Origin of the sequence: Nonomuraea sp. NPDC049028 (assembly GCF_043197735.1) — a bacterium.
GTDB lineage: Bacteria > Actinomycetota > Actinomycetes > Streptosporangiales > Streptosporangiaceae > Nonomuraea.
The window spans coordinates 1-112,753 of record NZ_JBICTR010000001.1 but is presented as its reverse complement, the minus strand read 5'-3'; the positions used below and the strand labels follow the sequence as shown (position 1 = coordinate 112,753).

Here is a 112,753-nt window from a genome sequence, read left to right as displayed (position 1 = left end):
ACGGCGACCGCCGCGGGGCACGACTTCACCTGGGAATTGCGGCGGATCGGCCCAGGAATCGCCTGGTGTCTCGATGTGACCGTACGCCTGGGAACCGGCCCGGAGGCCCCCATCGGGGAGCTACTCCGCCATCATCGGCAGGCGATCCGCGGGCAAAGCCTGATTCCCGTCACCATCGAACGGTTCGCCTGAACGCGGCGACAGTGGCGGGGGAGGCGATCGAATGTGGTGCTTCATGGTCGTCCCATCCGGCACGTCAAACTGGCGCGGTGAACAGGTCATCATCTGCGGCATCTCCGGGTCGGGCAAGACGACGCTCGCCAGGAAGCTGGCCGCCCGGCTTGGCCTGCCCCGCTACGAGCTCGACGCCCTGCATCACGGTCCCGGCTGGGTCAAGCGGCCGGAGTTCGAGGCCGACGTGGACGAGTTCACCCGGGGCGAGCGGTGGGTGACCGAGGACCAGTACCACCGCTTCCTGGGCGACCTCCTCTGGCAGCGCGCCGACACGGCCGTCTGGCTGGACCTGCCGCGCCGCACCGTGATGTGGAGGGTCGTACGCCGCTCACTCGGCCGCGCCATCACCCGGCGCGAGCTGTGGAACCCGGCATCAGCTACCTCTGGCCGATCAGATGGCGCCGACGCTGATGGCCAGGCGGGGCGTCGGGAGGTCGGCCGGCGACCGCCAGGCGAAGGCGACGATCTCCTCGGACTGGATGGAGATCTCCGTGTCGGTGACCCAGAAGGCGAACCTGAAGTCGGCGTGCAGGTGGGCCGACTCTCCCTTGAGCGGATTGGCCGGTATCGGATGAACGTCGATGTCGACGGGAGCAACCTCGCGGGAGGGCGGTGAGACCGCGTGCTGCCACGGCAAGCCGGTCTCCTCCTCCAGCTCGCGTAGAGCCGCGCCGTACAGGCTCCTGTCCTCGGGCTCGACGTGGCCGCCGGGCAGCAGCCACCGGTCCAGCGCGCGATGGTGAATCATCAGGACCTGTCCAGCGGTGTCGATCGCGGCGGCGCTACACGTCACATGCAACGGGATGGTCTTGCGGGAGGAAAGGTCCTGATCGCCGTCGAGCGCCTCAACGAGCGGGGCGACGTCGATAGCGCGGTCAGGGTGGGTGACGAGGTAGCGGCCCAGCACGGTACGGATCTCCTCGCGGGTGACGGTCATGACACCTCATGAAAGTAGGTAAGCCACGTGGCCGCAATCGACTGCCGGACTTCGGCAGGGACCTCCCACATGCCTGGAGCGCCGCCATTGGCCGCCAGCAGGGCGAGCGCGGCGAGGATCTCGGCCTGCACGAGGAGGATGAACGCCCCGACGGACGCGCCATGTAGGAAGTTCACCGCATTGCCGTCGGCCAGCACGTAGAAGTAGTGGCCAGTCCGCGAATACCGGGTGACATGCGGCTCGACGGCTGTCTTGACGTACAGGCCGTTGAGCGCCGACAACTCCAGCTCGTCGTCGGAGCTGGTGACGGACGCGACGTAGGCACCGTTGGCGATTCGGCCGAAGTCCTCCTCACGGAGCGCCATGTTACCGGTGGCGCACACGACGACCCCGGCGCCGGCGAGGGCCTCGGCGAGCGTGGCCGCAGTGCGGTAGCCCTGGGACAGGGCCTGGACGCGGCGCACCGGGTCGATGTCGTAGACGGTGACGCCGACGTGCTTGGCGTGCAGCATGGCGGCGATCGACCGGCCGAGCTTGCCGTAGCCGATGACGCAGGCCGGTCGGCCGTTGAGGATGTTGTCGCGGCTGCGTACGAGGGCCTCAGTGGAGAATACGACGGACTGGCCGACCAGGTAATCCTCCGGATCCTTCAGCGGAGATCGGGCGACGCTGAAGACGGGACAAGCCACCTTGTCGAGGTCGGCATAGCGCTGATGGCCGTTCTCAGTATCCTCCACGACGCCCACCAGCCGGCCGGAGAAGTGGGTTCGCAGATGCTCCTGCGTCGGCGCGAAGTAGCCGCCGACGTCGAGCAGCACCAGGTCCCGGCCAGCGGCTCGGGACTCGACATAAGCGAGCACCTCTTCGGGCTCAGCGAAGCGGCGCCGGTCGAGCTGGTCGACCTGCATCGTGGCGCTGACCTCGCGCAGCGCAGCCTCGTTGATGGAGCGCGGCTTGGGCAGCACTGCTGCGACATCGGAGAGGCGCGCCACGCCTCGAAGGAACGCAGGCCGCTCGGCAAGCAGGTGCGTGATAACCAGGCTCGTGGGCCTATTGGTGACAGGGATGGACTCCGCCACCCGGCGGAAGAACGCGTCCACGCGGCCGCGTTCGAAGTCTTCTTGCACAGGCCCTCCTCGAATGGGTAGCGATCTAATCTGGAATGTGCGGGAAGGTAGACGCGCAGAACTCAGAGGATGAGGTGCGTGGCTGCCGCTCCGGCCGCGCACGCGTATCGGCAGATACGTAGCCAGCGCGGCGTGGGCGTTCGGGTTGCGGCGAACAAAATCGAGATCATGGCGACCAGGAACGCCAAGGTCGACATGGACGCCACGGCGACCAGCCGGACCAGAGAGTCGACGGCTGGCAGGAGCAGGACGGCGCCGACGACGGCGGCCAGGGGCAGCTGCGCCTCGGCCCAGGCGACAGCCAGCGGGCGCCCCGCCAGTGGAGGGATGTCGTACCGGTGGTGCGTCATGGCGGGGGACCTTCCGGTGTCAGGTTCTGGGGGGTGGGTGTCGCACGAGAGGTCGTCGGGCCTGGTCCGCAGTTGGCAGGCGGCGAGGGCGATGACGGCGGCTACACGCTTCATCGCGACTGCCTTATCTCCCCCTGGGCGCACTGCTTGCAGGTGGGGAGAGTGCAGCTACTCGTCGCGACGGCCAGGCCGCCGGTGCGGGCCATCAGCCGGTTGAGGGTGGCGAGCCTCGCCTGAATCTCGGCGTTGGTCATCGGGCCATCCCCGCACGGACCATAAGCACCATGGGCCGGCGCCCACGAAGTCCCCAATTCGGGCAATTCATGGTATCTTCCTCCCCGAGGAGACCTCCCTAGGGAGCTGTTCTTAGAGTGAACTTCCCTAGGGAGGTTGTCAAGAGGATTCGTGAAAGCCGAGGGCCGCTTCCCCTTGGGGGTGTCCCCTAAGCTGATCGGGTCCGGAACAGGAAGGCCGCCCATGGCTCAGCCGCTCTACCAGCGGATCGTGAACGACTACCGCGAGGCCATCGAGTCCGGCCGGCTCCGCCCCGGCGAGCTCCTACCATCCGAGCCGGAGCTCATCGCCCGATATCACGCCAGCAAGAGCACCGTCGGCAAGGCCATCGCCGCCTTGAAGGCGGAAGGGCTGGTGTTCAGTCAGCGCGGTCGCGGCGTCTTCGCCAAGCGCCGGCCCTCGATTCGGCGCATCGCGTCTGAGCGGTATCGCGCGGACATGGAGCCGCAGGACACACCGCAGACGTCTTTCACGGCCGAGCAGGGCATCGCCTGGCAGGACTACCGGCTCGACCGGGCGTATGCGTGGATCGAGGCGGACGAGCGCCTGGGCGAGCTGTTCGGCGTCGCGGTCGGGACGCGCGTCCTAGAGCGGCGCTTCGTCTTCCATGCCGAGGGAGAGCCGACCCAGATGTCTCGGCCGTGCCTGCTCGCCTCCGATGTCGAGGGCACGCCGGTCGCCGACCCAGATCGCGAACCATGGCCGGGCGGAACCATCGCCCAGTTGCGCTCCATCGGCATCGTCGTGGACGACGTCCAAGAGAGCGTCTCGGCGCGGATGCCCACGCCGGAGGAGACGGCCACGTTGAGCATAGGATCCGGGGTGCCCGTGTTCGCCATCACCCGCCGCATGCTGGCCCAGGGCCGCGTTGTCGAAGTGGCCGATCCCATCGTCATCCCTGCCGATCGGGCGATTCTCGACTACCAGATCAAGCTCGGCTGACCCGGCCCCAACCCTTGAGCTCGCGGTCCTGGCAGGTTCGTGGTCGTCCCCTCCAGCTCCCAATTCCGCGTGCCGTCAAACTAGGACGGTGAACAGGATCATCGTCTGCGGCATCTCCGGGTCGGGCAAGACGACGCTCGCCAGGAGGCTGGCCGCCCGGCTCGGCCTGCCCCGCCACGAGCTCGACGCCCTGCATCACGGTCCCGGCTGGGTCAAGCGGCCGGAGTTCGAGGCCGACGTGGACGAGTTCAGCCGGGGCGAGCGGTGGGTGACCGAGGACCAGTACCACCGCTTCCTGGGCGACCTCCTCTGGCAGCGCGCCGACACGGCCGTCTGGCTGGACCTGCCGCGCCGCACCGTGATGTGGCGGGTCGTACGCCGCTCACTCGGCCGCGCCATCACCCGGCGCGAGCTGTGGAACGGCAACCGGGAGGACTGGAGCTCCTGGCTCGAACCCGACCACCCGATCCGGTGGGCGTGGACGCACCACCAGCGCCGCAGAACGCAGACCGCCGACCTCGTCACCCGCCATCCGGAGGTGACGGTGATCCGCTTGCGTACGGCACGCGCGGCGAAACGCTGGCTCGGCGGCCTGCCCCCGAAGGCGTGAGCCGCCTACCCGATCAGGTCGAAGGCCGGCCGGGGCTCGATCTTGGCCAGCCGTGCGGCGCCCGCCCGGCTCGCGGAATCTCACTTTCACCCGCTCACCTCCTGAGAGGGCCGGAGAGACGCTAGCCGATGAGTGCCTCGGTGATCTGGCGGGTGGTCTGCGCGGCGACCCGGGGGTTGGTGGCGGCGTAGGAGGTGTAGGCGTTCAGGCCGGTGGCCAGCGCCCAGCCGCGGCCGCGGGTCCAGGTGTCGTCGTCCACGCCGAGCGCCGCACGGAAAGCGGCCCGGCTCTCGGCCGACATCAGGGTGAAGGCGATGGTCAGGTCGCAGGCCGGGTCGCCGATGCCGAGCTCGCCGAAGTCGATGACCGCGCTGAGGCGGCCGTCGGCGGTCAGCAGGTTGCCGGTGTGGAAGTCGCCGTGGAACCAGACCGGGGGGCGGTCCCATCCGGGTACGCTCAGCGCCGCGTCCCACAGCTCGGTCATGGCCGCCCCGTCGAAAACGGCACCCGAAGCAGCGTCGTCCGCGGCTCCCGACGCGACCCCAGACGCGGCGCCCGACGCCACTCCGGACGCGACCCCAGACGCGGCGCCCGACGCTGTGCCCACCTGCGCGATGGCGGCCCGCGTGGCGCGGTCCCGGTCCGCCAGCGGTCGGCCGGTGAGGTCCTCTCGGGCACTCGCGGCCGGGATGTCCCCGGGCGCGAACCGCTGAAGGGCGGTAAGGAACTCCGCCAGTTCGACGGCGGCCTCGGTCGAGGCGGCCAGGGTCTCGACGGTCGCCACCTCGCCGTCCAGCCAGCGCGACACCGCCCACGGCCAGGGATAGCCGTAGCCGGGCTCACCCACCCCCACCGGCACCGGGATGGCCAGCGGCAGGTGCGGGGCGAGCCGGGGCAGCCACTCGTACTCCTTCTTGGCCTGCCCGATGGCCCCGGTGTGGCGGGGCAGCCGGACGGACAGCTCCTCGCCCAGCCGGTAGATCACATGGTCCGAGCCGGCCGGGTCGAGCAGCTTCAGAGGCAGCTCGGCCCACTGCGGGAACTGGGCGTCGACCAGGCGCCTGACGAGCGCGGCGTCGATGGGCGGGCGGGTGTCCGAAGTGCTTGCCAAGAACAGCTCCAGGTAAGGACGGTCAGCTTCCCAGAACCGCGTCAGCCCCTGGCCAGCAGGGCCACGCACTCCACATGGTGGGTCATCGGGAAGGCGTCGAAGGCCCGCAGGTCGACCAGCCCGTAGCCGTCGTCGCCGAACCAGGCCAGGTCGCGGGCCAGCGTCGCCGGGTCGCACGAGACGTAGACGATCCGCGAGGACTCCAGCGCGGTGATCCGGTGGACCACGTCGCGCCCCAGCCCCGACCGGGGCGGATCGACGACGACGATGTCGGCCCGCTCGATCTGGAACCGGTCCAGCGCCTCCTCCACCCGTCCCCGCTCCACCCGGGCCTGCGGCAGGTCGCGCAGGTTGGCGCGGGCGTCGCGGACGGCCGACGCCTCCGACTCCAGGCCGAACACCGCGCCCTGCTCCCCCACGCCCTCCGCCAGGCCGGCGGCGAACAGGCCGACCCCGCAGTAGAGGTCCAGCGCCCACTCCCCCGGCTCCGGCGCGGCGTAGGACAGGACGGCGTCCAGCAGGGTCTCGGCGGCACCCGGGTGCACCTGCCAGAAGCCGCTGCCCGCCACCCTGAACTCGCGGTCGCCCACCTGCTCGCGCAGCACGCCCGAACCCTTGCGCGGGACGGTGTGGCCCTTGCCCTGGTCGAGCAGGATCGAGGCGGGCGCGTCGAGGTCGGGCACGGTCACGCTGCGCCTGGGGCGCGGCCTGACCACCACGGCCCGGTCGCCGGTCGAGGAGGCGATCACCTCGACGGCGGAGGCGCCCTGCCACTCGCGCTGCTCAGCGCCGACGGCCTCCACTTCCGGGTGCGCGATCAGGCAGGCGTCGACGACCTCGATGTCGTGCGAGCGGTGCCTGCGGAAGCCGAGCTCGCCGCTGGGCCGGGCGGCGAACTGTACGCGGGTGCGCCAGCCGAGCCCGTCCTTGGCGCCGGGCACCTCCTCGACCACGATCTCGCGCTCGATGCCGGCCAGCCTGCTCAGCTGCTCGGCCACCACGGCGGCCTTGAGGCCACGCTGGGCCTCCTGGGTGGCGTGCTGCCAGTCGCAGCCGCCACAGCGGCCGGGGCCCGCGTAGGGGCAGGGCGGGACCACGCGGTCGGGCGACGGCTCCAGCACCCGCACGGCGTCGGCCCGGAGGAAGCGGGTCGTCTCCTCGGTGACCTCGGCGATGACCCGCTCGCCGGGCAGCGCGTGGCGTACGAACACCACGCGCCCGTCATGGCGCGCCACGCACCAACCGCCATGGGCGACCGGACCTACCGTCAGCTCGAGAGATGCCTGTTCCACACGGACACCCTATGCCCTGACCGGCACTGCCACTTTCCGGACTTAGCCCGTTACGCGGAGTGGTCTCCGGCCTTGACCTGCTTCTGGACCACCTGATGTCCCGCCCGGCGCGAGGCACCCGGGGCGGCCGGTTCGGGGCGGCCCTTGAGCCGGTCGGAGGAATGGAGCTGCCACGGCACGCTCGTCACCATGACGCCCGGCTTGAACAGCAGCCGCGCCTTCAGCCGCAGCGCGCTCTGGTTGTGCAGCAGGTGCTCCCACCAGTGCCCGACCACGTACTCGGGGATGAACACGGTGACCACGTCGCGCGGCGAGCGGCGGCGCAGTGTCTTGACGTAGTCGAGGATCGGCTGGGTGATCTCCCGGTACGGCGAGTCGAGCATCTTGAGCGGCACCGGGATGCCCCGGCGCTCCCACTCGTCCTGGAGCTGCCGCGCCTCGGCGCCCTCGACGCCGACGGTGATCGCCTCCAGCGTGGACGGCCGGGTGGCGCGGGCGTAGGCGAGCGCGCGCAGCGTCGGCTTGTGGATCTTGGAGACGAGCACGATCGCGTGGTTGCGCGCCGGCAGCGTCGACTCGTCGTACTCCTCGGTGATCTCCAGCTCGGCCGCCACGTTGTCGTAGTGGCGCCTGATGGCCTTCATCATGAGGAACAGGATCGGCATCGCGAAGCACACGATCCAGGCGCCGACCAGGAACTTGGTCAGCAGTACGACGACCAGCACCAGCCCGGTCATGATGCCGCCGAAGAAGTTGATCACCCGCGAGCGGTGCATCTGGTGCCGGATCTTGGGGTCGGTCTCGGTCTTGAGATGGCGGGTCCAGTGGATGACCATGCCGATCTGGCTGAGCGTGAAGGAGACGAAGACGCCGACGATGTACAGGTTCAGCAGGCGGCTGACGTCGGCGTCGAAACCCCACAGCAGCAGGCAGGCGCCCAGCGCCAGGATGACGATGCCGTTGGAGAAGGCCAGCCGGTCGCCGCGGGTGTGCAGCTGGCGGGGCAGGTAGCGGTCCTGGGCCAGGATCGAGCCGAGCACCGGGAAGCCGTTGAAAGCGGTGTTGGCGGCCAGGAACAGGATGAGCGCGGTGACCGCCGAGATGATGACGAACGGCAGCGAGCCGCCGCCGAAGACCGCGTCGGCCACCTGCGAGATGATCGGCTGCTGGTAGTAGCCGGGGCCGACCGGCTGCCCGTCGGGCCCGTGCAGGTCTGTGGCCACCACGGACGGCTCGGCCACCTTCACGCCCGAGGCCAGGCCCAGCGCGATGATGCCGCCGAACATGGTGATGGCGACCAGGCCCATCATGAGCAGCGTGGTGGCGGCGTTCTTGCTCTTGGGCTTGCGGAAGGCGGGCACGCCGTTGCTGATGGCCTCGACGCCCGTCAGCGCCGCGCAGCCGGAGGAGAAGGCGCGAAGGATGAGGAAGGCGGCGGCGAAGGTGGTCAGGTTGGTCTGCTCGGCGTCGATGGTGAACCCGTCGCTGGGCGCATGCAGCTCGTCGCCGAGCACCAGCAGCCGGAAGCCGCCCCAGGCGATCAGGCCGAGCACCGCGATCATGAACGCGTACGTCGGGACGGCGAAGGCGGCCCCCGACTCGCGCAGACCGCGCAGATTGACCACGGTGAGCAGGACGACGATGACGATGGCGACGGCCGGCTTGTGCTCGCCGACGAAGGGGATCGTGGCGCCCACGTAGTCGACGCCGTTGGCGACCGACACCGCGACGGTCAGCACGTAGTCGACCATGAGCGCGCTGGCCACGGTCAGGCCGGCGTTCTTGCCCAGGTTGGTGGTGGCCACCTCGTAGTCGCCGCCACCGCTCGGGTAGGCGTGCACGTTCTGCCGGTACGACGCCACGACCGTGAGCATCACGACCACGACGGCGATCGCGACCCATGGGCTGTAGGCGTAGAACGACACTCCGGCCAGCGACAGGATGACCAGGATCTCCTGCGGCGCGTACGCCACAGAGGACAGGGCGTCGCTGGCGAAGACCGGCAGGGCAATGCGTTTGGGCAGCAGCTGCTCGTGGAGCTGGCCGCTGCGCAGCGCCCGGCCCACCAGCACGCGTTTGACAAGATCCGTTACCTTCGCCACGTTACGAGATGCTAGCCCCCCGCGGTAGGGGCGCCGACGTTGCGCTCCCCTATCGCGCCATACTGGTGTCGAGCAACCGGCCGACCGCGAAGTGCGGGGGAGTATGCATATAGTGATCATGGGATGTGGCCGGGTCGGTTCGACCTTGGCTCACATCCTCGAGGACAACGGCCATACGGTCGCGATCATCGACCGGGATCCGCAGGCGTTTCGCCGGCTGCGGGCCGGTTTCCGGGGGCGCCGGGTGACCGGTGTCGGATTCGACCGCGATGTGCTCACCGAGGCGGGCATCGAGTCCGCTTCCGCGTACGTGGCGGTCTCCAGCGGCGACAACTCCAACATCATCTCGGCGCGGGCGGCGCGCGAGACGTTCGGCGTCGACAATGTGGTGGCCCGCATCTACGACCCGCGGCGGGCCGAGGTCTACCAGCGCCTCGGCATCCCGACGGTGGCGACCGTGCGGTGGACCGCCGACCAGATCCTGCGCCGCATCCTGCCCGAGGGCGCCGAGCCGCTCTGGCGCGACCCCACCGGCACCGTGGTGCTGGCCGAGGTCGCCACGCACACCGGCTGGATCGGCACTCGCGCCGTCGAGCTGGAGGAGCGGGGCAGGGTCCGCGTCGCCTACCTCAACCGCATGGGCGAGGCCCTGGTCATCGCCGACGACACCGTGATCCAGGACGGCGACGTGCTGCACGTCATCGCCGCAGAGAGCGACATGGACCGGATCAACAAGGTGCTCGCGGCGGCACCGGAAGAGGACCACTGATGCGCGTCGCCATCGCCGGAGCGGGGGCCGTGGGCCGGTCCATCGCGGCCGAGCTGCTGGAGAACGGCCACGAGGTCCTGCTGATCGACATCGACCCCAGGGCCATCAAGATCGACAGCGTGCCGCGGGCGGAGTGGCTGCTGGCCGACGCCTGCGAGATCGCCTCGCTCGACGAGGCGGGGCTCAACAACTGCCACGTCGTCGTCGCCTCCTCCGGGGACGACAAGGTCAACCTCGTGGTGTCGCTGCTGGCCAAGACCGAGTACGGCGTGCCGCGCGTGGTGGCCAGGATCAACCACCCCAACAACGAGTGGCTGTTCAACGAGTCGTGGGGCGTGGACGTCGCGGTCTCGACGCCGCGCCTGCTGAGCGCGCTGGTCGAGGAGGCGGTGAGCGTCGGCGACCTGGTGCGCCTGATGACCTTCCGTCAGGGGCAGGCCAACCTGGTCGAGCTCACCCTGGCCGAGGACGCGCCCGTGGTGGGCCAGCGCGCCGGCTCGGTGCCGTGGCCCAACGACTCGGCGCTGGTCGCGATCCTGCGCGAGGGCCGGGTGCTGGTGCCGACCAACGACGACCCGCTCGAGGCGGGCGACGAACTCCTGTTCGTCGCCAACCAGGAGGTGGAGCAGGAGCTGGCGCACCTGCTCTCACAACACTGAGAAATGTCAGGCGGGGGCGACCGGCGGCTTGATCGGCGTTCGCCCCTTGCCGAGCAGCCACAGCATCGCGCCGAGCGCGGCCACCTGGAGCGGCCAGCCCATCGCGATCTTCGCCAGACCGAGGGCGGCCACGGCCTCGTCGCCGCCGCCCAGCAGCCACACGGGCAGCTGCACGGCCACCCTGACCACGCACGGGAGCATCAGCAGCCAGGTGAGCTTGACGCAGAGCTTCACGATGCCCGGATCCTTGTGCCAGGCCGTGGGGTCACCGGTGACCGAGCCGATCAGGAACCCGACCACGGGCCACCGGGTGACGATCGACAGCAACATCGCCACCGAGTAGCCGGCGTTCCACAGGATGCCGGGCAGGAAATAGTCCTTCGCGTCGCCACTGCGGCTGGCGAAGAACGCGCCGATGGCGATGCCGATCAGGCTGTTGATCACGAACTGCGGCGTCGACCGCTGCGCGAGCCTGGCCAGCAGGAGCAGGACCGCCAGCGAGATGCTGACGATGAGCGAGGTCTTCAGGTCCTCGGTGATGATCCATGACAGCGTGAACGCGATGGTCGGCACCGCCGCCTCGATGATCCCGCGCACTCCCCCGAACGCCTTGGCGAGCTGGGCTCGCACCGCCGCTTCCACGGTGTCGTGGGCGACCTCTTCCGCCTCAGCACTCACCTGATCAACTCCCTGGGCGCAGCTCGTATCGAGGATTGAACATCACCTTGCGCCCGTCCTGCATGCTGACCAGGCCTTCGGCCTTGACAGTGCGCCCGGGCTCGATGCCCGCGATCTTGCGACGGCCGAGCCACACCAGGTCGATGACGTCGGACCCGTCGTAGAGCTCGGCCTCAAGGGCGGGCGCGCCGCCCCTGGGTCGCAGTGTCACGGTACGTAGCGTACCGGCCACGCAGAAGCGGCGGCGGCCGCCACACGAGACGATCGGGGTCGCGCCGACCTCGTCGACGTCTTCCCGTAGTTCCTGGGCTTCGATTTCGGACTGGGTGGAGGCCAGCCGGCTGAAGAACCCGCGCAATCCCCCGCGTTTGGGGGGCTCTGCCGTACTCATGATGACTCAGCCTACGTGATGTGGGCGGTCAGCGAATCTCGCTGATCTCGGGACCTCGTTTGAACGGGTTGAGCCCCTGGCTGTCGACCGTTTCGGCGCTCTGCTCGTTGGGCCGGCGCAGGGTGATCGGTTCTTCCCGGGCCATCGGCTCGGTGCCCCGCACGACCACGACGTCCTTGATGAAGTCGAGGAAGACGTTCGCCACGTTCTCGTCGAGCGCGGCGCGGCCGCTGATCATCGCCAGCACGAACCAGCGCGGCCCGTCGATGCCGATGTAGCGGGCCTTGCGGGTGGTGTTGCCCTCGCCACTGATCTCGCCGATCAGCTCGGGTCCGAAGGGGCCCTCCTGCTCGGCGAGATTGTCGGCGCCGGCCCGGATCTTGGCCCTGACCTCGTCCCAGAGCCCCATGCTCTTGGGCGCGGCCAGCGCCTGGAGCTGGAGCGAACTCTCCTCATAAAGCGCGACGACCCCGACGTTCTGGTCTCCCACCGAGGCCAGCCGCAGGTCGAAGTCCGGGTTGTGCGGCAGGAGCAGTCCGCCGAGGTCGATCCTGTCGGTCTCGGGGTGGGGCTCGTCGGCGTCCCACGGGCCGGACTCGCGCGTTGGGGCGGCGGATGCCTGCTGCTCTGCCGCCTGATCCGGCTGCTCACGACGGCGTCGTCGGAACACTGTGCTCACTCTCCCTGGTTAACGTCCTGTTGATCCGAAACCGCCGGTGCCGCGGGCCGAGCCGGGCAGCTGCTCCACCTCGGTGAACGCCGCCCGCTCGACGCGCTGGACGACCAGCTGGGCCACCCGGTCACCGCGGCTCAGGCGGAAGGGCTCCTTGGCGTCGGTGTTGATCACCGTCACCCGGATCTCGCCGCGATAGCCGGCGTCGACCGTGCCTGGCGCGTTGACCAGCGTGACGCCGTGCCTGGCGGCCAGGCCCGAGCGAGGGTGCACGAACGCGGCGTAGCCGTCGGGCAGCGCGATCGCGACGCCCGTCCCGACCATGGCCCGCTCTCCGGGCAGCAGCTCGACGTCCGCGGCCGCGTAGAGATCGGCGCCCGCGTCGCCCGGATGGGCGTAGGACGGCACCGGCAGCCCGTCGTCGAGTCGCTGGATGAGGACCTGCACGTCGGTCAAGGGTTCACCTCATGGTCATGGTGCTCGGCGGCGATGCGCCCCCTCAGCCTCAAGGTACGCCCTTCCGCCCGCGATCCCGTCGCACCGGGCAGGCGGGTGGAGTGTCGTGCCGCCGGGAGCCCTCGTGAGAGCGGGGAGACGGCCGCCGATCTCCGAGATCCCGTGGCGAGGTGGTCACGGGTGACGAGGTTACTCGCTACCAGGCGGACTGGCGTCCTCGACCGGCGAGCCCGGAGGTGGGGGGCTCGGAGGCGGGGCGGGTGCCGGGGTGGGCCCGGGTGGCAGGGCGGGCGGTTTGTGGAAAAGTTCGGGAAGCGCCCGGTAGATCACCGCCGCCACGGGCACGGCCACCGCCGCGCCCGCGATGCCGGCCAGGATGCCGCCGACGGACAGCACGAGGATGATGGCCAGCGGGTGGAAGTTGAGCGCCCGGCCGACGATGAGCGGCTGGAGCACGTGGTTCTCCAGCTGCTGCTCGACGATCAGGATGCCGACGAAGATCAACGCGTAGAGCGGTCCCTTGGCGCCCAGCGTGACCAGGGTGGCGATCGTACCGGCGAAGAAGATGCCGACGATCGGGATGAAGCTGGCGAAGAAGATCAGCACCGCCAGCGGCGCCCACAGGGGCACTCCCATGCCGGCCAGCACGATGCCCATGATCACGCCGTGTACGGCGGCGACCGCGACGGTGCCCTGCACGTAGTGGGAGAGCGTGGTCCAGGCGGCCCGCCCCGCCCGGTCGACGCGCGGCGCCATCGAGCCGAACCCCCGCAGGAACCACGACCAGATCCGGTCGCCGTCCTTGAGCAGGAAGAACGAGACGAACAGCAGCAGCACGAGGGACGCGAGCACCTCGAAGGCGACGGCGCCGGCGGTCAGGACCGTACTGGTGATGGCCGTGCGCTGGGCGTTGACCATCGTCGCGATCTCGTCGACGTAGCTGGTGATCTGCGCCTCTTTGAGGTGCAGTGGGCCGGTGATCAGCCAGTTCTGTACGTCGCGGGCGGTGGACTGGACCTGCTGGACCAGGTTGGGGAACTCCTCGGTGGCCCGCGCGCCGACCAGCCAGCCGGTGCCGACGAGCACCGCGAGGGCCACCAGCATGGTGATCCAGGTGGCGTAGATGGGGCGCATGCCCGCCTCGCGCAGGTTCCTGGTGAGCGGGAACAGCAGCGCGGTCAGCAGCAGGGCGATGGCGACCGGCAGGGCCACGAAGCTGAGCCGCGCGATGCCCTGGACGAAGAAGTAGACGACCACGCCGACGAGGATCAGGCACAGGCACCATGCCGCCATCTTGGCCAGCACGGGTGGCACGAGCTTGGTTGGGCGGTCGGTCAGCACGTGTTCAAGACTGGCACGTCAAGGACATATGTGCGCGTGGATAAAAGATCGGGTCTGGGCAACGGCATGATCACATGTCACCGTCATGCACATGAGGACCGTCGCGCTGGTTAAGGTGAGCGCGATCACCGCGGTGATCGCGTGTCTCGTGGCGGCCCCGGTGCCCGCCCTGGCCTCGCGCGGCGAACCCGCGCTCGACGTGCTGTCGAGCCGCGCCGACCAGGTGAGTGGCGGGGACGCGTTGGTCAGGGTACGGGTGAGCCAGGGCGTGCGGCTCAAGGTGCTGCGCAACGGCGATGACGTCACCGCGTCCTTCAAGCCGGATCCCGGCGGCCAGTCGTTCAGCGGCCTGGTGACCGGGCTGATCGACGGCGACAACACGATCAAGGCACTGGCGGGGCCGTTCAAAGAAACCCTGAAATTACGCAACCACCCGATCTCGGGACCGATCTTCTCGGGGCCGCACCAGTACCCCTTCCTGTGCAAGACGGAGCGGAGCGGGCTCGGCCCGCCCGTCGCGGACAACCAGGACGGCCAGGGCATGCGCACCACGGGCGGCTGGAGCAGGGACTGCTTCGCGCCGGTGCTGACGGAGCGGCTCTACCGCGCGACGGACGGCGCGTTCAAGACGATGCCCGCCGAGCGCCCCGCGGACATGTCGACCACCACCACGCTCGACGGCCGGACGGTGGACTTCGTGGTGCGCCGCGAGCGCGGCGTGATCAACCGTTTCCTCTACTCCATCGCGATGCTGGAGGACGGCTACAACGGCCGGGCGATCTACCGCTTCGACGGCGGCGTGGGGATCGGCCACGACCAGGGCACGATCGGCGGCAGCGCGCTCGACGCGTACGGGCTGGGCAAGGGCTACGCGATCCTGTTCTCCTCGGGCACCCGTACCTCCACGCACTACAACCTGATCCTCGGCGGCGAGACCGCGCTGATGGTGAAGGAGCGGTTCATCGAGAAGTACGGGGTGCCGCTCTACACCGTCGGCGTGGGCGCCTCGGGCGGCGCCCTCCAGCAGTACATCTACGGCCAGAACTACGGCACCGCGGTGATCGACGCGGCGATTCCGCAGTATTCCTATCCCGACATGGTCACCCAGACCATCCACGTCGGCGACTGCGAGCTACTCGAACGCTACATGGACCACAACCCGCGCTGGGCCTCCTGGGACGCGCGGACCGCGCTGATCGGGATGAACGCCAGCGACACCGTCGACAACCCCTACACCGGCAAGCCGGGCTCCGACGAGTGCGTCAAGGGCTGGCGCGGGCTGACCCCGCTGACCATGAACCCCCTCTGGACCTCCAACAACGATCCGGAGTGGGCCAAGATGGACCCGCCCGGCGTCAAGGACACGATCCAGTGGACGCACTGGGACGACCTGCGCGAGATCTACGGCGTCGCCCCCGACGGCTACGCCCGCTCCACCTGGGACAACGTCGGCGTCCAGTACGGCCTGGGCGCGCTGGTGAAGGGCGTGATCACGCCCGCGGAGTTCCTCGACGTCAACGCGCGCGCCGGCTCCTGGAAGGAGTCGAAGGACATGGTGCGCGAGGGCTGCCCGTTCACCCCCTCCCTCTGCCAGGACACCGCCCAGTTCGACCCGTGGAGCTCGCGCAACATACGGACCGGCGACCCAGCCCCCCGACGTACCGGCGACCCGATCGCGATCAAGAACGTGGAGCGCAGCGGGCTGGTGTTCAGGGGCGACATCGCCATCCCGATCATCGACTGGCGCCACTATCTCGAGGACCAGCTCGACATGCACGACTCGCACCAGTCGTTCGTCTCGCGGCAGCGGATGCTGAACTACGACGGCAACGCCGGCAACCAGGTCATCTGGTTCACCGACGCCCGCCCCGACGGGCCGGCCTTCGACCAGACGCCCGAGGCGCTGCAGGTGATGGACCAGTGGATGGCCAACATCCGCTCGCGCCCGTGGCGCGGGGTGGCGGGCAACAAGCCCGCGGCGGCCGTGGACCGCTGCTTCACCAGCTCCGGGGCGCAGATCGCCGCGGGTCCGCACGTGTGGGACGGCATCCTGGACCAGCGCGCCGCCGGTGCCTGCACCGCGCGCTTCCCGCTCTACTCCACCTCTCGCGTGGTGGCGGGCGGTCCGCTGGAGGGCGGCGTCTACAAGTGCCGCCTGCAGCCGGTGTCCAGGGCCATCGCGCGCGGTCTGTACGGCTCGTGGCGCCCGTCCCCCGAGGAGCAGGCCCGCCTTGAGGCGATCTTCCCCTCGGGGGTGTGCGACTACTAGCGGCTACTGCTCCTCCAGCGTCACCTCGACGGCGAATTCGGGACCCTCGTCGAGGACGAACTCCTCGACGTTGCCCGCGCCGCACAGGTCGTCCTGCGCCAGCCGTACCAGGGCGATCTCGGGGCCCGACACGGTGAGGCGGGAGACCTCGGCGCGCATCGACAGCTTGGCGGCCGACTTGGCCTTGCGGATGCGCCCGAGCACGTCGGAGGCCACGGCGAGCACCGCCGGGTCGCCCGCGCCCGCCGGGACCGACGGCCAGGCCGCGCGGTGGACGGAGCCCGGCCGCCACCAGGACCAGACCTCTTCCGTGACGAACGGCAGGAACGGCGCGAAGAGCCGCAGCAGCACGTCGAGCGCCTGGCGCAGCGCCGCGTGCGCCGAGGCGGCCGCCGGACCGCTCTCGTAGGCCCTGGCCTTGACCAGCTCCAGATAGTCGTCGCAGAACGCCCAGAAGAAGCGCTCGGCGGCCTCCATCGCCCGGGTGTAGTCGTAGCCCTCGAACGCCTGAGTGGCCTCCTCGACCACCCCTGAGAGCTGGGCGAGCATCGACAGGTCGAGCGGCTCGGTGACCGCCGCCTCGGACTCCGGGAAGCCGAGCACGAACTTCGACGCGTTGAGGATCTTGATGGCCAGCCGCCGGCCGACCTTGATCTGCCCGGTGTCGAACGCCGTGTCGGTGCCCGGCCGCCCGCTGGCCGCCCAGTAGCGGACCGCGTCGGAGCCGTACTCCTCCAGCAGCCCGAGCGGCGTCGTGACGTTGCCCTTGGACTTGGACATCTTCTTGCGGTCGGGGTCGAGGATCCAGCCCGCGATGACCACGTCACGCCACGGCAGCGTGCCGAACTCCTGGTGCGCCCTGACCACGGTGGAGAACAGCCAGGTGCGGATGATCTCGTGCGCCTGCGGCCGCAGGTCCATCGGGAAGACCCGGGCGAACAGGTCGGGATCCCGCTCCCAGCCGCCGGCGATCTCCGGCGTGAGGGACGAGGTCGCCCAGGTGTCCATGATGTCCGGATCGCCCATGAAGCCGCCCGGCACGCCCCGCTGGTCCGCGGTGTAGCCGTCGGGCACCTGCGAGGAGGGGTCGATCGGCAGCAGGTCCTCCGACGGCACCAGCGGGCGGGAGTAGTCGGGCTCGCCCGAGGCGTCCAGCGGGTACCAGACGGGGATCGGCACGCCGAAGAAGCGCTGCCGGGAGATCAGCCAGTCGCCGGCCAGCCCCCGCACCCAGTTGTCGTAGCGGACCTTCATGTGCGGCGGGTGCCAGCGCAGCTCGGCGCCCCTGGCCAGGAGCTGCTCGCGCAGCTGGGGGTCGCGCCCGCCGTTGCGGATGTACCACTGGCGGGTGGTGACGATCTCCAGCGGGCGCTCGCCCTTCTCGTAGAACTTCACCATCCGCTTCGTGGCGCGCGGGTCGCCGTCCAGGTCGCCGGACTCGCGCAGCAGCTCCACGACGCGCTCACGCGCGCTGTGGACGGTCTTGCCGGCCAGCTCTTTGTACGGCTCCTGCTCGACGCCCTCGGGCGGCTCGGGCAGCAGGCGGCCGTCCTTGCCGATGATCGGCCTGGTCTCCAACGCCAGCTCGCGCCACCAGGTGACGTCGGTGAGGTCGCCGAACGTACAGACCATCGCGATGCCGGAGCCCTTGTCGGGCTCGGCCAGGTGGTGGGCCAGCACCGGCACCTCGGCCCCGAACAGCGGCGTCAGCACCGAGGTGCCGAACAGCGGCTTGTACCGCTCGTCGTCGGGGTGCGCCACCAGGGCGACGCAGGCGGGCAGCAGCTCGGGCCGGGTCGTCTCGATCCAGACCGGCCCCTTCTCGCCGTAGAAGGAGACCCGGTGGAAGGCCCCCGGCCACTCGCGGTCCTCGAGCTCCGCCTGGGCGACGGCGGTGCGGAAGGAGACGTCCCACAGCGTCGGCGCCTCGGCCAGATAGGCCTCGCCGCGCGCCAGGGTGCGCAGGAAGGCCCGCTGCGAGGCGGCCCGCGCGCCGCCGTCGATGGTCGCGTACGTCAGCGACCAGTCGACGGACAGCCCCAGCCGCCGCCACAGCTCCTCGAACGCCTTCTCGTCCTCAAGGGTCAGCCGCTCGCACAGCTCGATGAAGTTGCCGCGCGAGACGGAGACCTGCCGCTTGGGATCGGGCTTGGCCGGAGGTGTGAAGTCCGGGTCATAGGGCACCGAAGGGTCACAGCGGACGCCGAAGTGGTTCTGCACCCGCCGCTCGGTGGGCAGGCCGTTGTCGTCCCAACCCATGGGGTAGAAGACCTCGCGGCCGCGCATCCGCTGGAAACGGGCGATGGTGTCGGTGTGCGTGTAGGAGAAGACGTGACCCACGTGAAGGGAACCGGAGACGGTCGGCGGCGGGGTGTCGATCGAGTAGATCTGCTCCCACGGCTTGGACCTGTCGAACCGGTAGATGGCGTCATCTTCCCAGCGCTCTACCCATACCTTCTCCAAGCCGTCGAGAGTCGGTTTCTCCGGCATGGCTGCATGGCGTAGTCGCTGCTGATTCATGCCTCCTTATGGTACGGCTTCACCGGCCCAGGAAGCGTTACAGACTAGGGTTCGTTACATAGCGGAAGGAGACGTTCGGATGGCAGACGACAAGCCTGACCTCGCCTGGCGGGTCATCGGGGGACTGGTCGGATTGGCCACCGCGTGGGCGGCACGCAAGATCCTCGGGTTCGTCTGGGTGAAGACCACCGGCAAAGAGCCGCCGATCGACACCGACTCACCCGAGGTCAGCATGGGCGAGGCCATCGGCTACGCCGTGGTGATGGGCGTCGGGATGTCCGTGGCGCAGATCGTGGTCAACCGGACCGCCAAGAAGCGGTATGAGGCGTGGAAGACGGTAAAGCAGGTGTCTCAAGGGCATTGAGGAACTCTCCTGCCCAGCGGTCCACGTCGTAGGTGGCTACCCGGCGGCGCATCGTACGCATCCGCCGGGCCAGCTCGTGCGGCGTGGCCCGCATCGCCGTCATCATCTGGCGCTTGACGTCCTCGACGTCGTACGGATTGACCAGGTACGACTGCCGCAGCTCGTCGGCCGCCCCCGCGAACTCACTGAGCACGAGCGCGCCCCGCAGGTCGTGGTGACAGGCGACGTACTCCTTGGCGACCAGGTTCATCCCGTCACGCAGCGGCGTGACCACCATGACGTCACTGGCCAGATAGAGCGCGGCCAGCTCCTCGCGGCCGTACGACTGGTGGAAATACTGGATCGGCTGCAAGCCGAGCATCGCGTGCTCGCCGTTGATCCGGCCGACCTGCAGCTCGATGTCGTCGCGCAGCCGCCGGTATTCGTCGACCCGCTCCCGGCTGGGCGTGGCGATCTGCACGAACACCGCCTCGTTGGGCTGCAGCCGCCCCTCCTTCAGCAGTTCGCCGAACGCCTCCAGCCGCAGCCCGATGCCCTTGGTGTAGTCCAGCCGGTCCACCCCGAGCAGCACGTGCTCAGGATCGCCGAGCTCCGCCCTGATCTCCTTGGCGCGGGTCATGATGTGCTCCTGGCGCACCATCGTGTCGAGCTCGGCGAAGTCCACCGAGATGGGGAACGCCTGCGTGGTCACGATCCGGTCGTCGAGGAAGATCTCGTTCCCCTTGTACGGCAGGCCGAGCAGCCTGCGGCACAGCCGCCGGAAGTTGGCGGCGCCGCCGGGCAGCTGGAAGCCCACCAGGTCGGCCCCGAGCAGCCCTTCGACCAGCTCCTTGCGCCACGGCAGCCGCCAGAACAGCTCGACCGGCGGGAACGGGATGTGCAGGAAGAAGCCGATGCGCAGGTCCGGCCGGAGCCTGCGCAGCATGGCCGGGACCAGCTGGAGCTGGTAGTCCTGCACCCAGACGACCGCCCCCTCCTCCGCCACCTCGGCCGCGGCCTCGGCGAAGCGCTGGTTGACGGTGGTGTAGGCGTCCCACATGTCACGCTCGAACACCGGCGGCGCCACCACGTCGTGATAGAGCGGCCAGAGCGTGGCGTTGGAGAAGCCCTCGTAGTAGAGCTCCACCTCGCGAGCCGACAGCGGCACCGGGACCAGGCTCATGCCGTCCTGGTCGAAGGGCTCCAGGCGCTCGTCGGCGGCGCCGTGCCAGCCCAGCCACGCGCCGTGCCGGCGCTGCATGACGGGAGCGATGGCGGTGACGAGCCCGCCCGGGCTCCTGCGCCATGAGGCCGTCCCGTCCGGCTCGACCGTTCGATCCACCGGCAACCGGTTCGCGACGATCATAAACGAGTTACGGCCACTCACCCAGGTCCTCCTAGAGTCCATCCTCCACATGCCGCGGGACGCGGTACATGGTGGCGGCCACCCGCTCGGGGCTCCGCCTGGGAGATGATCGCGACGATATGGGCGGCCGGCCTGACCATCCAGACCTCGCCCCGCTTCCGCGCCCAGGGTCTTTACCAGGACTCGGGAGCGGTCCAATGCCGCGAACTCACGCACGGCGAGCGGCGCCGTAGTGACCTTGCCCAGGACCTGCACAAACAAACGCGAATCGCACGTATCTCCTAGTGCGGTGGCCCCGGTGAGCTTCGTCACACGACCGTCTCGGTCCGTGTGACGGTCGGTGGTGGCTGAGGTCCTTGGAGAGAAACCCCCTTCGGGGGAGGGAAAAGGACGGCCCGCGATGGCTGAGGGCCCTTGGGAGGCACACCCCTCCGGAGGTGAAGTAGAAGACGCCCGCCGTGACAGAGCCCCCCGGAAGCACACCCCCTCCAGGGGCAAGAAAAACTGCTGCCCGGCGGGAGTCGGACGGCGCCGCGACCGTCGGGCCACGTCGGCGGCGCCGGGCGGCGGGCGGCCGGGGCGGGCGGCGGGGGCCGGTGACGGCGCCGGGCAGCCGGGACGGGTGATGGCGCCGCGCGGCCGGGCCACGTCGGCGGGAGCGGGTGACGGCGTCGGGCAGCCGGGGCTGGTGGCGTTGGCGGGGAGGTCGTGGGTGTCGGAGGGCCGGTGGCGGGGATTCGGTCGTCTCTTGACAGAGATCAGGCTGGGCGGTGGAGTATTTACCGAACAGTCGGTCAGTTGAGCGAGGGAGACCTGCCTTGGAGAGCGCGCGGCGCATGATGGACGCCGACACCGCCTCCGCGGCCCTGGGGATCGAGCTGACGGAGCTGGGGGCCGGGCGGGCGGTGTGCCGGATGGAGGTCACCGAGCGGATGATCAACGGGCACGCGCTGTGCCACGGCGGCTACGTCTTCCTGCTGGCCGACACCGCCTTCGCCTGCGCGTGCAACAGCCACGGCCCCGTGACGGTCGCGGCGGGGGCGGAGATCACCTTCGTGGCGCCGGCCCGCATGGGTGACGTGCTGACGGCCGAGGCCGCCGAACGTACCCGCTACGGCCGCAGTGGCATCTACGACATCACGGTGAAGAAGGCCGACGGTGAGGTGGTCGCGGAGTTCCGCGGCCGCAGCAAGGAGATGAGATGAGACTCGGCGCCGCCCCTCAGCCCGGCGACCTCGACCCGATCGAGCGGGCTTCGCGCGACGAGCTCATGGCCCTCCAACTCGAGCGCCTCCAACGGACACTCCACCACGCATACCAAAATGTCCCGAAATATCGGCAAAAGTTTGATGAGCATGGCGTTCACCCAGCCGACTGCAAAGAGCTCGGCGACCTGGTGAAGTTCCCCTTCACCACGAAGCAGGACCTGCGCGACTGCTACCCCTTCGGCATGTTCGCCGTGCCACGGGAGCGGGTGGCGCGGGTGCACGCCTCCAGCGGCACCACCGGGCAGCCCACGGTGGTCGGCTACACCAAGAACGACCTCGACGTCTGGGCCGAGGTCATGGCCCGCTCGATCCGCGCCTCGGGCGGGCGGCCGGGCGACATCGTGCACATCTCGTACGGCTACGGCCTGTTCACCGGCGGCCTGGGCGCCCACTACGGCGCCGAGCGGCTGGGCTGCACGGTGATACCGGTCTCCGGCGGCATGACGCCCCGCCAGGTACAACTGATCACCGACTTCCGGCCGGACGTCATCATGGTCACGCCGTCGTACATGCTGGCGTTGCTCGACGAGTTCGACCGGCAGGGCCTGGACGCCCGCGCGTGCTCGCTGCGTATCGGCGTCTTCGGCGCCGAGCCGTGGACCGAGGAGATGCGCGCCGAGATCGAGGACCGCTTCGACCTGGACGCCGTCGACATCTACGGACTGTCCGAGGTGATGGGGCCGGGCGTGGCCAACGAGTGCGTGGAGTCGAAGGACGGCCTGCACGTCTGGGAGGACCACTTCTACCCCGAGACCGTCGACCCGTTCACCGGGGCCCCCGCCGAGTCGGGCGAGCTGGTCTTCACCAGCCTCACCAAGGAGGCGCTGCCGATCATCCGCTACCGGACCCGCGACCTGACCAGGCTGCTGCCCGGCACCGCGCGGCCGGCGTTCCGGCGGATGGAGAAGGTGACGGGCCGTACCGACGACATGATCATCCTGCGCGGGGTGAACGTCTTCCCCACCCAGATCGAGGAGATCGTGCTGCGCGTGCCGGGGCTGTCGCCGCACTTCCAGGTACGGCTCACCCGCCCGGAGCGGCTCGACGTGATGACGGTCAGGGTCGAGGCGCGACCGGGCCTGGAGGAGGGCACAGAGGCCCGCGCAGAGGCAGGGCAGACGCTGCGCAGGGTCGTCAAGGACACGATCGGCGTACAGGTCGAGGTCGAGGTGGTGGACCCGGAGACGCTGGAGCGCTCAGTGGGCAAACTCCGGCGAGTCATCGACGAGCGGGACCGCTAGGCCAGCGGAGGTCGTCCCAGAGCGGGCGTCCCAACGCAAACGTTCTAAGGCCGGACCTCCGGCGAGCGGCGGCCGGGCGGCAGCTTGCCGCGCAGGTCGTCGCGGATGGCCTCGCCCAGCTTCTTGGTCGCCATCCGGTTGAGCGCGCCGCCGGCGACCGCGCCGGTGAGGAACGGGCCCAGCGTGGTCAGATGGCGTCCGAGGGTACGCATGAGGCGGTTGCGCAGGGCCGTCTTCGTGGCCGCGCCGAGCGCGAGGGTGACGGAGGCGGGCGCGAGGGGGTCGACGCCGCGCTGCTTGGCCCAGGCCGCGGCGAAGACGGCCGCGCGCTGCGTGCCGGTGCCCGAGACGCGTACGCCATAGACCTCGTGGAGCTCGGCCAGCAGCTTGACCTCGATGGCGGCCACCACGATGGTCTCGGCGACGAGCTGGGCCGGAGCGGAGAGGAGGAGGGGTGGGGCCGCGAACTCGGCCGCGGCGAGCGCTCCGCCGATGGCGCCGACCGTCATGGTCGCCTTCTGGGCGGTGCGCACCAGGTCGTCGGCGAGCTGCTCGCCGGTCAGGCCGTGGTGGTGCTCGGAGAGGGTGTGAAGGTCTCTGATAGGGATGCGGGGCGCGATGTTCATGAACACATCCGCCAGCCAGCGTCCACGCCCCACTCCGGTCTCACGCGTCTTGCGCGCGCCGGAGGCCAGAGCGCGGGCTAGACGGCCGAGCAGCCGTCGCCGCTCGGCCGGCTCCAGCTCACCGGAGTCGGCGAGCCGGCCTACGAGCTCGCCGACCTCTTTATCGGGGTCGGCGATCTCGTCGCCTGGTTGCCTGTCCTTCTCAGGTGCGGCCACGCGGAGCCTCCTCCTTCGTCAGGCGGCGCACTCCCGGCACACCTGCTGGCCGTTCTTCTCGGACGCCAGCTGGCTGCGGTGGTGCACGAGGAAGCAACGCGAGCAGGTGAACTCGTCCGCCTGGCGCGGAATCACGCGCAGGCTGAGCTCTTCGTTCGACAGGTCGGCACCGGGTAGTTCGAGCGACTCGGCCAGATCGGTCTCATCGATGTCGATACTGCCCGACGACTTGTCGGTGCGCCGCGCCTGGAGCTCCTGGAGGCTGTCTTCCCCCAGGTCGTCGTCCGTCTTGCGCGGGCTGTCGTAATCGGTAGCCATCGTGCTTGCTCCATCCCCCTCATCTATACGTCTTCGCGCTCATCGCGCGTCTTCTAACGCCCGGGAGCCTCATCTTGTGCCCGTTCTGCCGGGGGAATTTTTGCATCGGTACCCAGCAGGAAGGAACCATGAACCTCCCAACACGTCAGGACCCGCTGCCGTCGGCAATGGTTAGCCAAATATGGCGAAACCCACAGCCTTGGCGGCATGCCCCACCGTGTTCGACGGCACATCCAACCACATGTGCGGCGAGAACGAGACGCCCGCCGTGGTGCAACACGCCGGATCAGCGGCTCGGCAGCCGAATGGTCACCACAAGTCCTCCGCCCTCCCGCGGCACGGCGGTCACATTTCCGCCGTGCGCCTGCACAACAGCGCGAACGATGGACAGCCCAAGACCAGATCCCTTCGCCGAATCCACACGATCCGCGTGGAGCCTCCGGAAGGGCTCGAACAGGCTGTTCACCTCGTACGCAGGGACATGCTGCCCCGTGTTGGCCACCTGAACAACCAGTGCACCGTCTACCATTCCCGTTCGGATCCATACTTTTCCGTTTTCCGGAATGTTGTACTTGACGGCGTTCTCGAGCAGGTTGCTGACGGACCGCTCCAAGAGCACCGGATCGCCTATGGTAGGCGCGCTGACCAGTTCGGTGGTGATGGTTACGCCGTTATCTTCGGCGAATGGGGTCACCTGCTCAACGGCCGTCTGGGCGACGTCCTTGACGTCCAGCGGCTTGCGTACCGCCAGCTCGCGTTCGCTCCTGGCGAGCAGCAGCAGCCCCTCGATGAGCTTCTCGTTGCGCGCGTTGACTTCGAGCAGGGTACGGCCGAGCGCCTTGAGGTCCTGTGACGCCTCGGGATCGGACAGGGCGATCTCCAGGACCGTCCGGTTGATCGTGAGCGGAGTTCGCAACTCGTGCGAGGCGTTGGCGACGAACCTTCGCTGGGTGTCGAAGGCGATGTTGAGCCGGGTGAGCATGGCGTCGAAGGTGTCGGCCAGCTCCTTCAGCTCGTCGTCCGGGCCCTCCAGGTCGATGCGCTGATGGGCCAGGGTGCTCTCGGAGAGTTTCTTGGCCGTGGCCGTCATCTGGCTCACGGGCCGCATCGCCCGGTCGGCGACGAAGTAACCGAGGATCACCGCGAGGATGCCGACGCCCGCCAGCGCCATCAAGGAGCTCTGCAGCATCGCGTCGCGGGCGCTGGCGACGGTCTGGTCCTTTGCGGCGTACCAGCGCGCGTGGACGATGGCCGCGTCGATGGCGTCGATGTTGTCGGTGTTGATTTCCGGCCACACAACGTTGATCGCTGTGCCGACGATGACGTACATGGAGATGAGGAGCACCGCCGCGGCCACGAAGAACAGCGAGCCGTAAGCGATGGTGAGCCTCCATCGGATGCTCACCTTGCCCGGCAGCGCCTTGACCACGTCCATCGTGGTCCGCTGCGGCCGGGCGTATGACGGTGGCGGCGGGCCGTCCCAGACGGGCTGGCCGCTCGGCGGCGGCGCCGACTCCGCCCGCGCCTGCTCCGCCCGCGCCACGGCCCGCTCCGAGTGCGGGCTGATCATCGGATGCGTCGGCATCGCCTCGCGCTCCGGCCGTTGAGTCACAACTTGTATCCCACTCCGGGCACCGTCTCGATCACCTGCGGATCCCCCAGCTTCTTGCGCAGGGTCATCATCGTCACCCGCACCACGTTGGTGAACGGATCGATGTTCTCGTCCCACGCCTTGTCCAGCAGATCCTCCTGGCTGACGACGGCGCCCTCCGCCCGCATCAGCTCTTCCAGGACCGCGAACTCCTTCTTGGTGAGGATGACCTCCTTGCCCTCACGCTCGACCAGCCGCTTGCCCGGGTCCAGCCGGATCCCGCCCCGCTCCAGGACGGGCGGCAGGGCCGGCGCCGACCGGCGGCCGAGCGCCCGCACCCGGGCGACCAGTTCGACGAAGACGAACGGCTTGGCCAGGTAGTCGTCGGCCCCCAGGCCGAGCCCCTCCACCTTGTCGTCGACGTCGCCGGACGCGGTCAGCATCAGGATGCGCGAGGACGTACGCTGCTCCACCAGCCGGCGGCAGACCTCGTCCCCGTGCACGACCGGCAGGTCGCGGTCCAGGACGATCACGTCGTAGTCGATGTAGGAGGTGCGCTCCAGCGCGCCGCCCCCGTCATAGGCCACGTCCACCGCCATGGCCTCGCGCCGCAGACCGGTCGCGATCGCGTCGGCGAGCACCCGCTCGTCCTCTACAACCAGCACTCGCACGACTGGCACCTCTCTCCGGATCCGCTGCTTCATTCTGCCCACACCTGCGATAAGCGCACGGTAAGGCATGTCAGAGCATGTGTGCCGCAAGGCACAGCCAAATTCATGTTTCGGTAAGCGATGGGCCGGGGTATGCCTGCTGGACACCCATCGCCGTGTGCCTCTTTTGGCTTCCCCACGAGCGGTGGGCGCTCTTCGCTCCGCAACCCCTGAAGAGAGTAGGTGAGATGGGCGAGTTCACGACCACGATCGAAAGCCGCCTCGACCAGGCTTACAAGGGCCTTCGGGAGGCCCGGTGCGCCGGCGACGACTACCTCGCCGACACCCTCACCGCCGAGATCGAGGACCTGCGCCGCCTGGCGGATGACAACGGCGTCCCGTTGCCTCATTGATCGGCACATCGTGTGACGAAACGGCCGGAGCCCCGGGCAAGGGCTCCGGCCGTTTTCGCGCCGTGTTGGGGATCGCCGTGTTGGGGACCCACGCGCCGTCAGGCGTCGCGCTGGGGATCCAGCGGTACGAGCAGGTCGTGCAGCTCGTCGAACAGCCCCGGCGCCGCGCAGAGCACGAAGTCGTTGCTGTACGGCCTGCCGTTCAGCCCGCCGATCCTGGCCCCCGCCTCGGTCGCGACCAGCCCGGCCGCGGCGAAGTCCCAGTAGTTGGTGCCCCGCTCGTAGTAGGCGTCCACCCGGCCCGAGGCCACCGAGCAGAGGTCGACGGCGCACGAGCCGCCGCGCCTGATGTCGCGTACCCGCGGCAGCACCGACGCCAGCACCTGGGCCTGCACGGCCCGGCGTTCGCGCAGGTAGCCGAAGCCGGTCGCGACCAGCGCCTGCGGCAGCGGCACGCCGGTGTTGCAGCGCAGCCGCTCGCCGCCGAGCCAGGCGCCCCGGCCGCGCGCCGCGGTGAACACCTCGCCGCGCGGCACCACGTTCACCACGCCCGCGACGATCTCGCCGCCCACCTCGACGGCGATCGACACCGCCCACTCGGGCAGGCCGTACAGGAAGTTGACCGTGCCGTCGATGGGGTCGACGATCCAGCGCACACCGGAGTCACCGGCGGCCTCGCCGCCCTCCTCCCCCAGCACGCTGTCGCCGGGCCTGGCCTCCAGGACGCGGGCGCGGATGAGTCGCTCCGACGCCGTGTCCAGGGCGGTGACCACGTCGGTGGGGCTGGACTTGGTCTCGACGACCTCCGACATCGTGGGCCGCTTGGCGAGCAGCATGTCGCCCGCCTCGCGCGCGATGTCCTCGGCCAGGTCGAGCAGTGCCTGCGGATCGGTCATCACGCCACCGAGTCCGGGCGCTTCCACTCCTGACCGAGGACGTGCTGGCCAAGGAAGGCCAGCACGGTCTCGTACCAGGCGACGGCGTTGCCGGGCTTGAGTATCCAGTGGTTCTCGTCGGGGAAGTACAGGAACTTCGACTCGACGTTGCGGCGCTGCAGGTCCCACCACAGGCGCAGCGCCTCCCCGATCGGCACCCGGTAGTCCTTGTCGCCGTGGATGACGAGCATCGGGGTGGTGATGCTGTCGAGCCCGTGGTGCGGGGAGAGCTTGGCGTACCGCTCGGAGCCGGGCTCGCCCATCTCGCGCTGCCAGTACTGGGCCGCGTCGGTGGTGCCGGCGAACTGGTCGAGGTTCCACAGGGCGGCGTGGGTGACGATGGCCTTGTAGCGGTCGCTGTGGCCGGCGATCCAGTTGGCCATGTAGCCGCCGTACGAGCCGCCCATCGCGCCGATCCGCTCGCCGTCGATGTCGTCCCTGGCCACGACCACGTCCACGATCGCGTCGAGGTCGGCGAGGGTACGCGGACCCCAGTTACCCCACCCGCGGTCGATCATCTCCTGGCCGTAGCCGGTGGACAGGCACGGGTCGGGCAGCAGGACGGCGTAGCCGTGCTGGACCATGATCCAGGGGTTCCAGCGCCACTGCCAGTCGTTCCACGAGGCGACGGGACCGCCGTGGATCCAGAGCAGGATCGGCGCCGGGTCGTCGGCCGAGGCGCCCTCGGGCAGCGTGAGCCAGCCGCGGATCGTGGTGCCGTCGTCGGCCGTCGCGGAGACCTCGGTCAGCGTGCCGGGCAGTTCGGGGCGCGAGGCGGGCGAGGGCAGGTCGGTGATCTCGCCGGTGGCGGTGTCGATCCTGGCCGGGCCGTGGGTGCGGTCGACGCCGCTGTGCAGCGCGTAGACGAACCGGCCGTCGGCCGATGCGTTGAGCCCGAGGTAGGCGGCGTCGTCCTGGGTCAGCCGGGCGACCTCCCCGTCCAGCGGCACGCGGAAGATCGGGCGGCGGCCCCGGTGGTCGGCCGCGAGGTAGACGGCCGACGAGTCGGGCGCCCACTCGACGTCCGCCGGGAACAGGTCGGGTGCGTAGGCACGCCCGGCGCCGGTGGCCAGGTCGCCGATCCACAGATCGATGCGTACGGAGACGTCGAGCCCGGCCAGACGCTCGCGCGCGCAGGCGACGCGGGTCCCGTCGGGCGAGACCGCGATCGGGCCGTAGAAGTCGTGGCCCTCCTCGGTGAACAGCGTGCGCCGCTCACCGGTGGCCACGTCGATGGCGACCAGGTCCACCCGCTGCTCGGCGTCGGGCAGGAGGGTACGCCAGGTCGAGACCACGGTGGCGCCGTCGGGCGTGAGCGCGAAGGTGACGTCGCGCAGCCCCTCGCCCGGGTCGGGGGTCAGGTCGCGTACGTCCTCCAGCCGGTCCGCGCCGAGCCTCGCGGCGAACAGCCGGGTGTGGCCGGGGCCGAGGTCATGGTCCCAGTAGCGGACCGGGTAGCTCTCGTGCAGGATCGCGCTGATGCCGGCGTCCTTGCGCGCCTTGCGGCGCTCCTCCTCGGCCGCTTCCTCGCCGGTGAGCACGTCGGCGGCGAACACCACCACGTCACCGGCCGTACGGAAGGCGCCGACGCCGCCGGGACGGGCGGCCACCTGTCGGGCCTCGCCGCCCGAGCGGGGCAGCAGCCACAGCGAGGGCACCTCGTCGGTGGCGTCCTTGACGGTCGGGTCGGGACGGGCCGAGGTGAACAGCACGTCGCCCGCGTCGGTGAACTCCGCCGCGCTCTCACCCTTGGCCGAGCGGGTCAGCCGGTACGGCTCGCCGTCGATCGGAATGGCCCAGAGCGCGGTGCCGTACGACTTGCCGTCGGGGTTGATGGACTGGACCGCGGAGATCAGCCGGGAGCCGTCGGGCGAGAGCTTCAGCGAGAGAACCCGGGGGATGGCAACATAGTCACGAATGTCGTTGAATGCGCTCACTCAACCGAACCTACCCTGTTCATTTGCCTAGCTCCGTAGAGACTCGCGGGCTCCAGGCGGCGGCACTCCCTGTTCATTGGCCGCACCCCGTGCGGCGGGCTCCTCCTCCAGGCGTCGGCGCTCCCTGCTTATTGGCCGCACTCCGTGCGGCGGGCTCGATCGCCCAATGCCGCCGCCTTCCCCCGTCGCTCTGGTCGCTACGCTCCCGCCGCTCCTCCTCCAGGCGTCGGCGCTCCCTCGCCGGAATAAGGTGGGTCCGTGGGGAACTACGACGCTCTGCTGGTGCTGTCGTTCGGTGGGCCCGAGGGGCCTGAGGACGTGTTGCCGTTTCTGGAGAACGTGGTGCGGGGCCGAGGCGTGCCGCAGGAGCGGCTGCTGGAGGTGGCCGAGCACTACCAGGGTTTCGGCGGGGTCAGCCCGATCAACGGCCAGAACCGCGCGCTCATCGAGGCGCTGCGTCCGGTGGTCGATGTGCCCGTCTACTGGGGCAACCGCAACTGGGAGCCGTTCGGCGAGGAGACCGTCCAGCGGATGAGGGCCGACGGGATCCGCAAGGCGGCGGTGTTCGCCACCTCGGCGTTCGCCGGCTACTCCAGCTGCCGCCAGTACTACGAGGACATCGCCAGGATCTCCGTCAAGGGCGGTCCCGAGCTGGTCAAGATGCGGCACTTCGGGGATCATCCGGGGTTCGTCGCCGCCATGGCCGACCACGTCGGGCAGGCGCTCGACCGGCTCGGCCGCGACGACGCCCGGCTGGTGTTCACCGCGCACAGCGTGCCGGTCTCGATGGCGCGCACCGCCGGGCCCTACGGCGGCCTCTACGAGGCGCAGCTGCGCAGGAGCGCCGAGCTGGTCAACGAGGCGCTGGGCCGCACCCAGCCGTGGGACCTGGTGTGGCAGTCGCGCAGCGGGCCGCCCGAGGTGCCGTGGCTGGAGCCCGACGTCTGCGACCATCTGCGCAAGACCGACGCCCGGTCGGTCGTGCTCGTGCCGATCGGGTTCGTCTCCGACCACATGGAGGTCGTCTACGACCTCGACACCGAGGCCAGGCAGGTGGCCACCGAGCTGGGCCTGCCCATGGAGCGGGCCGCGACGGCGGGCACCCATCCGGCCTTCGTCCGCATGATCCGCGAGCTGATGGAGGAGCCCGAGCCGCAGCCCTGCGCGCTCACCTGCTGCCCACCGCCCCGGCGGCGCCAGGCGTAGACGCGGCGTCCGCGCCGGCGGCATCAGCCGTGAGCGCGGACGTGCAGGCGGGCGTCAGGTGTAGGCGCGGGCGTACGCCTCGGCGATGCCCATCACCTTGTTCACGTAGTCCCACGAGTGGTTGTAGAACCAGATCGACTTGCGCAGCTTCTGGCCGCCCTGGCCGGCGCCGTTCGCGCAGAGGTACTTGGCCGCCGCGGGCACCGCGTCGTACGGGCTCCAGATGTCGGACTTGCCGTCGCCATCGCCGTCCACCCCGTAGTGCTTCCAGGTGGCGGGCATGAACTGCATCGGCCCGAGCGCGCCCGCGCTCGACGGGCCGTTGTTGCGGCCGTGCCCGCTCTCCACCTGGCCGATCGCCGCCAGCACGGTCCATGACAGTCCGGGGCAGTGGGTGGCCGAGGCTTTGTAGAGGTCGAGGTAGCTGCTGGGCCGCCCGACGTTGACCTGCTGCTGCGGCTTGGCCGTCTGCTGGGCCGGCTGCGTCGGCTGGGCCTTGGGGCGGGCGCCCAGTGTCACGACCTGGGCGCCCTTGCCGAGCAGCTTGCGTACGCCCGGCTCGCTGATGCCGGGCTTGCCGTGCAGCAGGACCGCGACGCCCGGCGCCAGGCCGAGTGCCTTGCCCATGTCGGCGCCCACCAGGCCGTCGATCCCCGACAGGCCGAGGGTGGCCGAGGCCGCGACGCGCAGGCGGGGACCGCCGTCCACCTGGTACTCGGCGCCCAGGATCATGCCGAGCCTGCGTACGGCCGAGGTCTCGGCGACCAGTTCGCCCCTGGACAGCGCGCTCCACACGGCCGGCTGGTCGGCGACGGCCTTGGGCGTCCAGGAGCGGAAGTCGGCCGGGTCGACGGCGAGCAGGTTCAGCCCGGTGCCCGACACCCGGACCGAGCCGGCGTCGACGATGGCGACCTTCTGCACGTGCTTGAGCTTCGCCAGCTCGAACCGGGTGGTCTTGGGCACCTCGGCGCGGGCGATCGCCAGCACGCGGGGCGGGGTCGGGGTGACGCTGGGGCCGCCCTTGCCGAAGTCCTTCACCGGCTCGGTCGTGGGCACGATCTTGTCGAGACCGGCGGTCTGCGGCTGCGTCTTCTGGACCGGTCTCTGCGATTTCCGTACCGGCTGCTGGTCGGCCGTACTCGCGAACAGGTCGTCCCGCGTGGACAGCGCCACTCCCACGGCCACGACCGAGACGGCGATGACCGAAGCGATCACGATCAGGACGGCGCGGAACGAGGGAAGACCGGACACCCGGCACACGTTAGCCGAGTTGCCGGAAAAATCACTTGCTGTCCGGTCAGCGCGCGCGTAAATGTTGGGACGCATCAAGGGAGAGGAACGGGCGTGGTCGGGCCTTATCGGGGGTTGTTCAACGGGCCCGGCATCAAGGGATTCGTGCTGGCCGGCTTCGTCGGCCGGATGCCGATGTCCATGCTCGGCATCGGCATCGTGCTGCTGATCTCCGGCCTCACCGAGTCGTACGCGACCGCGGGCGCCGTCGCCGCCACCACCAACGTCTCCTTCGCGGTGGCCGCCCCCCTGACCGCGCGGCTGGTCGACCGGTTCGGGCAGGCCCGGGTGATCGTGCCCTTCTCGATCGTGAACGCGCTCTCGCTGGCCGCGCTGATGCTGTCGGCGGGCTTCGGGCTGCCCGAGTGGACGTTGTACGCCGCCGGGCTGTCGGTCGGCGCGACCTCCCTGTCCCTGGGCGGGATGGTCCGCGCGCGCTGGTCGCACCTGCACGGCGGCTCGGCCAAGCTGCACACGGCCTTCGCGTTCGAGTCCGTCGCCGACGAAATGATCTTCGTCGCCGGACCGGCGCTGGTCACCGTGCTGGCCACGGCGGTCAATCCGTACATGGGACTGCTGGTGGCGCTGGTCTGCATGCTCGGCGGATCCCTCGCGCTCGCGGCGCAGCGGCGCACCCAGCCGCCGATACGGCCGGGCGAGTCCGGCGCCGGGATGGCCATCCTGATTCCGGGGATCGCCCTGCTGTCCTGCGTCTACCTGGCGCTGGGGGCGGTGTTCGGGTCGATCGACCTGATCACGGTGGCCTTCGCCGAGGAGCACGGGGTCAAGGGCGCCTCCGGGTTCCTGCTGGCCGCGATCGCGGGCGGGTCGATGGTGTCGGGGCTCTGGTTCGGGTCGCGGCACTGGCGGGTCTCGCTGCGCCACCGGTTCGTACGGGCGCTCGGGGTGCTCGTGGTGGGACTGCTGCCGATCATGTTCATCGGCGACGCGCGGATCATGGCTTTCGGCCTCTTCCTGGCCGGGCTCGCGATCTCGCCGACGCTCATCACCGGCTTCTCCCTCACCGAGCGGCTCGTGCCGCCCTCGGTGCTCACCGAGGGGCTGGCGTGGATCTCCACGTCGATCGGGTTCGGGGTGGCGATCGGGGCGTGGGCCGGGGGACGGCTGACGGAGGCGTTCGGGGCGTCCAACGCGTACGGCTTCACGCTCGGCGCGGCGGCGGTCGCTGTTGTCGTGGGCGTCGGAGGTTCGGGTTTGCTGAGACTTCCCGAGGCACCTTCACCGGCCGGGAACTGATCCGCTACGGTCGAACAACCCTCGCAACACCCTTCACAAACGAAAGCTTTCGCATGTCCCGACAAATCACTTCACTTTTGGCTATCGCGGCTGTTGCTGTCACTCTGACACCGGCGACCGCGTCCGCCACCCCCCGTCAGCCCGCCGCCCCGGCCAAGTCGGCCGCCGTCGCCCAGGCCAAGGCGAAGGCAGTGGACTGCGCTGACGAGCAGGTCAAGTGCCTCGCCCTGACTTTCGACGACGGGCCGGGCAAGTACGCGGGAACGCTCCTCGACACGCTGAAGAAGTACAACGCCAGGGCGACGTTCTTCCTCGAAGGCCAGTACGTGAAGAGCCGCCCCGCCTTCGTCAAGCGCATGGCCAAGGAGGGCCACGAGCTCGGCAACCACAGCTACACGCACAAGAACTTCACCACCATCGAGCCGGGCGCCATCAAGAGCGAGATCCAGAAGACGCAGGACGCCGTCAAGAAGGCCGCGGGCGTCGAGCCCAAGCTGCTGCGGCCCCCGTACGGCATGCTGGACATCCAGACCTCGGAGGTCGCGGCCGAGTTCGGCATGCCGATGATCCTGTGGACCGCTGGTTCGCGCGACTGGGCGACCAAGAACTCCGCGGAGATCAAGAAGCAGACGCTGGCCGTGGCCAAGCGCGACGGCATCATCCTCATGCACGATTGGGTGAAGCAGACCGTCGACGTGATGCCGTCGCTCGTGCAACTGCTGCAGAGCCGGGGCTACACGCTGGTGAAGGTCTCCGACATCATCAAGTCGCAGAACCTGCAGCCCGGCGACGCCTTCCCGCTTCCCGAAGGCTGGGAGAACTGAGTATCGTTCACGTTTAATCCGAAAGATGCTCTAGCGCAAGGGCGGCCATGGTCTTCACGAACTGGGCCCGCAACCAGACGGCCGCGCCCGCCGAGGTGCGTACCCCGGCGTCGACCGAGGACGTCGTACGCGCCGTCAAGGACGCCGCCGCCGCCGGCCGCCGTCTGCGCATGATCGGTACGGGCCACTCCTTCACCGGAGTGGCCCTAACCGACGGCGTCATGCTCCGCCCCACCGCGCTGACCGGCGTCACCTCCGTCGCCGACGACCGCGTCACCGTGCGCGCCGGCACGCCGGTGCGGGAGCTGAACTCCCTGCTCGCCGCGCGCGGGCTGGCGCTGGCCAACATGGGCGACATCACCGACCAGACGGTCGCGGGAGCCATCCAGACCGGTACGCACGGCACCGGGCGCGACAGCGGCGGCCTGGCCGACCAGGTCGAGGCGCTGGAGCTGGTGCTCGCGGACGGCTCGGTCGTGACGGCCGCCCCCGGGGAGGACCTGTTCGACGCCGCGCGGGTGGGGCTGGGCGCGCTCGGGGTGCTGACCTCGGTGACGTTCCGGGTGGAAGCCGCCTTCCTGCTGCGCAACCGGCGGCGCCGGATGACGCTCAGCGGCATCCTCGACTCGCTCGACTCCCTGACCGCGGACAACGAGCATCTCGACTTCTTCTGGCTGCCGCACACCGACGCGTGCCTGGTCAAGACCAACAACCGCGACCCCGGCCCGGCCCGGCCGCCCGGTGCGGTCAAGTACTGGCTGGACAACGTCTTCCTGGAGAACACGCTGTTCGGCGCCGCCTGCGCGCTGGGGGCCCGATCCCCCGGACTGATCCCGCGGATCAACGGTGTCAGCGCCGCCGCGCTCGGCGACTCCGAGGCCGTGGACGCGTCGTACAAGATCTTCACCTCACGCCGGGACGTGCGCTTCCTGGAGATGGAGTACGCGGTGCCGCGCGAGCACCTCGGTCAGGCGCTGCGGGAGACGCGGGCGCTGGTGGAGCGGATGGGGTGGCGGATCACGTTCCCGGTGGAGGTGCGGGTGACGCCGGCCAGCACGGCGTGGCTGTCCACGGCGTACGGCCGTCAGTCGGCGTACATCGCCTGCCACGTCTATCGGCCCACGCCCAACCCCGCCTACTTCGCCGGGGTGGAAGAGATCATGACGCGGCTGGGCGGGCGGCCGCACTGGGGCAAGCTGCACACCCGGGACGCGGCGTACCTGGGGACGGTCTACCCGCGGTTCGCGGACTTCGTGGCGCTACGGGATCGGCTGGATCCGGGACGGCTGTTCGGCAACGCCTACCTGGAGACGGTGCTGGGGTAGGGCCTGCTTTTACTGCGCCTCGGCGGGTTCGTCCTGCTGCGCCGGTTGTGACTGCTGCGGCGGCTCGGTCGGGGCGGACGGCGCTTCGGTCATGCGGCCGGGGTCCTGGGCCGAAGTGGTCGCGGACGGGGTCGACGGCTCCACGGTGTTCTTGCCGGGGTCCTTGCTCGCGTCCTTGTCCGTGCCGGTGGGTGTCGGCGTGGGGCTCTGGGACGAGCGGGTCGGCGAGGCGGTCGGGCTCGCGCTCGTGCTCGGCGCGCCGCTGGGCGTCGCCGGGTCGCTGTAGAACGTCGTCCGGGGCTCGACCGCGGGCTCTTCCTTCTCCCTGGCGGGCGCCTTGCCGCGCTCGGTCACCGGCTTGCCACCGGTGAGCTGGTCGTGCACGGTCGTCTGAGCGATGGTCTGGTACGTCAGGATGCCGCCCATGCTCACCCCGAACACCAGCGCCGCGGCCATACCCGTCTTCGCCCACGGCACACGCCTTCGCGCCGGAACCTCGATCGGCGCCATGACCAGCGTGGTCTCGCCGGGCCGCGAGGGCTCACCCGGCCCCTCGGCCTCACTGAGGTTACGCACCGTAGCGTGCGCGGCCGTCGCCAGCTCGCCCTGGCCCTCGTCGTGCTCGGGCGGAGGATTCGCCGCGCCGGAGTCACGCCAGGCGATCACCGTGTGCTGCTTGACCTTCTCGCCCGTACGTTTGAGGTAGTGCGTGTAGACCGCGGTGGCCACCGTGCTCGCCACGCTCATCAGCGCCGCGCCGATCACCGTTCCCCCCACGCCGAGGTAGGAGGCTCCGACCGCCGCCGTGACCGCCGCCAGGGCGCTTCCCGCGATCTGCGGCATGCTCAGCTCGAACTTCCGCTGCTCGCCGCTCATCCCCCGGATCAGTCCTTTCTCGCCCGCGTTCGGTAAAGAGCTTTCTCGTGAATAGACGCGAGGGCGTGTCCTGTTGTTCCTGTGACGTGTGTGACAGACACCCTCGTCGCTCGTGCCCCGACGAATCGGCCTGCCCTCTCTCTACCTCGCCGCGGCCGCGGCGACGGCCGTGACCACCGCGATCCCCCTCGCCATGGCGCCCGCCTCCGGCCTCGCCTCCCGGCCGCCGGTAACCGAGCCTACGCGCCCGTACATCGTTACCGTGCGTGACCGGGCCGGGGCCCGCGACCTGGTCGGCGAGATGCGATGGCGGGTACGCCGCTTCTACACCGCCGCGCTGCCCGGCTTCGCCACGCTGCTGAACGCGAGCGAACTGGCGGAGCTCAGCGCGGATCCCAGGGTGGTGGCGATCGAGCCCGACCGCGAGATCCACGCCATGCCGCTCACCACGTCCGCCCGCCTGCCCTCCCGCCGCGCCCCCCGTGCCCCTCGCACCCGTCGTGCCACTCGTGCGACCGGGAAGGGCGTCACGGTCTACATCGTGGACAGCGGCGTCACTCACGGCCGAACCGGCGCAGTCCACTCGGAAAATCCCCATATGTCGGGTCGCACGGAGACTCTCCGTGTGTCGGATGGTTTGGGGGATCGGCTCTGGTGGGCCTTCGACGCCACCGGGCGTACCGGCGAAGACTGCGGCGGCCATGGCACCCGGGTGGCGCGCGCCGTAGCCGGCCGGTCGCACGGGGTTGCGCCCCAGGCGAGCGTCGCGTCGGTACGGGTGCTGGGCTGCGGCGGCTCCGGCAGCCTGTCGGACGCCCTGGCCGGCCTCGACTGGGTACGCAGGCACGCCCGGGGTCCCGCCGTGGCCAATATCTCCCTCGACGGCGCCGACTCCCCGGCCCTGCGGACCGCCATGGCCCGCCTGGCCCGCTCCGGCGTCTTCGTCGTCGCCGCCACCGACACCGGCCGATGCCGGCTCTCCCCCACCGGCGAGACGTACTCCGCCAGAGCCCCCCGCCTGGCCGGCGCCGCCGCCCGCTACCTGGAGCTCCATCCAGGCGCCAACCCATCCGTTCTGGCCTCTTGGCTGAAGTGCGCGGCGACGCGTGACACTATTCGCCAGAATCCGTCGAGGGCTTTGCGCACGGGCAGGCCTTGAAGATGATGGAATCACCAAATGTGACCGGCGTCACATCGCCCCTGGGCTATCCCAGGAAGGCGATGTTCGGACATGCCGGGTACGGTGCTGGCAGGCAACCGGCACACGCGAGAGACTCAAGGGTCCGGGGGAAGAATGAGCAGCACGCTGACGAAGGGACTCGCATGCAGGAGCTCCGACTCGTCGCGGTAAGTGAGGACGGTACCTATCTCGTGCTGGCGACAGCAGGGCGGGGTACACGGTTCACGCTTCCCGTGGACGACCGGCTCCGTGCTGCCGTCCGCGGCAACTTCTCCCGTCTCGGCCAGTACGAGATCGAAGTGGAGAGTCCGTTGCGCCCCAAGGAGATCCAGGCCCGCATTCGTGCCGGAGAGACAGCCGAGGAGATCGCCGCCACAGCGGGCATCCCGGTCGAACGCGTCCGCTGGTTCGAGGGCCCCGTGCTCCAGGAGCGCGAGTACGTGGCCCAGCAGGCGCAGCGCGTGTCCGTACGCATGCCCGGAGAGTCCTCAGCCGGCCCGACGCTCGGCGATCTCGTCGCCGAGCGGCTCACCAGGCGCGGCGTGCCCACCGACGAGATCGACTGGGACTCCGCCAAGCGTGACGACGGCCTCTGGCGTGTCAAGCTCGGCTACGTTTGGAACGGTCACACCAGGCACGCCGAGTGGCTCTTCGACCCACGCAGGCGGCACGTCACGCCGCACGACGACGAGTCGATGCGGCTCTCGGCCGCCGACTTCGACCCCAGCCCTGTGGTGGAGGACACCACGGTCACGCCGTTCACGCCGCGAGTGGCCAAGCTGCAGCCGGTGCCGCCGCTGGCGTCGGACCCGCTGCCGTTCCCGTCGGTGATCCGCCACGAGCCGGAGCCGCAGGAGCCGGCGGTCGGCTACCAGCCGAGAGGCACGGAATCGCCCTACGGCCGCCCGCCGTCCCGTGATGTCCCGTCCCGTGAGATGCCGTCCCGCGAGACCCCGTCTCACGCCGCGCCGTCCCGTGAGACCCCGTCCCGTGAGGCCCCCTTCACTCCGGCGCGAGAGGCCCCTTTCGACCGCGCCCCCGCAGCCGACCCCTCCGGCCGCACGGCGGAGGCCGGCTACCGCTCGGACCCGCCAGGGAGGGACTACCGCTCGGAGCCGCCCGCCTCCGTGCCCGGCTACCGTGCTCCCGCGCAGGAGACCGGCTACCTGACCGAGCCGTCAGCACCGGAGACGGGCTACCGCGCCCAGGAGCCCGGCCACCGTACCCATCCGTCGGCGTCGTCAGCACCTACGGCATCGGCGTCGTCGGCGCAGGACACCGACTACACCCGCCCCAGCGACCCTTCGGCACGTCACGGCGACCCTTCGTCCTGGCTGCCCGACTACGGCACTCCCCGCCCGCCTGACCGCCAGACCGACCGCCCGACCGGCCGGGACGGCGAGGCCATCTACGCCTCGGCGAGCCGCGAGAGCACGCCTCCGGGCACCCGTACCACTGCGTCCGCGCCCGAAGACGCTGTCACGCTGCCCCCGGCACCTGACGCGATCCCCGGCACACGCGCCGCAGAGGGGTCGGTTCACGGTTCACCCGCTGTAGACAGCCCGGCCGCAAGCGTCCCGGCGGTGGGCGACCGCACCACAGAGCCGGTGGAGAGCAACGCGCCGCCTGCTCCTGTGACCCCGGCCTCCGCGCCCGACGTTGATGCCGCCGTGACGTCTGTCGTCGCGCCCGAGGCTGATGCCGCAGCGGCCGCCGCCGACCCCATCCTGGCGAACACCGCCGTCACTGGCAGCGCCGTCGCAGAGGCCGTCACGGACACCGCCACGGCGAAGCCCGTCGCTGCAGACGCCGAAGCGGCAGACGTCGTAGCCGCGACCCCCACGCCCACCGCGCAGACCTCTGTGGAGTCGACGCCCACCACTGAGGTGGCGACCGAACCGGAGGCACCCAGCGCCGCCTCCGACCCGGAGCCCAACAGCACTCTCACCGAGCCGCAGCCCGGTGGGACTGTCACCGGCCCACAGCCCGCTGACACGGTCGTCGAGCAGTCCGCTGGCGCCGCAGCGGCAAGCGCCGCTGTGGGACCCACCGCTGTGGAGAACACCGCTGCGGAGAACACCGCTGTGGAGAGCACCGCCACCGTGGGGGACGCCACCGTGGAGAGCGCCGCCCCGCCGCAGACGTCCCCCGCCGCTACGGACATCACCGCCACACCGCCCGTCACCGAGGCCGCGCCTGCGGCAAAGGACGCCACTGCTCCCGCAACGGCAACCGACCAGGACGCCTCCAAGACCGCGCCCGAGACGGCCGCGCGGTCGGCAGCCGAGCCAACTGCCGAGCCAACTGCCGATCTGACCGCCGACCCCGAGCCCACGACAGCGGCCCCCAAGCCCAGCCCCACAGCTCCCGAGCCCCAGGCCGCCGCAGGCGTACCTGAGGCCGGCACCACCCCGAAGGCTGACACCACCCCGACGGCTGACACAGCGCCGAAGGCCGATGCGACCGCGAAGGCCGACACAGAGGCGACTACCGCCGAGCCGGTACCGACCGCGCCCGTACCCAAGCCCAAGCCGCAGCCCTCGAAGCCCCAGCCCAAGGCCGAGTCCTCGGCACCCGCGCCGACCACGGCACCCGCGCCCAAGGCTGAGCCCGCAGTGGCCGAGCCCAAAACCGAGCCCGCCACTGAGCCTGCCGCTGAGCCCAAGGCTGAGCCGGCGGCGGCCAAGGCTGAGCCGACAGCGCCTGAGCCTGCCGTACCAGCCGCGAGGACGAGCAAGGACGACACCGCGAAGCCCGAGCAGCCGGCGGCCAAGGAGGAGCCCCCGGTCCCGGTGCCCTCTCCCCCGCCCGCCCCTGCGGCCCGTCAGCCGCGCAAGGGCTCCAGGGGGCGTCGCGCCTCGGTGCCGACCTGGGACGAGATCATGTTCGGCGCCCGCCGCCAGGACTGAGCCGAGCACCGACCGCACACACCGCTCAAGCGCCGTCCACAGACCGCCGTCTGAGCGCCACCCGCGCACACCGCCCGCGCACTGCCCGGCGGTTCGTCGGTGATCTCTCCCGCGGGACCTGTCGGGAGTCTCCCCCCGCAGGACCTCCCGGGCTTCTGGGACTCTGAGCGCCCCGGGGCCTAGGTTGAAGGCGCGAGGACGGGAGCGGGGGCGGAGGACGAGGGCTCAGACGGAAGGACGCCGGCTGACCGCACCGAAACCGTAGAACAGCACGTCCAGGGGCGTCCCCCTCGGCGAGCAGCGGAAGGTGCCCGCCTACTGCTCCTTGGACAAGAACGGAGCCAGCCACTCCGGTGTCACTTCGGCCGGGAAGCCGATCGCCTGGGACTGTGAGACGTCGATCGCCGAGTAGCCGCCCTTGCCCGCTCCCACCCCGGCGGTGAGTGTGTACACCCCGGCTCGCCGCTGGAACCACGTCTGCCTGAGGTGCCAGCCCACCACCGCGCGGCGTTCCACCACCGCTTGCGAGCGGCGGAGGGAGCCTGAGCGGACCGCCAGGCGTACGCCGTCGTACCCGTGTCCCAGAGACCTGTACCGGTCGAGGCCGAGGGGGATCCCCAAGCCCGCCAGGAGGAGCGCGACCACGGTCCCGATCCACCAGATCGGCTGGACGGTCAGCAGGGCCGTCAGGGCGGTGGCGAGGGCCAGGGCGAGCCACGGGGCGACGGCGCGGAAGAGGCGGCGGTTGCGGGCGATGGGCGGGTGGGGACGGAGTTCGGCCTGGTAGGTGCCGATGGCCTCCCCGGTGACCCGGAAGGCGACCGCGCGAGGGACGTCCGGCAGGAGTTGCCCGCGGGTCTGGGAGTCGCCGAGGCCCGTCACGATGGCCCAGACCCGGGCGACGCCCGCCCAGCGCTCGGGGAGTCCCTCGATGATCTCGTAGCCGCGTACGCGCCCCGCCTCGAGGGACACACTGCGCCGGTTGATCAGCCCGCGTTCGGCCACCAGGTAGCCGTCGCGGCTGATGAGGCGGAAGTTCCAGTTGAACACCGCGTACATCACACCGCCCACGAACGGCATCGCCAGCACGAGCAGCAACACCACGGCGAGCAGCAGGTACGGGTGCTCCCAGAGCCACTCCCCGACGGTGAGCGCGGCGTCCCGGCCGTAGCCGAGGTCGTCGCCCCACTGGAACGCCAGCCCCACGGCACCGCCTGCCAGGGCGAACGGCGTCAGCAGGTACGCGCCGGACAGCGGGCCGTACAGCAACCAGGTCCACGGCACCCGGATGATCTCCCGCTCGGCCTCCACCGTCTCCCCACGAACCGCAGCGGACACCGTGACTGCGGCGGGATCCGTGGCGGAGACGGCGGCGGAGGTCTCATCGGGCGTCGCGGCTCGGGCGGGGCGGGTGATGCGGGTGCGTCGGAGCAGGACCGACTTCAGGCGTTCGGCCTCCTTGAGGGTGACGCCGTCGAGCTTGCCCTCCTCCTCGCCGCCGCTCGCCCCAGTGTCGATCTTGAGTACGGCCAGACCGAGCAGCCGGTGCATGGGCGGGGTGGAGACGTCCACGCCGCGGATCCGCTCCAAGGGGATGGTACGGACCGACCGGCTGATCAGTGAACGCTTGATCTCCAGACGGTCGCCCACGATCTCGTAGCTGAATATCGCCCACCGGACGACGGCGAAGACCAGCGTGACGCCGACCCCGACCGCCGCCCAGGTGTACGACATGCCGGAGAACCCACCCACGAACAGCAGCCCGACAAGGGGGACGATCAGCGACGGGATCATCCGTACCGGGTGGATGAGCAGCACCTTGGGGCTCAGCCGCATCGGCACCCGAGCGGGCTCCACAGGCCCAGCGGGAACGGTCACCGGCGGGAACGAGCCCTCACGAGCAGCATCAGCTGGTTCGGGCGCCGACGGGTGCGCGGGAGGCCCGGGATGAGGTTCGGGCGCCGATGGGTGCGCGGGAGGGCCAGGGCGGGGATCGGTCACGTGGCATCGTCCCTGAGCTGCTCCGCGCGGTGCGCCAGTTCCTCCGCCAGCCCGGCCGCCACCGTGTAGTCCAGGCCCTTGATCGTCGACGAGCCCGCGTGGGAGGCCGTACGGATCTCCAGGGTCGCCAGTCCGAGCAGCCGTTCGACCCACCCTTGCGCCTTGTCGACCGTCTGGATCCGGCTGACCGGCACGAAGACCCACTCCCGCGTCAGGAACCCCGACCGGGTGTAGACCACATCACCCGACAGCTCCCAACGATGTACGGCATAGCGTACGAACGGCTCGGCCACCAGGAACGGGGTGGTCAGCACGCCCACCCCCACGGGCAGCAGCCACGGGTCGTCGGCGAACCAGCCGGGCACCCACGACCACCCGCTCCCCCCGACCCACCGCGCGACCAGGATCGAGCACCCCACGAGCAGCACGAACCCGAACAACGCCTCAGCGAGCCAGAGCCGGACGGCCTTGGGCGAGACACGGTGTTGGGGGTCACGCAACGGGCCAGAAGACGTCACGAGGCCAGCTTATGGCTCCCGCCCGCGTCGGTGATCGGCCAGAGGCACCGGATGCCGGCCGGAACGCCGGCCGGAAACTGTCGGTGCCGTAGTCCAAGGTGGAGGCACCGAGGAGGAGGGGCGGGTCATGCAGTACGCGATTCAGGCAGACGGCCTGGTGAAGCACTATGGCGAGACCAAGGCACTCGATGGTGTGGACCTCGCCGTGCCGGCCGGCAGGCTGCTCGGCGTGCTGGGACCCAACGGCGCGGGCAAGACGACCGCCGTGCGCATTCTGGCCACGCTGCTCACGCCTGACGCGGGCACGGCCACGGTGCTGGGGTTCGACGTGCGCCGGCAGGCGCATCAGGTGCGGTCGCTGATCGGGCTGACCGGACAGTACGCCGCGGTCGACGAGATGCTGACCGGTGTCGAAAACCTGATGATGATCGGTCGTCTGCTGGGCTTGTCGCGAGGTGAGGCGAGGGAGCGGGCGAAGGCGTTGCTCGGCCGGTTCGACCTGGCCGACGCCGGGGGCCGGGCCACGAAGACCTATTCGGGTGGGATGCGCAGGCGGCTCGACCTGGCGGCGAGCCTGGTGGGCAGGCCGCAGGTGCTGTTCCTGGACGAGCCGACGACCGGTCTCGACCCGCGCAGCCGCACCGAGCTGTGGGGCGTCGTGCGCGGCCTGATGGCCGACGGCGTGACCGTGCTGCTGACCACCCAATACCTGGAGGAAGCCGACCAGCTGGCCGACGACATCGTGGTGTTCGACCACGGCAAGGTCATCGCGTCGGGCACGTCCGACGAGCTCAAGGCCACCACCGGCGCCCAGGTGCTGGAGGTGCGGCCGCTCAGGGAGGACCAGCTCGACCTGGTCGCCAAGGTGGTCACCGACGTCCTCGACGTGGCGCCCGACCTGTCCGGCGCCATGGTCACGGCCGCCGTGCGCGACCCGGCCGTGGTGCCCGCCATCGTCCGCCGCCTCGACGACCTCGGCATCGTCGCCTCCGAGCTGGCGCTGCGCAAGTCCAGCCTCGACGAGGTGTTCCTGGCCCTGACCGGGCACCGCGCGGAGGACGAGCAGACGGAGGAAGCCCTCGCATGACCGCCATCACGACGACCCTGCCCGGCCGGGTCGGTGCCGGCGCCACCCTCAGGCAGACCATGACGCTGGCCTGGCGGAGCCTGGTGCAGATCAAGCACAACCCGTGGGAGCTGCTCGACCTCAGCATCCAGCCGATCATGTTCCTGCTGCTGTTCACGTATGTGTTCGGCGGTGCCATCTCCGGGTCGACCGGCGACTACCTGCAGTTCGCCCTGCCGGGCCTGCTGGTCCAGAACGCCCTGTTCTACACGCTGTCCACGGCGATCGGGCTCAACACCGACATCACCAAGGGCGTGTTCGACCGGCTGCGCAGCCTGCCGATCGCGCGCACAGCGCCCCTGTCGGGCCGGATCATCGCCGACACGTTCAAGCAGGTGTGGGCGTTCGCGCTGTTAGTCGGGTTCGGGATGGTGCTCGGGTTCCGGGTGACGACCAGCGTGGCGGGGCTGCTCGGGGCGCTGGCGCTGCTGGTGGTCGTGGCTCTGGCGATGTCGTGGATGTCGGTCCTGATCGGGCTCAAGGCGTCGAGCCCGGAGAAGGTGCAGATGATCTCCTTCTCGACCATGATGCCGCTGACGTTCACGAGCAGTGCGCTGGTGCCGGCCGACACGTTCCCCGGCTGGCTGAAGGCCTGGTCCGACGTCAACCCGGTGACCTACCTGGCCGACGCGATCCGCGGCCTGCTGATCGGCGGCGAGATCGCCTGGCCGACTATGGTCTCGCTGCTGTGGTCGGCGGGGTTCGTGGTGGTGTTCGCACCACTGGCGATCAGGGTCTTCCGCAGCCACGCGTGAGACCGGTTCCCATCCGGGTCCGGGTCGGTCCTGGTCCGAGTCCAGGTCCATCCGGGTCGGTGTCCGGCAAGGTCCGAGTCCAGGTCCGTCCGGGCCCGGGTCCGGGTCCCGCAAGGTGCGGGTCTGTCCGTCCCTGCCGTCTGCGGACGGCGTCCCGCAGAGCGGTGTGGTTTCTCGACCACTCGGTCCTGTTCGTCCCTGGTAGGGGCCATACGGCGGGATCGTGGATCCACCGCCCAGTGGGACACCACCCACCGGCGGCCGGCCGAGGCCGGGGCCGCGTATCTGGCCGAGGCCGGGTTTGCCTACCTGGCCGAGGCCAGGGCCGCGTACCTGGCCTGGGCCGCGTACTGGGTCCGCGTACCGAGGCCGGGGCCGCGTACCGAGGCCGGGGCCGCGTACCGAGGCCGGGGCCGGGGCCGCGTACCTGGGCACCTGGTTTTAATGAGCGCGGTGCCCGGCCGAACGGACTTGACGCGTATCGCGTCCCCCGTACCCGCCCGGCAGGCCGTCCCCCCTCGCCCAATCGATCGGCCGGTCGGGGGCGGCCATCGTCACGGCGGCGAGAACCAGCAGGCCGGGACCCGGTTCCCCGGCGATCTCCACGGTTCCCGGCCCTGCCGAGTCACCTGCGGGCCCAGAGCGGCGAAGGTCATGGATGTGGCGAAGTTCACTCGTATCTTGCCCGCATTGCACCCGCTTTACGGTCCTTTACCGACCACCGACCCTCGCGAAACGGTCGGCGCACGGCGGATAGCCGCGTAGCATCATGCGGCATGGGGCTGTGTAACACGGCAGGACGCGTGAGACACATCGCTGTCTCTGTGACAGCGGTGGCTGTCGTGCTCGCGTCGTCCGGTTGCGACTTCCTCGTCGGAAGGTCCCAGGCCAAGGAGATCGCCGAGATCAACGTCTCGAGCCCGGAGTTGCGCGCGGGCGAACCGCTGCCGCGCGAATTCTCCTGCAAGGGTGCTCAGGGCAGTCCGCCTTTGCGTTGGTCCAGCGAGCCTCTGCCCGACGCCAAGTCGATCGCGATCGTGGTCGACTCTCTCTCACCATCAGAATCCGCCGTCCAGTGGGTGCTCTACAACATCCCCGCGACGACGACCGAGCTGGGGCCGAACGCCGCCGCGAGCCCGCCGGAAGGCGCGAGCCAGGCCAAGGTGACCAGCGGCAAGGTGGGCTACCAGCCCCCCTGCGTGGAGAAGGGCAGCTACCGCTTCAGCGTCTACTCGCTGAACGGCAAGGTCGATGTCCAGGAGGGCGCCCCCCTCTCCGAGATCTTGAGAAAGATCGCGGACCAGACCATTGCCCGCGGCCGGCTCACGGTGGTGAACATCCAGTGAGACACCGCTCACTAAACGTAGTAATAGTTACCAATTCTTCACGTAGGGTGTGACAACGCTCATAGTGGTCCGACACAATCAGATCCAATCGCTAGGTGCTGGTGATCAAAGGGGGAAGGTCGCGTCGATGGCCGCGCGATCTCACCGGTGCCGCAGGGAGGCCATGGCTTTGAGGGTGGTGCAATGATCGCGGTCGTAGTCAGCTTGGTCGCTGTCGTGCTCCTCGTGCTCGTCGTCGTGGCACTGGGCATGCGTTCCATGAACCGTCGGGAAAGCTCTCTGCCTCCCGAGCGGCTGAAGCAGATGGCCGAGAAGGATGAGAGGACTCAGACGCGTTCCACGGATGAGTTCTCCAAGAGCGAACCGCGCATGAACAACTTCAGCCCTGACTTCAGTCCGATCGACGAGGTCAAGGCCAAACCGGTACGTACCGGCCAGCGTGGCAAGCGTGGCGTGGACGAGTGGGGCAACCCGCACTCCGACGTCGAGGACGAGGAGTTCTGGGCCAACATCCGCAGCGACGCGGAAGAGGGCGGCTTCGGCGCCGGCGGCACGGTCGCGGCGCGCAAGGGCGCCTCGCGCCCCGTCGAGCGTCCTTCAGAGCGTCGTCCTCCAGAGCGCCCTTCGGAGCGCCCCTCCGACCGGCCCACGGAAAAGCCCGCCCAACGGCCCGCCGCGCGTACCCCCTCCGCACGAGCCGCCGCCGAGCGCGAGCGGGAGCGCGAGAAGCAGCCCAGCGCCCAGCGCGAGCAGCAGCGCCCCGCCGCCAAGCGGGAGCGGTCCGGCAAGCGAGAGCCCGCCAAGCGCGAGCCCGTCACCGCCATCGACCCCAACGCGGCCACCGTCCAGGCGCCGCTTCCCGGGCGATCCCAGCGTTCGCGTTCCCAGCGGCCCGCCGCCGCGACCGCCTCGTCCGGCTCGTCCGGTCTGGCCGACCTCGTGGAGTCGGCGCAGCGTCCGGCCCCGACGGCCGCCGAGCTGGCCGACCAGCGCACGGTGACCTTCTCCGCGCCGACGCCGCCCGACGTGATGAGCATCCTCGGCGTGGGCGCGCAGCAGGTGACGCCGCCCCAGCCCGGGGCGGGCAGCGGCTCCTTCCCGGCGGTCGGCAGCGGCACCTCGCTGAGCACGAACAGCCCGGCCACCACCAGCGGCTCGTTCCCGGCCACGCCGGCCACCAGTGGTTCCTTCCCCGCCGTCGGCGGCAGCGGCTCGTTCCCCGCCACACCGGCCCCCGCCGCGCCGGTCTCCCCGATCGGCGGCGCGCAGGCCGGCGTCCCGTTCACGGTCTACGGCGCCAACACCGACCCGCTGGAAACCACCTGGACCAACCCGCCGATCGTGCCGACGGCGTCGGGCTCGTGGCCCGCGCTGCAGCACCACGACATCCTCGACGACCCCGCTCCCGCCGCCCCGTCGAGCGACTCCTGGCCGGCCTTCGAGCCGCAGCAGCCCGCCGCCGCCCCACGCTCCTCCTATCCGGCCTCCTATGAGGTACGGGCCGGCTGGGCCGTGGCCGACGACTCCGACCCGCTGACCGGCCCCTCCCCCGCCACCGGCACTCCCACGGCGCCCGCGCGGGCTGTCTCGGCCTACGACGACGTGCTGTCGGCCCCGCCCATGCAGCCGGCGCCGCAGCACTTCGCGTACGAGACGGGTGACATCACCAGCCTCCCGCCCGGCCAGATCGCGCAGACCTTCGCGTACGAGACCGGCGACATCACCAGCATTCCGCCCGGCCAGATGCCGGCGGGCTGGGGCGAGCCGCCGGCGAACAACGCCGCCTGGCCCAACTACGGCGGCACGCCCGAGGCGGGTGCCCGGCAGGGCGGCCGCAACGGCGGCGCCCAGGGCAACAGCGGCGGGCACCGTCGCACCACCCCCGAGCAGGAATTCCCCGACTACTACCGCTGATCGGCGACTCCCACGCCGACCGCCGGACGGCGGACGAGTGACGGCGGCCACTCATTAATCTGTAAAGCCGCCGATGACCCCTTAAGCCCCCGGCACGCGGGGCAATAGGGTTCGACGTATGATCGGCACTCTGAGTCGCGTGCTGAGCACGCTCAGGTACGACGTACCTGCCTCGCTCGTGGTCTTCCTCATCGCGGTGCCCCTCTCGCTGGGCATCTCGATGGCCTCGGGTGCCCCCCTGGCCGCCGGGTTGATCGCCGCCATGGTGGGCGGCATCGTGGCGGGCGCGCTCGGCGGCTCCGCCGTACAGGTGAGCGGGCCCGCGGCGGGGCTGTCCCTGGTCGTCGCGGATCTCGTGCAGACGTACGGCTGGCGGGCCACCTGCATGATCACGCTGATCGCGGGGGCGGTGCAGCTGGTGCTCGGGGTCTTCCGGGCGGCCAGAGCGGCGCTGGCGGTCTCGCCGGCGGTCATCCACGGCATGCTCGCGGGCGTCGGCGTGGTCATCGCGCTCTCCCAGCTGCACGTCGTGCTGGGCGGCAGACCGCAGCGCTCGGCGCTGGCCAACATCGTGGAGCTGCCCGCGCAGCTGGCCGATATGCACGGCCACACGGTGGCGGTGGGCCTGCTCACGATCGCCGTGCTGGCGCTGTGGACGCGCCTGCCCAAACGGATCAAGGCCGTGCCGGCGCCACTGGCCGCGCTGCTGGTGGCCGGTGTGACCGCGTGGGCGTTCGACTGGGACGTCACCCGCGTTGACCTGTCCAACGCCGTCACCTCCTGGGCCTTCCCCGTGCTGCCGTCCGGTGACTGGCATCGGATCGTGGCGGCCGTGCTGCTCGTCGCGCTGCTGGCCGGGGTCGAGTCGCTGCTCTGCTCGGTCGCGGTCGACGGCATGCATGACGGCCCCCGTACCGACCTCGACCAGGAGCTGAGCGGGCAGGGCGTGGCCAACATGGTCTCGGGCGCGCTGGGCGGGCTGCCGGTGGCGGGTGTGATCGTCCGCAGCACCGCGAACGTGCAGGCGGGCGGGCGCAGCCGGTTCTCGGCGGTCCTGCACGGGGTGTGGGTGGTGGTGTTCGCCCTCGGGTTCGGGTGGACGATCAAGCTGATCCCGATGGAGGCGCTGGCGGCGCTGCTCGTCTTCATCGGCGTGCAGATGGTCAACCTGGGTCATGTCAGGAAGGTGCACGGCCACGGCGAGGTGCCGGTCTACCTGGTGACGATGGGGGCCGTGCTGGTCCTCGGGCTGGCCGAGGGGGTGCTGGCCGGTCTCGCGCTGGCCGCGCTGCTCGCGCTGCGGCGGCTGACCTGGGTCACCGTCAAGACGCGGCCGGAGCAGGACGGGCGCGTCCACGCGACGATCTCCGGCTCGCTCACCTTCCTGGGCGTGCCCAGGCTCACCCGCGAGCTGCGCGCCATCCCGCCCGGCACGGCCGTGGACCTCGACCTGAACATCGACTTCATGGACAACGCCGCCTTCGAGGCCATCCACTCCTGGCGGCTGAACCACGAGCGGCTGGGCGGCAACGTCGACATCGATGAGCTGCACGACGAGTGGTACGCGATGGCGGCCAGCGGGACCCGCCTGTCCCGGACCAAGACACCGCTGCGGACGCCGGAGCGGTGGTGGCTGCCGTGGTCGCACCGCCACCACCGCCCCGCCCGGCACGGCGGGTCGGCTCCGGGAAGTCCCCGTCCGGCCAGCGTGGAGTGCCAGCTGACGGCGGGCGCGCGGGAGTATCACCGGCGTACGGCTCCGCTGGTGCGGCCCATCTTCACCGAGCTGGCCCGCAAGCAGCAGCCCACGCACCTGTTCATCACCTGCGCCGACTCACGGGTCATCCCCAGCCTGATCACCGCGAGCGGCCCCGGCGACCTGTTCACCGTGCGCAACATCGGCAACCTGGTGCCGCGCAGGGGCGCCGAGCCGCACGACGACTCGGTGGTGGCGGCGATCGAGTACGCGACGCAGGTCCTGGGCGTGCACACGATCACGGTCTGCGGGCATTCGGGCTGCGGGGCGATGTGCGGGCTGCTCAGCGGCGGGGTGAAGGCGGGCAGCCTGCCGGGGATGCGGCGCTGGCTGCGGCACGGCTACCACAGCCTGGCCACGTTCATCGAGACCGCGGACGAGCCGCTCGACGGCGGGGCGCTGGACCGCCTGTGCAAGGTCAACGTGCAGCAGCAGCTGGAGAACCTGCGGACCTACCGCAAGGTCGACGAGCAGGTGCGGGCCGGGCAGCTGGAGCTGGTGGGCCTGTACTTCGACATCAGCTCCGCCAGGGTGCACATGCTGCCGCCTCTCCCGTCTACGCTCTCCGTGAAGATATGACTGGTTTGCTGGCCGTACGCGAAGAATGTCGGCATGAGAGTACTGGTCATCGGCGGGACGAGATTTCTGGGACGAACCATCGTCGAGGAGGCGCTGGCACGGGGGCATCAGGTCACGACGTTCAACAGGGGGCAGAGCGGGGCGGATCTGCCGGGTGTGGAGGCCATCCGGGGTGACCGCGAGGTGACCGCGGACCTCCAACGGCTGGCCGACGGGCACACGTGGGACTTCGTGGTCGACACGTCCGGCTATGTGCCGCGGGTCGTCGGTGAGTCGGCGCGGGCGCTGTCGGGACATGTGGGGACATACGCGTTCATCTCCTCGGTCTCCGCCATCGACGGCTTCCCCGGCAAGCCCGCCACCGAGGGCTCGGGGGTGTGGGACTGCGCGCCGGACGCCGGTCCTGACGACGGTGACTACGGGGTGCTGAAGGGCGGCTGCGAGCGTGCCGTGGAGCAGGGGTTCGACGGCAACGTGCTGATCGTGCAGCCGGGCCTGATCCTCGGGCCGTACGAGAACGTCGGCAGGCTGCCATGGTGGCTGAACCGGATCTCCCAGGGCGGCCAGGTGCTCGCACCGGGTGATCCGGGCACGCCGATGCAGCTCGTGGACGCGCGGGACATCGCCGTCTTCACCCTGGACCAGGCGGAGCTCGGCACGGCCGACCGGTTCGCGGTGACCGGGCCCGCGGGCAACACCACTTACGGCGAGTGGCTGGAGCTGTGCAAGGAGGCGACCGGGTCGGACGCGGAGTTCGTCTGGGTGGACGACCGGTTCCTCGTCGACCAGGGGGTGGGGACGTTCGTCGAGCTGCCGCTGTGGGGCGGCCCGCCGTCGGAGGAGATCGCCAACTTCTGGAGCGTGCCCACGGCCAAGGCCGAGGCGGCCGGGCTGCGCGTACGGCCGGTGGCGGAGACGGTGCGGGACACGTGGGCGTGGCTGCGTGACGTACCCGAGGCGGAGCGGTCGTACGGGGCCAAGGCGCAGCACGGCATCGCCCCCGAGAAGGAGGCGGCGGTGCTGGCCGCTTGGGCCGCCCGCTCTTGATGGAGTTCAGGCGTTCCACGTAATCGTGCGCAGACCTCAGGCCGCCCGTTCTGCGTAATCGTCCACAGACCGCTGGGCGGCGGCGGGTTAGCGTCTAGGGTGTCGCGCTTGGCAGTCCTTGGTCCCCCACCCTGGCCCGGCGCGGCGGCCGGTCCTCAATCTCAGGGGCCGGAGGGGCGGAGGTATCCGCTGTCAGTGGTAGCGGGACAGCCGGGTGGTCACCTCCGCCCCTCACCACGCCCGGCGGCTCGTACTCAAGTCCTGGTTCGGCCAGGAGCCGAGGGGATGTGGGCCAGCAGGGCGTCGAGAGCGGCGGGCTCGGCCGCGCCGCCTGCCGCCAGGACGACGCCCTGCCGGTCGGTCAGCACGGCGTACGGCGGCCAGGGGATGCCGTGACGGTCGAACACCCCGGGATCGATGACCAGCGGCAACTCGACCTCCTGGGCCGCCAGATAGTCGCGGACCTGTCCCTCCTCCGCGGCGCTCACCAGGACGACGTCCACTCCCTCCGCCGCGACGAAGGCGGGCAGCATGGCGCTGCAGAGACCGCATGTCGGCGCGATCAGCGCATAAAGGACGCCGGGCCGTTCAGAGGTGCCGGGCCGTTCAGAGGTGCCGGGCCCTTCGGAGGTGCCGGGCCCTTCAGTGGCGCCGGGCCCTTCGGAGGTGAGGGCCTCCGCAGGTGGGGTCACGTCCCAGTGGGTGCCGGGGCGGGGGCCGACGCGGCCGCGCTCCACGGCTCCGATCAGCCGGGCCGGTACGAAGGTCAGCACGAGGTACGCCGCTCCCACCAGCAGGTGGCCGGGGGTGAACGGGGAAGGTCCCGCGACGGCGGCCATGACCGCCAGCACCGCGAGCAGACCGGTACGCGTCATGGTGGCGGCGCCGACGAGGCCGTGGTCGCCGAAGCAGCCGCAGCCGACGCTCAGCCCGCGCCACAGCACGGACGCCATCGCGGCGAGGAAGACGGCGAACAGCGCCGCCGCGAGCAGCGCGCCCCAGCGCCGGGTGGGTGGCGCGGTGAGCAGCCCGGCCGCCGCCAGCTCCGCCACCACCACCGCGACGGCGGCGACGACAGTGAGCCGCTGCGGGATCAGCCGGTAACCCCCGATGTCGGCGGCGAATCCTGACAGGTCACGAGCCTTGCTCACGGCCGCGTACAGCAGGACCGCGATCAGCGCCGTATAGGCCGACGACAGAACGATCACTGGCTCGCCTCGGAGAACCGGGTCGCCGCGTAGAGCCGGGTCGCCGCGTGGAGCCTCACGGGAGCATGGCGCCAGGAGGTCATGTGGCCGCGTCCCGGTAGGCCTGGGCCTGGAGGGTGTACATGTCGGCGTAGAGGCCGCCCTCCTCCATCAGCTCGGCATGCGTGCCCTGCTGGGCCACCCGCCCATGGTCGAGGACGTAGATGCGGTCGGCGTAGCGGACGCTGGCCAGCCGGTGCGTGATGAGGACGATGGAGCGGCCGTCGGCGTACTTGCGGATGCGCTCGAACAGGGCGTGTTCGGCGCGGGCGTCCAGCGCGGAGGTCGGCTCGTCGAAGATCACCAGGGCGGCGTCGCGGTAGAAGCCGCGGGCCACGGCGATCCGCTGCCACTGCCCGCCCGACAGGTCGTGGCCGCCTCGGAAGCGCTGGTCGAGCAGCGAGTCGTACCCCTGCGACAGTCCGGCCACCACTTCGTCGGCCCCGGCGGCGGCCGCGGCGGCGGCTAAGCGGTCTTCGTCCAGCGGGCGGCCCATGAGAATGTTCTCGCGGAGGGTCAGCGGCCAGCGGGTGTGGTCCTGGGCGATCACCGAGATGAGCCCGCGGGTGTCGAGGTCGGCCAGGTCGGCGCCGTCCCAGCGGATCGTCCCCGAGCCCGGCCGGTACAGTCCGGCCAGCAGCTTGGCCAGCGTGGTCTTGCCGGAGCCGTTCTCCCCGACCAGCGCGATGACCTCGCCGAACCCCACCTCGACACTGATCCCGTTGAGCGTGGGGCTACTCGCCCCCGGGTAGCTGAACGTCACCTGGTCGGCGGCCAGCCGCCCGGACGGTTCCGGCGCCGCCGTACCGGATGGCTGTCGCACGCGGGAGGCGGCCAGTTCGCGGAAGGACAGGTAGTCGCCGAAGTAGAGGCCCGCCTCGTACAACCGGTTCATCATCTGCACCAGCGCGGCCAGCGACATCTGGCCGGCGCGGATGGCCAGCACGGCCGCGCCCGCCACCGAGAGCGGGATGACGCCGACGGCCAGCAGCCCGGCGAGCGCGGCGTAGACGGCGACGGTCGCGGCGCCGGTCAGCACGTCGCCGGCGGCCTTGGTGACGGCACGGCGGCGCGCGACGTCGAGTTGCACGTCCTGTTCGAGGTCGGCGACGTTCGCGTACTCGCCGAGCAGGAAGTCGCGCAGCGCGAACGCGCGCACCTCGGCGGCGGGCAGCCGCTCGGCCATGAGGTCCGACAGCATGAACTTTCGCCGCCGCGCGGCCGACAGCCGGTAGTACCCCTCGTACTGCAGGCGCGCCGCCCGCACCGCGGCCCAGCCCGCGGGCACGACCGTGACCAGCAGCAGCGGCGTCAGGAGCGGGTGCATGAGGCCGAGCGCCACGGCCGAGGCCAGCACGCCGACGGCGCCGCCGATGACGGCGATCGTCGCCTCGACCACGCCCGCGGCGTCGGGCACGCCGCTGTCGCGGGCTCTGCGCATCGCGTTGTGGAACTCGTCGTCGTCGAACGCGGTCAGCTCCACCTGGGTGGTCAGCTCGAAGAGCCGCGTCTCGGCCAGCCGTTCGACCTCCACCTTGAGCCGCGCCTGGGCCCAGGTGGCGGCGGTCAGCAGCGCCCCGCGCAGCGCGGCGGCGGCCGCGACCAGCGCCAGCGAGGGCAGCGCCGCCCGGACGCGCTCGGGCGTCGGCCCGCCGGCGAACAGCGAGGCGAGCACGTCGGACGTCGCGACCAGGCCGTAGACGGTGAAGATGCCGGCCGCCAGGTTCCCGGCCAGCGCGATGATCGTGTCGCGGCGGTGCGCCTCCCATGCCATGCGCAGCGCGGACATCACCAGGTACGGCAGGCGACGCGCGATCTTCGCCATGCTCGCCGTCAGGAGCTCGTCGCCATGGCTCTCCCAGTAGGCGAGCGCCAGCCCCGACCTGTCCGCCGCGACGTCCGGGGGGCGCTTCTTCCAGAACGCTTTCATGCGGGAAGCCAGGAGATCACCCAGCCAATCTAAGTGACCGTTGTGTCGTCGTAAACCCCCTTTGTAAACGATTCCTTCTCGGCGCGGTCGGGGCTAGGAATCCTGTTCCGTGACGCCTGGACATATTTGATGAGTTGTGAACATAATGCGTCCGTTTGGCCGCGACAGGCGATTCCCATCGCGGTCAAGGCACGGGTAACGGCACTTATCCGGTGCCGTCCCGAGGCTCAAGCCCCACATCGGCCGCCTACCGGTGGCCAAGGAAGGAGCCCTTATGTCCGTTCTTACACTGGAGCCCCGCGACGCAGGCGTTCTGGAGTACGAGGACCTCGCCGTCGACTTCGAAGGCGAGCTCACCGCGCTGCTCCACGGGCCTCAGGCCTGCGTGAACACCTGCAAGCGTACCGTTTGCTCGACGTTCCCCTGCTGCCCTTCGATCGTGTGATCGGGCGGTAACGCGTTCGGCGTTCCGCGGCGGCGCGCTCCTTGCGCCGTACCGCTGTGGAAAGGCCATCGGTGCACTTCCGGTGGCCTTTCTTCAGGCATCCGGCCGGTCGGTGCAGAAGGGCTTTCTCGTTGACGGTAAATGTGATTGTTTCTCTTACCCATTTTGCCGAGTCGAACACTAGGGAAATCTACGAGGGCGACACCTGGATCAGCGTCCACGACCCGCGTGCCACCACCCCCAACCAGGGCTGGAAGCTGCATGTCTCCGCCCGTCCCGGCACCCTGGGCGACACGCTCGAACGGGTCCTGCCCGTCCTGGCCGACGTGTCCTGCGACTTCAAGGTCGCCTGCTCGCCCGAGAAGCTCGCGGAGCTCAACTCCGGAGACCTCGACCCGGGCGCGGTCGGCAAGGCCATCACCATCTACCCGCGGCCGGACGAGGTCGTCCCCCTCGGTCACCGGCTGGCCGAGGCGCTGGCGGGGCTGGCCGCGCCGCGCATCGTCAGCGATCGCCAGGTGCGCCGCGACGCGCCGGTCTATTACCGGTACGCCCCCTTCGCCCCCCAGTACCGCGTGGACGAGAACGGCGACTTCGAGCTGATCATCGTCAGCCCCGACGGCGAGCACCTGCCGGGCGCGGCGGGACCCGAGTTCTCCTGCCCGCCGTGGGCGACCGACCCGTTCCGCCCGCAGAGCGGCGTCGCCGACCCGCCTCGGGCTATCGGGTTGGACGCCGTGGAGGCGCCCGCCAGGCTCATCGGCAACCGGTACCGCGTCACGTCCGGCGTCGCGCGTGGCCCGCGCGGCAACGTCTACCGGGCCGAGGACGCCGACGGCCGGCCGGTCGTGGTCAAGGAGGCCCGCGCCTACGTGGGCGAGAACGCCGAGGGCTGGGACCTGCGCATGTACCTGCGCAACGACCTTCGCATCCTCAAGGCCCTGGACGGCGTCGCGGGCATCCCCACGCCGATCGACCACTTCCGGCACGGCGAGGACGAGTTCCTCGTCATGACCGACGCCGGCAGCCTGGACCTCAACCGGTTCGTCGGCGAGCGGGGCCGCTTCACCGAGAACGGCGGCGACCGGGACCTCACCGCGCTGGCGGGCCGGCTGCTGGAGGTGCTGGACGCCGTGCACGCGCGTGGCGTCGTCGTCAGGGACTTCTCCCCCAAGAACGTGGTGCTCGGCGAGGACGGCCGCTGCACGCTGATCGACTTCGGCAACAGCAGGTACGAGGGGCTGCAACTGCCCGGGTGGAGCCGTGGCTACAGCGTGCCCGGCCAGCAGGCGGACCGCCCCTCCGAGCCCGCCGACGACTACTTCTCGCTCGGGGCGACGCTGTTCTTCTCGGCGACCGGGATGAACCCCATCATGATCGACCCCGACCCGGCCAGGAACGTCGAACGGACGCTGATGTGCCTGGCCCGGATGTTCCCCGGCGTCACGACAGGCGTCATCGGGCTGCTGCCGCGCCTGCTCAGCCTCGACGCTGAGGAGCGGATGGCGGCCGCGGCCGACCTGAGGGCTTGTGTCAGCGCCGACGTCGGCGCCGCCGCCGGGTCCGACGTCAGGGCCGGGCGGGCGGGTCGTACGGTGTCGCGGTCTGACGGGGTGCGGTTCAGCGGTGCGCTGCTGTCGCAGGTCCTGGATCACACCACCCGCGTGTGCGTACGGTTCGCGGAGGGCCTGATGGACGGCCCGGCGGACGCCCGGACGTCAAGCCCGCCGGTGACGAACGTCTACGGCGGGTCGGCCGGGGTCGGCATGGAGCTGCTGCACCACCCCGAGGCCAAGACCGTCGCCGCCGACCTGGCCCGCTGGACGGCGCGCGTCATGCCGCCGACCGCGCTCCCCCCGGCGCTGTACTTCGGCCGCACGGGAACGGCGCTGTTCCTGGCCGCCGCGCGACTGACCGCCGTCCCCGAGCTGCCGGACCCCGGCCCGATCGTTCTGGAGGGCGAGCAACGCGCGGACCAGGCCCACGGCGTCGCCGGTATCGGCGCGGGTCACCTCTCACTGGCCGCGCTGGAACAGGATCCGCGCCATCTGGAAGTGGCCGCCGAGTGCTCCCGGCTGCTCGTCTCCGGCGAGGTGACGGACTCCAAGGACGCGGTCGCACCGGCCCAGGCCGGTTCGGGCGTCAACGTGGAGATGGCCTTCGCCCACGGCGCCGCCGGGTGCGCGGAGTTCCTGCTCTCCTACCACGAGGCCACCGGCGACCACGACGCCGGGCAGGCGGCCAGGGAACGCTTCGAGTCGCTGGCCACCGCCACCGAGGCCATGCTCGGCGAGCTCACCGGACCGGACGCCAAGGCCATGGGCGCGTCCTGGTGCCAGGGCATTTCCGGCATCCTCGGCCCGCTGGCGCACGCGGCCACCGCGTACGGCGAGGACCGCTACCTCGATCTGGCGGAGCGGGGCGCCCGCGCGAGCCTGGCCATCGCGCCGCAGGCATGGGTCGTGTCCCAGTGCTGCGGCCTGGCGGGCATCGGCGAGGCGCTGATCGACCTGGCGATGGCCACCGGCGACGACTCCTACTGGCGCGGCGCCGAAGAGGTCGTCGAGCTGATGCTGATGCGCGCCGGCGGCGAGCTCTCGGCACCGGTCTTCACCGGCAACGACCTCGACAAGCCCGGCTACACCTGGGCGACCGGCGCGTCCGGCGTCCTGTCGTTCCTCCGCCGCCTCGACCGCCGCACCGGCTCCCGCCTGTGGACGGCGAACTGGCGGCTGCCCTAGCGGGGTGGTTCGGCACGCGACCGTCTTGGTCCGTGTGCGGGTCCGTGGTGGCTGGGGTCCTTGGGGAGTAATACCCCCTTCGGGGGAGACGAAGAAGACGGTCCGACGTGGGCGAGGTCCCCATGGAGGGACACCCCCTCGGCGGGCGAGGAAGAAGACAGTCCGTTGTGGCGGAGGACCCCGTCGAGGGACACCCCCTAAGGGGGGAGACGGTCCGTCATGGCGGAGGTCCCCATCGAGGGACACCCGGTGGACGGGTGTGGTCACCGCGCCGGCTCAGCGCAGGCGGCGGGCGGCGGCCAGGGCGGCCTCCGTCTGGATCGTGACGATCCGGCCGAGCGGATCGTCCAGCTGGACCAGCTGGCCCTCGGCCTCCGCGCAGAGGCGCCCCATGCGTTCCTCCAGCGCGGCGCGGACGGCCGTCAGGTCGGCCGGGCGGTTGCCCGCCGCCGCCTCGGCCGCCAGCAGCCGCAGGAACATGGCGCAGGCCCGCAGCGGCAGGCGGCGCACCGTGTCGTGGATGCCGCTCGCCTCGGCCCGCGTGACGGTCCTGGCGGCGTCCTCCCCGTCCACCGCGCCTTCGAGCGAGGAGACCAGCAGGTCGGAGACGGCGAGCGTGTCGTCCACCGCCGCGTGGAACGGGGTGTGCGCGACGCACTGCGGCCGGACGTCCGTACGCGCGCGGGCCAGCGGCTCGATCTCCTCGCGCAGCCGTACCGCGGCCGCCTTGACCAGGTGGCCGAAGGAGAGCCCGGCGTCCGAGGGGTCGTCGCACCCCGGAGTGGTCCACAGGGGCACCTCGGCGATCAGCGTGAACGTGCCGTAGCGGTCGGCGTAGTGCCAGCTAGACGCCCCGTACGTACGAGGCGTGCGCGCGTCGCCGCCCGTCTCCACGAAGTCGATGTGCTCGGCCGGCGGCAGCAGCGTGACGCCGGGCCCCGCCACCTGGTAGCCGACGGTGTCGATGGGCCCCAGATCCAGCGGTACGCCCTGACCCGCGGCGATCGAGGCCAGCTCGGCGGCCAGGCCGGGCACGTCGCGGGTGATCTGGAAGTAGGCGCCGCCGAAGTCGGCGTTGTGCAGCGACAGCATGAACGCGGGCCGCAGCTCGTCGATGACCCGCATCATGGCCAAGGTCTCCGGCAGCGGCCGGTCGAACTGCTTGCGCCCGGAATGGATGGGGAAGGTCCATTCGGGCTGGTCGCTCATGGACGGCCGGTAGAAGTGGCGGTGGTAGTGGCTGATCGTGTACGGACCGGCGTACCAGCCCTCGTTCAGCCGGGCGCCGTCGGGATCCACGCACGCGATGAAGTGCCAGGTGAACCCCCGCCGCTCGGCCGCGTTCTCGCACAGCACGGAGGCCAGGCGGAGCACGGTCAGGAAGCCGGCCGGCTCGTTGGCGTGGGGGCCGCCGAACACCAGGGCGTTCTGGGGCCCGTCCCCGATCGAGACCAGTTCCAGCGGTTCGCCCCGCCGGGAGGCGCCGACGAGGCGTCTGCGGCAGGTCGCGGGGAACCGGTCGCACAGCTCCCGCAGTAACGCGGCCATGTCGTCGATGGTCGGGATCACGCGCATGGGGGAAGCCTCTCAAGCGCGCGCCGCCACGTCACGTGGCCGATACAGGACGTTTCGCAACCTCGCCCATCAGGGGCGGGGATCCCCGCAGACCTGGCAGGTGTCGAGCCGGGTGACGGGCTGCTCCGTCGTCGCCATCGTCAGGAGGTCGAAGTGGATCACCCGGCCGACCAGGGCCGGCGGCACCACGCCGGTGAGGTAGCGGACCGCCTCGGCGGCGACGAACCCGGCCACGATCGCGCAGAGCGGGCCGAACGCCGGAATGCTCCGCCCCTGGTTCAGTATGGCGGGCAGCTCCCACCCGCCGTTACGGACCCGCAGCTCCTCCTCCAGGCAGGCCAGGCAGGCCGAGCTCCCCGGCACGACCAGCGGCCCCGCGATGCCCAGATGCTGGCTGAACCCGCCCGGCAGGAGCGGCACCCCGGCGGCCACGCAGCCGGCGTTCATCCATTGGCGGATCTGCGGCTGCGGGCTGTCGGCCGTGGCGATGACCAGGTCCGCGCCCGCGACCAGGTCCGCCACGTCCCCGGCGCCGGTCATGGTGCGGTGGTGCGTCTCCACCTTGACCTCCGGGCTGTGCTCGGCGAGCCTGCGGGCGGCCGTGTACACCTTCGGGCTCCCGACGTCCTCCGCCGAATAGAGGTATTGGCGGTGGAGGTTGGACTCGTCGACGTCGTCCTGGTCGACGAGCCGCAGCCGCCCCACCCCGGCGGTCGCCAGTTGCAGGGCGACGAAGCCGCCGATCCCGCCGACGCCGAGGACGGCCACCGTACGCCCGGCGAGGTCCGCGACCATCTCGGCGGCCCGTGACGCGGGCTGGAACATGGAGAAGAACAGGGCCTGCCGCGACGTGGGACCGTGGCGCGTCAGCAGCTCGACGTCCTGCTCCTCTACCAGGATCCGGGCCGCCAGCAGAGCGGTGATGGCCTGGTCCGCCTCGGCCGCCGTGACGCCGCCGATCCCCGCCGTGAGGCTGACCAGTTCCTCGCGGGGCAGGGCGGTGGAGGCGCACCGCCGTACCAGCTCGCGTAGGGCCGGAGAGGCGGACTTGAGCGCCTTTCCGGTGCCCGGCAGGTCGCCCAGCCGGACCAGTTCGCGGCGGTCCTCAATGAACAGGGGAAACGCCGGGTTGACCAGAACGCGCGACAATTATCCGCTCCACGTCAGAAAAAGGCGGGATCGGCGACCCGGGTGGCCACCAATCCCGCGATGAGTATCAGCTGTTGCTGTTTCCGCACGTGAGCTCCACTGCCTCTATCTCGGCAATCGTGATCTCCATGCAGTCCCCCCTCCTGATGATGCTGGGACATTTGGGGCTATAGCGAAGAAATGTCCTCGAGCGAGGAAGGTAGTTTCCCCAACCGCCAGTGTCCACCGCTTTGGTGATAAATGACCCACTTGAGCCAGTTTGTTCAGTAGCCCGTCTCCGAAACGGGCTTTACGGGGAAGCCCTATCAGGCCGGTCGAGACGCCGCCGGGAGGCAGGATAAGGTCAAGATCTTCGACGGGAGGTGCGGTGGGGAGACTGAGCAGGCGCGGGCTGCTGACCGCCTCCGGCGCGGGCGTGGTGGCCGGCGCGGCGGCGACGGCGGGCGCCTTCCTGCTGGGCGAACCGGAGCCGCCGGCGAGCAGCGCGGCCCCGGCACAGGTGGTGGGCTTCCATGGGCCGCACCAGGCGGGCATCGCCACGCCCGTCCAGGACCGCCTCCACTTCGCAGCCTTCGACGTGGCCGTGAGCACGCGCGAGGAGCTGGTCGCGCTCCTGGTCTCCTGGACCAGGGCCGCCGAGGCGATGACCGCGGGTCGACTCACCGCCGACGACGACTCCGGTGAAGCCCTCGACCTGCCCGCCTCCCGCCTGACGCTGACGGTCGGGTTCGGTCCCACGCTGTTCGAGCGGGCCGGGGAGGATCGCTTCGGCCTGGCCGCCTCGCGGCCGCCCGCGCTGGCCGACTTACCGCCCTTCCCCGGTGAGAAGCTCGACCCGGCGCGCGGCGGCGGTGACATCGCCGTCCAGGCGTGCGCCGACGACCCGCAGGTCGCGGTGCACGCCATCCGTACGCTGGCCCGCATCGGGCTGGGCCGGGTGAGCGTACGGTGGTCGCAGCTCGGCTACGGCAAGACCTCCTCGACCACGCCCAGCCAGCTCACCCCGCGCAACCTCATGGGCTTCAAGGACGGCACCGACAACATCCCGCACGACGACCACGCCGCGCTCGACCAGCACGTCTGGGCGGGCACCGCAGACGGGCCAGCGTGGATGACGGGCGGCAGCTACCTGGTCGCGCGGCGGATCCGCATGCATCTGGAGTCGTGGGACCAGGCCTCCCGGCAGGACCAGGAGGCCACGATCGGCCGTACGAAGACCGAGGGCGCCCCGCTCGGCGGCAAGGGCGAGCGGGACAAGTTCGACCCGGCCAGGCTGCCCGCCGACTCCCATGTGCGGCTGGCCCATCCGATGTCCAACGGCGGCGTACGGCTGCTGCGGCGCGGCTACTCCTTCGTGGACGGCAGCGACACCCAGGGCCGCATCGACGCGGGCCTGTTCTTCCTCGCCTACCAGCGCGACCCGCGCCGCCAGTACGTGCCCGTGCAGCGCAGGCTGGCCACCGACGACCGGCTCTCGACCTACATCCGGCACGTGGGGTCGGGCCTTTGGGCGTGCCCGCCCGGCGTGTCCCCCGGCGGGCACTGGGGCGACACGCTCCTCGGACAAAGCTAGGGCTCGCCTCGGACAAAGCTAGAGCCCGCCTGACGCAGAGCGGCTAGAGCTCGTCTGGGCGGATCCAGCCGCCCGAAACCAGCAGGGCGAGCTGTTCGCGCAGCAGGTCGCGCAGCGGCCCGTCGGGCTGCTCGCCGTAGACCTGGAGCAGCCTGCCCGGCCGTTCCAGGATCTCCTCGGGGTCGTCCTGGCGGCCGGTGTACTCAGCGATCAGCTCCGGCAGGCGGGCGGCGACGTGCTCGTCCAAGCCGAGCCGGACCGCCGAGCACAGCGCGTACTCCCAGGCCACCAGGTAGCGCCAGAGCTTGTCCTCGCCCTCGAAATAGGCGCGCTCCAGCCGGGAGAAGGCGCCGAGCACCGCGCCGTGGTCGCCGTCGCGGTAGGCGAGCACGATGAGGTGGAACAGCGCCCACTGGTGCCCGCGCCGCAGCAGCTCCGCCCGCTCGAAGGCGGCCCGCGCCTCGGCATGGGCGCCCAGCAGGTACAGGGTGTAGCCCCGCACGTAGTGGGCGTCGGCCGAGCCGGGGGTCTCCTTCAGCAGCCGCTCGCTCGCCCGCAGCAGCCGCCCGAACGTCTCGGGGACCTCCGGCCCGTCCTCCGCCGCCTCGATCAGCTCGGCTATCGAGGTCGGCTCGGGAGACGGGGTCGGGGTCGAGATCGGCCCGGCGGGCGGGGTGTCAGCGGGCACCGCTCACCATCCTCCGGAGTGGCCGGTGGATCTGCCGTTGGCCATCCAGCGCTTGGCGGTGGCGCGCAGCTCCCTCTCGATCTCCGGCAGCATACCCGGATGCTCCCTGATGAAGCGTTCGAGATCCCTGGCGGCGGCCTTGAAGCCCTCGCCGTGCCGCCCGCTCTCGAAGCTGGTGTCGCCCCGGTACCGGTCGCGGATCTCGCGCTTGACGGAGTTGGCCCACTCCGTCGGTGACAGCCAGCCACAGGGGTACTTGGGCCGCGGGCTGTTGTGGACGAGGACGTCGGTGCCGCCCTGGACCACGTGATAGGTGTGCGGACCGTCCACGCTGAGGTTGTGGACGCGCTGGCTGTCGCGGTGCTCGGTCTCCACCGCCGACACCTGGACGAGGGTGCCCGCCGAGGTACGCAGCCACATGCCCGGCCGCAGGTCGGCGGCGGGCAGCCAGGTCTTCAGCGCGGGCACCCAGAACGGGTGGTTGTCGGTGGCGACCAGCACTCCGCCCGCGATGCCCACCTTGACCAGGTCCTTCGCGCCCTGGCTGGTCATAGTGGCGACGACCGGCTGTGCGGACGTCTTGCCGGTGGCGGGGTCGGTCGCCAGGACCTTGTCACCGACCGCGACGTCCTCGATGGGCTTGGCGCTGCCGTCGGCCATCCGTACCTTGGTGCCCGGCACGAAACTGCTGGTCAGACGGCAGGTCTTGCCGACGCTCTCCACCACTTCGTCGCCGTACTTGCCGAAGCGGGCGAACTTGGTGCCGCCGAAGGTGATCGAGCCGAGCGCGCCCTCCAGGCAGCCCTTGCCGAAGCCCCGGGCGTAGTCGCCGAAGGAGTGCTTGCGGCCGAGCAGTGCCCCGGCGACGGTGTTGATCACGCCGTTGCCGAGGCACGCGCCCACGGCCGCGGCCACCTGCGGCGGAATGGTGCCGTCGGGGTCGGTGTAGTCGGCCGGGTCGCCGAGCGCGTACTCGTAGAGGTTGTAGCCGCCGCCGAAGCCGATGGTGTCCTCGGAGATGAAGCGCCGCAGCGACGGGGAGTACAGCCGGGACCTGTTGTCCTGCAGCCCGCCGGGGATCGGCGCGCCGGAGACGCGGCCGGTCCAGCGCACGGTGTTGGGGTCGTCGGCCGCGGAGGAGGTGGTGGCGCCGAACAGGTCGTAGCCGTAGGTGGTGGTGATCTGGCCCGAGCCGTCGGTCAGGGCCAGCGTGGAGCCGAGCGCGTCGGGCAGCAGCCCCTGCACCTGGCCGTCGCCGCTGATCCTGGCCAGGGCCTCGTCCTGGCCGAAGCCGTTGAGGAAGGAGACGTCCGCCCCGCCGGGCCCGCTCTGGCCGATGAGGGCGTCGCCGTCGAAGCGGAAGCGGGTGGTGTCGGTGCCCGTGGTGCTGCCGACCCTGCGTCCGGCGGGGTCGTAGCCGAGGGTCGTGGTGACGCTGCCGTCCGACACCGTCACGAGCTCACCGCGGGCGTTCCAGGTGTAGGTGAAGACGCCGTCGGAGGTCAGGTTGCCGGCCGGGTCGTAGCCCAGGGTCCGGCCGCCGTTGCCGGTCAGCCGGTTGGCGTCGTCGTAGGTGAGGCCGGTCGCGGGGGTGGGGAGCTGGGCGCGTACGAGCGTGCCGCGCATCCGGGTCCGGCGCCCGAGCTGGTCGTAGCTGTAGGTCACGTCGCCGACGCCGGTGGTGCCGCGCTTGTAGCCGATCGAGGTCAACAGGCCCGAGTCGTCGTAACCGTAGGCGGCCGTGATGCCGCCGGGCAGGGACTTGGAGGTCATCCGCGCGTCGTCGTCGTAGCCGTACACGGTGCTGACGGCGCCCCGGGTGACCGACTTGAGCAGGCCGTTGGGGAAGTAGTCGTAGCCGACCGCCGGCTGGCCGGAGGCGGTCATGGTCTTCAACCGCCCGGCCGCGTCGTAGGTGTAGCCGACGGTCCCCGCCGAGCTGGTCTCGGAGGTCAGGTGGTCGAGGTCGTCGTAGCCGTAGGTGATCTTCCCGGCGCCGGTGGTGGAGTCGCTCAGCTCGCGGATGCGGCCTCTGTCGTCGTACAGGGCGCTCTGCGTCGACTCGTAGTTCTGGCCGTTCTTGCCGAAGCCGGTGAAGGTGGCGCGGCCGAGCTCGTCGTAGCGGTACTCAGTGACCTTGCCGCGCCGGTCGGTGACCGTGGACAGGCGGTTCATGCCGTCGTAGGTGAAGGTGTCCTTCGCGCCGAGCGGGTCGGTGCGTTCGAGCAGCCGGTCGGCCTCGTCGTACCGGTAAGACGTGATCTTGCCGCGGGCGTCCTTGACCGAGGTGATGTTGCCGTTCTCGTCGTAGCCGAAGATCGTCTGGTCGCCGCCGGCATCAGTGACGGACCTGAGCACGTCGGCCGCGTCGTAGACCCGCCCGGTGGAGGTCCCGTCGGGGGCGATCGTCTCGATCACCCGGTTGGCGGCGTCCCGCACGAAGCGCGTCTTGCGTCCCTCGGGGTCGGTCACCGTGCTCAGGGCGCCGTCGACGTAGTCGTAGGTGGTGACGCGTCCCTGCGGGGTGGTCTGGGTGCGCGGGTGGCCCTGGGCGTCGTAGCTGGTCTTCCAGGTACGGCCCATGGCGTCGGTGATCTGCTCGGGGTTGCCGCGTGTGTCGTACTTGAAGCGGGTGACGGCTCCCGTGGGGTCGGTCAGCGTGTCCGGCCTGCCGTACGGCGTGCCCTGGTAGGTGGCGTGGCCGGTCACGGTGGCCGAGCCCGCCGCGCCCTTGAGCTCCAGGGGGTTGCCCGCGGCGTCGTAGGTGATCGTGGTGGTGCGGCCGAGGCCGTCGTCGATCGTCCTGGGCAGGTCGCTGTCCGGGTCGCGGGTGATCCGGATGGTGTGCTCGCGGTCGGTGCCCGCCGCCTGGGTGTCGGTGGCCAGGTAACCGAGGTCGTCGTAGGTGGTCTTGCGTACGGCGCCGTCGGGCTCGGTGACCTGGGCGGCGACGACGCGTGTGCCGTTGAGGGTGTAGGTGAAGGCGTAGGTGCCCTGGCCGAGGATCGTCTGGGTGGCGACCCTGCCGTTGGCGTCGTAGACGTTGGTCAGGTACGTGTGGTCACGAGCGTCGGTGATGGCGTTCATCCGGCCCGCGGTGTCGTAGCCGTAGGTGGTGGTCTGGCCGGTGGGGCCGGTCACGGTCTTGAGCCGGTCGCCCTCGTAGCCGTACGTCACCGAGCGGCCCGCATTATCTTCTACCTTGGTGACCTTGTCGGCGGCGTCGTGCGTGTAGCTGAGCCAGAACCCGTTCGGCGAGCGGACCTCGGTGATCGGCCCGAGGTAGCTGCCGAAGCTGTTCTTGTACTTGCGCAGAATCTTGACGGTGTTGCCCTGCGCGTCACGGATCTCCTGCAGCGGCGCCTCGTCGCCGAAGACGTAGGTCATGCCGTTGCGCAGCTTGAGGTGCCAGCCGCCCGCGTTGCACCCGCCCACATAGCGGAACCCGGACCCGGTGAACTCCGGCGAGGTGTCGCGCGCCTCGAAGACCGCGTCGCAGAAACCGGTGCCCGGCGAGGTCCGCACGTAGTGCACCTGGGACCCGTCGGGGAAGTTGAGGTCGGCTTCCTGGTACTGCTTACGCGACGACAGGTACATGTTGTACAGGTCGTTGCCGCCGATGCCCATCGCGCGCTTGCGGGTGTCGCCCGGGTTGTAGCCGCGGTTGACGGCCAGCGGCAGGACGTCGTCCACCATGAGGTCGGTCTGGCTCAGGGTGAACAGTCCGCTGCCGAGGTCGACCGGGTCACCCGACGAGTTCAGGAACTTCAGCAGCCACTTCCACGCCGGCTCCTCGTTGCCCGGCACGTTGATCATGGCGCCGTCGAAGTCGGAGATCGCCGTACCCGCGTCGGGGACGACCTGCCGGGCGGCCGGATCGACCTTGCCCGCGCCGAAGATCTCCCAGCCCTCGCCGCTCTTGTCGTAGTGCCAGAAGTTGACCCGCTGCCCCGCCTGCAGTTTCAGGTAGTTCGGGTAGGTGATCTGGGCGGTCCCGCCCACGAGACGGCCGCCGGCGGGCTGGACCGTGTAGTAGACGGGCACGCGCACGCCGTCCGGCATGGGGATCGGCGTACGGTCCACCGGGATCGGCGTGATGCCGACGCGCCGTACGGGCTTGCCGTCGGCGTCCTCGATCGTCACGCCCGCCGGGATGCGCACCTCCAGGCCGGGCACGCCCGGGTTGGACAGCACGACCTCCTTGGTGGTCGGCGAGGGGATGTCGATCTCGTAGTCGGTATCCAGGGCGGGCAGGTACGGCGTGTAGAACAACTCGTTGCCGCCCGCCTTGAGCGGCACCTGCACGTCGAACACGCCGTACTTGAGCTTGCTCGTCGAGGCGCTGCGGCCGTCGATGCGCAGGCGGCGCATGCCCTGGCGCAGGTCGGTGAGCTGGAAGGCGCCCTTGGCGTCCGTGCGGGCCTCGCGGCCGTCGGCGCGCAGGGTGACGCCGGCCAGCGGCAGCCCCGCGGTGGTCTTCACGACACCGGTGAGGCTCGCGTCCTTGTGCTTCTTCGCGGTGTACGACGCCACGGGCTCGCCGCGCTTCACCCCGTCGGGCAGCGCCTCCTTCTTCTGGGATTCCGTGGCCTGCTTGGCAGCGGCGGCGGCGGTCGCGACCCGGACGGTGGCCGCGCCCGTCTCGGCGTCCCAGGGGTTGATCTTGAAGGTGTAGGTGCCGGCGGCGGTCAGGGTGGTGGTGTGGCTGCCGTTCTTGGACAGGCACGTGGTCCACAAGCGCGCGCCGGTGGGCGGCCACAACTCCGTGGTGGTGCAGGTCGCGTACGTCTCGTCGATCATGGTGATCTTGACGGTCTGCCCGGCGGTGGCGGTGAAGGTGACCGCCGAGTTCTGTCCGGCCTTGGTCGTGGTGACCACGACGTCCGCGCCGCCGACCGTCGCCGCCTTCGTCACGTCGGCGGGCACGTCGACCAGGGTGACGGTGATCGTGCCGGTCCAGGCGTCCTTCGGGTCGAAGGTCAGCTTGTACGCCCCGGCGACGGGCAACTCCAGCGTGTCGATGTACTCGGCCGCCTGGTAGATGCAGGTGTCCTTCGCCAGCTCGGTGCCGTCGGGCTTGAGCAGCCGCACGTCCAGGGCGCAGGCGGGCGCCCCGGCCGGAACGGCGAGCTTGACGAAGAGACGGTGGGCGGCCGTACCGGTGAACGTCACCGCTCCGCCCTGGCCCGGCTTGGTGATCGCCACCGCGGCCGGGGCGGCGTCCGGCGCGCTCGCCACGACCGCGTCGGCCGGGACGCCCGTCAAGGCGAACGTCACCGTGCCCGTCCAGGCGTCCTTCGGGTTGATCGTGAACCGGTAGGCGCCGTCGGCGGGCAGAGTGATCGTGTCGATGTACTCGGCCGTCTGATAGATACAGGTGTCCTTGGCCAGCTCGGTGCCGTCCGGCTTGACCAGCCGCACCTCAAGCCCGCAGGCGGGAGTGCCCGCCGGAATGGTGAGCTTGGCGAAGATCCGCTGCCCTGTCGTGCCGGTGAACGTCACCGCGGCGTCCTGGCCGGGCTTGGTGATCGCCACCGAAGCCGGGGCCGCGTCGGGCGAGGTCGCCACGACCGCGTCGGCGGGCACGTTCAGCACCTGCAGCGTCGGGGTGCCCGTCCAGGCGTCCTTCGGGTTGATCGTGAACCTGTACACCCCATCGGCGGGCAGGGTGACCGTGTCGATGTACTCGGCCGCCTGGTAGATGCACGTGTCCTTGAACAGCTCGGTGCCGTCCGGCTTGAGCAGCCGCACGTCCAGGCCGCACGTGGGCGTGCCCGCCGGGACGGCCATCTTGGCGAAGATCCGCTGCCCCGCCGTGCCGGTGAACGTCACCACGCCACCCTGACCGGGCTTGGTGATCGCCACCGCAGCCGCCGCCGCGTCCGGCGAGGTCGCCACCACCACGTCGGCGGGCACGTTCAGCACCTGCAACGTCGGGGTGCCCGTCCAGGCGTCCTTCGGGTTGATCGTGAACCTGTACACCCCATCGGCGGGCAGGGTGACCGTGTCCAAGTACTCGGCCGCCTGGTAGAGGCAGGTGCTCCTGAACATCTCGGTGCCGTCCGGCTTGAGCAGCCGCACATCGAGGGCGCATGAGGGCGCGCCCGCCGGAATGGCGAGCTTGGCGAAGATCCGCTGCCCCGTCGTACCGGTGAACGTGACCGACCCGTTCTGGCCCGGCTTGACGATCGCCACATCGGCGGGTGCCGCGTCCGGCGAGGTCCGCACGGCCGCGTCGGCGGGCACATCGATCACTGCCGCCTTGTACGGACCACCGGTGACCAGGCCCTTGGGATCGACGGCCACCCGGTAGGTACCGGCCACCGGCAGCGTGACCGTGTCGAGGAAGGAGTCGACCTGGTACACACAGTTGTCCTTCACCAACTCGGTGCCGTCGGGGGCCCGCACGCTGGCGGCCACGTCGCAGGCCTTCGTGCCGGTCGGCATGCCGAGCTTGGTGAAGACCCGCTGGCCGGCCGTACCGGTGAAGGTGAAGGCGGCCTGCTGGCCGGGGACGGTCGTGGTGAGGGTCCCCTGCGCCCCGTCCAGGGTGAGCTCGGTCGTGGCGTCGGCGACGGCGGAGGCCAGGACGTCCACCTTGCCGGTCTGGTCGTCCTGCGGGTCGAGCAGGACGGCGTAGGTCCCGGCCTTCGAACCTTCCGGCAGCTCCCATTCCCACGTGCTCGAGCACATGCTCTGGCTGAACAGCGTGGTCCCGTCGGGGCCGAACACGGTGATGGGCAGGCAGCCGGAGAAGGTCTCGCCGGACATGTAGATCGTCGCGCGCTGACCGGCCGCCACGTCGAACAGCGCCAGCGCGATCTGCTGTGCAGCGCCCACCGGGATCGAGGTGAGGGTGCTCTGCGCCAGCCGCACCGCGCCGCCCGTGCTGATGTTGGCGGCCAGGTAGGGGGCGGGCGGGACGATCACGTCACCGGTGGAGACCGCGCTGCCGCCGGGGTTGACGACCTTCACGTGCCCGAACGCGGGACCCGGCGGCAGCTTGACCTTCAGATCGCCCGTGGTGGCCTGCGTCACCTGGATCTTCGGACCGTTGAGCGAGGCGATGTTGCGGATCTTGTCGGTGTCGAAGCCGCTGCCGGGAACGGTGACCTCGGCTCCCGCGTCGCCGACGGTGATGCCCGTCAGGGAGACCGCGGGCTTGGGCCGCGTTCCGGGGACCTTGAAGCCCTTCCAGACGGCGGACTTGCCGCCGACGGTCACGGTGACGTCGCCCGAGGCGGCGCCGCCGGGGACCGTCACGGTGATGGTGTGGTCGGTGACGGCGCTGGGGGTCGCGGTGGTGCCACCGAAGGAGACCGTCACCGCCGACTTGTCCGTGCCGAACGCGGTGCCGTAGATCGTCACGCCGGTGCCCGAGCCGGCGCTGGGCGGGGAGACCTGGGCGACGGCCAGCGTACCGGCGGGCAGGTCGCTGACCTCGGTGATGTTGCCCGCGGGGTCATGGCTGATCTTCGAACCGTCGCCCGGCTGGGCGAACACACCGGTGACGCGGCCGTTGGCGTCGTGGGCGTACGAGACGTCGGCGGCCTGCGCGGGCGCCTGCTGCTGCTTGGCGGCCGGTTCACCGGCGGGCTGCACCCGTGTCGTGGCGGCGACCGGGACGGTGGTGATGCGAGGTGGTGCGGCGGGTGGCGGGGGTGCCAGACCGGCGATTAAGGCAGCAACGACTAAACCCGCGATCACCCGCATGCGTACACCCCGGCTCAAATAATGATCAACCCGGGCAAACCATAAGGATCATTACAAACCCCCGTCAATGATCTCGGCCCAAGTTGTACGAAGCCCCAGCCCAGCAGGCTGATCCGGCGCTCAGGCCCCCGGCTGTGCCAGAGCCCGGATGTTCCAGCGGCGGCCGTCGGTTCGGCGCCTACTCGTCACGGACGAGCGGCTCGAAGGCGTGCGCGTGTTCGGCCGCCCACGAGCGGAACGTGCGTGCCGCAGTCGCGGTCACCTCCTCCACAGTGGCGGTAACCGGCGCCGGGCCGCGCGTCATCTCGGCCTGGGCGCTCAGGATGCTGTCCACGGCCTCGGCCGGCCAGCCGCGGGCCAGCATCTGCCGCCGGGCGTCCTCCGGCGAGGTCTCCTCCCAGCGCACGGGATGGCCGATCACCTCGCCGATGACGCGTACCTGCTCGGCCTGGGTCAGGGAGTGCGGCCCGGTCAGCTCGTACACGGAGCCGGCATGCCCGTCCTGGGTCAGTGCCCGCACCGCGACCGCGGCGATGTCCCGCTCGTGCACGAGGGACATCGCGGCCTGACCGTACGGCTCACGCACCACTCCCCCGCCGCGGATCTGCTCGGCCCAGCGCAGGGCGTTGGCCGCGAAGGCGTGCGGGCGCAGGATCGTCCATTGCGGCACAGACCGTCCGATCAGCTGCTCGGCCCGCCGTTCATGGTCACGCACAGCCGCCGACGACAGGTACACCACCCTCTCCGCCATCACCTTGAGCACCATCTCCAGCCCTTCGGCCGACGCGAACGGCCAGACCAGGAACACCGCCTCAACCCCGTCGAAAGCGGCATCCAGAGAATCAGGGACCGAGAGGTCACCGCGCACGCCCTCGACAGCCGGTGGCAGATCGACCGGTTCCCGGGTCAGCGCGCGCACCTCTACCCCGGTCTCCAGTAGCTGCGCCATCACGTGACGACCGACCGTGCCGGTCGCCCCGGTGACCAAAATCCGTTGCGGCATCCTGCGCCTCCCATCCATCAGTGGTTTCTACTGATGGTCAACCGTAGGAGGAGCAGATGAGATGACCAATGCTTATAAGTCTGCGATTCATACGCAATCGTCGCGCTTGAGCTCAGACGGCTAGTCGACCCAGGCTGCGGTCGACGACCGTGATCAGCAGGAACAGCGTCGCGGCGCCGATCATCACCCAGGCCAGCACGTGCATGCCGCCGGTGTCGGCGTGCCGGCCGAAGGCGAACGCGGACGCGGCGGACGCGACCATCGAGCCCATGTACGAGAAGGTACGGAGCAGCCCGGACGAGGCGCCCATGCGCTCCGGATCGGCCTGCCGGTACACCGAGTTCTGCAACCCGAGGTTGTTGAGCCCCTGCGGCACGCCGAACACCAAGGCGACGACGAGCAGCATCCAGACCGGGCTGCTGGCGTACAGGAACAGCATCAGCACGCACGCGACGATCTGTCCGACCGCGCCGACGACGAGCTTGCCCCACACCCCCTTACGGCGGCCGGTGAGCGTGGAGACGACGATGGCCAGCAGGAACATCGGCAGCTGTACGAGCCCGGCCTGGGAGGCGGACAGGCCGCGGCCCTCCTCCACCCACTGGGTGAAGCCGAAGAGGAAGGCGTAGGCGACGACGTACGCGACCAGGGCGCGCGCGTAGGTGGCGAGCAGAGGGCGGTTGCCGCCGAGCACCCGCAGGTCGATGAACGGCTCGGGGGCGCGCAACTCACGCCACACGAACGCGGCGGCCGCCGCGGCGGCGATGGCGAGCAGGTACAGCGACCTGACGCTCAGGTTCATCAGGAAGAGCAGCAACGCCATGAGCATGACCGTGAACAGACCGGCGCCGGGCAGATCCAGGCGCGCGGCGATGTCGCCACGACTGGTGGGCGGCGTTTTCGGCAGCCGCAGTGCCCCGAGGATCAGCGCGCCCGCGGCGAGCGGGATGCTCAGGGCGAAGGTGGCTCGCCAGCCGCCAACGCCGATCAGCAGACCACCGAGCGCGGGGCCGATGACGGCAACGGTCTGGGTGGCGACGGCGAGCGTGGTGAGCACCCCACGGGGGTTGTCGTTCCCGGTACGGTCCGCCTCGCGACGCAGTAGCGACATCGCGGCCGGGTATCCGGCGCAGGTGCCGAAACCGAGCACCACCCGGGCCGCGATGAGAACGCCCAGGTTGGGGGCGTACATCCCGACGACGCCCGCGACGCCGACCAGGGCGGCGCCGATCAGGAAGAGTCGGCGCGGCCCGAAGAGGTCGATGAGGCGCCCGACGACCGGCTGCCCGAGCGCGGTGGCGAAATAGAGCGCCGAGACGAGCCAGGCGGTCTCCGAGGGCGGAGCCCCGAAGGCGACACCGATGGGGACGAGCGCGACGGCGATGATCGTCGAGTTGATCGGATTGAGAACCGACCCGAGGATCATCGGCGGTATCAGACGACGATCAAACCGCTCACCCGAGTCGCCCCGTGCACAATCACCTCTGGCACCGTTACGCCTGGCGTGGTCACCTCTTGAGCTGTGGCCCGCGTGCGGCGTCGCGTCGGCCGTTGCCGGGTGCTTGTCATCGCTCATGATTCGATCAGCTTCTCCAGAACGGCCATCGCTTTCACGACCGTCTGCCGCTCACTCTCGGTGCACCGCTCCTCCAGGACGCGGGCCAGCCAGGCTTGGCGGGCCGCGCGGTCGCCCTCGGCGCGTTCGCGGCCGGAGTCGGTGAGGGTGACGAGCCGCTTGCGGCCGTCATTGAGATCGGGGTGGCGCTCCACGAGCCCGAGGCGGGAGAGCGCCGCGACCGTGGTGGCCATGGACTGCGGGCGTACGCCTTCCACGGCGGCGAGATCACTCGCCGTGGCGGGCCCGTTCTTGGACAGCCGGGCGAGGACGGACGCCTGGGAGAGGGTGATGTCCGCGGCGTCGTTCACATTCAGGATGCGACGGCGCAGGCGGCCGATGGTCACCCGAATGGCGCGCGCGGTGCGGACGGCGGAGGCGTCCTCGGTCTTGTTGCCCACGCTTCCAGCCTATGTTGTTCAGTTCAAACTGTACAGTTTCGACTGTCTTTCTCATCACGGAGGCAAAGGTCCGTCCTGCCCCTGAACAGCCAAAACAGATGGCTCGGCCAACCGAAACCAGACCGATCCGCCGGTCTCGTCGCGGTGGAATCCCCATTCCTCGGCCAGCAGATCCACCAGCCACAGACCCCGACCTCCGTCATCGTCGGGAGTCGGGGCGCGTACTGCGGGCGCGGTGGTGGCGGAACCGGCATCGGCCACCTCCACCAGCACGTTCGCGCCCGTGCGAGTGATCTGGACCGCCACCTGACCGCCGAGAGTGTGGGCGGAGTCGGAATGGGTGATGGCGTTGGTAACGACCTCGCTCAGCAACAGGAGCACGTCGTCGAGAAACGGGGACGGGACGCCGACGCACAACAGGGAACCCGCCCATTCGCGGGCCTCGGGAACGGATATCGCCGTCGCCGGGAATTCCCTGCGCCAGGCGGCGTGCGTGAATGACGTCTTGGGCGATTCGTCGCAATGACGGAGCGGCCTTCTCATGCGTTCACCTCCGCCGCGATGATGTCGGCGACGTTGGCCGCGTGAGCCACCACCCATTTGTCGCGCCGCCACAACCGCGCCCACCATGGCCGCCAGCTGAACACCCAGCCGCAGCGACGGCGAATGGCGGTGATGTGAACCTTGGCGCCGCTCTCCGAAACCACCTCCAGAACCGGCCGGCCGGTCAGGGGGACGCCCAGGGAGACGCGGATGCCCAGACTGTGCAGCTCCCAGGCCAGCCGAGCCAGCCGGTCGAATCTCTCGCACTGTTCGCACGCCGTCATTTCTCTCCCGACCATAGAAAGTCATGGGTAACCTTCTTTATCTGCTGCCAGAAAAGAGAGGCTGTGCTTTAGCGTGCCTTCATGGCGTCGAGTCGGCGACCGAGTCACCAAGCCAAGGCAGCACGCATAATGACAGCCACTGGTCAGGCGTGGTTTAAATGGTGTAGCCACCCAAAGAGCGTTTCCGTTTTTCTCTGATTAGAGAGGAAATGTGATGCACGTTGTGCCGTCTCTCGACCCGGGGTCTCCTCGCGTGCGATTCGGCGCCGAGATGCGGCGACTCCGGGAGGCCGCCGAGCTGTCGCAGGCCGCCGTGGCGTCCCGGCTGGGGTGCACGCAGACGCAGGTGAGCAGGCTGGAGAAGGCGACCCGCACACCGTCGCGGTCCGACGCCGAACGACTGGACCAGCTCTTCGGCATGGCCGAGGGCGTCTCCTTCACCCGCCTCTACCAGAGCATCACCGCCCAGCCGGGCAGCCCGACCTGGTTCCGGAACTGGGCTGAAGAGATCGAGCCGACGCTTGTGGTGTTGCGCTCGTGGGACCCCTTGCTCATTCCGGGCCTTCTCCAGACCGAGGCATATGCCCGCCACATCTTCAGCATGGAACCCCGAGCCACCCCCGACGGGGTGAAGGAGAGAGTCGAGGCCCGGATGCGACGGCAGCGCATCCTCGACCGAGGCAGGCCACCCCTCGTCTCCGTGCTGTTCGACGCGGGCGTGTTGCACCGCCGGGTCGGTGGACCGGAAGTGATGCGCGAACAGCTTGACCGCCTGCTGGAGGTCGCGGCGCATCCATCAGTCTTCATCCAGGTTGTCGACCCGGATTGCCTCCCCGGTCTGGCAGGACCTTTCATGATCGCAGAACTCCCGAACGGGCAACCCAGTGTCATCAGCTCAGACGCACCGGCTCAGGCGCAGATCACCGCTGACCTCGACGTTGTGACCTCAATTTGCGAGCGCTATGAGGCCATACGAATATGGGCCTATCCTGAGCGCATATCCCGCAAGATGATCGAAGAAGCGAGGCACAAATGGACCTAAGCGGGGCCGTGTGGCGGAAGTCGTCGCGCTCTTCAGGCAACGGCGGCCAGTGCGTTGAAGTCGCCACGAACCTTCCCGGCGTAGTCGCCGTACGCGACAGCAAGGACCCAGAAGGCCCCAAACTGATCTTCGCCCCCACCGACTGGAAGGCGTTCATCATCGGCCTCAAAGTCGGCGACTTCGACACTCTGCCATGACTCTCGGTCACCGCGCCAATCGGATCTACCGCTTCACCATTTACCTCAAGAACACCAAGTCGGTCAGCACGACGCGGGCGCATATCACGATGGAGCATGCCGTTATGTCCTCGATTTGGGAACGCTATGAGGTCCTACGGCTGTGGGCTTATCCTGAGCGCATATCCCTCAAGTTGATCGAAGAAGCGAGACACGCATGGATCTGAGCGGCGCCGTATGGCGGAAGTCGCCGCGCTCTTCAGACAACGGCGGCCAGTGCGTTGAAGTCGCCACGAATCTTCCCGGGGTAGTCGCGGTTCGGGACAGCAAGGACCCAGAAGGCCCCAAACTGATCTTCACCCCCGCCGAGTGGAGGACATTCATCACCGGCCTCAAGTCCGGCGGCTTCCCCCTTCTGCCGTAAAATCATCCACATCACGCTCCCCGTCGCTGGATGACGACAGGCGCTGATGGCCGCCGCCGTCGAAGACAAGGACCGGGGAGATGAGACTCACCGCCCGACAGCTCAACCGGGCCACGCTCGCCCGGCAACTGCTGTTACGGCGCGAACCACTGACCGTGGCCGACGCCGTCCGCCGGCTCGTCGCCCTGCAGGCGCAGGAGGCCCCGTCACCGTATGTCGCCCTGTGGAACCGGCTCACCGACTTCGACGCGAAAGAGCTGGACGTCGCGTTCGCCGACCGCGAGGTGGTCAAGGCCACACTGCTGCGCATCACATTGCACGCGGTGCACGCCGAGGACTACCCGTACTTCCACACCGCGATGCGGCGCACGGTACGGGCCGCGCGGCTGGGCCACTCCCGCTTCACGTCGAGCGGATTGTCCATCGCCGACGCCGATGCCCTCCTTCCCCATCTCGCGGAGTTCGTGGCCAGTCCGCGCACCAGCGCCGAGATCGAGGGCTTCCTCAAGGACAGGTACGGGGAGCCCAAGCGGGGCGCTTGGTGGGCGCTGCGGACGTTCGCGCCTCTGCATCACGCGCCGACCGGTGGACCGTGGTCGTTCGGTGCGCGATCGTCGTTCCTCGACGCAGGCACCGCCACTTCAGGTCCGGAATCTGAGGACGAGTCCGTACAGCGACTGGTTCTGCGTTACCTACGAGCGTTCGGCCCTGCCACCGTGCCGGATTTGGCGCAGTTCACCCTGCTCAAACGGTCGGTGCTGCGGCTGGCTGTGCAGGCTCTGGGCGACGAGGTCGAGGAGCTGGAGGGGCCGGGAGGGGTGACGCTGTTCGATGTGCCCGGCGCGCCGCTCCCCGCGGAGGACACTGCTGCCCCACCCCGCCTGCTGCCCATGTGGGACAGCGTCCTGCTCGCCTACTCCGATCGCAGCCGCATCATTCCGCCCGAATACCGCCCGATCGTCATCCGGCGCAACGGCGACGTCCTGCCGACCCTGCTCGTCGACGGCTTCGTCGCCGGCGTGTGGCGGCCGGTCGAGGGCGGCATCGAAGCGACCGCATTCCACCGCTTGGACGAGGAAGCGTGGCAGGGGCTCGCGACGGAGGCCGAGGGACTGGCGGCCTTCCTGGCGGACCGCGGGACCACTGTCTATCGCCGCTACGCCCACTGGTGGACCAAGCAGTTGCCGAGCGCTGAAGTTCGTTTACTGCCGTGACAGCACCACGCAAAGATCGTTAGCGTCTGTCCCGGTCCACGATGTGCAACGGTACGTCCCGCTCGACCCGCTCCAGCACAGCGGCCGCGTTGCCGCCCTTGGCCGCGGCGTACTCCGCCTCGGTCAGTGCAACGACCTGCAGGAACGTCACACGGCCGTGCGGGGTGTCCAGCACGGCCAACTGCGGGTCGACGGCGAACGCGAGCGCCGCGAGTTCGGTTGGATTGTCCGCCTCCTGGTCCGGCCGGTCGTTGAACGTTCCCCGGGCCACGTGGATCGTGTGGCCGGGCGCGAACGGCCGCTCCGCGAAGACGTACCTGGCCAGCTGCTGCAACAGCACGGCCGGCCACTTCGGCGGCGCTTCGTCCTGTGGGCCACGGGCCACCCGGATGCTGAACTCGATCCCCCAGCCCGACTCCTCCGGGTCGTCGGTCACCTTCTCGTAGAGCTCGGACATCCCGAAGCTCACGAGGTGCCAGTGCGGTCGCGGCTCGTCTCGAGCGTAGATCCGGATCGCGTCCAACGGATCGGGACCGCCGGCCGAGTACGGCACGTCGGGTGCGAAGGTGCCCACCGGTTCGGTGTCGCCGTAGAGATCGTGCAACGCCGTCTCGATCGCCGCCCAGCCGACCGCCTCCAGGTCCGTGGAGATGGAGATCTCGGTCCCTTCCGGTAGGTCCTTGACCTGCCCGTGGATCTGGCCGGCGACGTTGACGCTGACCACGAAGTCGATGGCGTCGATGTTGTCGACCGCGACCCGACCACCGGCGACCGGCGGATGCTTGAAGTCGTAGACCTGTTCGGCATCGGGGACGATCCCGGCACGTTCGGCTTCCTGGGCCAGCCCGGCCATCAGATACCGTTCCTGACCGTCCGGCGTGTCCAGCTCCGCTCGCAGCGCCTCGACGCCGTCCCAGCACCGGGTCAGCGTGCCGTGCACGATGCTGAGGAACCAGCAGCCGTCGTCGGAGCGGAGGAAGACGTCCCCGAACGGGGACGCGAAGAGCGGGACCTTGTCTCCGATATCGGCCCACTGCCATGCTTCCAGGGCGCGCTCGTACTGCTCCGGCGAAAACGCTCGAATCATATTCACGCGCGGATCCAACCACAGTCTTGTCCGGCGAACACATCGGCGCATCCAAGGGCAGGTTTATTGGGAGGGCACCAGGGCGCGGCCGCGGGGTGCGACAGTGCTGCGGCGGCGATAGTAGTGCACCGTCAGCAGGGCGAGCAGCGGACTCCAGACGGCCAGCGGCCAGTACATGACATGGAAGACCACTGTCTGCCAGCCGTGCGTGACCAATCCGGTCGGGTCACCGTTGAACTTCACGCCGAGACTGATGCCGATCATCGCATAGGGGAAGACCAGCAGCGCGAGCGCGCCAAGACCAGCGGGGATGACCGCGGCCATGACCGGCACCCGGCGGCCACGCAGGACCGGCACCCAACGCGGCCACACCTCACCCCACTCGCTGACCAGCCCGACGGCGAGAAGGGCCGCCCCTTCACTCACCACGCTGAGCAGAAGGATGTACCACCACCCGTTCAGCTGTTCCTGCCCAGCAGGCGTGGGGCCGGGCTCGAGCAGCGGCACATTCACGATGAAGGCGGCGATGCGCCACAGGCTGGAGGGCAGCACGGCCAGCGGGATGGCGTAGGCGGCCAGCACGGCCCAGCGGGGGACGCCCGCCGAGATCCGGCCATGCAGTCTGCTCCCCAGGGTGTCAGCGGTCATGAAGATTCTCCTCAAAGAGTGGTGCCTTTGAGGATCACACCTGTCCCGAGCCAGGCTCATCCCCCACACGAGGGAGGCCGGGCGGCGAGCCGTCGGCTAACGTCGGTCCCCGTGAAAGGTCGCTTCGCCCGAGCTGTGCGGGCCGGGATTTACCAACTGCTGGGGGCCGCGCTGCTGACCCCGGTGGCGGTGGCGCTCGGCCTGGTCATCCTGGCGGAGCAGACTCCGGTGCGGGTGTTCGCGTTGTGGGCCGCGTGCCTGCCTGCCGCGATGCTGCTGGCCGCGGTGCCGTTGATGCGGCGCCTTGAGAGGGCCGCGCTGTCGGAACTGCTCGGCGTCGATGTGCCCCAGGGGACCGATCGGCTCTATCTGGCAGCCCTGACCAGCCTGCACCTGTACGGCGGCGCCACCCTTGGTGCGGGGGTGCTGCTGCTGTCTCCTGGGTTGGTCCGGCTGGGCGACGTATCGCGGTGGCGCGCGACTCCAGGTGAGCTGGCCGGGGTGTGCGTCCTCGCGGCGGGCACACTGGCCGCGATGGTCGCGGCCGGCCTCGGCCAGCGGTGGGCGGCGCGCCGGCTGCTGGGTGCCGAGCCGTCCCGCGTCATCGAGGAACTCGGCCGCCGCCAGAGCCTGGCCATGGAACTGCACGACTCGGTCGGTCATGCCCTCAGCGTCGTCCTCGTACAGGCGATGGCCGCTCAAGCGGCGCTGCGGAACGCGCGCGTGCCGGAGGTCGGCGACTCGCTCAGCCATCTGACGAACACCGCCCGAAACGCCCAGCAGGACCTCGACGTGCTGCTCCGCGTACTCGACGACGGCGACCCGGCCGAGACACCCACACTCGACTCGCTCCGCGAGCTGATCCGCGGCCTCGACGTGCGCGCGAACGTCGGCCGCCTCGACCGGGTTCCGGCCGCCACCTCTCGCGTGGCCTTCGCCATCGCCAGGGAGGCGCTCACCAACGCTCTGCGTCACGGGCGGGGCCCGATCGTGATCGACGTCGCCACCGGCGACGATCTGATCCTCACCGTGGACAACAGAACGGCCGACACCTCCCCTCGGCCCGGCCGGGAAGGGCGCGGCCTCACCGGCATGCGCATGCGGGCCCGGTTGGCCGGCGGCATGTTCGTACACAAGAAGATGGAGGGCACGTGGCGCATCCAGGCGACGCTGCCGCTGTGATCCGCGTCGTCCTGGCCGACGACGAGACGCTGATCCGTTCGGGTTGGTCGACGATGCTCTCCTTCCACGACGACATCGAGGTCGTCGGCGAGGCAGCCGACGGTCGTGCGGCCGTCGAGGCCGGCAGTGGCGCGGACGTCGTGCTGATGGACATCCGCATGCCCCGCCTCGACGGCCTGGCCGCCACCCAGGAGCTCGCCCGACGCTCCCCGGCGACGCGGGTCATCGTGGTCACGACGTTCGAGAACGACCAGCTGGTCTGGGGTGCGCTGCGCGCCGGCGCGGCCGGCTACGTTCTCAAGCGCGCGCCCGCGGAGGAGCTGGTGGATGCCATCCGGCTCGTGCATTCCCGCGACGCGGTGCTCTTCCCCGACGCGCTGCGCCACATCGCCTCACCACATGCCGGTAGGTCGAAGCCACGCGTGCCGGTCGAGTTGACCCCGCGCGAGCTGGACGTACTGCGGCACATCGCGTACGGGCAGAACAACGCGGAGATCGCGGCGACCCTGTACGTGTCCGTAGAGACGGTCAAAACGCACGTCCGCCACGTCCTGGAGAAGCTCGGGGCTCGCGACCGCACCCAGGCGGCGGTTCTGGCCTACGAATTCGGCCTCATCTTCGCCGGCGCAGAGGGGCGCCTCATGTGAGCGGGCCCTTGTCCTTGAGGACGTAGCCGCCCCGTATCACCGGCGCGTTAGGGGCAGGGGCCATGCATTTGGTCAACGGCGGTTGTTCCGGCAATGTCGCCCCGCTCAGACCGATGCGGCTGGGGCCCGCACCCTTGCCGGCGACGTAGAAGCTCACGCCCATGCGGACCTTCCGTTTCACCAGCTCTTCCCATGGGCCGCCTGGGGTGGCTCGGACGAGTATGCCTGTGACGGTCGCGGTAGGGCCGCCGCTCGTCAGGCAGTCGACCTCGACCTCTCCCCAGTTCTCCTGGCGTGGCTTACCCGGCTCTTTGACGGCGTGATAGATGCGAAACGTACCCCACGCACGGGTGGGGAAGACGGGGCTCTCCGCGGTGAATTCACCATGGGCATCGACCGTGACCTGGACGTCGTTGCCTGGGGCCGGGAAGTACATCCGCGCCCATCCCTTGATGGACGCGGTGGTCGCACTGGCGGTCGGCGCGACTTCGCCCGACGTGATGGCCGCGGCCGCGACGCCGGCCTGCGGCGTGGCGGCGGCGGCCAGAAAGAGGACCCCAACAGTGCGGCACAGAACTTTGATCACGACGTTTCTCCAACGCTCGCAACGTGAACTGACTCCACGACTGTCGTGGATGACCGTAGCTTCACACCTCCCTCCGCCGAGGGAGTTCCGAAGGCGGGATAACACCGAGGAAACACGCTCTGCCCTGGAGCTGTGGAGCGCGGCGCTGGCTTTGCGATGCAGCAGCAGCGCCTGGGCACGGCGGGCCTTGCGGTCAGGTTCCCCGGATGAGCCTCTTGTGGGCCTCGGGCATCCCATCGGGCAGTGAGTTCGCGGCGAACAGTCTGGCGTCAATGACCTCCCTGCCGTCGACGGCAAGGTTGTCGAGTCCGCCAATCAGGGTGGCCTCGTAGAAGATCTCGATGCGGAGCTTGAAGCCGCTGTTCACCTGGAGAAGGCGACCGACCTTCACGGTCAGGCCGGTCTCTTCGCGTACCTCTCGAACAATGGTGTCCTCGTGCTTCTCGCCTTTGTTGGCGTAGCCGGTGGGAAAGCCCCATTGCCGGTCGGCAGGCCACAGCCGGTGGCGCAGCAGGAGAACCTGGCCGTCCTCGGTGCGGGTGACCCCGGTGATCCCGCACATGAACTTGGCGTTCACGAGCCACAGCAAGCGCCACTGCAAGGGCTTGCCCAGGCGCCACAGCTTGGCCAGCAGCTCGTTCACGTCGTTATCTCCCGGGTCGGTGTGGGTGGGATGGGAGAGCTCAGGTTCCGGCCAGGATCAGAGCGAGCCGGTCCGCGCCCGTGCTGGCCGGATGTCGGCGTACCAGCTCGATGGCCAGTCCCCGGATGCTGGAGCGGTCGCGAACCTCGGTGCGCGCGTGCCCGTGCGCGGCTAGCAGCGGTCGTACGCAGACCGCTGTTGTCGAGCCGGGTGGCCGCCGCATAGGTGACCTGTTCGGCGAGTTCCCTATGGCCCTGGTGGCGCAGCACGATGCCACAGGACCGGGCGGCCATCGCCTGGGCGACCAGGTCGCCGGACAGGGCGGCGTAGGTGACGGCTCGATCGGCCGTGATGCGGCCGGCCTGCAGACGGCCGACCTTCTGCAACGCCTCGGACGCCAGGTCATAGCAGCCCGCCAGTAGAGCGAGGTGGCGTTCGTCGCTCGGCGCGCGATCCAGCACGTCATGCCCGGCGGAAAGCAGACCGGGCAGACCGCGCAGAAGGGCCGCCAGGTCACCGGTGTCGAACCGCAGCCGGGCCCGGCCCAGCAAGCTCGTCACGTCGCCGGCGGTGGCCGCGGCCTGGGGCGCGGGCAGCACCGCCAGTGCCTCCTCGACCCTGGTCAGCAGAGCGGCAGGCACCGCGAGGCCGGCTCCGATCAGCAAACTGCGTCGTCGCACCGGATCATCCTCCCCGCCCGCACCTGCACCCACACCATGACCGTCGAACGGCGAGAGCCGAGGTGCGCCGGAGATCGGCAGGCAGATCGGACCGTCGCACCCCTCATAGGGTGAGGCGAGACCAAGGGCGTCGGGCGAGATCCCCAGGATGTCGACGAACGTCCGCAGCAGGGTGATGTCGGTCAACGGCGTCTTGCCGCGCTCGTAGCGCGACAACTGAGCGGGTGAGTAGCCGCAGCATTGTCCGAGTTCGGCCAGTGTCATCTTCCTGGCCTGGCGCGCGGTACGCACGATCTGTCCGGCGTGCATCAGCGGCTCCTGGCGATGAGGATCCTCACACATCGTAGCGTTGCGATGACATATTGTCGCGGCGGTTGCACGCCATGCAAACAGGTTTGCATGACACGCGGAACGGCCTGCTGACCTGCGAAAACGTGGTGATCTCGAAGTCTCATCCCCCATCCAGAAGAGGCTTTCGATGACCGTCCTGCTCGCCAACGAACACCTCGACGGGACGCCGGCCGAGCGACACCGACTTCACGCTCTGCTGCGCGGCCTACGCACCGGGGCTGCGCCCGCGCCACTGCCCGGCATCACCTTCCAGACGCTCACGCACCTCCTGGCAGCCCGACCCGCCACTGTCGATCTCGACCTGTTCCGCACCGGGTACGAACTGCTGTCCACTCGCTACGCCGAGATCGGCATCCGCGCCCTGCTCCCACCGCAGCGCGTGTGGGTCGGCGTCCGCTCCACAGCCGCCGCAGGCTCAGCCCAATCCTTCGGCGGTTTCCACCACCCCGGCCAGGGCTATCGACACCTGCAAATGAACGCCGCCATCACCCTGTTCGGCAACCTGTCCGGCCACACCACCCCACCGACGCCCCAGGCCGTCGCGCTGGATCTCCTACGCGCCTATGCTCACGACTGCCTACACTTCGGCACGTACCGCCGCTACCGGCTCGGCCCACGCGGCGAGCCCGCCCGCGTCCAATACGGCATCAACTTCCGCCGGCTGGACGGCACCACATACTCGCTGCCAGACCCACCGGACGCCCGCCGGACCCGCAACCTGGGCATCGTCATGGAAGGCGCCACCGACATCGAGGCCACGACCATCGCCCGCCATACGGCCGACCTGCATGGCCTCACCGAACCACCCGACTCGACGCACTTGACGAAATACGCCTTCGCCGACGTCACCGGGCGACTCTCCACCGACGACATCAGCACAGCACGGCGCACGGCCAACCCCTACCTACGATCCCTCACCGGGTTCGCGCGCAGTGTCACCAGCCGATACCGCGCCCTGCTCGACGACCTCACCGAGACGCCCCACGAACTCCACCACCTCCTCATCACCGCCATGATCAGCGGGGATCTGGGCGATCTCAACGCCTGGCTCGACGCCCGGCACGGGCCCGGCTCGTTCGCCAGACGATTCCGTGCACCCATCTTCTCCGACCTCGATATGCGGCCAACTGCCTGATCTCGATCAGAACGCGCCGTAGTGTCGGCGGCCAGGATCGCCGACTCGGTCACGATCATGCCCGGCGGGGTGGGCCCGCACCCACAACGGCGACCAGGTCGTTAGGAACCCGGCCCATCCCGTCCATGCCACCAATGCTCACGAGGTCGTCGTGAGCTCATCCTGTACGACCGGCGTCCGCGGCCGGCCCGGCAGGAGCGGAATCAGGACCATGACGATCACGATCATGCCCACGGCGAACCAGTAGACCCCGTGGACACCGCCGATCGGGTCGCCAGAGGTCTGGAAGATGAGTGTGACCAGCGCGACGCCGAGTGCCGCGCCGAGCTGGTTGAGCATGTACAGCACGGAGCTGCCCTGCGCCACCATCTCCGGCGGCAGCGCCCGGTAGAGCGAGCCCATCGCCGGCGCGCTGAAGCAGCCCATGCCCAGCCCGATCCCGAGTGAGGCCAGCACCGGCAAGATCTCCGAGGTGTCCGCGCCGATCCGGGTGAGCGCCAGCCCGCTCAGGGCCGCCAAGAGGGCGCCGCCGGTGGCCAGCCCGCGTGGGCCGAGCCGGTCCGACAGCCGTCCGGCCACCGGCATGGCGATCGAGCCGCCGAGCCCGACCGGGGCCATCAGCAGCCCGGCGGCCAGTACGCCGTGCCCGTGTGCCTGCTGGTAGTACAGGGGCAGCGCGAACAGGGAGGCGAAGACCGCCATCCCACCGAGGCCCATGATCGTGACACTCGCCGTGAAGCCCCGGTTGGCGAACAACCTCAGGTCGATCAACGGGGCTGTGGTGCGAAGCGCGCGCACGGCGTACCCGATCAGGACGGCCGCACCCACGCCGAGCGGGAGCAGCACCTGCCAGGCGGTGAACGCGCCCTGCTCGGCCACCTGCGACAGAGCCAGCACCACCACCGCGAAGCCGGGTCCGAGCAGCGCCAGCCCCAGGACGTCCAGTCGCGCCTCGCCGCTCTCGCCGGGCCCGTCGGCGGGGATGACCCGCAGCGCGAGCACGAGGGCGACCACGCCGACGAGCACGCCGATCAGGAACATCCACCGCCACTCGAAGGCGTCGAGGATCGCGCCACCCGCGATCGGCCCGAGCACGGGCCCGAGGGACAGCACCACCCCCATCAGCCCCATCACCCGCCCGGCTCGGCGCGGTCCGGCGGCGCGGGCCAGCAGGATCAGTACGAGCGGATCGAGCAGCCCCGCCCCGAACCCCTGCAGCACCCGGAACGCGATCAGACCGCCGACGTTCCAGGACAGCCCGGCTGCGAGCGAGCCGACCAGGAAGATCAGCAGACCGGCCACCCACAGGCGCCTGCCACCGAACCGGTCCACGGCCCAGGTGGTGAACGGGATGGTGGCCGTCACGGCCAGCAGGAAGCCGGTGGACGCCCAGCCGATCGTGCTGAGCGAGGTGTCGAAGGCCGCGGCCAGGCTGTCCGTGGCGACGGCCGCCATGGTGCTGTTGAGGATCCCCAGCAGCCCGCCGAGCAGGATCACGGCGATCGTGCCCAGCAGTCGTGGGTCCAGCCGGTCATCATCCGAAGGATTTGAACTCATGGGTTCAAAGTAGTGATCCCATGCGTTCGCATGCAACTCTCAAGTCAGTGAAGTTGAACCGGCGAGTACAATCAACGGCATGAGCACCACGCGCGGGCGGATCGACAAGCGGCAGGCGATCCTGGAGGGCGCGTTCACGGTGTTCGCCCGGCTGGGCTACGCGCAGGCGGGCGTACAGGACATCGCCGCCGAGGCGGGCGTGGCCAAGCCGACGGTGTACAACCACATGACCGACAAGGCCACCCTGTTCAGGCACGCCCTGGAGGCCGCCGCGCGGACCGTGCTGAGCGAGCGGCTGGCCGCCCTCGAACCGCTCGCCGCGCCCGGCGACGACCTGCCCGCCGCGCTGGAGGGCGTCGCGTACGAGCTGCTCCGGCTGCACACCGACGAGCGATCATGCTCGCTGAAACGGCTGCTCTACTCGGAGATCACCACGTTCCCCGATGCCCTCGACCTCGTCCTGGACAGCGGCCCGCACCGGCTCAACCAGGCTCTGGCCGACCGGCTGGCCAGGCTCGCGCTCTCCGGACGCCTGCGCACCCCCGACCCCGACCTGGCGGCCGAGCAGTTCATGGCCCTGCTGACCGGCCCTCTGGAGGCCCGCACCCGGATGGGGACGCAGCAGATCACCGACTCGGAACTGCGGACCATGGCCCGCGCCGCCGTGGAGACGTTCGTCCGGGCCTGGGGAACACCCTGAGCCGTGACGCCCTTTAACGACGGCCGAGGAGCATGCCAAGCCACGCCTGACCTGTTATGCGTGTGGTGGTCGAGCCGCCAGGGCCGCATGCGCAGGGCGCGGGCCTGGATGCCGGCCGGGGCACACCGCCGCTGTCTGCCGGTGGGGGTGGGTTACCAGGTGACCGGCAGTTCGTAGACGCCGTACACCGCCCCATCGTGCTTGAACGGGATCTGCTCCAGGTCGGCCGCCAGGCGCAGCGTGGGGATGCGCTTGTAGAGGGTGCTGTAGGCGACCTGCAGCTCCATCCGGGCCAGCGGCTGGCCCAGGCACTGGTGGACGCCGAAGCCGAAGGCGACGTGGCGGCGGGCGTCGCGGCGGATGTCCAGTTCGTCGGGGTTGGGGAAGATCTCGGGGTCGCGGTTGCCGATGTCGTTCGGCATGATCAGGCCCTCGCCCGCCCGGATGGTCTGGCCGGAGATCTCGATGTCCTCCAGGGCGACCCGGCGGCGTCCGCTGTGGGTGATGTTGAGGTAGCGCAGCAGCTCTTCCACGGCCCCGGCGACCAGTTCCGGGTCGTCGCCGGCGCGCAGCAGCGCGAGCTGGTCGGGGTTCTGCAGCAGGGCGCACGTGCCGAGGGCGATCATGTTCGCGGTGGTCTCGTGCCCGGCGATGAGCAGGAGAACCCCCATCTGCGCGGCTTCCAGCTGCGACAGCTCACCGGTCTTGACCCGCTCGGCCAGCCGGGACAGCAGGTCGCCGGCGGGGTTGGCGAGTTTCTCGCCCACCAGGGCGTTCAGGTATTCGGCCAGCCGGGCGCTGGCGGCGGCACGGACCTCGGGCGCGGTGCCACGGTTGATCATGACCTTGCTGTTGTCCTGGAAGAAGTCATGGTCGGCGTACGGGACGCCGAGCAGCTCGCAGATCACCAGCGACGGGACCGGCAGCGCGAACGCCTCCACCAGATCCACCGGCTTCGGCCCGGCCAGCAGATCGTCGATCAGATCGTCCACGATCTTCTGTACGGCCGGGCGCATGCCCTCCACCCGCCTGACGGTGAACGGAGCCTGGACCATGCGGCGCAGCCGGTGGTGCTCGGGGTCGTCCATCATGATGAAACTGGCGAACGAGCCGGTGAAGGGACCCTGCCTCGGGTAGCCGGGGCGGGAGAACTCGGCGCTGACCCTGGGATCGGCCAGCAGCGCCCGCTGCTCGGCGTACGTGGTCACCATCCACGGCGTGCTGCCGTCCCACAGCCGGACCTTGGCCAGCGGGCCCTCCTTCTGCAGAGCGTGCAGGTTCGGCGGCGGGTCGAACGGGCAGCGCGCCGCCCTCGTGCCGGGGAACTCCGGGACTTCGGGCTGACTCAAGATCTCGGTCATGACTTACGTCCTTCCGCACAGGGCTGGAGCGAGGCCACGCTCGGCTTCGGTTCCGGTATCGGGGTCCACGTTGTTCGACTCACGTGTCACGGGCGCCGTCCATATTGCGACGATCCCGGCGATCAGGCCGGTCGCCGCGCCGTGCCGGCCGGCGCGGGGCGTGGTGCAGCCCTCGGCCAGTGCCCGGTCGCGGTCCGCGCACGTGTGCATCATCAAGGTGCTGGTCATGTGCTTGCGCTCGGCTCGTACCGGCAGCGGCAGGTCGGGAAGGCAACGGTTGAGGCCGTCCGGGATCCGTACGAGCGAGGAAGAGGTGAGCGCCCCGTCGATCATGACCTCGTGCAGGGCCGGGTTGGTCATCACTTGGGCGCCGAAGCGGGCGAACCAGGTGGGGTTGCCCTTGGCGGCCAGATGCTCGGTGACACCGGCACATCTCACTGGCACATCGGTATGTCATCGCGCCTCACCAGGACTCCTCCCGAACCGGCTCCCCTGCATTGTCAGTAAACTCTCGTCATCAGATTAAGTCAACTGCTTGATTTAAGCCGAAACGATGCGTGGCGACCAATGGTCGACGGTGGCCAACCGCAGCACCGGACCGGCTGCCGCGGCTGGTGCTGCGGGCTGCGGGGCCCGGGTGCTGGATGGGCTACTGAGCGCGGCTACCCGCTGACGTGCTGCGGCAGAGATCGTGGCGACACCAGAGGCGGAGGCATCGCAACGACCTACACCTAAGAGGCGCTGCCCATACGGGTGTCTTCGGCGCGCCGGCTGCCTACGTCAGCTTCCGGAGGAGGCCGAGAGACCGGGTCTGCGGCGGCTGCGCAGCTAACCCGTCGCGATCGGCAAACGTCGCGCGCGAAGAGGCGAACCGGCCAACGGACAAACGCGCGAAGAGGCGAATGGGCCAACGCAGCAACGGAGCAACGGGCCAACTTCACGGGTGCGAACAGGCGTACGTTCAGCAGAACATCGCGCGTGCGAACGTCGAACCTCACGCGGGCAAACGCGCGAACAGGCGAGGATGCGAACTTCACGCGTGCGATCGGGTTCAGGAATCGGTCGATGGATGAGCGGCGCTCACCAGCCCTGACTCGTAAGCGCTGATCACCAACTGCGCGCGGTCCCGCGCCCCCAGCTTGCTCAGCAGCCGGCCGATGTACGTCTTGACGGTGCCGGTGCTGCGGTGCAGGTATTCGGAGATGTCGGCGTTGGAGAGCCCACGTGCCACGAGCACCAGAATCTCACGCTCGCGCTCCGTGAGATCGTCCAGCGAGGTGCCCGGCGCCTGGTGTCCATGGGGAAGACGAGCGAACTCGGCGATCAGGCGTCGGGTCACCGACGGTGCGAGAAGGGCCTCACCGGCGGCGACCGTGCGGATGCCTGCCAGCAGGACATCGGGAGAGGTGTCTTTGAGGAGGAACCCGGCCGCCCCGGCCCGCAGCGCACCGTATACGTACTCGTCGAGGTCGAAGGTGGTGAGGATGAGAACGCGTGTCCCGGCTGTCTCGGGAGATCTGGCAATGTTCCGGGTCGCCTCGATGCCATCCATTCCGGGCATCCTGATATCCATCAGCACCACATCCGGGCAGAGTCGTCGTGCGCTCTCTACGGCTTCGGCACCGTTGCTCGCCTCGCCCACCGCGGTCAGCCCAGGGGCGGTGTCGATAAGGACCCGGAAGCTGCCTCGGAGCAGCGACTGGTCATCAGCGACGAGTACCCGGATCGGTTCGGACACACTCCCCTCCCCCCGGACCGGTTCTACCCGGATCGGTTCGGTCACGCGGCTCCCTCTTTCCGGCTCGTGGCCGTGTTGTGCTCGGGTTCGGGCGGGAGACGAGCTGACACGGCGAAGCCGCCGCCGGGTCGCGGGCCGACGGCCAACGTCCCCCCGTACATCATCACGCGTTCGCGCATCCCCACGAGTCCGTGCCCGCCCTTGAGCTCCGCCCCATCGGACACCACCACGTTGCCGGCTCCGTCGTCGACCACCTCGATATGCGCGTCTCCTCCCGAGTCGACAGTGATCGTCACCAGGCAGTGGGTTCCGGCGCCGGCGTGCTTGACCACGTTCGTCAGTGCCTCCTGCACGATCCGGTAGATGGCCAGCGCCGGTCCTGCGGGGAGGTGGACGGCCAACTGGGTGCGGAGTTTGGTACGGACTCCCGCCTGTTCGGCGCGTTGGATGAGGGCCGGCAGGTCATCCAGTCCGGGAAGGGGAGCCATCTTCGGCGAGCCGGGCTCGCCCGCGTGCTGACCGGCGGTTTCGCCGCGCAGCACCCCCAGGGCACGCCGCATCTCAGCGAGTGCCTCCCGGCCGGTCTGCTCGATCGTCTGAACGGCGTCGCGCGTCTCTTGGGGACGTTCCTCGGCCACATGGTTGGCGACCGCCGCCTTGACCACGATCACGCTGAGGCTGTGCGAGACGATGTCGTGCAGCTCCCTGGCGATGCGTAAGCGCTCCTCGCTCAGCGCCTCTTCGGCCAGGCGCCGCTCCTGTCGGGCGGCTCGGGCTCTCCGTTGGCGCACGACACGGCCGGCGGCCCACGCCGCGCCGATGACCAGCCAGACGAGCGCCGCGGTGCCGGCGGCTTCCGACCACGGACCGGATGGTGTCATGACCGCCTCACCTGTGATGACCGCGGCTGCCGAGACCACCAGGGTCAGGACCAGCGCCGCCGAAGCCCGGCGTACCGGCTCGGCGAGCGCCACCACGTAGGCGGCCAGGGCCGTGGAAACGTAGGGATCGCGGGTGATATCGAGGAATGTCGCCGCTGCCGAAGCGCCCAGAACCACGGCCAGGGCAGGCAGAGGCCACAGGCGCCGCACAGCCACCGGCGCTCCCACACAGACGGCCACCAGCCAGCCCAGCCACCACGGACCGGAGAACTGCGGCAAGCCGTCCGAGTCGTCTTGGCCGGCCAGTGACACGTGCACGGCCACCACGACGGCCGCCACGCAGGCGTCGAGTGCCAGCAGGTGCGCACGTGTCCCCAGGTGAACGCGTGTCCGCAGGTGCTCGCGTGCCCGCAGGCGCCACTGGGCTATGTGCATCGCACGACGATATCGATGCCCGCTCATCCGCCCTCCCCGAAGGTCCCCGCTCATACGGCCTGCCCCAGATGCCCATTCATCGGGTCTGCCCGAAGCCGCCCCATCATCCGGCCTGTCCGAAGAAGAACATGGCGATACCCACGACGCCTACCAGGAGGAGCCTGCCGGCCACCGTGGTCGTTCGCGGGACCGGACCGGTGCGCAATGTGGCCACGCCCAGAGGGATGAGCGCGACGCACAGTCCCGCGGCGGCGGCGACCGACCAAGGAGTCGTCCCCTTCAGCACCCCCAGCGGCATCGCCGATGCCAAGCCGAGGGCCAAAGCTCGTAGCGGTCCGAAAACCCCCGAGCGGTACGCGCCGATGGCCAGCAGAATCCAGCCGCCCATGATGGCGGCGTTGAGTGCGCTGAAGACGTGGAACGCGCCGTAGGTCTCGCTCACCGTTCGCGTCGCCGATGCGGCCCCCTGAACGGTCACCAGCTGGAAGTCCAGATGATCGACACCGGCATGAAACGCCCGGGCGAACAGGCCGAGGACCGTTAAGGTGCCGCCCCATACAGCCAGCTCCCGGAAACCTTCGCCGATCCTGACAGCGAGAAGCACGACTCCCGGCCAGAGCAGCACCCACCCGGCGGCGACAAGGCTGTAGGAGGTCGTCATGAGGTCCGGATCGTGCTCGTAAGCGCTCAGTTGCGCGGGGAAGAAGAAGTCGTAGCGCAGGCGAAGCAGGATCCCAGCGAGCAGTAGCAGGGGGCCAACGATGAGGGAGGCGCCGCCCACCCAGCGTCCGGGTAGGACAGGACTCGAAACGGCGATTGACGGAGTCGGGAAAGTCATGGGCCAACGATGCTGCAGCCGCGTGCGCCGCGTCGTCGGAGCACGGGCCACACTTTCAGGTCAGACTGTGGTCGTACGGGTCTGCCTTGTGTCGGCTTCCAGTCCGGTCTTGAGACCAGACACCATGCCGCTCGGTGCTCCCGCGCGTACCTCGGGGCGGCGCCCTTGCCCCGAGCCGCGCCGTCGGTGTCGGTCGCCGTACTTCAGCGCGTCGTCCTCCCTCCCCTGGCCAGGGTCGTCACCCGGCTTGGCGAACGGGCGCAACCCTCGCAGGGATGGCAGGGCCCGCACCGGCGCCCGCCGAACCGCTGGCGCTGGATCAGTGGCCTGAAGGAGCACCGTCCCGGCTCCGCTCCACGGAGGGCTAGCCTGGGGCGGGCGCGTGATCGGTGGGTACGACGTGCCCACGGCGAGTGAGGGAGACGATGTCGGCGACGCGACTGCTGGTCCTCGGCGTGGTACGGCTGCACGGTCAGGCACACGGCTACCTGGTCGGATCCGAGCTGGATTCGTGGGAGGTCGCACAATGGGCAGGGCTCAGGTCGGGGTCGATCTACCACGCTCTCCGCCAGCTGGCCAAGGACGGCCTGCTGGACGCCACCGAAGTGCACGAGTGGCCGGGCCGCATCGACTACGCCATCAATGACAAGGGCGAGGCCGAGTTCTTCGGGCTGCTGAGAAGTGCCCTGAGCGTGCCGGACCGGCGCCCGGAGCTGCTCGGCGCAGCCCTCGCGCTGCTGCCCGCCCTGCCTGAGAAGGAGGCGCTGGAGCTGCTCAAGGAGCGGTTGCGAGCGCTGGAGGTCGAGCAGGCGCGGATCGTGGCCGCGATGGACGAGCAAGAGCGGCCAAGGCACCTGAGGGAGCTGTTCGGCCTGCGCGCGGCGCAGGCGGCGAACGACGCGGCGTGGACCCGTGGCCTGATCGGCAGGTTGGAACGGGGCGACGAACCGGCCTGAGCGACCGGGATTCGAGTTGACGGTGGGGAGGCCGATGAGTCATAGTTCGATACCCAAATTTGGTTACCCAAATTTGGTTACCGATGAAGGAGTTCCATGCGCGTCGCGGCAGCAGCAGCATTACTGGCGTTGATCTCGATTCCCACGACCACGATCCCGGCGGCGGCGAACGCCGCCACCACCTGCAGGACCGTCAGCGCCAAGGTGGCGATGACCGCCGGTGGCGCCGCCGACCAGCGCGTGGCCGGCACCCTCTGCCTGCCACGCGGCCGTGCCGCCAGCGTTCAGCTGCTCATCCCCGGCGGCTTCTATGGTCAGGCCTACTGGCAGATGCGCGGGGACCGGCGGCGGCCCTCGTTCGTCGAGACCATGACCGCCGCCGGGTACGCCACGCTGGCCATCGACCGCCTCGGCACCGGCGCGAGCTCGTACCCGCCCAGCGCCCGCTTCCAGCAGGACACCCACCAGATCGTCATCCGCCAGCTCATCCGGCAACTGCGCGAGGGTCGCCTCGGCGGGCCGCGCTTCGCCAAGGTCGTTCTGGTCGGCCACTCGCTCGGCTCGACCCTTGCCCGTACCCTGGCCGCCGCGCATCCGGCGGAGGTGGACGGCGTCATCCTGACCGGCGAGTCGAGTGTGCCCAACGAGGCCGCGTTCGAGCAGATGGGCGCGGGGATCTACCGGGCCGCCGACGATCCGCGCTTCGCCGACCGCGGGCTCGACGACGGCTATCTCACCACCCGGCCGGGCCTTCGGGCCACCTGGTTCTACCACCGGCCCAACGCCGACCCCGAAGTCATCGCCGCCGACGAGGCCGCCAAGACCACCGACGTCTTCCCGCCCGGCGACTCCTACACCCCGCCCTCGATCAACAAGAGCATCCAGGCGCCCGTACTGATCGTCAACGGCGAGCACGACAAGCTGCTGGCCGGAGCCCGCTCCTCCTCCGCCGCGCTCAGAAGTCAGGAGGCGCCGTTCTACGGCCCGCGCGCGAGGCTGGAGGCCATCGTGGTCCCCGGCACCGGGCACGTGCTGAACGCGCACCGCACCGCGCCCCGCTGGTTCGCGCAGGCACGCGAGTGGGCCGATCGCCGCGTGGGCGGGGCGGCCCGATGAGCCACGAAGAGGGTGGCCCAATGAGCCAGGAGCCGACTGACAGCCCGACCAAGTGGGTTGCCAGGCACGTCAACAGCTACGTCGAGTCCGGTGGCACCCGGGGCCACCTCTTCCACGGCGCGCCCACCCTGCTGATCACCACCACCGGCCGCCGTTCAGGACTACCGCGCCGCACCGCGCTCATCTACGGCCGCGACGGCGACCGCTACCTCGTGGTCGCCTCCAACGGAGGCGCGGCCGACCATCCGCTCTGGTTCCACAACCTGCTCGCCCAGCCGCGGGTCAGGGTGCAGGTGGGCGCCGAGGTGTTCGACGCGGTGGCCCGCCCGGCGACCGCGGACGAGCGGCCCCACCTGTGGGAGACGATGACCGCGATATGGCCGCACTACACGGGCTATCAGCGAAAGGCGCCCAGGGAGATCCCGGTGGTCGTCATCGAGCAGACGGCCATGCCAGGCGGGCGCGGTCTGTAGATGGCCCCTACGGGTCGCGCGCCGAGAGCTTCAGTGTGCAGGTGTGCTCGAAGCGGGCGCCCATCCGGGCCCACAACTCGGCCGCACGGGACAGCGCGTCGAGGTCGGCGTACTGCCGGCCGGTCGCCCGTAACACGGTGGCCGCGGCCCAGTCGTTGTCCCCGGTGTCCGCGGCGGCCGCGGCCAGGTCGGCTTCCGCACGCGGAAGCTCGGCGGCCACCGCGAGCTCGACAGCCGCGGCGCGGGCGAACGGCAGGTAGCGGGCCCGCGTCCGGTACTCCCAGGCGTGCTCGGCCAGTTCCGCCGCCCGGTCCAGATCACCGAGATGCAGCGCGATCCTGGCGTCGACGAAGGTGGTCAGCGGGGCCAGCCGAGACTGGAAGGAGCCGTTCTGGTGGGGAGCGGCGCTCTGCGCGGCGCGGTTCCGCCACCTTTCTACGTTGTCCCGGTCTTCGCGCAGGCCGTGGGCGAGGATGACGTACGGCATGGTGACCTGCATCCAGAACATCCGCGGCCGTCCGGCGCGCTGCCAGCCCTCCCACATGGCCTCGGCGAGCCGGATGGCCTCGTCGAGGTCGCCGCTGAGGACGACCATCGGAATGGTCTTGCTGGCGGTCAAATACGCGCTGTCGCCGGACAGGTCGCCGGTACCGATCAGCCGGGCGATGGTACGCGCGGCCGGCAGGTCGCCGGCGGCCACGGCGTCCAGGCAGGCGAGCGCCTGGGCGTCGTCGATCTCGGCGACGTACGCGGGGCTGTGCGGATCCAGGCCGGCCAGCAACTCCAGGCGCTCGCTGGTGATCTGATGCGCCTCGCGGCCGCGGCCGTCGTTGGTCGCGACGGTACGCGCCGCGTCCAGGGCGGCGCTGACCAGGATCGGATCGCCGGTGACCCGTGCCGCCTTGACGGCGGCCGCGGCCAGGTCGAAATCGGGCTGAAGCACTTCGGGGTCGGCGGTCCAGGCGGCCGCGCAGGCCAGCCGGGCGGCGACGACCGGATCGTCGTGATCACCTGCCGCGGTCGCCTCGTCCAGGAGTTCGCGGCGCCGCTCGTACGGGATCGGACTGCGGAAGGTGACCGGGAACCGGCCGGCCAGCTCGACGGCGCGGGCCAGCGCGACGGCACGAGCGTTGCCGTCGCCTGCCGCGCGGGCCCGGTCGGCGGCGGCCAGCCACAGGTCGTACGCCCGGCTTGAGTCGTTGATCACGTGCGCGCAGTCGGCCGCGTGGCCGAGATCGTCGATCGCCTCCGCCGGCGTCGGCGCGCAACCGGCGGCGCGCTCGTACCAGTCGGTGGACGCGCGCAGGTACCCACGCGCGAAGGTGAGCCGGGCCAGCAGCCGGATGAGCTCATGGGTGTCCGGTGCCGTCGCCAGTGCGGCGCGCAAGTCACCCGCCACCCTGTCGAAGGTGGAATGCCAGTTCTCGCCGAGCCGCGCCGCGAGGCCGGTCGCGGTGTCGATGGCCCAGCTCAGGTACCGCCGCCGCACCAGGTCGCGCTCCGGGTCGCCGTCGAGCTGTTCGGCGGCGAACGCGCGGATGGTCTCCAGCAGCTGCCAGTTGCCCTGCCGGTGCCGGATCAGGCTCTTGTCGACGAGCCTGCCGAGCAGGTCGGCGGCGTCAGGGGCGGACAGGCCGGCGACGGCGATGGCGGCCGGCAGGTCGAAGTCGCCGACGAACACGCTCAGCCGCCGGAACACGGCGCGCTCGTCCTCGGCGAGCAGGTCGTAACTCCAGCCGATCACCGCTCGAAGCGACCGATGCCGTACCACCGCCCCGCGACCTCCCGCCAGCAACCGCAGGTAGTCGCCCAGTCCGCTCAGCATCCCGGTGGCGCCGAGCGAGGCGCTGCGCGCCGCGGCCAGTTCGATCGCCAGCGGCAGACCGTCCAACCGGGCGCACAGATCCGTCACCGTCGCCGGGTCTAGTTGGTGGCCGGGGTGTGCCAGCTCGGCGCGGTCCCGGAACAGCTCTTCGGCGTCCGAACCGAGCGGGAGCGGCGCGAGGGGGTGTACCCGCTCGCCGGGGAGCCCGAGCCGCTCCCGGCTGGTCGCCAGGATCGTGGTGGGACAGGTGGCCAGGATCCGCTCGGCGAACTCGGCCACCGCGTCGGGCACATGCTCGCAGTTGTCCAGCACCAGCAGCGACGGGCCGCGCCGCAACCGGGCCACGACGGCCTGCTCCACCGGCTGCTCGGCATGCTCGGACACGCCCAGCACGGCGGCGATCGCCTGCCCGACCAGACCGTCTCGTACGGGCACCAGGTCGACGAACGCCGCGCCATAGCGATATCGCGACGCCGCCTCCTCCGCGACCACTCCGGCGAGGCGAGTCTTGCCCACCCCGCCCGGCCCGGCCAGCGTCACCAGCCGGCCGTCCGCCACGGCCGCCAGCACGGCGCCGACCTCGTCCCGCCGCCCGACGAAACTGGTCCGCGGGCGCGGCAGGCCGGCGATGGTCCCGGGCGGCGTGATCGTCTCATCGGTGGTCGCGGCGCGCGCGGCGAGCGCCTGCCGGTCGGTCACCCCGTACTTGCGCAGCAGCGAGGAGACGTGGCCCTCGACCGTACGGACGGAGATGTGCATGCCGCGGGCGATCTGGGCGTTGGACAGTCCGGCGCCGAGCGCCGTCAGCACCTCAGCCTCCCGCGCCGAGATCTCGGGCCCGCTCACGTGGCCTCCAGGTGGTGACCACGTGGCCGGTACGGATGTCCGTCGGCCGCCGTGCGCGCATGCTGGAGTCGAGTCGGGAGGTGAGAGTGATCGACGGCGGTTACGAAGCCATGACCCGAATCCACGACTGACCCGATCGGCCGCTCACCAGGCAGCATCCAGCCTCCCCTCGCAGACCACCGAACCAGATCCCCTCGCTGACCGAAGGAACAGGCCGGCGATGGCAGCGTAACCGGACCAGGCCGCTGGTGACGTGTCCTGGCGGCTGACGACTGAGCAGGCACGACCAGACAGGAGAAGTACATGAGCAGAGTGATCGTCGGCGCGACCGTATCCGCGGACGGCTTCATCGCCGATCGGAACGACAGCGTTGGGCCGCTGTTCGATTGGTACTTCAACGGCCCGCAGGAGTTGACCGTCGCACCCCACCAGTACCGGCCGAAGGGCGGATACCGGCCGGCTCCCGCCAGCGCCGATCTGCTCCGCGACACCTGGCCGGCCATCGGCGCGGCCATCATCGGACGCCGTCTGTTCGACCTCACCGACGGCTGGGGCGGCAGGCCCGCCGTGGGTGATCACGTCTTCGTCCTCACCCACCGTTCCCCCGGTGACTGGCCGAGCCGCTACCCCGAGGCTCCATTCCATTTCGTCACCGGCGGCCTGGAAGAGGCCGTGGCTCGCGCCAGGCAGGCGGCCGGAGGCCGCACCATCTCCCTCGCCGCAGGCGATCTCGCCGGCCAGGCGATCTGCGCGGGGCTGGTGGATCAGGTCGACATGTACGTCGCTCCGGTCCTGCTCGGCGACGGGATCCGGTTCTTCGGAGAACACAAGGTTCCCACCACCATGATGGAGAACCCGCGCATCGTGGCCGGCGACAGAGTCACCCATATCAGTTACGACATCCGCTGATGGCAATTCGATTAGCCAATATTTGGCAAGCCATCTAGACAACAGGCTGACCGGAGATCCAGAGTTGATGACCATGGACCCGGCAAACGATGCGATCTTCGACCAGCCTGACCTCTTTCCCGTGGCCGACGCCGACCTCGAGGTCGCCACCACCTACCGCGTCACCGTTACCCGCACCGGAAAGCAATGGACCGCCACCGCCACCGACCTGCCCGGCGGGCACACCATCCAGGCCCAAGGCGCAAACTGGGTCGAAGTAAGGAGAAACATCGGCGGTCTCATCGTCGACCTGCTCAAGGACGAACCCGGCACGATCGGCCTCCGCGTCATCCCCGCAGACCCGGAGGCCGCCGCCGCCCTGGCGGCCGTCATCGAAGCCCGCCAGGCGCGCATGCTCGCCGAGCAGGCCGAACGTGACGCGGTACGCCACGCCGCCCGCCTCCTCATCGCCCAGGGATGGACCACCCGCGACGCGGGCAGCGCCATGCGACTGTCTCACCAGCGCATCTCCCAGATCGTCTCGGCCGCTACCCCGTAGGGCGTACGCGCTGCTCGCCCGCTTCAAAGCGGTTCTTGAGTCAGTGGAGCTGGCCGGTCTCGTGCAGGTGATCGAAGATGATCTGGTCCACGGGGGCCACACGATCGCGGGCGGCGTACGCCAGCCAGATGACTTCTTCGATCTCGCTGCTGGGAGTGGGTGTTCCGTGGTGATCGGCGGTGTAGCAGGTCAGCTGTACGGCAACACCGTCGGCGTGGCCGTGTGCCTGCGCCTGGTAAGTGCCCACGTGGGTGGCTGTGGCGGGGTTGATGGCGACGGACAGTTCCTCATCGATCTCGCGAACGAGGGTGTCGAGATCGGTTTCGCCGGGTTCGCGCTTGCCGCCAGGGAGGTAGTAGACGTCCTTGCCGCGTGAGCGAGTGCTGAGGATTCTGCCGTCCCGCAGGTGGATCCAGGCGATCTTGTCGATGATGATGGCCATCGTGCGTCCCCCTCGCTGGTTGAGAACGGCCGATCGAGCGGCCGGTCCGTCCGGTCGTTCGATGAGTCTGCCACGGCGGGAGAGGGTTCCGGCGCGTACGCAGGGCGACCGCGCACGTACCAGGTCGCCGCTGGACTACGCGAGCCCCGTAACCGACCGCCCAGGTCCCGAGCCCACCCACGGCCAGGTGCGACGCCCAATCGGCGAGTCGGCCGCCGAGGCGGGCATGGCGGCTGCCGGACGAGGGGCTCCGCGCTGGAGTGCTTCGAGTTCTTGAGCCCCACAGGCCTGATCGCGCAGCAAAACCCCAGCTCACAGAACCGAAACCGAGTTTCTGAGCGGGCACCGCGAGTGCGCCGATGTCCCCGCCGTGGATTCTCTCGGGCCAGCCGGACGATCAGCTCGCGGACACATTCGCTCACTCGCGAACATCCTACATTCATCATCTGTTAAACATCCAACGTTGGACGTAGGATGTCCCCTCCATGACTGTCTCCTGTCAGGAAGGGCAAGGACATGCACAATGGTCACCCCCCAGAGGTCCGTACCGGGCGCTTCTGGCGCCGCCGGGCGGGCGCCGTAGTGGTGCTTGCCGGTTTACTCGTCAGCGGGTTAGGCGCGCCAGCGACCGCGGCGCCGGCCGAGACCTTCCAGGCCGGCGCAACGAGCGACACCGCACCGTTCGTGGACGAGCAGGTGCTCTACAAGCAGGGCGACTTCGGGTACGGCTGCTTCCGGATCCCCGCCGTGGTGCGGGCCACGAACGGCATGGTCTTGGCGTTCGCCGAGGGGCGGGTGAAGGACTGCGGCGACGACGAGGACATCGACCTCGTGTTGCGCCGTTCCGCCGACGGCGGGCGGACCTGGGGACCGCTGCAGGTGATCTCGGAGGGAAACGGCACCACCCACGGCAACCCGGTGCCGATCGTTGACGAGCGTACCGGGCGGGTCGTGCTGGTGAGCACCCACAACGGTGGGGAGCCGTGCCCGAACGGCTGTGACCGCGACCCCTGGGTGCAGTTCAGTGACGACCACGGGGCGACCTGGTCGGCGGCCAGGGAGATGACCGAGGGCAAGCGTCCGGAGTGGAACTTCTGGTACGCCACCGGCCCGATGCACGGCATCCAGCTCAAGCTCGGCCCGCACGCCGGCCGGCTGGTCGTCGGAGCGAGTTTCGAAAGCTGGGACCGGGTCGGCAAGCACGTCTACGGCACGCACCTGCTCTACAGCGACGACAGCGGGGTGACCTGGAACATCGGCGCCGAGACGTCTCGCGACGACGGCACGGTCATCGCCCAGGAAGTCACCGTCGTCGAGCTCACCGACGGGCGGATCTACGCCTCGGCCCGCGAGCGCGGCACCGACGAGGGCAGCCGGGCGTACGCGACCAGCAGCGACAGCGGCGAGACATGGGACGCGCCGTTCCGCACCATGCCGGCGCTGGCGACGACCGACATCCAGGCGTCGCTGCTGCGGTTCGGCGAAAAGCGCATCCTCTTCTCCGCGCCGATGCACCCGGGCGCCCGGGAGGCGATGGGGATCCGGTCGTCCTACGACGAGGGGCGCCGCTTCGAGACGTGGGACGAGGGCAAGGTCTTCTACTGGGGCCCGTCGGCGTACTCGGACATGGTGCGCCTGGACGGCGACGAGGCGGCCCTGATGTACGAGGCCGGCAACATCACGCCGTACGAGCAGATCCGGTTCACGCGGTTCAACGAGGCGTACCTGGAGACGCCGAACGGCACCCCGCCCGGCATCCCCGGCCCCCCGGCGCCCGGCCCGACGACGCCGGACAACTCGCCGTACCGCAACCAGGCGTATGTCCGCGGTGGTGCGCAGACCACCGCTGGGCGGTTCGGCGGCGGGCTGGCCCTGGACCGGGTGGACGACCGGGTGGAGGTGCCGTTCAACGACAGCATCGACCTCGGTGCGAAGGACTTCACGCTGAGCTCCTGGATCCGGTATTCGGAGCAGACCGGCGCGCACACGATCCTCTGGTTCCACCGGGTGAACAGGGGCACCAACCCGCCGGCGCTGTGGCTGCGGGCCGAACCGGCCGGCAACCGCATCCGGGCGGTCCTCTCCGTTGACCGGTTCAACGTGACCGTGCAGTCGACGAGCGCGTACAACGACGGGCAGTGGCACTTCGTGGTGCTCCAGCGGGTACGTGGCGAGCTCCGGCTCCTGGTGGACGGCGTACAGGTCTCGTCGGCGGCGGCGCCGGCCGGTTCGGTGACCCTCGGCAAGGAGTTCGGGCTCGAGGGGATCCACGTCGGACAGCGGCTGGACGGCGTGGACCGCTTCCGCGGGACGCTGGACGAGGTACGCGTCTACCGGCGCGCCCTCGCGAGCACCGAACTGGACCTGATCCGACGGTTCAACCTCCCGATCGGCGGTCAGCTTGGCCTGCGGCTGCCGTTCGATCACGTCGGCTGAGAGGACACGAGCCGCTTGGCGATGGCGCTCCCGGGGTCACGTGGGCGCCATCGCCGCGCCTTGGCGCCGGCTGGGCTGAAGGCGGCGAGGAGCGAGAACGAGCAACGTCTGTCCGGTGGCCCGATTGTGTCGTCGGCGTAAAATCTCCTGCCCCGCCTGGCCTTCCGAGATCGAGAGGTGGGATGTTTGGACATACGGTCTTCGACGAGCCTGGGGGCAGCATGCGTATGCGTGACGGCATGTCGCTTCAGGAGCGCATCATCGCCATGATCCACGAGCGCGGACTGGCCCCCGGCTCACCGATGCCCACCGAAGTGCAATTGATGGATCTGCTGGGGGCGAGCCGCAACAGCGTCCGCGAGGCCGTACGGGCCCTGCGGGCGTTGGGCATCGTCGAGATCCGGCACGGACATGGGACGTTCGTCGGGCACGCGTCGCTCGACGTACTGACCCCGTCGCTTGCCTTCCGGGTGCGGTCGGGGCCGGGCGGCGGGATCCGCGCGCTCCAGGATCTGGTCGAGGTCCGCGAACTGCTCGAGACCGGGCTGGTCGCCCAGGTGGCCCAGAGCACCAGCGCCCCCCGGCTCGCCGCGTTGGACGCCCTGGTCAATGGCATGGATCGGGACCCGGAAGCCGATCGGGCGTTCCACGCGCTGCTGTACGAGTTGTGCGGCAACGAGTTGGTGCTGCAGCTGATCGGTCTGTTCTGGGACGTCTACCACGAGGTCGAGCCGACACTCGGCCCACCGGAGGAGCGGAGCGCGGAGATCGTCGTCAACCACCGCCGGATCGTGGCGGCGCTTCGAGCTCGGGACGCCGAGGCCGCCCAGGAAGCCATGCGGCTGCACTTCCGCGACGTCAAGGCGCGCATCGCGCGGGCGGAGGCCCGGCCGGTACCCGCGGCCGACCTGACCCGGCCGCCCGGCCATACCCGGTCACGCCAGGCCGACGGCTGATGTCCATGCCTAGGCCGAGGGCCTGACAGCCGCCTTCAGCGATTGAACGTAAGCACTCGCCGTCGCGCAGTAGCTGTGCCCGCCGATGACTCCGGGCGAGGCGCTGGGCGACTGGTGGACACGCAGCGGCCGACCCTCGTCCGGCATCGACGACTACGAGCTCTACCTGCATGACGTCCCACACGAGCTGGCCGAACGAGTACTGGCCCACGACGGCGCGCTCGCCGAGAAGATGAGCATGGGGCGGGCGGGCCGCGAGCCCTGGTCGCTGGCCGCTGGCCCGCCGTTCCGACGAAGTACCTGCACTGCCGCAGTGACCGCCTCTTTCCTCCCGACTTCGTACGCCGCCACGTGATGGAGCACCTCGGCATCATGCGCGGCAGCCACATGGCGATGCTGTCCCGGCCGGGCGAGCTGGCCGATTACCTGCTCCAGGTTCTGCCGTGACGGGACCAGGACCGCTTCGCCGCCGCGCCGTATTCACCAGGCCTATCGCGAGAGCCAAGTAGATCAACTCGGATCTCTGACCTGTCCTTGAACAGGGCTTAGAGGGTAATGTCACCGTGGATGTCGCGGGCCTGAATCACCTTGTTGGCGTGCCCCGTGAAGGAATTAGCGACGGAGCTGGCCTGTGCTTGGTTCCACAAGCCAAGACAGTCCTGACGAAACGCGGGATCCCGACTGAACTCCGCCTCAAGGGCGGCGGCGACCTTCTCCTCGGATTCGAGCACAGTCTGCCTGTCGCGAAATCGATCGCGGACACGGCGGGTCAGGTTGCTCAGTGCCGTGCCGGCGGACTCTCCTGCACGGGTCGCGATACCAGTGGCGACGGCACCGGCGATAGCAAGGGTAACTGGGTCCATACGGAGCTCCCCCTCTCAGGAATTGGGACTCAGCTGGGATAGGCACTCCAAGACGTAGACGTCCCAGTGCGGTGGAGTGACACCGGGCAAGGGTCCGTTTCTGCCTACATGGTGCCATCCAAGGTGACGATAGATGCTTTGCGCCTGCACTGCTGTCGGTTGTACGGACAAGATGGCCCGTTCCTCTGTTCGCGTGCCAAGCAGACGATTGATCATTCGACGGCCGATGCCGCGGCCTCGCTGGCGCGGGAGGACGGCTAAGCTAGTGAGCGTGTACGTCCTTCCGTCCCATTCACTGGTTAATTCAGACGGAAGTGATCCCGGAATGAAACGCCACCAACCGTGGTCGGCGGGCAGGCGGTGCCCGTACGCGTAGCCGACGAACCTGCTGCCCTGACAGGCTACAACCACGCCGAAGGTCGGGTCTTCGGCCAGGTGGCGCAGGTCTTCAGCATTCTCTCGCGAAGTGTCCGGTGTCCATGCGAAGGGCGACTGCAGGAAGACAGCATCGTGAATGGCACAAATGGCGCTGAACCAGTCTGAGGGAAGCTCGCCATTCTTCGACTTCAGAACGATGTCATTCCTCACCATTGTTAGCTTTTGCTCTTAGTTCTTCAGCCATTGCGCTCTCTCCGAAAGTGCTATACAACTCGGCGGCAGTCAGCCAGTTGTTGTGCGCGCTCGAGACGTCACCCAGTCGGTGATGTACGTCACCGAGCGCGGCCAGTGCCATCGCGAGACTCCGCCGGTCTTTGAAGCGGTCGAACGTTCTGGCCGCTCGCATCAGCGCTTCGATGGCCTCAGTGTCTCGGCTGAGTTTCACGAGCGCTCTGGAGAGCGGAAGCACGCCCCAGGCTTCGCTCCATTCGTCATTGATCTCGACAAAGATCCGAACAGCTTCGGCCCCAAGCGATACCGCCTCGTCGAAGTGACCCAGATGGGCAGCATTTTCCCCAAGGCTGAGCAGCGCCATGCCCTCCCCACGCCGCAACCCTCCTGCACGGAAGACCTCAAGGGCGGCTTGGAAGTAGTTACGCGCCTTCTCACGGTTCCTCATCTCCGCGTGAATCAGTCCGAGTCCTCTGAGGGAAAAACCGGTGAGCCATGCGTCGTCGGCGTCCCTGGCATATGAGAGAGCGCTCTCGTAATTGGCTATCGCACTTTCTCGTCTGCCTCCGCGCCAGTCCGCATCTCCTAGCGCGAAGACGTTCGAGGCCTCCCCCAGGCGGTCACCGAGAACTCGAGCAGCTTCGGCACCGGTACGGTGGATATTCTCCCACTCCTTCCAGTAGGAGTGAAGCTCAAAGAAGCCGTCGGCAACAACGGGCAGCTTCCATGCGATGTCGTACTGGCCGGTGTCCATGGCCTGGTTCACAGCGCCCAGAATATTCAGGCGCTCCACCTCAAGCCATTCCATGGCCGCCTCAGCGTCGGCAAATAGTGGATTCACGAGTTGCTCCTGTGGAACAAGGGGCACTTCGTGCGAGTAGAAGAGGATCGCTCTGCGACCAGCGTCGACGGCCAGGAGATACCAACTCAGGACCCGGCGAACCGCCAGCAGCTGGTCCTTCGCACTGGTCTCTTCCCGGAGACGTTCCTTCGCATATGCCCTCAGTAGGTCGTGCAATCGATAGCGACTCGCCGCCACCTTTTCCAGAAGATGCGTCGCAGATAGTGTGTCCAGAAGCCGCTTCGTGGCACGCTGATCGGTGGAATTGAGCAGTGCCATGGCTGCCTGCGTACACAACTCTCGGCCGGGATGAAGACCAAGCAACCGGAAGGCCCGCTGCATTTCGACTGAGAGCGCGCGGTATGACCAGGAGAAGGCGGCACGTACGTCGCTGAGTTCGTCTTCGCTCGAGGCGAGAGAGTCGAGCCTGTGCTGCTCCCCCTCGAGCTCGGCTACCAATTCCGTAAGCCCCAGTTCCGGTCTGTCCAACGCGCGTTCAGCCACGACTCGCAGCGCTAGCGGAAGATAGCCGCATAGTTCGGCCGCACGGACTGCGGCCTGAGGTTCTGCGGCAACACGGGCCACGCCGATCACTTGTCCGAGCAGCGCGACGGCGTCGGAAGAACTGAGCACCTCCAGGGTCACACGAGCAGCCCCTTCTCTTGTTACCAACCCTGACAGGCTACTTCTGCTTGTGATCAAGGCAAAGCACCCGTTTGAGGCGGGAAGGAGCGGCCGTACCGTGGCGGTGTCAGCGGCGTTGTCCAAGACCACGAGCATGCGCCTGCCGCTGACGAGCGAGCGGAACAGCGAAGAGCGTTCCGCCAGGGTTTCAGGAATGCCCTCTTTCGGGACATTGAGCGCTCTCAGAAAGCTGTCGAGAGCCTGGGCAGCGCTAAGCGGTGCGCTCGGCCCGTAACCGCCGAGGTCGATAAAGAGTTCTCCGTCTGGAAAATGGTCACGCACCCGATGGGCCCAGTGCACGACGAGCGCGGTCTTGCCGACCCCCGGAGCTCCAGCCACGGCGGAGACTGCGCCCGTGCCGCTTCCCACCTCCAGAAGGCGGTCAAGCGCGGCCAGACTCTCGGCCCTGTTAACGAAGCCGCCCGACGGAAGGGGAAGCTGTCGCGGCAATGGAAGTGCCCGCGCCAGAGAAGTCAGGTTGATCGCGCCGTGCATGGTACCTATCTGCACGACGGAATTGGCGTCACCCGTAAATTCGCTGCCAGCGCTTTGCATTTCCACCGGATCGCCATAGTTTAGAATTTGCCATCGCGCTTCGCCGCAAAGTCAGCAAACGGAATGGATTGACCTACTGCCATATCTCTCCAAAAATTGGCTTGGACGATCTTCTCCGGGTCGTCCACAATCTCCGCAGCCTCAAAGGAACCATCCTCTTTGTAATGCATGGTGACGAGGCTGGACGAGTCGAAGAGCCAGTAGTCATAGCGAGGGAGCCCCGCAGGCCATTCGCCGGGCGGAACGGGGATGAGTCGAACATCTTCACCGGCCGGTACCGTGTGAGCATACGCCCAGGCGCACTCAAACCGCACGTAATCGGACAGAGGCTCCTGCACTACGTGAACCCGGTGCAGGAGCTTGCCGGAGTTCCGTGCCGGCTTGACCGTTTCATCGATCCACTGCGCGATTCCAGGGAACTCACCGCGCTCCTGGCCGTTCAGGAAGAGATCGAACTCCGTCTTCTCGTAGGAGACTTCGTAACGCTGCAGCGACTCCAAACGGTAAGCCGTGAAGCGGAATTCGGTGAAGAAGCGGTTGAACTCGGCGTCATCGAGAGAGCGAAACATCCGCCCCACTTAGCGGACCTCGTTCTTGGCACGAAGCTTGTCGACGGCACCCTGCAGCACCTCGGGCGCGATCTGCAGAGCGATCTCGCCCGGCAGAACGTTGGCCAGGTTGGAGAAGGTTTCCTGATCGACTGCTGGCCCCTGGACCACGACCTGGCCATTCTCGGCCAAATAGATAGCCGGACAGCCGTTGCCGCCTGAGCCTTGATCCTTATAGAGCATTTCGAGCCGCATGAAACCCTCCCGTTGGATCATGAAATTTGCTTTAATTTATCGCGATAGAACTACCAGGTCAAGCTCGGCGCGTCCGGAAGGCCGTAATACCCTAATACATGTGCACAAACTCCCTCCCCTTCAGACTCAGCCAGAGACCGGTGCCAAGCCCGCACGCAAGAGGCGCTGCGCCCACCGGACATGATCCTATTTACAAAGTAGCTGGCGCATGCCAAATCATTGAACAATTTCCACACCATTCTCTCAAGCAGCCTCGATTCGTCAGCGGGCTGTGTTGTGTGAGTAGCTCGATTTGCCCGTAATATCCCCGATGCGGTTGGGATTGGGCCGTCGCATGTCGCTGCGGGGACGCCGGGTTCCACGGGTCCGGAACTGGGCTCCTTCCTGATCGTTGTGGCGAGAGCCGGTAGCGCATGCTGTCCAGCTCGGCGGGCTCCTGGCCGGGCTGATCATGCAGGGCGAGCAGGCGCAGTCGGCAGTCCAGGTCCTGGCCGCCTCGACCACCGCGCGCTCGCGGGCCAGCGCGCCGAGCCACCGCGGGTGGTGGGAGCCGGCGATGCCTCAGCCGATGTTGGTCGCGGTGACCGAGTACTTCCAGCCGGTGCGGGTCTCGAAGGCGGTGAGGCTCTTGCGGTGACGGTCCGAGGGGCGGACCCGGCGTACCAGCAACCGCATTCCACGCGGTCAGCTGGCGCGTCGGTTCAGGCGGTGAGTCCGCTACACCACGTCGATGCCGGCCGAATGCATTCTCGCCTCGACCAACGCCCTCAGCCGGATTCAGGCCGGCTTCTGCTCTTCTCCGTGGCGGGCGAGCAGCCCGTGCCGGATCGCGCCGTCAGTGCGGGACCGGAGTCCGGCCGGGATGGGCAGCAGCGCGGGATGGGCGAGATAGTGGTCGGCCAGGGCTGTGGCGAGTTCGTCGACCCGTGGGTCGTCCGGCTCCCACTCAGCGGCGCGCCACATACGCTTGACCAGGGAGAAGTATCGAGGATCGTCGAGGCCGCGCTCGACCTTGGCCACATATTCGTCGAAGCCTTCCGGCACCAGGGCCCTGATCAGCACCAGGCCCTCCCGGGCCATCGTCACGTCGTCCGGAGTGAAGCCGAGATCGGCGGCGACCTTGTCCAGCTTGGGCCAACTGCGGCAGGTCAGCCGATCCGCAACGTCGGTAGCCGGAGCTGTCGCGGCAGGGTTCGTCGATCAAGTCGTGCTTGTGGTAGTGCCGAATGGTCTTCACCGTGACGCCGGCGAAGGTCGCCGCCTGGCCAATCGTGACGCCTTCCGTCATCTGCTCATTCGACCTCGTGATCGTGGGGTGCCGGCGAGTTCGCGAACGGCGTCGGCGATGGCTCGGAAGTCCTTGCGCAGCATGTTGCCGTGATTACTGGCGACCTTCGGGCTGATCTTGAGCGCCTCTCGCCGCAAGGACGGCGTCGACGTCACGGACGTGCGCCTCGAACGAGGCAGCCGCGGCCGAACGTCTCGATCGGCCGCGGGCCCGCATGTCGTACGTGATGTGCCGGTAGTCGCCGCCGAGTTCGGCGATGACGCGCCGCCAGTACCGCTGAGTGGCGAACTGGCCATTGAGATACAGCAGAGTACGGCCGGGCCCACCGGTGTCGGTCACGGCCAGCGCGGTGTCGTCGACCGGCACCATGCCGGTCCAGGTGGAGGTTAAGTTGGTCAGCTGTTCAGCGTGAACCCTGACCTAAAGTCAAGGTCAATCCCAGTCGGCTACCTCGTCACCGGTCACGACATGTTCGGCGTCGACACGATCCCGCGGCGACGCCGAACCTACCCATCGGTACCGGTCACGCCGGTCATGCTGCGAGACCATCCGTTGGCCGCGCCGCCCGCACTCGCCAGAGACCTCGCCGCTCGGCAGTTACTCCGCGTAGGGCTGGTCCTTTCCCTGGGCGCTGTAGCCGAGACTCCAGATGTAGCCGTCCGGGTCCGCGAAGGAGCCGCCGTACCCGCCCCAGGGCAGGGCGCCGGCGGGCTTGAGGATCGTGGCGCCGGCCTTCTCGGCCTCCGCGATGATCTCATCGACTCGCGCCTCACTACGAACGACGTAGGTGAGAACCAGCCCGCTGAAGCCGCTGCCTTCCGGGCTCGTGCCCACCTGGTCGGCCAAGCCGTCGCGGCCGTAGAAGCCGACGGGCGAGGCGCCGTCCGATTCGAAGAACACCGAGATGCCGTAGTCGTTCTTGATCTTCCAGCCGAGCCCTTCGGTGTAGAACTGCTTGGCCCGGTCCAGGTCCCGGACGCCGAGGAGGATCGAGCTGACGTGCGCTTTCATACCTTGTCTCCTTATGTGCCTCAGGTGTACGTGCTGCCCGAACATCCGAGCCGGGGCCCGGATGTCACATCGGCGTGGGTTCGCCGGTCAATTGGTATGACAGGCCCGGACGGAGGAACGTGACGGATGACTGAGCAGGACTGGGTGAGCCAGCGGTTCGCCGAGCACCAGGACCGCTTGCAAGCGATGGCGTACCGGATGCTCGGCTCGCCCAGCGAGGCCGAGGACGCGGTGCAGGAGGCGTGGCTGCGGGTCAGCCGCGCCGACACCGGCCAGGTGGAGAATCCGGCCGGGTGGCTGACCACGGTCGTCGCCCGGGTCTGCCTGAACATGCTCGAGGCACGCCGCTCCCGGCGTGAAGACTCGGCCGGGGCGCTGCCACCCGAGCCGGACGCGGCTATCCACCCTTCAGACCACGCCGGCCCTGAGGACGAGGCGCTGCTGGCCGATTCGGTCGGGGTCGCGCTGATGGTGGTGCTGGACACGCTGACTCCCGCCGAGCGGCTCGCGTTCGTCCTGCACGACGTCTTCGCCGTGTCGTTCGGCGAGATCGGCCCCATCATCGACCGCTCCCCGGTGGCGGCCCGGCAACTCGCCAGCCGGGCCCGGCGCCGGGTACAAGGAGCGGCCGGGGCATCCGATGCCGCGCGCTCGGCGAAGCGGGACATCGTCGAGGCCTTCCTTGCCGCCTCCCGGAGCGGGGATTTCGCCGCCCTGCTCGAGTTGCTCGATCCGGACGCCGTGGTCGGCGAGGTCCGCGGCGACCAGGCGGTGGCGGCCTTCTTCGCCGGACGAGCTCAGGCCGCCCGGCTCGCTCTGGTCGACGGAGTACCGGCGGCCGTCTGGTCGCACCTCGGCCGGCCGAAGGCCGTCTTCACGTTCACCATCGACGATGAGAAGATCACCCGCATCGATATCGACACCAACCTGGACCGGCTCCGCGACCTCGACATCGTCATTCTTACCGCCGGCGACAAGGAGCGGCGTTGAGCCGTACGGATCTCCAGCTCTCCTCTTGCACCCTCGCCGTCCACGACCTCAGCGAGGCACTCGGCTTCTACCGTGACGTGCTCGGCTTCGAGGTACGCGACGACGACGGATCCGAGGTGATGCGATGGGTGAGCGTCGGCCCGCCGTCGCAGCCGGACGCGCGGATCATCCTCGAATCCCCCGGCACGGACCCAGGCGTCTCGTCGGCCGACCGGCAGGCGATCGCCGACCTGATGGCCAAGGGCCTGCTGGGGCGTCTCGTCTTCTTAACCGACAACTGCGACGCCATCTTCGAGCGCATCGAGGCCGCGGGCGCCGAAGTGATGCAAGAACCGATCAACCAGCCCGACGGCGTCCGCGACTGTGTCTTCCTAGACCCGTCTGGCAACATGCTGCGATTCACCCAGGCGCGGCAGGTAGTCCATGCACTCACCTCGCGGCAGGCACACGCCGCGAGAGGCCGCCAGGCACCCTGAACGCGGCCGCGGAAAGTGCGGTCCTGCTCACCTTCACTCTGGTCCACCCGTGTCCGGAAGGTTCGGGGCACCTCACAGCGTCAGAGGTGAGTGCGATGAAAGCGACCGGATCGACGTTACGACGAATGCGGCTGTCCTTGGAACCACCCACTCCTCCTCAAAATGGTGAGTGGTCTACTCAATATGTGCGCGTTTTAGCACGTCAGAGTAGGCGTGTTCACCAAGTGGTCTACCGGTCGGATACTGGTAGCAGCTGAACGGGTGAGCAGGGAGCAGGCCATGACATCGATACAAGCCGCCTGGCAGCGCGTGGCGTTGTGTGGGCTGCTGGTCCTGCCGCTGGCCATGATCATTGTCCTCATGACCCCGGCCTTCTTGGTGCTGCCGTTCTTCGCATGCGGCCGTGAGTTCGTCCTCAAACTGGTGGACAGACTTACCGCATGGGCGCGTGTCATCGTCCCGAAGGCCGATGCCAAGTGACGCCAGGGATGTGAGACGAGTCGGCCTGTAGGCCGGGTTCTTCCGGTAGGGCTAGCCTGAGCTGGCGCTACACCCCCAACAGGGTCATCTACCAGGCATAACGCTTCCCTGGAGTTCCCTGTGCCTCCCCGTGGTTTCGGGTGTCTGGCGGAACTGAGACGGAACTGAGACGGAACTGAGTGGCGTTTGTCAGGACATTAAGCTCAACGCCGCTAGCTGCTAAGCGTCCCCCGACGACTCGCCACGCCTAACGAACGTCCCCATACCGGGTTCGGAGTAGGTCAAGCCATCACGCTTAAGCTCAGTCAATACCTTCTGAGCAGTCGCGTTAGCGATGCCATAGGTGTTCATCAGCTCCAGGACTGAGGGCACTTTGTCACCAGGCGCGTAGGTTCCATCTTCAATGCGACCTTTGATCACTTCGTAGACCTGAACCCATCTTGGTACGCCCGGCTTCCACTCCATGATCGGAACACTAGGGACATCGCTACTGCTAGTCGATGCAGCAACCCTAGGCATACTAGTATTCCTAGGGCTATCCTGGCAGTCCTTGACCGACTCACTACCGGCTAGTGAGGGAGTGACTGATGCGTCCGATCCCCAAGCAGAGAGCCGCCCCGATGGTCACAGTCCACATCGAGGGCATGACGGCCCAGGTACCAGAGGGTGACCCCGTGGCCTACTTCGCTGCCGTCTACGTCATCGACAGTGACCACCCCTGCTATGTCCACATCACTACCGACAAAGAGGAAGCCTGGAGGAAACTACGCGTAGCTCTAGAAAACACGCCTAAGTCCCACGGCCATGTATTGGCCTATAACATCCTCAAACCAAAGCCAATACTGATTAGGTGCATAGGCCAGATAGACAATCTGGAAGAGCAATGATCAGACCTCCGATAGTCGATGTCAGCAAGCTCAGCTCAGACCAACTAGCGGGCAGGCAGTGTATTTTGTGCGGCCATGACTGGTACGTACAGACATGTTCCGGTTCTGGATACACACTCAACCGGACGCTCGCATTCGTAGGGCCTGGTGGTGCGCAACTCTTCATGTGCGCAGCGCATGTTACGTCAACCACATAGCCGCGCATCAGACATAGAGGCGTATCCTAATCGGGTACGCCTCTTCACATGTTGGGAGAAAAACGTGCCCCCTAAGACCCGACTAAGCACAGGCGGTAAAGGCCAAACCGTCTACGTAGAGCATGGCGTCTGGTACGACACTAGTACTAAGAACATCCACGTAACCATCCCCGGTGCCGGGGATGGCGCGCACTGGTCTTATGGCAAGTCGAGTCCGCGCTACGCCATCTATAAGCGCATCTTGCAAGACAATGACAGATGGCCTGAGGGAGTCGAGTAGCAGAAGAAGATGGTGGAGGAGGACAAGGTGCTCGCCTACTCGCCGATGGAGACCATGACCTACTCGACCATCACCAGCACGCCCTAGGAATCCGTCTCGGAGCTGGTCGAGATGATGCTCTGCACGCGGCCACAGGGCCCCGCAGAGCGCCTGCCAGAGCATGGGGCCTGCCTCGTACCGACCTAGGCGCTAGCAGCCTGCCTCAGGGCATAGAAAAGCCCCTATCGATCGCTACTCCGATCGATAGGGGCTCTCTACTTAGGGGTATTAGCCGTTCAGGTTAAGCAGTCGGAACGCATCCGGCACAAGCACATCACTACCAGTGCGCTTATAGGCATACCACCCTCTTTGGCCGGTAGGTCTCCTATTCGAGCCGAAAAGATGGGGGATGAATTCAACGGTGCTGCCGACCCGGTCAATGATGCAGAACTGCGTAAAGTCACCGGCTAAGAGAACGTAGTCGGCACCAGCCGCTAACGAACCATCCATGTG

Annotated in this window: 104 protein-coding genes and 1 pseudogene (1 of these 105 cut by a window edge); 46 read left to right on the top strand and 59 right to left on the bottom strand. The window is 69.3% G+C overall.

Annotated features, from left to right (window positions below):
- Positions 1 to 192, top strand: partial view of a hypothetical protein gene (locus tag ACGFJ2_RS00525; protein WP_393463313.1) — the end only. It extends 531 nt beyond the left edge of the window; 192 of the gene's 723 nt are visible here — the last part of the coding sequence; the start codon falls outside the window, past its left edge; the stop codon is at positions 190 to 192.
- Between the two features lie 433 nt (positions 193 to 625).
- Here ACGFJ2_RS00525 and ACGFJ2_RS00520 read toward each other — a convergent pair whose 3' ends face one another.
- From ACGFJ2_RS00520 to ACGFJ2_RS00505, 4 genes are all read right to left on the bottom strand, one after another.
- Entirely contained in the window at positions 626 to 1,171 is a 546-nt protein-coding gene (locus ACGFJ2_RS00520) for an NUDIX hydrolase (protein ID WP_393463311.1), read from the bottom strand.
- Positions 1,168 to 2,298, bottom strand: coding sequence for an adenosylhomocysteinase (locus ACGFJ2_RS00515; protein WP_393463309.1), 1,131 nt, complete (start codon positions 2,296 to 2,298; stop codon positions 1,168 to 1,170). The genes ACGFJ2_RS00520 and ACGFJ2_RS00515 overlap by 4 nt, the downstream gene beginning before the upstream one ends.
- Positions 2,299 to 2,360: 62 nt before the next feature.
- Positions 2,361 to 2,762 carry a hypothetical protein gene (locus ACGFJ2_RS00510; protein WP_393463307.1) on the bottom strand — a complete coding sequence of 134 codons (402 nt, stop codon included), beginning with the start codon at positions 2,760 to 2,762 and terminating at the stop codon, positions 2,361 to 2,363.
- The gene (locus ACGFJ2_RS00505; protein ID WP_393463305.1) at positions 2,759 to 2,902 is read right to left on the bottom strand and encodes a hypothetical protein; all 144 of its coding nucleotides are present in this window, start codon (positions 2,900 to 2,902) and stop codon (positions 2,759 to 2,761) included. Before ACGFJ2_RS00505 ends, ACGFJ2_RS00510 begins: the two co-directional genes overlap by 4 nt.
- Positions 2,903 to 3,125: 223 nt before the next feature.
- Here ACGFJ2_RS00505 and ACGFJ2_RS00500 point away from each other — a divergent pair, with 223 nt between their 5' ends.
- Together ACGFJ2_RS00500 and ACGFJ2_RS00495 are read left to right on the top strand one after the other, a co-directional pair.
- Entirely contained in the window at positions 3,126 to 3,884 is a 759-nt protein-coding gene (locus ACGFJ2_RS00500) for a GntR family transcriptional regulator (RefSeq protein ID WP_393463303.1), read from the top strand.
- Positions 3,885 to 3,972: 88 nt separating this feature from the next.
- On the top strand, positions 3,973 to 4,494 hold the full coding sequence (locus ACGFJ2_RS00495; RefSeq protein ID WP_393463301.1) for a hypothetical protein: 522 nt from the start codon (positions 3,973 to 3,975) through the stop codon (positions 4,492 to 4,494).
- Positions 4,495 to 4,615: 121 nt separating this feature from the next.
- On the opposite strand, the gene ACGFJ2_RS00490 is transcribed toward ACGFJ2_RS00495, so the two are convergent.
- The 3 genes from ACGFJ2_RS00490 to ACGFJ2_RS00480 are packed head-to-tail and all read right to left on the bottom strand — an operon-like array spanning position 4,616 to position 8,999.
- Positions 4,616 to 5,605 (bottom strand): aminoglycoside phosphotransferase family protein, encoded by a 990-nt coding sequence (locus tag ACGFJ2_RS00490; protein ID WP_393463299.1) that lies wholly within the window; start codon positions 5,603 to 5,605, stop codon positions 4,616 to 4,618.
- A 41-nt stretch (positions 5,606 to 5,646) separates the two neighbouring features.
- Positions 5,647 to 6,897, bottom strand: coding sequence for a class I SAM-dependent RNA methyltransferase (locus tag ACGFJ2_RS00485; protein ID WP_393463297.1), 1,251 nt, complete (start codon positions 6,895 to 6,897; stop codon positions 5,647 to 5,649).
- Positions 6,898 to 6,947: 50 nt separating this feature from the next.
- Positions 6,948 to 8,999, bottom strand: a complete 2,052-nt coding sequence (locus tag ACGFJ2_RS00480; protein WP_358175166.1) for an APC family permease — start codon at positions 8,997 to 8,999, stop codon at positions 6,948 to 6,950.
- Positions 9,000 to 9,102: 103 nt separating this feature from the next.
- Between ACGFJ2_RS00480 and ACGFJ2_RS00475 the strand changes: the two genes are divergently transcribed.
- Positions 9,103 to 9,768: a potassium channel family protein gene (locus tag ACGFJ2_RS00475; protein ID WP_393463295.1), complete on the top strand. Its 666-nt coding sequence runs from the start codon at positions 9,103 to 9,105 to the stop codon at positions 9,766 to 9,768.
- Complete coding sequence (locus ACGFJ2_RS00470; protein ID WP_357642476.1) at positions 9,768 to 10,427, top strand: TrkA family potassium uptake protein; 660 nt, start codon at positions 9,768 to 9,770, stop codon at positions 10,425 to 10,427. The genes ACGFJ2_RS00475 and ACGFJ2_RS00470 overlap by 1 nt, the downstream gene beginning before the upstream one ends.
- A 6-nt stretch (positions 10,428 to 10,433) precedes the next feature.
- On the opposite strand, the gene ACGFJ2_RS00465 is transcribed toward ACGFJ2_RS00470, so the two are convergent.
- From ACGFJ2_RS00465 to ACGFJ2_RS00445, 5 genes are all read right to left on the bottom strand, one after another.
- Entirely contained in the window at positions 10,434 to 11,105 is a 672-nt protein-coding gene (locus ACGFJ2_RS00465; RefSeq protein ID WP_357940832.1) for a DUF3159 domain-containing protein, read from the bottom strand.
- Positions 11,106 to 11,109: 4 nt separating this feature from the next.
- A complete protein-coding gene (locus ACGFJ2_RS00460) occupies positions 11,110 to 11,496 on the bottom strand; it encodes an OB-fold nucleic acid binding domain-containing protein (RefSeq protein ID WP_214635894.1) in 387 nt (128 codons plus the stop codon).
- Between the two features lie 28 nt (positions 11,497 to 11,524).
- Positions 11,525 to 12,175: a DUF3710 domain-containing protein gene (locus ACGFJ2_RS00455; RefSeq protein ID WP_393463293.1), complete on the bottom strand. Its 651-nt coding sequence runs from the start codon at positions 12,173 to 12,175 to the stop codon at positions 11,525 to 11,527.
- Positions 12,176 to 12,184: 9 nt separating this feature from the next.
- The gene (gene dut, locus ACGFJ2_RS00450; RefSeq protein WP_357940828.1) at positions 12,185 to 12,625 is read right to left on the bottom strand and encodes a dUTP diphosphatase; all 441 of its coding nucleotides are present in this window, start codon (positions 12,623 to 12,625) and stop codon (positions 12,185 to 12,187) included.
- 189 nt (positions 12,626 to 12,814) lie between these two features.
- Positions 12,815 to 13,966, bottom strand: a complete 1,152-nt coding sequence (locus ACGFJ2_RS00445; RefSeq protein ID WP_357940826.1) for an AI-2E family transporter — start codon at positions 13,964 to 13,966, stop codon at positions 12,815 to 12,817.
- Positions 13,967 to 14,057: 91 nt separating this feature from the next.
- On the opposite strand from ACGFJ2_RS00445, the gene ACGFJ2_RS00440 reads away from it, so the two are divergent.
- On the top strand, positions 14,058 to 16,235 hold the full coding sequence (locus ACGFJ2_RS00440) for a DUF6351 family protein (protein WP_357940824.1): 2,178 nt from the start codon (positions 14,058 to 14,060) through the stop codon (positions 16,233 to 16,235).
- A gap of 3 nt (positions 16,236 to 16,238) precedes the next feature.
- Here the strand turns inward: ACGFJ2_RS00440 and valS are convergent, their stop codons facing one another.
- The gene (gene valS, locus ACGFJ2_RS00435; RefSeq protein WP_357940822.1) at positions 16,239 to 18,755 is read right to left on the bottom strand and encodes a valine--tRNA ligase; all 2,517 of its coding nucleotides are present in this window, start codon (positions 18,753 to 18,755) and stop codon (positions 16,239 to 16,241) included.
- Positions 18,756 to 18,834: 79 nt separating this feature from the next.
- Here valS and ACGFJ2_RS00430 point away from each other — a divergent pair, with 79 nt between their 5' ends.
- Positions 18,835 to 19,119, top strand: coding sequence for a DUF4235 domain-containing protein (locus tag ACGFJ2_RS00430; protein ID WP_357940820.1), 285 nt, complete (start codon positions 18,835 to 18,837; stop codon positions 19,117 to 19,119).
- Here ACGFJ2_RS00430 and ACGFJ2_RS00425 read toward each other — a convergent pair.
- Entirely contained in the window at positions 19,052 to 20,485 is a 1,434-nt protein-coding gene (locus ACGFJ2_RS00425) for a trehalose-6-phosphate synthase (protein ID WP_358175164.1), read from the bottom strand. The genes ACGFJ2_RS00430 and ACGFJ2_RS00425 overlap by 68 nt on opposite strands.
- 815 nt (positions 20,486 to 21,300) lie before the next feature.
- Here ACGFJ2_RS00425 and paaI point away from each other — a divergent pair.
- Complete coding sequence (gene paaI / locus ACGFJ2_RS00420; protein WP_225289841.1) at positions 21,301 to 21,669, top strand: hydroxyphenylacetyl-CoA thioesterase PaaI; 369 nt, start codon at positions 21,301 to 21,303, stop codon at positions 21,667 to 21,669.
- Entirely contained in the window at positions 21,666 to 22,973 is a 1,308-nt protein-coding gene (paaK, locus tag ACGFJ2_RS00415) for a phenylacetate--CoA ligase PaaK (protein ID WP_357940816.1), read from the top strand. Before paaI ends, paaK begins: the two co-directional genes overlap by 4 nt.
- Before the next feature lie 44 nt (positions 22,974 to 23,017).
- Here the strand turns inward: paaK and ACGFJ2_RS00410 are convergent, their stop codons facing one another.
- The 3 genes from ACGFJ2_RS00410 to ACGFJ2_RS00400 all read right to left on the bottom strand — a co-directional run bounded on the left by ACGFJ2_RS00410 (position 23,018) and on the right by ACGFJ2_RS00400 (position 25,568).
- Positions 23,018 to 23,815, bottom strand: a complete 798-nt coding sequence (locus ACGFJ2_RS00410; RefSeq protein ID WP_357940814.1) for a hypothetical protein — start codon at positions 23,813 to 23,815, stop codon at positions 23,018 to 23,020.
- 18 nt (positions 23,816 to 23,833) lie between these two features.
- Positions 23,834 to 24,133: a DUF4193 domain-containing protein gene (locus ACGFJ2_RS00405; RefSeq protein ID WP_020542847.1), complete on the bottom strand. Its 300-nt coding sequence runs from the start codon at positions 24,131 to 24,133 to the stop codon at positions 23,834 to 23,836.
- A gap of 286 nt (positions 24,134 to 24,419) precedes the next feature.
- Entirely contained in the window at positions 24,420 to 25,568 is a 1,149-nt protein-coding gene (locus ACGFJ2_RS00400) for a HAMP domain-containing sensor histidine kinase (RefSeq protein WP_358175963.1), read from the bottom strand.
- On the opposite strand from ACGFJ2_RS00400, the gene ACGFJ2_RS00395 reads away from it, so the two are divergent.
- Positions 25,555 to 25,740, top strand: coding sequence for a hypothetical protein (locus ACGFJ2_RS00395; protein WP_357941504.1), 186 nt, complete (start codon positions 25,555 to 25,557; stop codon positions 25,738 to 25,740). The two genes, ACGFJ2_RS00400 and ACGFJ2_RS00395, sit on opposite strands and share 14 nt — an antisense overlap.
- Position 25,741: 1 nt before the next feature.
- Here the strand turns inward: ACGFJ2_RS00395 and ACGFJ2_RS00390 are convergent, their stop codons facing one another.
- On the bottom strand, positions 25,742 to 26,395 hold the full coding sequence (locus ACGFJ2_RS00390) for a response regulator transcription factor (protein WP_225289202.1): 654 nt from the start codon (positions 26,393 to 26,395) through the stop codon (positions 25,742 to 25,744).
- Positions 26,396 to 26,622: 227 nt separating this feature from the next.
- Here ACGFJ2_RS00390 and ACGFJ2_RS00385 point away from each other — a divergent pair, with 227 nt between their 5' ends.
- A complete protein-coding gene (locus ACGFJ2_RS00385; RefSeq protein WP_214635883.1) occupies positions 26,623 to 26,787 on the top strand; it encodes a hypothetical protein in 165 nt (54 codons plus the stop codon).
- Between the two features lie 98 nt (positions 26,788 to 26,885).
- Here ACGFJ2_RS00385 and ACGFJ2_RS00380 read toward each other — a convergent pair whose 3' ends face one another.
- Complete coding sequence (locus ACGFJ2_RS00380; RefSeq protein WP_357940810.1) at positions 26,886 to 27,683, bottom strand: inositol monophosphatase family protein; 798 nt, start codon at positions 27,681 to 27,683, stop codon at positions 26,886 to 26,888.
- Entirely contained in the window at positions 27,683 to 29,659 is a 1,977-nt protein-coding gene (locus tag ACGFJ2_RS00375) for a prolyl oligopeptidase family serine peptidase (protein WP_393463287.1), read from the bottom strand. The genes ACGFJ2_RS00380 and ACGFJ2_RS00375 overlap by 1 nt, the downstream gene beginning before the upstream one ends.
- Before the next feature lie 258 nt (positions 29,660 to 29,917).
- Here ACGFJ2_RS00375 and ACGFJ2_RS00370 point away from each other — a divergent pair, with 258 nt between their 5' ends.
- Positions 29,918 to 30,865 carry a ferrochelatase gene (locus ACGFJ2_RS00370; protein ID WP_393463285.1) on the top strand — a complete coding sequence of 316 codons (948 nt, stop codon included), beginning with the start codon at positions 29,918 to 29,920 and terminating at the stop codon, positions 30,863 to 30,865.
- Between the two features lie 54 nt (positions 30,866 to 30,919).
- Here ACGFJ2_RS00370 and ACGFJ2_RS00365 read toward each other — a convergent pair whose 3' ends face one another.
- Positions 30,920 to 32,116, bottom strand: coding sequence for a lytic transglycosylase domain-containing protein (locus ACGFJ2_RS00365; protein WP_357940804.1), 1,197 nt, complete (start codon positions 32,114 to 32,116; stop codon positions 30,920 to 30,922).
- Positions 32,117 to 32,209: 93 nt separating this feature from the next.
- Between ACGFJ2_RS00365 and ACGFJ2_RS00360 the strand changes: the two genes are divergently transcribed.
- From ACGFJ2_RS00360 to ACGFJ2_RS00350, 3 genes are all read left to right on the top strand, one after another.
- Complete coding sequence (locus tag ACGFJ2_RS00360) at positions 32,210 to 33,412, top strand: MFS transporter (protein ID WP_393463283.1); 1,203 nt, start codon at positions 32,210 to 32,212, stop codon at positions 33,410 to 33,412.
- Positions 33,413 to 33,489: 77 nt separating this feature from the next.
- Entirely contained in the window at positions 33,490 to 34,236 is a 747-nt protein-coding gene (locus tag ACGFJ2_RS00355; protein WP_393463281.1) for a polysaccharide deacetylase family protein, read from the top strand.
- Positions 34,237 to 34,283: 47 nt separating this feature from the next.
- Positions 34,284 to 35,561: a D-arabinono-1,4-lactone oxidase gene (locus ACGFJ2_RS00350; RefSeq protein WP_358175147.1), complete on the top strand. Its 1,278-nt coding sequence runs from the start codon at positions 34,284 to 34,286 to the stop codon at positions 35,559 to 35,561.
- A 9-nt stretch (positions 35,562 to 35,570) separates the two neighbouring features.
- Here ACGFJ2_RS00350 and ACGFJ2_RS00345 read toward each other — a convergent pair whose 3' ends face one another.
- Entirely contained in the window at positions 35,571 to 36,437 is an 867-nt protein-coding gene (locus tag ACGFJ2_RS00345) for a hypothetical protein (protein WP_393463279.1), read from the bottom strand.
- 112 nt (positions 36,438 to 36,549) lie between these two features.
- On the opposite strand from ACGFJ2_RS00345, the gene ACGFJ2_RS00340 reads away from it, so the two are divergent.
- Positions 36,550 to 37,596: a S8 family serine peptidase gene (locus tag ACGFJ2_RS00340; RefSeq protein WP_393463277.1), complete on the top strand. Its 1,047-nt coding sequence runs from the start codon at positions 36,550 to 36,552 to the stop codon at positions 37,594 to 37,596.
- Positions 37,597 to 37,760: 164 nt separating this feature from the next.
- A complete protein-coding gene (gene sepH / locus ACGFJ2_RS00335; RefSeq protein WP_393463275.1) occupies positions 37,761 to 40,526 on the top strand; it encodes a septation protein SepH in 2,766 nt (921 codons plus the stop codon).
- Between the two features lie 315 nt (positions 40,527 to 40,841).
- Here the strand turns inward: sepH and ACGFJ2_RS00330 are convergent, their stop codons facing one another.
- Positions 40,842 to 42,362 carry a PH domain-containing protein gene (locus tag ACGFJ2_RS00330; protein WP_393465247.1) on the bottom strand — a complete coding sequence of 507 codons (1,521 nt, stop codon included), beginning with the start codon at positions 42,360 to 42,362 and terminating at the stop codon, positions 40,842 to 40,844.
- 161 nt (positions 42,363 to 42,523) lie between these two features.
- On the bottom strand, positions 42,524 to 43,045 hold the full coding sequence (locus ACGFJ2_RS00325; protein WP_358438233.1) for a PH domain-containing protein: 522 nt from the start codon (positions 43,043 to 43,045) through the stop codon (positions 42,524 to 42,526).
- Positions 43,046 to 43,172: 127 nt separating this feature from the next.
- Here ACGFJ2_RS00325 and ACGFJ2_RS00320 point away from each other — a divergent pair, with 127 nt between their 5' ends.
- The 6 genes from ACGFJ2_RS00320 to ACGFJ2_RS00295 all read left to right on the top strand — a co-directional run bounded on the left by ACGFJ2_RS00320 (position 43,173) and on the right by ACGFJ2_RS00295 (position 51,568).
- Positions 43,173 to 44,132: an ATP-binding cassette domain-containing protein gene (locus ACGFJ2_RS00320; RefSeq protein WP_357940788.1), complete on the top strand. Its 960-nt coding sequence runs from the start codon at positions 43,173 to 43,175 to the stop codon at positions 44,130 to 44,132.
- Positions 44,129 to 44,926 (top strand): ABC transporter permease, encoded by a 798-nt coding sequence (locus ACGFJ2_RS00315; RefSeq protein WP_393463272.1) that lies wholly within the window; start codon positions 44,129 to 44,131, stop codon positions 44,924 to 44,926. The genes ACGFJ2_RS00320 and ACGFJ2_RS00315 overlap by 4 nt, the downstream gene beginning before the upstream one ends.
- A gap of 842 nt (positions 44,927 to 45,768) precedes the next feature.
- Complete coding sequence (locus ACGFJ2_RS00310; protein WP_393463270.1) at positions 45,769 to 46,272, top strand: YbhB/YbcL family Raf kinase inhibitor-like protein; 504 nt, start codon at positions 45,769 to 45,771, stop codon at positions 46,270 to 46,272.
- A gap of 183 nt (positions 46,273 to 46,455) precedes the next feature.
- A complete protein-coding gene (locus tag ACGFJ2_RS00305) occupies positions 46,456 to 48,186 on the top strand; it encodes a hypothetical protein (protein WP_393463268.1) in 1,731 nt (576 codons plus the stop codon).
- Positions 48,187 to 48,304: 118 nt separating this feature from the next.
- Positions 48,305 to 50,521: a SulP family inorganic anion transporter gene (locus ACGFJ2_RS00300; RefSeq protein WP_393463266.1), complete on the top strand. Its 2,217-nt coding sequence runs from the start codon at positions 48,305 to 48,307 to the stop codon at positions 50,519 to 50,521.
- A gap of 33 nt (positions 50,522 to 50,554) precedes the next feature.
- On the top strand, positions 50,555 to 51,568 hold the full coding sequence (locus ACGFJ2_RS00295; RefSeq protein WP_393463264.1) for an NAD-dependent epimerase/dehydratase family protein: 1,014 nt from the start codon (positions 50,555 to 50,557) through the stop codon (positions 51,566 to 51,568).
- 254 nt (positions 51,569 to 51,822) lie between these two features.
- On the opposite strand, the gene ACGFJ2_RS00290 is transcribed toward ACGFJ2_RS00295, so the two are convergent.
- Entirely contained in the window at positions 51,823 to 52,776 is a 954-nt protein-coding gene (locus ACGFJ2_RS00290) for a TlpA family protein disulfide reductase (RefSeq protein ID WP_393463262.1), read from the bottom strand.
- Between the two features lie 79 nt (positions 52,777 to 52,855).
- Positions 52,856 to 54,745 (bottom strand): ABC transporter ATP-binding protein, encoded by a 1,890-nt coding sequence (locus ACGFJ2_RS00285; RefSeq protein WP_393463260.1) that lies wholly within the window; start codon positions 54,743 to 54,745, stop codon positions 52,856 to 52,858.
- A 274-nt stretch (positions 54,746 to 55,019) separates the two neighbouring features.
- Here ACGFJ2_RS00285 and ACGFJ2_RS00280 point away from each other — a divergent pair, with 274 nt between their 5' ends.
- Entirely contained in the window at positions 55,020 to 55,190 is a 171-nt protein-coding gene (locus ACGFJ2_RS00280; protein WP_225289182.1) for an SflA family class IV lanthipeptide, read from the top strand.
- Between the two features lie 143 nt (positions 55,191 to 55,333).
- Positions 55,334 to 57,931, top strand: a complete 2,598-nt coding sequence (lanL, locus tag ACGFJ2_RS00275; protein ID WP_393463258.1) for a class IV lanthionine synthetase LanL — start codon at positions 55,334 to 55,336, stop codon at positions 57,929 to 57,931.
- A gap of 276 nt (positions 57,932 to 58,207) precedes the next feature.
- Here the strand turns inward: lanL and ACGFJ2_RS00270 are convergent, their stop codons facing one another.
- Positions 58,208 to 59,506 (bottom strand): M14 family zinc carboxypeptidase, encoded by a 1,299-nt coding sequence (locus tag ACGFJ2_RS00270; protein WP_357940770.1) that lies wholly within the window; start codon positions 59,504 to 59,506, stop codon positions 58,208 to 58,210.
- A gap of 69 nt (positions 59,507 to 59,575) precedes the next feature.
- Positions 59,576 to 60,655 (bottom strand): TOMM precursor leader peptide-binding protein, encoded by a 1,080-nt coding sequence (locus ACGFJ2_RS00265; RefSeq protein ID WP_393463256.1) that lies wholly within the window; start codon positions 60,653 to 60,655, stop codon positions 59,576 to 59,578.
- 367 nt (positions 60,656 to 61,022) lie between these two features.
- Here ACGFJ2_RS00265 and efeB point away from each other — a divergent pair, with 367 nt between their 5' ends.
- Positions 61,023 to 62,228 carry an iron uptake transporter deferrochelatase/peroxidase subunit gene (efeB, locus tag ACGFJ2_RS00260; RefSeq protein ID WP_393463254.1) on the top strand — a complete coding sequence of 402 codons (1,206 nt, stop codon included), beginning with the start codon at positions 61,023 to 61,025 and terminating at the stop codon, positions 62,226 to 62,228.
- Between the two features lie 43 nt (positions 62,229 to 62,271).
- On the opposite strand, the gene ACGFJ2_RS00255 is transcribed toward efeB, so the two are convergent.
- From ACGFJ2_RS00255 to ACGFJ2_RS00225, 7 genes are all read right to left on the bottom strand, one after another.
- On the bottom strand, positions 62,272 to 62,916 hold the full coding sequence (locus ACGFJ2_RS00255; protein WP_393463252.1) for a hypothetical protein: 645 nt from the start codon (positions 62,914 to 62,916) through the stop codon (positions 62,272 to 62,274).
- A gap of 3 nt (positions 62,917 to 62,919) precedes the next feature.
- Positions 62,920 to 70,629 (bottom strand): RHS repeat-associated core domain-containing protein, encoded by a 7,710-nt coding sequence (locus ACGFJ2_RS00250; RefSeq protein WP_393463250.1) that lies wholly within the window; start codon positions 70,627 to 70,629, stop codon positions 62,920 to 62,922.
- A 178-nt stretch (positions 70,630 to 70,807) separates the two neighbouring features.
- The gene (locus ACGFJ2_RS00245; RefSeq protein WP_393463248.1) at positions 70,808 to 71,632 is read right to left on the bottom strand and encodes an NAD(P)H-binding protein; all 825 of its coding nucleotides are present in this window, start codon (positions 71,630 to 71,632) and stop codon (positions 70,808 to 70,810) included.
- A 112-nt stretch (positions 71,633 to 71,744) separates the two neighbouring features.
- Positions 71,745 to 73,058, bottom strand: coding sequence for an MFS transporter (locus tag ACGFJ2_RS00240; RefSeq protein WP_393463246.1), 1,314 nt, complete (start codon positions 73,056 to 73,058; stop codon positions 71,745 to 71,747).
- A gap of 146 nt (positions 73,059 to 73,204) precedes the next feature.
- Entirely contained in the window at positions 73,205 to 73,648 is a 444-nt protein-coding gene (locus ACGFJ2_RS00235) for a MarR family winged helix-turn-helix transcriptional regulator (protein WP_393463244.1), read from the bottom strand.
- Between the two features lie 54 nt (positions 73,649 to 73,702).
- Positions 73,703 to 74,191: an ATP-binding protein gene (locus ACGFJ2_RS00230; RefSeq protein ID WP_393463242.1), complete on the bottom strand. Its 489-nt coding sequence runs from the start codon at positions 74,189 to 74,191 to the stop codon at positions 73,703 to 73,705.
- Positions 74,188 to 74,475, bottom strand: a complete 288-nt coding sequence (locus ACGFJ2_RS00225; protein ID WP_393463240.1) for a hypothetical protein — start codon at positions 74,473 to 74,475, stop codon at positions 74,188 to 74,190. The genes ACGFJ2_RS00230 and ACGFJ2_RS00225 overlap by 4 nt, the downstream gene beginning before the upstream one ends.
- A 253-nt stretch (positions 74,476 to 74,728) precedes the next feature.
- Here ACGFJ2_RS00225 and ACGFJ2_RS00220 point away from each other — a divergent pair, with 253 nt between their 5' ends.
- From ACGFJ2_RS00220 to ACGFJ2_RS00205, 4 genes are all read left to right on the top strand, one after another.
- Positions 74,729 to 75,517 carry a helix-turn-helix domain-containing protein gene (locus ACGFJ2_RS00220; protein ID WP_393463238.1) on the top strand — a complete coding sequence of 263 codons (789 nt, stop codon included), beginning with the start codon at positions 74,729 to 74,731 and terminating at the stop codon, positions 75,515 to 75,517.
- A complete protein-coding gene (locus ACGFJ2_RS00215) occupies positions 75,508 to 75,714 on the top strand; it encodes a DUF397 domain-containing protein (protein WP_393463236.1) in 207 nt (68 codons plus the stop codon). The genes ACGFJ2_RS00220 and ACGFJ2_RS00215 overlap by 10 nt, the downstream gene beginning before the upstream one ends.
- A 196-nt stretch (positions 75,715 to 75,910) precedes the next feature.
- A complete protein-coding gene (locus ACGFJ2_RS00210; RefSeq protein ID WP_393463234.1) occupies positions 75,911 to 76,117 on the top strand; it encodes a DUF397 domain-containing protein in 207 nt (68 codons plus the stop codon).
- 80 nt (positions 76,118 to 76,197) lie between these two features.
- The gene (locus ACGFJ2_RS00205; RefSeq protein WP_393463232.1) at positions 76,198 to 77,331 is read left to right on the top strand and encodes a winged helix DNA-binding domain-containing protein; all 1,134 of its coding nucleotides are present in this window, start codon (positions 76,198 to 76,200) and stop codon (positions 77,329 to 77,331) included.
- A gap of 19 nt (positions 77,332 to 77,350) precedes the next feature.
- Here ACGFJ2_RS00205 and ACGFJ2_RS00200 read toward each other — a convergent pair whose 3' ends face one another.
- Together ACGFJ2_RS00200 and ACGFJ2_RS00195 are read right to left on the bottom strand one after the other, a co-directional pair.
- Positions 77,351 to 78,418 (bottom strand): suppressor of fused domain protein, encoded by a 1,068-nt coding sequence (locus ACGFJ2_RS00200; RefSeq protein WP_358175957.1) that lies wholly within the window; start codon positions 78,416 to 78,418, stop codon positions 77,351 to 77,353.
- Positions 78,419 to 78,481: 63 nt separating this feature from the next.
- Positions 78,482 to 79,066 carry a hypothetical protein gene (locus ACGFJ2_RS00195; protein WP_393463230.1) on the bottom strand — a complete coding sequence of 195 codons (585 nt, stop codon included), beginning with the start codon at positions 79,064 to 79,066 and terminating at the stop codon, positions 78,482 to 78,484.
- A gap of 111 nt (positions 79,067 to 79,177) precedes the next feature.
- Between ACGFJ2_RS00195 and ACGFJ2_RS00190 the strand changes: the two genes are divergently transcribed.
- The gene (locus tag ACGFJ2_RS00190; protein WP_393463228.1) at positions 79,178 to 80,248 is read left to right on the top strand and encodes a sensor histidine kinase; all 1,071 of its coding nucleotides are present in this window, start codon (positions 79,178 to 79,180) and stop codon (positions 80,246 to 80,248) included.
- A complete protein-coding gene (locus ACGFJ2_RS00185; protein WP_393463226.1) occupies positions 80,245 to 80,895 on the top strand; it encodes a response regulator in 651 nt (216 codons plus the stop codon). The genes ACGFJ2_RS00190 and ACGFJ2_RS00185 overlap by 4 nt, the downstream gene beginning before the upstream one ends.
- On the opposite strand, the gene ACGFJ2_RS00180 is transcribed toward ACGFJ2_RS00185, so the two are convergent.
- The 3 genes from ACGFJ2_RS00180 to ACGFJ2_RS00170 all read right to left on the bottom strand — a co-directional run bounded on the left by ACGFJ2_RS00180 (position 80,888) and on the right by ACGFJ2_RS00170 (position 83,113).
- Entirely contained in the window at positions 80,888 to 81,481 is a 594-nt protein-coding gene (locus ACGFJ2_RS00180) for a hypothetical protein (RefSeq protein WP_357940745.1), read from the bottom strand. The genes ACGFJ2_RS00185 and ACGFJ2_RS00180 overlap by 8 nt on opposite strands.
- A 193-nt stretch (positions 81,482 to 81,674) precedes the next feature.
- Positions 81,675 to 82,124, bottom strand: a complete 450-nt coding sequence (locus ACGFJ2_RS00175; RefSeq protein WP_357940743.1) for an NUDIX domain-containing protein — start codon at positions 82,122 to 82,124, stop codon at positions 81,675 to 81,677.
- The gene (locus ACGFJ2_RS00170; protein WP_393463223.1) at positions 82,121 to 83,113 is read right to left on the bottom strand and encodes a helix-turn-helix domain-containing protein; all 993 of its coding nucleotides are present in this window, start codon (positions 83,111 to 83,113) and stop codon (positions 82,121 to 82,123) included. Before ACGFJ2_RS00170 ends, ACGFJ2_RS00175 begins: the two co-directional genes overlap by 4 nt.
- Positions 83,114 to 83,282: 169 nt before the next feature.
- Here ACGFJ2_RS00170 and ACGFJ2_RS00165 point away from each other — a divergent pair, with 169 nt between their 5' ends.
- Positions 83,283 to 84,290: a hypothetical protein gene (locus ACGFJ2_RS00165; protein WP_393463221.1), complete on the top strand. Its 1,008-nt coding sequence runs from the start codon at positions 83,283 to 83,285 to the stop codon at positions 84,288 to 84,290.
- A gap of 138 nt (positions 84,291 to 84,428) precedes the next feature.
- On the opposite strand, the gene ACGFJ2_RS00160 is transcribed toward ACGFJ2_RS00165, so the two are convergent.
- Positions 84,429 to 85,847, bottom strand: coding sequence for a DHA2 family efflux MFS transporter permease subunit (locus tag ACGFJ2_RS00160; RefSeq protein ID WP_393463219.1), 1,419 nt, complete (start codon positions 85,845 to 85,847; stop codon positions 84,429 to 84,431).
- Between the two features lie 79 nt (positions 85,848 to 85,926).
- Between ACGFJ2_RS00160 and ACGFJ2_RS00155 the strand changes: the two genes are divergently transcribed.
- Entirely contained in the window at positions 85,927 to 86,547 is a 621-nt protein-coding gene (locus ACGFJ2_RS00155) for a TetR/AcrR family transcriptional regulator (protein WP_393463217.1), read from the top strand.
- A 152-nt stretch (positions 86,548 to 86,699) separates the two neighbouring features.
- On the opposite strand, the gene ACGFJ2_RS00150 is transcribed toward ACGFJ2_RS00155, so the two are convergent.
- The 5 genes from ACGFJ2_RS00150 to ACGFJ2_RS00130 form a co-directional block, all read right to left on the bottom strand.
- Positions 86,700 to 87,908, bottom strand: a complete 1,209-nt coding sequence (locus tag ACGFJ2_RS00150; RefSeq protein WP_364004151.1) for a cytochrome P450 — start codon at positions 87,906 to 87,908, stop codon at positions 86,700 to 86,702.
- Between the two features lie 3 nt (positions 87,909 to 87,911).
- Complete coding sequence (locus tag ACGFJ2_RS00145) at positions 87,912 to 88,346, bottom strand: hypothetical protein (protein WP_393463215.1); 435 nt, start codon at positions 88,344 to 88,346, stop codon at positions 87,912 to 87,914.
- A gap of 613 nt (positions 88,347 to 88,959) precedes the next feature.
- Positions 88,960 to 89,691 carry a response regulator gene (locus ACGFJ2_RS00140; protein WP_393463213.1) on the bottom strand — a complete coding sequence of 244 codons (732 nt, stop codon included), beginning with the start codon at positions 89,689 to 89,691 and terminating at the stop codon, positions 88,960 to 88,962.
- Positions 89,688 to 90,962, bottom strand: a complete 1,275-nt coding sequence (locus ACGFJ2_RS00135) for a sensor histidine kinase (RefSeq protein WP_393463211.1) — start codon at positions 90,960 to 90,962, stop codon at positions 89,688 to 89,690. Before ACGFJ2_RS00135 ends, ACGFJ2_RS00140 begins: the two co-directional genes overlap by 4 nt.
- Positions 90,963 to 91,065: 103 nt before the next feature.
- Positions 91,066 to 91,743, bottom strand: coding sequence for a hypothetical protein (locus ACGFJ2_RS00130; protein WP_393463209.1), 678 nt, complete (start codon positions 91,741 to 91,743; stop codon positions 91,066 to 91,068).
- Positions 91,744 to 92,225: 482 nt separating this feature from the next.
- On the opposite strand from ACGFJ2_RS00130, the gene ACGFJ2_RS00125 reads away from it, so the two are divergent.
- From ACGFJ2_RS00125 to ACGFJ2_RS00115, 3 genes are all read left to right on the top strand, one after another.
- Positions 92,226 to 92,756, top strand: a complete 531-nt coding sequence (locus ACGFJ2_RS00125; RefSeq protein WP_357940706.1) for a PadR family transcriptional regulator — start codon at positions 92,226 to 92,228, stop codon at positions 92,754 to 92,756.
- Positions 92,757 to 92,852: 96 nt separating this feature from the next.
- On the top strand, positions 92,853 to 93,872 hold the full coding sequence (locus ACGFJ2_RS00120; protein WP_393463207.1) for an alpha/beta hydrolase: 1,020 nt from the start codon (positions 92,853 to 92,855) through the stop codon (positions 93,870 to 93,872).
- A 20-nt stretch (positions 93,873 to 93,892) separates the two neighbouring features.
- Entirely contained in the window at positions 93,893 to 94,345 is a 453-nt protein-coding gene (locus ACGFJ2_RS00115; protein WP_357940702.1) for a nitroreductase family deazaflavin-dependent oxidoreductase, read from the top strand.
- A gap of 7 nt (positions 94,346 to 94,352) precedes the next feature.
- On the opposite strand, the gene ACGFJ2_RS00110 is transcribed toward ACGFJ2_RS00115, so the two are convergent.
- Positions 94,353 to 97,016 carry an ATP-binding protein gene (locus ACGFJ2_RS00110; RefSeq protein ID WP_393463205.1) on the bottom strand — a complete coding sequence of 888 codons (2,664 nt, stop codon included), beginning with the start codon at positions 97,014 to 97,016 and terminating at the stop codon, positions 94,353 to 94,355.
- Positions 97,017 to 97,319: 303 nt separating this feature from the next.
- Between ACGFJ2_RS00110 and ACGFJ2_RS00105 the strand changes: the two genes are divergently transcribed.
- Positions 97,320 to 97,925 (top strand): dihydrofolate reductase family protein, encoded by a 606-nt coding sequence (locus ACGFJ2_RS00105; RefSeq protein ID WP_393463203.1) that lies wholly within the window; start codon positions 97,320 to 97,322, stop codon positions 97,923 to 97,925.
- A gap of 73 nt (positions 97,926 to 97,998) precedes the next feature.
- Positions 97,999 to 98,463, top strand: coding sequence for a hypothetical protein (locus tag ACGFJ2_RS00100; protein WP_393463201.1), 465 nt, complete (start codon positions 97,999 to 98,001; stop codon positions 98,461 to 98,463).
- 40 nt (positions 98,464 to 98,503) lie between these two features.
- On the opposite strand, the gene ACGFJ2_RS00095 is transcribed toward ACGFJ2_RS00100, so the two are convergent.
- The gene (locus ACGFJ2_RS00095) at positions 98,504 to 98,905 is read right to left on the bottom strand and encodes an NUDIX domain-containing protein (protein WP_393463199.1); all 402 of its coding nucleotides are present in this window, start codon (positions 98,903 to 98,905) and stop codon (positions 98,504 to 98,506) included.
- Between the two features lie 516 nt (positions 98,906 to 99,421).
- On the opposite strand from ACGFJ2_RS00095, the gene ACGFJ2_RS00090 reads away from it, so the two are divergent.
- From ACGFJ2_RS00090 to ACGFJ2_RS00080, 3 genes are all read left to right on the top strand, one after another.
- Positions 99,422 to 101,341 carry an exo-alpha-sialidase gene (locus ACGFJ2_RS00090; RefSeq protein ID WP_393463197.1) on the top strand — a complete coding sequence of 640 codons (1,920 nt, stop codon included), beginning with the start codon at positions 99,422 to 99,424 and terminating at the stop codon, positions 101,339 to 101,341.
- Between the two features lie 221 nt (positions 101,342 to 101,562).
- Positions 101,563 to 102,297 carry a FadR/GntR family transcriptional regulator gene (locus tag ACGFJ2_RS00085; RefSeq protein WP_358175055.1) on the top strand — a complete coding sequence of 245 codons (735 nt, stop codon included), beginning with the start codon at positions 101,563 to 101,565 and terminating at the stop codon, positions 102,295 to 102,297.
- An 85-nt stretch (positions 102,298 to 102,382) separates the two neighbouring features.
- Positions 102,383 to 102,652 (top strand): hypothetical protein, encoded by a 270-nt coding sequence (locus ACGFJ2_RS00080; protein ID WP_358175052.1) that lies wholly within the window; start codon positions 102,383 to 102,385, stop codon positions 102,650 to 102,652.
- Between the two features lie 190 nt (positions 102,653 to 102,842).
- On the opposite strand, the gene ACGFJ2_RS00075 is transcribed toward ACGFJ2_RS00080, so the two are convergent.
- From ACGFJ2_RS00075 to ACGFJ2_RS00035, 9 genes and pseudogenes are all read right to left on the bottom strand, one after another.
- Entirely contained in the window at positions 102,843 to 103,160 is a 318-nt protein-coding gene (locus tag ACGFJ2_RS00075) for a hypothetical protein (protein ID WP_357940688.1), read from the bottom strand.
- A gap of 15 nt (positions 103,161 to 103,175) precedes the next feature.
- Positions 103,176 to 103,751 carry a GNAT family N-acetyltransferase gene (locus ACGFJ2_RS00070; protein ID WP_393463194.1) on the bottom strand — a complete coding sequence of 192 codons (576 nt, stop codon included), beginning with the start codon at positions 103,749 to 103,751 and terminating at the stop codon, positions 103,176 to 103,178.
- Positions 103,738 to 105,849 carry an ATP-binding protein gene (locus tag ACGFJ2_RS00065; RefSeq protein WP_393465244.1) on the bottom strand — a complete coding sequence of 704 codons (2,112 nt, stop codon included), beginning with the start codon at positions 105,847 to 105,849 and terminating at the stop codon, positions 103,738 to 103,740. The genes ACGFJ2_RS00070 and ACGFJ2_RS00065 overlap by 14 nt, the downstream gene beginning before the upstream one ends.
- Before the next feature lie 20 nt (positions 105,850 to 105,869).
- Positions 105,870 to 106,418, bottom strand: a complete 549-nt coding sequence (locus ACGFJ2_RS00060) for a DUF6879 family protein (protein WP_357940684.1) — start codon at positions 106,416 to 106,418, stop codon at positions 105,870 to 105,872.
- Between the two features lie 9 nt (positions 106,419 to 106,427).
- The gene (locus ACGFJ2_RS00055; protein ID WP_357940682.1) at positions 106,428 to 106,652 is read right to left on the bottom strand and encodes a hypothetical protein; all 225 of its coding nucleotides are present in this window, start codon (positions 106,650 to 106,652) and stop codon (positions 106,428 to 106,430) included.
- Positions 106,653 to 107,429: 777 nt separating this feature from the next.
- Positions 107,430 to 107,738, bottom strand: coding sequence for a hypothetical protein (locus tag ACGFJ2_RS00050; RefSeq protein ID WP_393465324.1), 309 nt, complete (start codon positions 107,736 to 107,738; stop codon positions 107,430 to 107,432).
- Positions 107,739 to 107,856: 118 nt separating this feature from the next.
- Positions 107,857 to 107,940: pseudogene (locus ACGFJ2_RS00045) on the bottom strand (MerR family DNA-binding transcriptional regulator); the annotation flags it as partial.
- Between the two features lie 93 nt (positions 107,941 to 108,033).
- Complete coding sequence (locus ACGFJ2_RS00040) at positions 108,034 to 108,309, bottom strand: hypothetical protein (protein ID WP_358175046.1); 276 nt, start codon at positions 108,307 to 108,309, stop codon at positions 108,034 to 108,036.
- Between the two features lie 228 nt (positions 108,310 to 108,537).
- Complete coding sequence (locus tag ACGFJ2_RS00035) at positions 108,538 to 108,951, bottom strand: VOC family protein (protein WP_393463191.1); 414 nt, start codon at positions 108,949 to 108,951, stop codon at positions 108,538 to 108,540.
- A 126-nt stretch (positions 108,952 to 109,077) separates the two neighbouring features.
- Here ACGFJ2_RS00035 and ACGFJ2_RS00030 point away from each other — a divergent pair, with 126 nt between their 5' ends.
- From ACGFJ2_RS00030 to ACGFJ2_RS00020, 3 genes are all read left to right on the top strand, one after another.
- Positions 109,078 to 109,941 carry a sigma-70 family RNA polymerase sigma factor gene (locus ACGFJ2_RS00030; protein ID WP_393463189.1) on the top strand — a complete coding sequence of 288 codons (864 nt, stop codon included), beginning with the start codon at positions 109,078 to 109,080 and terminating at the stop codon, positions 109,939 to 109,941.
- Complete coding sequence (locus ACGFJ2_RS00025; protein WP_393463187.1) at positions 109,938 to 110,417, top strand: VOC family protein; 480 nt, start codon at positions 109,938 to 109,940, stop codon at positions 110,415 to 110,417. Before ACGFJ2_RS00030 ends, ACGFJ2_RS00025 begins: the two co-directional genes overlap by 4 nt.
- 279 nt (positions 110,418 to 110,696) lie before the next feature.
- On the top strand, positions 110,697 to 110,897 hold the full coding sequence (locus ACGFJ2_RS00020) for a hypothetical protein (RefSeq protein ID WP_393463185.1): 201 nt from the start codon (positions 110,697 to 110,699) through the stop codon (positions 110,895 to 110,897).
- A 219-nt stretch (positions 110,898 to 111,116) separates the two neighbouring features.
- Here ACGFJ2_RS00020 and ACGFJ2_RS00015 read toward each other — a convergent pair whose 3' ends face one another.
- Positions 111,117 to 111,362: a GntR family transcriptional regulator gene (locus ACGFJ2_RS00015; protein WP_393463183.1), complete on the bottom strand. Its 246-nt coding sequence runs from the start codon at positions 111,360 to 111,362 to the stop codon at positions 111,117 to 111,119.
- Between the two features lie 122 nt (positions 111,363 to 111,484).
- On the opposite strand from ACGFJ2_RS00015, the gene ACGFJ2_RS00010 reads away from it, so the two are divergent.
- Positions 111,485 to 111,784, top strand: a complete 300-nt coding sequence (locus tag ACGFJ2_RS00010) for a hypothetical protein (RefSeq protein WP_393463181.1) — start codon at positions 111,485 to 111,487, stop codon at positions 111,782 to 111,784.
- Between the two features lie 744 nt (positions 111,785 to 112,528).
- Here the strand turns inward: ACGFJ2_RS00010 and ACGFJ2_RS00005 are convergent.
- Positions 112,529 to 112,753 (bottom strand): phage major capsid protein (locus ACGFJ2_RS00005; RefSeq protein WP_393463179.1); only part of this gene is annotated, 225 nt, incomplete at its 5' end.

Excerpts from the sequence above, each read along its gene's own strand:
- ACGFJ2_RS00520 (WP_393463311.1), bottom strand. The coding sequence starts at position 1,171 with ATGACCGTCACCCGCGAGGAGATCCGTACCGTGCTGGGCCGCTACCTC.
- ACGFJ2_RS00510 (WP_393463307.1), bottom strand. The coding sequence starts at position 2,762 with ATGAAGCGTGTAGCCGCCGTCATCGCCCTCGCCGCCTGCCAACTGCGG.
- ACGFJ2_RS00505 (WP_393463305.1), bottom strand. The coding sequence starts at position 2,902 with ATGACCAACGCCGAGATTCAGGCGAGGCTCGCCACCCTCAACCGGCTG.
- ACGFJ2_RS00500 (WP_393463303.1), top strand. The coding sequence starts at position 3,126 with ATGGCTCAGCCGCTCTACCAGCGGATCGTGAACGACTACCGCGAGGCC.
- ACGFJ2_RS00475 (WP_393463295.1), top strand. The coding sequence starts at position 9,103 with ATGCATATAGTGATCATGGGATGTGGCCGGGTCGGTTCGACCTTGGCT.
- ACGFJ2_RS00470 (WP_357642476.1), top strand. The coding sequence starts at position 9,768 with ATGCGCGTCGCCATCGCCGGAGCGGGGGCCGTGGGCCGGTCCATCGCG.
- ACGFJ2_RS00460 (WP_214635894.1), bottom strand. The coding sequence starts at position 11,496 with ATGAGTACGGCAGAGCCCCCCAAACGCGGGGGATTGCGCGGGTTCTTC.
- ACGFJ2_RS00440 (WP_357940824.1), top strand. The coding sequence starts at position 14,058 with ATGAGGACCGTCGCGCTGGTTAAGGTGAGCGCGATCACCGCGGTGATC.
- valS (WP_357940822.1), bottom strand. The coding sequence starts at position 18,755 with ATGAATCAGCAGCGACTACGCCATGCAGCCATGCCGGAGAAACCGACT.
- ACGFJ2_RS00430 (WP_357940820.1), top strand. The coding sequence starts at position 18,835 with ATGGCAGACGACAAGCCTGACCTCGCCTGGCGGGTCATCGGGGGACTG.
- paaI (WP_225289841.1), top strand. The coding sequence starts at position 21,301 with ATGATGGACGCCGACACCGCCTCCGCGGCCCTGGGGATCGAGCTGACG.
- paaK (WP_357940816.1), top strand. The coding sequence starts at position 21,666 with ATGAGACTCGGCGCCGCCCCTCAGCCCGGCGACCTCGACCCGATCGAG.
- ACGFJ2_RS00405 (WP_020542847.1), bottom strand. The coding sequence starts at position 24,133 with ATGGCTACCGATTACGACAGCCCGCGCAAGACGGACGACGACCTGGGG.
- ACGFJ2_RS00400 (WP_358175963.1), bottom strand. The coding sequence starts at position 25,568 with ATGGACGTGGTCAAGGCGCTGCCGGGCAAGGTGAGCATCCGATGGAGG.
- ACGFJ2_RS00385 (WP_214635883.1), top strand. The coding sequence starts at position 26,623 with ATGGGCGAGTTCACGACCACGATCGAAAGCCGCCTCGACCAGGCTTAC.
- ACGFJ2_RS00380 (WP_357940810.1), bottom strand. The coding sequence starts at position 27,683 with ATGACCGATCCGCAGGCACTGCTCGACCTGGCCGAGGACATCGCGCGC.
- ACGFJ2_RS00350 (WP_358175147.1), top strand. The coding sequence starts at position 34,284 with ATGGTCTTCACGAACTGGGCCCGCAACCAGACGGCCGCGCCCGCCGAG.
- ACGFJ2_RS00345 (WP_393463279.1), bottom strand. The coding sequence starts at position 36,437 with ATGAGCGGCGAGCAGCGGAAGTTCGAGCTGAGCATGCCGCAGATCGCG.
- sepH (WP_393463275.1), top strand. The coding sequence starts at position 37,761 with ATGCAGGAGCTCCGACTCGTCGCGGTAAGTGAGGACGGTACCTATCTC.
- ACGFJ2_RS00330 (WP_393465247.1), bottom strand. The coding sequence starts at position 42,362 with ATGCGGCTGAGCCCCAAGGTGCTGCTCATCCACCCGGTACGGATGATC.
- ACGFJ2_RS00320 (WP_357940788.1), top strand. The coding sequence starts at position 43,173 with ATGCAGTACGCGATTCAGGCAGACGGCCTGGTGAAGCACTATGGCGAG.
- ACGFJ2_RS00315 (WP_393463272.1), top strand. The coding sequence starts at position 44,129 with ATGACCGCCATCACGACGACCCTGCCCGGCCGGGTCGGTGCCGGCGCC.
- ACGFJ2_RS00305 (WP_393463268.1), top strand. The coding sequence starts at position 46,456 with ATGATCGCGGTCGTAGTCAGCTTGGTCGCTGTCGTGCTCCTCGTGCTC.
- ACGFJ2_RS00300 (WP_393463266.1), top strand. The coding sequence starts at position 48,305 with ATGATCGGCACTCTGAGTCGCGTGCTGAGCACGCTCAGGTACGACGTA.
- ACGFJ2_RS00295 (WP_393463264.1), top strand. The coding sequence starts at position 50,555 with ATGAGAGTACTGGTCATCGGCGGGACGAGATTTCTGGGACGAACCATC.
- ACGFJ2_RS00285 (WP_393463260.1), bottom strand. The coding sequence starts at position 54,745 with ATGAAAGCGTTCTGGAAGAAGCGCCCCCCGGACGTCGCGGCGGACAGG.
- ACGFJ2_RS00280 (WP_225289182.1), top strand. The coding sequence starts at position 55,020 with ATGTCCGTTCTTACACTGGAGCCCCGCGACGCAGGCGTTCTGGAGTAC.
- ACGFJ2_RS00270 (WP_357940770.1), bottom strand. The coding sequence starts at position 59,506 with ATGCGCGTGATCCCGACCATCGACGACATGGCCGCGTTACTGCGGGAG.
- ACGFJ2_RS00250 (WP_393463250.1), bottom strand. The coding sequence starts at position 70,629 with ATGCGGGTGATCGCGGGTTTAGTCGTTGCTGCCTTAATCGCCGGTCTG.
- ACGFJ2_RS00245 (WP_393463248.1), bottom strand. The coding sequence starts at position 71,632 with ATGCCGCAACGGATTTTGGTCACCGGGGCGACCGGCACGGTCGGTCGT.
- ACGFJ2_RS00240 (WP_393463246.1), bottom strand. The coding sequence starts at position 73,058 with ATGATCCTCGGGTCGGTTCTCAATCCGATCAACTCGACGATCATCGCC.
- ACGFJ2_RS00230 (WP_393463242.1), bottom strand. The coding sequence starts at position 74,191 with ATGAGAAGGCCGCTCCGTCATTGCGACGAATCGCCCAAGACGTCATTC.
- ACGFJ2_RS00225 (WP_393463240.1), bottom strand. The coding sequence starts at position 74,475 with ATGACGGCGTGCGAACAGTGCGAGAGATTCGACCGGCTGGCTCGGCTG.
- ACGFJ2_RS00215 (WP_393463236.1), top strand. The coding sequence starts at position 75,508 with ATGGACCTAAGCGGGGCCGTGTGGCGGAAGTCGTCGCGCTCTTCAGGC.
- ACGFJ2_RS00210 (WP_393463234.1), top strand. The coding sequence starts at position 75,911 with ATGGATCTGAGCGGCGCCGTATGGCGGAAGTCGCCGCGCTCTTCAGAC.
- ACGFJ2_RS00205 (WP_393463232.1), top strand. The coding sequence starts at position 76,198 with ATGAGACTCACCGCCCGACAGCTCAACCGGGCCACGCTCGCCCGGCAA.
- ACGFJ2_RS00200 (WP_358175957.1), bottom strand. The coding sequence starts at position 78,418 with ATGATTCGAGCGTTTTCGCCGGAGCAGTACGAGCGCGCCCTGGAAGCA.
- ACGFJ2_RS00195 (WP_393463230.1), bottom strand. The coding sequence starts at position 79,066 with ATGACCGCTGACACCCTGGGGAGCAGACTGCATGGCCGGATCTCGGCG.
- ACGFJ2_RS00170 (WP_393463223.1), bottom strand. The coding sequence starts at position 83,113 with ATGCACGCCGGACAGATCGTGCGTACCGCGCGCCAGGCCAGGAAGATG.
- ACGFJ2_RS00165 (WP_393463221.1), top strand. The coding sequence starts at position 83,283 with ATGACCGTCCTGCTCGCCAACGAACACCTCGACGGGACGCCGGCCGAG.
- ACGFJ2_RS00160 (WP_393463219.1), bottom strand. The coding sequence starts at position 85,847 with ATGAGTTCAAATCCTTCGGATGATGACCGGCTGGACCCACGACTGCTG.
- ACGFJ2_RS00155 (WP_393463217.1), top strand. The coding sequence starts at position 85,927 with ATGAGCACCACGCGCGGGCGGATCGACAAGCGGCAGGCGATCCTGGAG.
- ACGFJ2_RS00150 (WP_364004151.1), bottom strand. The coding sequence starts at position 87,908 with ATGACCGAGATCTTGAGTCAGCCCGAAGTCCCGGAGTTCCCCGGCACG.
- ACGFJ2_RS00135 (WP_393463211.1), bottom strand. The coding sequence starts at position 90,962 with ATGCACATAGCCCAGTGGCGCCTGCGGGCACGCGAGCACCTGCGGACA.
- ACGFJ2_RS00125 (WP_357940706.1), top strand. The coding sequence starts at position 92,226 with ATGTCGGCGACGCGACTGCTGGTCCTCGGCGTGGTACGGCTGCACGGT.
- ACGFJ2_RS00120 (WP_393463207.1), top strand. The coding sequence starts at position 92,853 with ATGCGCGTCGCGGCAGCAGCAGCATTACTGGCGTTGATCTCGATTCCC.
- ACGFJ2_RS00115 (WP_357940702.1), top strand. The coding sequence starts at position 93,893 with ATGAGCCAGGAGCCGACTGACAGCCCGACCAAGTGGGTTGCCAGGCAC.
- ACGFJ2_RS00105 (WP_393463203.1), top strand. The coding sequence starts at position 97,320 with ATGAGCAGAGTGATCGTCGGCGCGACCGTATCCGCGGACGGCTTCATC.
- ACGFJ2_RS00100 (WP_393463201.1), top strand. The coding sequence starts at position 97,999 with ATGGACCCGGCAAACGATGCGATCTTCGACCAGCCTGACCTCTTTCCC.
- ACGFJ2_RS00095 (WP_393463199.1), bottom strand. The coding sequence starts at position 98,905 with ATGGCCATCATCATCGACAAGATCGCCTGGATCCACCTGCGGGACGGC.
- ACGFJ2_RS00090 (WP_393463197.1), top strand. The coding sequence starts at position 99,422 with ATGCACAATGGTCACCCCCCAGAGGTCCGTACCGGGCGCTTCTGGCGC.
- ACGFJ2_RS00085 (WP_358175055.1), top strand. The coding sequence starts at position 101,563 with ATGCGTATGCGTGACGGCATGTCGCTTCAGGAGCGCATCATCGCCATG.
- ACGFJ2_RS00080 (WP_358175052.1), top strand. The coding sequence starts at position 102,383 with ATGACTCCGGGCGAGGCGCTGGGCGACTGGTGGACACGCAGCGGCCGA.
- ACGFJ2_RS00075 (WP_357940688.1), bottom strand. The coding sequence starts at position 103,160 with ATGGACCCAGTTACCCTTGCTATCGCCGGTGCCGTCGCCACTGGTATC.
- ACGFJ2_RS00070 (WP_393463194.1), bottom strand. The coding sequence starts at position 103,751 with ATGGTGAGGAATGACATCGTTCTGAAGTCGAAGAATGGCGAGCTTCCC.
- ACGFJ2_RS00065 (WP_393465244.1), bottom strand. The coding sequence starts at position 105,849 with ATGCAAAGCGCTGGCAGCGAATTTACGGGTGACGCCAATTCCGTCGTG.
- ACGFJ2_RS00060 (WP_357940684.1), bottom strand. The coding sequence starts at position 106,418 with ATGTTTCGCTCTCTCGATGACGCCGAGTTCAACCGCTTCTTCACCGAA.
- ACGFJ2_RS00055 (WP_357940682.1), bottom strand. The coding sequence starts at position 106,652 with ATGCGGCTCGAAATGCTCTATAAGGATCAAGGCTCAGGCGGCAACGGC.
- ACGFJ2_RS00040 (WP_358175046.1), bottom strand. The coding sequence starts at position 108,309 with ATGGTGCCGGTCGACGACACCGCGCTGGCCGTGACCGACACCGGTGGG.
- ACGFJ2_RS00035 (WP_393463191.1), bottom strand. The coding sequence starts at position 108,951 with ATGAAAGCGCACGTCAGCTCGATCCTCCTCGGCGTCCGGGACCTGGAC.
- ACGFJ2_RS00030 (WP_393463189.1), top strand. The coding sequence starts at position 109,078 with ATGACTGAGCAGGACTGGGTGAGCCAGCGGTTCGCCGAGCACCAGGAC.
- ACGFJ2_RS00020 (WP_393463185.1), top strand. The coding sequence starts at position 110,697 with ATGACATCGATACAAGCCGCCTGGCAGCGCGTGGCGTTGTGTGGGCTG.
- ACGFJ2_RS00015 (WP_393463183.1), bottom strand. The coding sequence starts at position 111,362 with ATGGAGTGGAAGCCGGGCGTACCAAGATGGGTTCAGGTCTACGAAGTG.
- ACGFJ2_RS00010 (WP_393463181.1), top strand. The coding sequence starts at position 111,485 with ATGCGTCCGATCCCCAAGCAGAGAGCCGCCCCGATGGTCACAGTCCAC.